The sequence below is a fragment of the Lysobacter sp. 2RAF19 genome, assembly GCF_052115395.1.
Classification (GTDB): domain Bacteria; phylum Pseudomonadota; class Gammaproteobacteria; order Xanthomonadales; family Xanthomonadaceae; genus Noviluteimonas.
The window spans coordinates 509402-623475 of sequence record NZ_JBFRGO010000002.1; the positions used below are offsets into that span (position 1 = coordinate 509402).

A 114074-nucleotide genomic window follows, 5' to 3' on the forward strand; every position below is an offset into this window, starting at 1 on the left:
TGCGCCGCGCACAGGAGCGGTTGGGACCGCAGGTGTTACGCGCGACGGTGCGCAATGAAATCCGCGGCGCGCCGCGCGGGTGGCGCGTGTTCGCGCCGCGCCAGGCCAGCCGCGAAGCCGCGCAGGCCCTCGCCGATCGCATGACGGCGGCGGGCCTGGACGATTTGCTCGTCATGCCGGCGGGCGTGGATCAGGACAGCGTCGCGCTCGGGCGTTTCGGCAGTGAAGACTCCGCGCGCCGCCGCCAGGCGCAGGTGCAGGCGAAGGGGTTCGCGGACGTGCAGGTCGAACCGATCGGCGACGTGCGCACGCAGGGCTGGATCGATGTCGCCGCACCGGCGGCCTTCGACGCAGCCCTCGCCGCGCGGGACATCGCCGCGCCGCGCACGCAACCGGCGGACTGCGCGTCGTTGCGCTGATGCGCCAATGGGGTAGGATGCCCGCGCTTTCGCCGGCATAGCTCAGTTGGTAGAGCAACCGCCTTGTAAGCGGTAGGTCGTCAGTTCGATTCTGACTGCCGGCACCACGCTCCGCGGCGTCCCGCGCCGCATGCGATACCATCCCGGCATGGCTCGCACCTATCCCCCCGTCAGTCTCCTGGGCGCGCCGACAGACGTCGGCGCCGGTCATCGTGGTGCGGGCCTCGGCCCCGAAGCACTGCGCATCGCGGGTTTGCCCGAGGCGCTCATCGCGCGCGGCATCGACCTGGTCGATCGCGGCAACCTCGATGGCCCGCGCAATCCGTGGCAACCGCCGAACGATGGCTACCGGCACCTGAAGGAAGTCGTCGACTGGAACCGCGTGGTCATGGAAGCGGTGGCCTCCGAACTCTCGGCCGGGCGCATGCCCATCCTGCTGGGCGGCGACCATTGCCTGGGCATCGGTTCGATCACCGCGGTGGCCAAGCATTGCCGGCGCACCGGGAAGAAACTGCGCGTGCTCTGGCTCGACGCGCACGCCGATTTCAACACGCACAACGTCACGCCGTCGGGCAACATCCACGGCATGCCGGTCGCGTGCCTGTGCGGCCTGGGCCCGCGCGAACTGACCAACATCGGCGGCAGCGCGCCCGCATTGCAGGCCGGCGAGATCCGCCAGATCGGCATCCGTTCCGTCGACGAAGGCGAGAAGCGGCTGGTCAAGGAACACGGGCTGGACGTGTACGACATGCGCTACATCGACGAAGTCGGCATGAAGCGCGCGATGGAAGCCGCGCTGGAAGGCGTCGACGCCGACACGCATGTGCACGTGAGCTTCGACGTCGACTTCCTCGACCCGAGCATCGCGCCCGGCGTGGGCACCACGGTGCCCGGCGGCCCGAACTATCGCGAAGCGCAACTGGTGATGGAGATGATCGCCGACACCGGGCGCATGGGTTCGCTGGACATCGTCGAACTCAACCCTTTGCTCGATGCGCGCAATGCAACCGCGCAGCTGGCCGTGGACCTGGTCGAGAGCCTGTTCGGCAAGTCGACATTGATGCGCGACTGACGACGCGTCGTTGACGCGGCCTGCACGCGACGAATCAATCCCTGAACGAACCGAGCAACGCTGTGTCGCATTCGACACCGCGTTCACGGCCGCTTGCGTGGAATGCCCTCGCGGACGGCGGAGTGTCGTCCCTTCCATCCCCAGGAGAGACATTCGATGAATCGTACGGCACTCAAGCGCTCCGTTTACCTGCTCATCCTCGCCATGTTCTCGATGAACATGCTCGCCGCCTGCAACACGATGGCTGGCGCCGGCAAGGACGTGCAGAAGGCGGGCGAAAAGGTGGAAGACAAGGCCGAGGACTGCAAGGACAGCCATTGCTGAGGCCCGACGAGGGAGGGAAGCGGCGTACAGGAGTGGCGCCGCGGTATGCATGGAAGCTATGAAAGGGACGGCCCGGTGGACCCCGGGCCGTCCCTTTTCCTTTGCGCCTCATCCACCGCCCGGCGGATCGGGAACGAAGCCGTTCGGGAACGCGCGCGGCGTGTCGCGCCAATACGGCGGACGGGGACGCGGATAAACGCCGATCGCGACCAGCGTGTTGTAGTCGTCGTAACGCAGTTCCGTCACCTGCGAAGGCGAACGCGTGGCGCGCACGAAGTCGGTGCGTTCGACCCGCGACCATTCGCGTGCGCCGTGCCCGGTGCCGAGGCGTTGCGGTTGTTCGCTGGCTTCGGCCGCGGCCTTCGCGCGCGATTGCGCAGGCGCCGCCGCATCGCGCGCCGCGCCGTTGGCCGATGACGGTGCGTCGTACTCCTCGTATCGCACGGGCCGCGCTTCCTGGAACACCGCGATGCCGACGACGCCGACGTTGCGCGGCCGTCCCGTGCGCGCGGCATAGGAATCGGGCAAATCGGTGAAGACGAATTGCGCGATGTCGTCCATCGACTTGCGCCATCCCGCGATTTCCGTGCTCTGCCACGGCTCGAGCACATAGCCGGCCTGCGAAGGCCGCGCGGTTTGACCGGTCACGGCATTGACGCCATCGACGGAAAGCACCACGAGCACGCGCTCGCCGCTGGTGTTGGTCAGGCGCACGCCATAGCGGTGGCCCGGCTTGCCGGCGACCCAGATGTCGCCGCGGAAGGGGGTTTCGGGCAGCCATTGCCCGGTGTCGCGGTCGACCAGGTCGATGTCGACCAGCGCAGCGTGGGCCTGCGGCGACGCGAGCAGGGTGGTGGCGAGCAAGGAGCCGAGTAAGAGCGTGGTGCGCAACATGGGGAACGCCTCGCGAGGGGATGGTGCGTTTCCTCCAACGCACCGCCGCGGCCGGCGGGGTTGAGGCGGCCGCCGGTTACACTGGGCGCCTGCTCGAATGCCTGCGAAAAGGAACACCGTTTTCATGGCCGCCCAGGCTCCCCGCACCCGCGTCCTCACCGGCATCACCACCTCGGGGACGCCGCACCTCGGCAACTACGTGGGCGCCATCCGCCCGGCCGTCGCCGCCAGCCTCGATCCGCAAACCGAGAGCTTCTACTTCCTCGCCGACTACCACGCGCTGATCAAGGTGCAGGAACCGGCGCGCGTGCAACGTTCGACGCTGGAGATCGCGGCGGCGTGGCTCGCCTGCGGCCTGGACCCGGCGAAGGTCTGGTTCTACCGGCAGAGCGACATTCCCGAGATCCCCGAACTGACCTGGCTGCTGACCTGCGTGGCGGGCAAGGGCCTGCTCAATCGCGCGCATGCCTACAAGGCCGCGGTGGACAAGAACCGCGTCGAACAAACCGACGACGATGCGGGCATCACCGCCGGCCTGTTCATGTATCCGGTGTTGATGGCCGCCGACATCCTGCTGTTCAACGCCGACAAGGTGCCGGTGGGCCGCGACCAGGTGCAGCACATCGAGATGGCGCGCGACTTCGGCCAGCGTTTCAACCATCTGTACGGTGAACCGGCGGGCAAACAGTTCTTCGCGTTGCCCGAAGCGGCGATCGAAGAACACGTCGCCACCTTGCCCGGCCTGGACGGCCGCAAGATGAGCAAGAGCTACGACAACACCATTCCCTTGTTCGCGCCGCGCGAGCAATTGAAGAAGCTGATCTTCGCCATCAAGACCGATTCGCGCGCGCCGGGCGAAGCCAAGGACACGCAGGATTCGGCCTTGTTCCAGCTGTACCAGGCCTTCGCGGCGCCCGAGGAAGTGATCGCGATGCGCAAGGCCTTCGCCGACGGCATCGCGTGGGGCGATGCGAAGCAGCAATTGTTCGAACGCATCGATCGCGACATCGCGCCGCTGCGGGAGAAGTACGAAGCGTTGATGGCCGAGCCTGCGAAGATCGAAGCGCTGCTGCGCGACGGTGCGAAGCGCTTGCGCGCACAGTACGCCACGCCCTTGATGCACGCCTTGCGCGAATCGGTGGGCCTGCGGGATCTGTCGACCCAGGCAAGCGCTGCGCAAACCAAGGAAGCCAAGCGCGCCGCGGCGACCTTCAAGCAATACCGCGAGGCCGACGGCAAGTTCTACTTCAAACTCGTCGATGGCGACCGCGTGCTGCTGCAAAGCGAAGGCTTCGACTCGGCGCGCGACGCCGGCCAACTCGTGGCCCGCGCCAAGCAGGACGCGGGGCGCACGCTCGATGCGCAAGCCGGTGTCGTCCGCTTCGGCGACGGCGTGCTCGGTCGCGTGCCGCCCGAGGGCAGCGTCGACGACCTGCGCGCCGCGCTCGCCCGCTTCGCCGAGGAGGCGTGATGAACGCCCTCGTCGAGGTCAATCTCGCCGCGCTCCTGTTCCTTCCCTGGTTCCTCATCCTCGCCGTGCTCTATTGGCTCTATCCGCGGCAGCCGCGTCCGTCCTGGCGCACGTGGTTCGACCTCGGGGCGTTGGCGGCCTCGGCCCTGCTGTTCGTCGCCAGCCTGCACTGGGCGCTGGAGTGGGCCGACCGGGGCTATGGGCGCATGTGGCAGCAGATCGTTGGGACGTCCGTCTCATATGGCGTGTTCCTCGCCGCCCTCGGGCTTGCGTTCTGGGTCCGGCGCCGCATGTTGCGGAAGCAGTAACGGTTTGATGGCGCCCGATCGGTAAAATCTGGCGCCTGTTCAGTTCCATCGTGTCGGCAGGGAAGCCGGTCTTCGAGAGCGTCCTGCGTCCCCCCCGCACGCCATGTCCGCCGTTCCCTCCTCCATCGTGTTCGACGTCCGCGAAGCGGAGCGCCAGGCGGCGCTCGACGCTTACGCGATCGTGGACACCGCACCGGAAAGCGCCTTCGACGACATCGTCCGGTTGGCGGCGACGTTGTGCGACATGCCGGCCGCGGCGATCGCGCTGATCGACAACGACCGCCTGTGGTTCAAGGCGCGCATCGGCATCGACCAACCGCAGCTGGAGCGCAAGCGTTCCCTGTGCGGCCACGCGATCGATGCGCCGTTCGAAACCCTCGTCGTGCAGGATCTGGAGCAGCATCCGGTCTACGCGCAGCGCCGCCGCTTGCTCGGCATGCGCCCGCGCTTCTATGCCGGCGTGCCGCTGCTCAGCCCCGATGGCCATGCGCTCGGCGTGCTCAGCGTGGCCGACGTCGTGCCGCGCATGTTGGGTCTGCCGCAACTGGAAGGCCTGCGCCTGCTCGCGCGGCAAACGCAACACTTGTTCGAGTTGCGCCGGCTCATGCTCGAGCAGGGCCATGCGCGCGCCGACTTGCAGCGCCGCCACGACGACCTGCAATACACCGCGCACCACGACCAGCTCACCGGCCTGTGGAACCGTGCGGGCCTGGAACGCCTGCGCGCGCGCAGCGACGTGCAGCGCGAACTCGCCGCGCAGCCCTACGTCATGCTCGTGCTGGACATCGACCACTTCAAGCGCATCAACGACAAGCACGGGCACCTGTTCGGCGATCGCGTGCTGTGCGCAGTGGCCGATGCGGTGTCGCGTTCGGTGCGCGCCAACGACATCGCCGCGCGCATCGGCGGCGAGGAATTCCTCGTCGTGTTGCCCGACACGCGCCTGGACGGCGGCGCGGAGATCGCAGAACGCATCCGCCGCGCGGTCGAGCACCTGGAATTGCCGGTGCCGGTCACCGTGTCGGTGGGGATCGCCGACGGGCCGTCTTCGCAGAATGGGCCCGAGGGCGTGTTCGAACGCGCGGACCAGGCCTTGTATCGGGCGAAGAAGGGCGGGCGGAATCGCGTGGTCGCGGACGATACGCCGCGTTAAAGCGCTAAATCACCACTCGTTCGGCGTTGCGCCCTTTTCGGGATGGCGCATCTTCACCACGCAGAAGCGTTGACCGGTCGGCGCTTCCATGACCCACCAGCGCTTGACCCATTCCACGCGCCTGGCGCCCAGCGCTTCCAGGCGCGCGACTTCCGCGTCCTGGTCGTCAGTTTCGATATCCAGGTGCACGCGCGAGGGATGCGCGACCTGCTGCACTTCGACCTGCAACGCGCCCGGCGTGTTGGCCAGGTTGGTGTACTCGGCACCTTCCTCGGTGTAGTGCTCGGCCTTCGGCAGGCCGAGCGCCTGGCTCCAGAAGTCCGCGGCGGCCGCGTGGTCGTCGGTGTTGCAGTCGATGATGAAACCTGCGAGCCGGCTGCGGTGCGCCATGGAAGTCTCCGTCAGTTGGCCTTGGCCAGATCGTCCAGCATCGCCTTGAGGAAGCGCGCCGCTTCACCGCCCGTGCAGGCACGGTGGTCGAAGGTCAGCGACAGCGGGATGACCTTGTGCGATTCGAAGCCGCCCATCACCGGCGTCATCTGGTGGCGGCCCTTGCCCGCGGCGATGATCGCCACGGTCGGCGGCACGATCACCGGTGTCGCGTAACGGCCGGCGAACATGCCGAAGTTCGACAGGGAGATCGTGTAGCCGGTGAGTTCGGTCATCGGGATCGTGCGGTCTTCGACCTGCGTGCGCAGGCGGTTGACCGCTTCGCGCACGCCGCGCGCATCGAGCATGTCGGCATTGCGCAGCGCAGGCACGAACAACCCGTCGTCGGTGTCCACCGCGATGCCGATGTCCACATGCGGATGCAGCGTGCGCGTGAGCGCCTCGCCGTCGAACCAGGCGTTGAGCGCCGGCACGGCCTTCGCGCCGGCGACGATGGCGCGCACGAGACGGCCGGTGATGTCGTTGCCCGGGGCCCACGCGTGGATGTCGGCGTCGTCGCTCAACGTCGTCGGCACGACCTTCGAATGCGCATCGGCCATCACGCGCGCCATGTTGCGGCGCACGCCCTTGAGTTGTTCCGGTTGGCCCGACGCCTGCACGCCCGGCGGCTGCGTGCGCATCGGCTTGCCGGCTTGCGACAAGGTCGAACGCTGCCCACTCCCCCCTGCGGGGGGAGTCGGCGCGCCAGCGCCGGAGGGGGAAACGCCGGGACCGCGCTGCACCGGAGCCGCCGCCCCCACTTTCGCCGACCCATCGGCCGCCGCATTCTTCACGTCCTGGTTGGTGACCACGCCATCGGGGCCGGTCGCACGCACGCGCGCGATGTCCACGCCCAGCTTGCGCGCAAGCGCGCGCACCGCCGGCAGGGCCTTGACGCCGCCGACCGCGACCGCGGCTTCGCTGCGCACCGCATCGGAGGACTGCATCGCGCCGACGACGGTGCCGCTGTCTTCGCGCTCGGCCTTCGGTGCGGGCTTGTCGGTTTCGGTGATCTCGCCGCCTTCGTCGGAGGCGACCACGTTCTCGGCGCTCAGGTGCGCGCCCGCACCCTTCGGCGGACCGTGGTGATGGCCCGTGTCCTGGCCTTCGGCGCGCTGCGGCATCGAGGGATCGACTTCGAACTCGGCGAGCAGCGTGCCGGTGACGATCACGTCGCCCGCGCCGCCGCCGACCTTCAGCACCTTGCCCGACACGGGCGAAGGCACGTCGACGACCGCCTTCGCGGTTTCCATCGACACCAGGTTGTCGTCGAGCTTGATCGTGTCGCCGACCTTGACGTACCACTCGACGACCGTCGCGTCGGGCAGGCCTTCGCCGAGGTCGGGGAGCAGGAATTGTTTCGTCGTCATGCGTCCAGTCCTTATGCGTGCGCGAGTGCGCGCTTTGCCGCGGCGACGATCTTGTCCACGCTCGGCAGGTACTTCATTTCCAGGCGGAACAACGGGATGTGCGTGTCGTAGCCGGTGACGCGCTCGACCGGCGCGACGAGGTCGAACATCGACTCCTCCGCAAGCCGCGCCGCGATCTCCGCACCGAAGCCCGCGGTCTTCGGCGCCTCGTGCACGATCACGCAGCGACCGGTCTTGCTCACCGATTCGGCGATGGTGGCGAAATCCAGCGGACGCAAGGTGGCCACGTCGATGACTTCGGCGCTGATGCCGTCCTTCGCCAGCGCTTCGGCGGCTTCCAGGCATTCCTTCACCTGCGCGCCCCAGGTCACGAGCGTGAGGTCGGTGCCGTCGCGCAGGACGTAGCACACGTCGAGCGGCAGGGCTTCGCCGTCGTCGGGCACCACTTCCTTGTACTGGCGATAGATGCGCTTGGGTTCCATGAAGATCACCGGATCCGGATCGCGGATCGCGGCGAGCAACAGGCCGTAGGCGCGCGCGGGCGAGGAGGGCAGCACGACGCGCAGGCCCGGCACGTTGGTGAAGATCGATTCGTTCGCCTCGGAGTGATGCTCCGGCGCGCGGATGCCACCGCCCCACGGCACGCGCAACACCATCGGGCACGTGAGCCGGCCGCGCGTGCGGTAACGGAAGCGCGCGGCGTGGCAGATGATGTGGTCGACCATCGGATACACGAAGCCGTCGAACTGCGCTTCGGCGACGGGCTTCATGCCTTGCGAGGCCAGGCCGACGGTGAGGCCGGCGATGGTGGTTTCGTCCAGCGGCGTGTCGAGCACGCGCTGCGAACCGAAGGTCGCCTGCAAACCTGCGGTGGCGCGGAACACGCCACCGTTGACGCCGACGTCTTCGCCGAGCACGACGACGGTCTCGTCGGCGCGCATTTCGTAGGCGAGGGCCTGCGTGATCGCTTCGATCAACGTAATCGCGGGAGCATCAGCCATGCGACTTGCCCTCCAGGGCGACGGCGGCCGCACGCTGCGCGAGCAGGTCGGGCGGTGGGTCAGCGTAGAGGAAATCGAACATCGCGGTCACCGGCTGCACCTTCAATTCCAGATACGCGTTGATCTCCACGTCGACGAGCTTGGCGCTCTCCTCGATCCACGCGGTTTCCTGCGCTTCGTTCCAGACGCCGGCGGCGGTGAGGTAGGTGCGCAGGCGCGGGATCGGATCGCGCGTCCACGCATCCTTGACCTCGGCCTCGTCGCGATAGCGGCGCGCATCGTCGGCGGTGGTGTGGTCGTGCAGGCGATAGGTCATGAACTCGATGACGCTGCCGCCTTCGCCGCTGTGCGCGCGCGCCACGGCGCGGCGCATGCCTTCGAGCACGGCGATCAGATCGTTGCCGTCCACCTGCAGGCAGTGCAGGCCACCGGCCAGGCCCTTCTGCGCGAGCGTCTGCGCACCGGTCTGCGAATTGCGGGGCACCGAGATCGCCCAGCCGTTGTTGATGATGCACTGGATGAAGGGCAGCTTGTACGCGCCGGCCGAGTTGATCGCCGCGTACGTGTCGGTCTTCGAACTGCCACCGTCGCCGCAACAGGTGACAGCCACGCGCTTCTCGCCGCGCAACTTGAAGGCGAGCGCGGCGCCGGCCGCGTGCAGGCATTGCGTGGCGATCGGCACGCACCACGGATAGTCGTGCTTGGGGCCGGAGAAATCGTTGCCGCGTTCGTCGCCGCCCCAGTACATCAGGACTTCGCGCGGTTTGACGCCGCGCATGAACTGCGCGCCGTACTCGCGGTAACTGGGCGCGAAGACGTCTTCGGGCGCCATCGACGCCCCGATGCCCACGTGCGTGGCTTCGTGGCCCAGGCAGCTGGCGTAGGTGCCCAGCTTGCCGGTGCGTTGCAGTGCGATGGCCTTCGCATCGAAGGTGCGCACGTACAACATCTGCTTGAACAGCGGCACCAGGGCCGATGCATCGCGGAAGGCCTGCGGCAGATCGGCGACGGCCTTGCCGTCGGGACCGAGGTACTGCAGGTATTCGATCTGGAACTGTGCGGCGAGGGTCATGCGGACTTGCGCTCGGGCGACAGGAACCCCGGATGATACCCTTCCCGCATGAGCATTGAAGACAACGCCGGGGCCCAAAACCAGCGCCCCCTCGAGGCCGGGATCCACACCGATCTCGAAGGCCGGATGACGTATGGGGGTTACCTGCAGCTCGGGCGCCTGCTCTCGGCGCAGCAACCGCTTTCCACGCCGCCGCACCACGACGAACTGCTCTTCATCGTCCAGCACCAGGTCTCGGAGCTGTGGATGAAGCTGCTCGTTCACGAGCTGTCGGCGGCCATCGCGCACCTGCGCGCCGACCGCCTGGAGCCGTGCCAGAAAATCTTCGCGCGCTGCAAACAGGTGCTGCGCCAGCTCACCGAGATGTGGTCGGTGCTCGAGACGCTCACGCCGTCGGAATACATGGAGTTCCGCGAGATCCTCGGGCCCTCCTCGGGCTTCCAGTCCTTGCAGTACCGCACGATCGAATTCCTGCTGGGCAACAAGAATGCGCAGATGCTGCGCGTGTTCGCCCACGACCCGGAAGGGCAGGCGCGCCTGAAGGACGCGCTCGAAGCGCCGAGCCTCTACGACGAGGCGCTGATGTACCTGGCGCGCCACGGCCATCGCGTGCCGGCGAAGTTCCTGGAGCGCGACTGGTCGGAGCCGCACGTGTTCTCGCCCGACCTGGTGCCGGTGTTCGAGGCGATCTACGAGGGCACCAACGCGCACTGGGAGGCGTACCACCTGTGCGAGGACCTGGTCGACCTGGAAACGCAGTTCCAGCTGTGGCGATTCCGCCACATGCGCACGGTGATGCGGATCATCGGGTTCAAGAAAGGCACCGGTGGCTCGAGTGGTGTCGGCTTCCTCAAGCAGGCGCTGGAGCTCACCTTCTTCCCGGAATTGTTCGAAGTCCGCACGGTGATCGGTCTGCCCGGCTACGGACAGCCCTCCGCCTGAATGCGGGTGGCGTCGTGATGCGCTGCAACATCACACATTTCAGGTTTGACGGGCTCCGCCGGAGCCGGTAAACCTCGACAGGATTGCCTGCCATCCCGGCAGGCGCACCCATCGAACCACCATCAGGGGCCACCGCATGAGTTCAGCGGCGACATCGGGCGCGAGCGCGCCCATTCCGGAATTCCGACAGGTCCTGGGGCATCCCAGGCCGTTGTGGATGTTGTTCATGACGGAGTTCTGGGAGCGCTTCGCGTTCTACGGCATCCGCTGGGCGCTGACGCTGTACATCGTGCAGGAGTTCTTCGCGGGCGCCGGCGAAGGCCAGGCACCGGCGAGCCGCATCTACGGCGCGTACCTCGCGCTCGTGTACGCCGCGGCGATCTTCGGCGGCTACATCGCCGACCGCGTCATCGGTTACCAACGTTCGATCCTGCTCGGCGCGGTGGTGATGTCCGCCGGCCTGTTCATGATCGCCTATCCGGACCAGACGGTCTTCAAGATCGGCCTGGCCACGGTCATCGCGGGCAACGGCCTGTTCAAGCCGAACATCTCGACCATGGTCGGCGCCTTGTATTCGCAGGCCGACCAGCGCCGCGATTCGGGTTTCACCCTGTTCTACATGGGCATCAACCTGGGTGCGATGGTTGCGCCGCTGCTCACCGGCTGGATGGCCGAGCACATGTTCGGCGGCACGCCGACCTTGCCGACCTACAAGATCGTCTTCATCGTCTCCGGCATCGGCATGCTGATCAGCCTGGTCTGGTTCTGGTTCGGCCGTCGCCAGCTCGGCAACATCGGTCGTCCCGCCGAAGGCTCGGGCGGCAAGCACAAGGTGCTGTACGTGCTGCTGTTCTGCCTGGCGTCGATCCCGGTGTACTACTTCCTGCTCGCCATCGATGCGGCGAAGCTGCAGGGCGTGCTGACGGTGCTGTTCCTGGGCCTGTGCGGCATGTTGCTCGTGGAAGGCATCCGCGACGGAAAGACCGCACGCGACCGCGCCATCGCGATGTTGATCATCTTCACCTTCAACATCCTGTTCTGGTGCTTCTTCGAACAGGCCGGCAGTTCGTTCAACTTCCTCGCCGAGAAAATCGTCAACCGCACCTTCGGCGGCTGGATCTTCCCGGTGGGCTGGTTCCAGTCGGTGAACTCGCTGGCGATCATCACGCTCGCGCCGGTCGTGGCATGGACGTGGATCAAGATGGGTCGCCACAACCCGTCCATCCCGCGCAAGTTCGGCATCGGCATCATCTTCAACGGCCTGGCGTTCCTGCTGTTGATGGCCGCGCTGTCGGGCATGGTCGACGCCGCCGGCAAGATCCCGTTCTGGACCTTGTTCATGGTCTACGTCATCCAGTCGGTGGGCGAGCTGTGCCTGTCGCCGATCGGTTTGTCGATGACCACCAAGCTCGCCCCGGTGCGCCTGGTCGGCTTCGGCATGGGTGGCTGGTTCCTCTCCACGGGCATCGGCAACAACCTGTCGGGCATCTTCGCCAGCCACGCGAGCGGCGAGACCGGCATGACGGTGGATTCGGCGTACGCCAGCTACACGCAGGGCTTCATCATCCTGATGGTGGGCGGCGTGTTGCTGTTCCTGGTCGCGCCGCTGATCCAGAAACTGATGCACGGCGTGAAGTAACCCACGCTCTTCGCGAAACGAAAACGGCGGCCTTCCGGCCGCCGTTTTTTTATGCGCGACGCTGCGGCTTCAGTGCTTGCCACCCAGGTCGGTCAACAACACGTGCCAGTAATCGAGCCCGTCGTAGAAGCCCTTCACCGGCACGCGCTCGTTCAGGCCATGCGCGAACCCGTCGCTGTCCTTCATGAACATCCCGCCGACGCCATAGGTCGGAATGCCCGCCGAGCGGAAATACATCCCGTCGGTCGCGCCCGAGGATTGGTTCGGCACCACCTCGATCCCCGGATATAGCGTGTGCACCGCGCGCGTCACCGCTGCCATCACGTCGGGCCGCAGCGGCGAGGCGTCGGTGGCGATCGGTGAACCGATCGTCGTCACTTCGACGTTCTTGCCCACCAGGCCCTGCAAGGTCTTGCGCACATCGTCCACCGCCGTGCCCGGGAAGATGCGGCAGTTGATGTTCGCCGTCGCCGATTGGGGCAAGGCGTTGCGACCGTGTCCGCCGCGCAGCATCGTCGCCACGCACGTGGTCTTGATCCGCCCGACGCTGCCGGGGTCGGCTTCCAGCGTCGCGATCGCCTTCGCATCGTGCTGGTCCTTCGCGAAGGCGGCCATCGCTGCGCCGATCGGTCCGGGCGCCACCTTGCCTTCGGCGCGCAACTCCGCGACCGTCGTGTCGTTCCACATCACCGGGAACGCGTAGGCCTGTACCTGTTTGAGCGCATCGGCCAGTTCATAGATCGCGTTGCTCGGCATGGGCTTGGAGCTGTGCCCGCCCGGGTTGTGTGTGGTGAGTTCGAAGTCGGCGTAGGTCTTCTCCGCCGTCTGCACGCTGAAGGAGCGCGCGGTGCCGTCTTCTTCGAGCGTGCCACCGCCGCCGTCGGCGTTGAGCGCGTACTCGGCGTCGATCAGCGCGCGATGCGTGGTCGTCAGATCGCGCGTGGTCGCCATCTCGGTTTCCTCGTCGCCGGTGAAGACGATGATGAGATCGCGGGTCGGCACGAAGCCTTCTTTCTTCAGGCGCAGGAAGGTCGCGGTCAGGGTCGCGATGCCATCCTTCACGTCGCTGGTCCCGCGGCCGAAGAAGTAGCCGTTCTCCTCGACCAGCTTGAAGGGATCGCGCGTCCAGTCCTTCGGATCGGCAGCCACGACGTCCATGTGCGCCATCAGCAGGATGGGCTTTCCGCCGGTGCCGTCGCCGCGGTAGCGCACTACCAGCGATGCCGTTTCGCCGACGGGGAGCAGGTGGATGTCGGCATCGGGAAATCCGCCGTCGCGGAACTGCTTGGCCAGCCACGCGCCCATCACGGGCACCTGGCCGTTGCCGGCGGCGGTGTTGTACGAAATCAGGGTCGAATAGATCTCCCGCGCGCGCGCCTGTTCGGGCGTGATGGCGGAAGCGGTGCAGGGCGCGGCGATCGCCAGGGCGAGCAGCGCGCTCAGCAAGGTGCGGGTCATCGGCAATCCTTTTTGCGAGGTGAAAAAAAACCGGTGGCGGCGCGGGCCGCCACCGGGTTGGGCGTGTGGCTCAGAACTCCTGCGAGAACCGGAAGCCGATGCTGCGCGGCACTCCGTGCACGGTGTAGGACTGGCCGCCGCACGTGTCGGTGGCGCATTGCGAGAAGCGGGTCTGCTCGGCGTGCTCGTCGAACGCGTTCTTCAGGAAGAAGTCGAGCGCCCAGTTGTTGCGCTTCACGCCGAAGGAGAAATCGACCTGCGTGTAGGCATCCAGTTCGCCGAACGCCGCGAGATCCTCGCGCGTCAACGCGGCCGCGCGACTTCCCACATGCACCAGCGAGCCCTGCACGTAGGACTCCATGCTGCCGATGTCGAAGGCGTACCGCCCCGTGGCGTTGGCCTTGAAGCGCGGCGTCACCGGCAGGCGCGTGCCGACCGGCGCCTGCGGGCCGTCGACCACTTCGTCGTCGCCCGGGTCGAGCGGATCGTTCGGATTCACGGTGCCGGCCGGGCAACTGGTGACCGGATTGCCGGCCAGGTCGTTGAAGCCGCAGTACTCCTTCGTCAATTCCGCGTTGTAGAACGCAACACCACCATTGACACGGAAGTTGTAGGTCGCCGCCCAACTCAGGTCCATTTCCAGGCCGCGCACGCGTGCGTTGCCCGCGTTGCGGATGACCGTGAGGCCCGACCCGCTCGGCGGCAGGAACGAGTATTGGATGTCGTCCCAGTTTTCCTGGAACAGCGCGCCGTTGAAGGCGAGGCGATTGTCCTGCCACATCGTCTTCCAACCCAATTCCCAGTTGGTCAGGTAATCGGGCAGGTAGGGGCCGACGGTGCCGTTGCGGTTCAGGCCGCCGGGGCGGAAACCTTCGGACCACGTGCCGTAGACCAGCTTGTTCTCGTCGATGTGGTAGGTCAGGTTGGCGCGATAGATCGTGTCGCTCTTCTTGACGGTGCTGTCGATGTTCACGCACGGCGCACCGTGGTAGGGCATCGGGTTGAAGCACAGCGCTTCGCCGTAGTGGCTGCTGTAGCCGTCGCTGTAGCCGAAGAAGCCGCGCAGGCTGTTGTCGTAGCGGAAGTAGCGCGCGCCGACGGTGGCCGTCCACTTCGGATTGAAGTCGTACGACATTTCGCCGAACGCGGCCTGGTCCTCGTCCCGGCGCCCCTGTTCGGTGAGCCAGATCGTGTCGGGCCAGCCCGTCACTTCCAGGTCGGTGGCCAGGTCGCCGACGACCTTGTATTGCTGCTGGATGTCGTGCGTCTGCTTCTGGAAGAACACGCCGGCGACGAAGCGGAAGGCCTCGTCGGACGGCGATGCGATGCGCAGTTCGTGGCTCTGCTTGGTGTACTTGTCGACGCCGATGATCACCTGCGCCGGATTGATGAGCGCGCCGCTATCGTCGTAGAAGTACGCGCCGGACCCATCGATGCTGTCGTACCAGAACGAGTAATCGCTGTAGTCGAACTCCGAGTCGATCTCGCGGCGCAGGTGCGAGTAGGCATAGGTGAGATCGAAGTTGCCGATCTTGCCTTCGACCGTCAGCGTCGCCGAGGTCCAGTCTTCCTGCGCGCTTTCCGGGTAGTACTTGTTGACGATGTAGTCGCCCAGATGGTCGTCGCCGGCGAAGTTGCCGTAGCTGTCGGTCTTCTGCGTCATCACCATCGGCGTGACCGACCAGTTCTCGTTGAAGTCGAACTTCAGCGCCGCGCGCGCGCCGCGGGTGAAGATGTCGTTGTAGTTGTCTTCGGCGACGGTGCCCACGTTGGTGATCGTGCCGTTGCCGCCCGAATCGGCGTCCCACGACGGGAAGGTGCGCGTGGCCGGCTTGTTGTCGACGTAGCCGGCGTCCTTCTTGTCCCAGGCCACGACGCGGACCGCGGCGTTCTTGCCCAGCGGCACGTTGACGAAGCCTTCGGCGACGAAACCGTTGTCGCCGCCGGTCAGCTGGTCCGCGCCGAACGCGTAGCCGGCGGAGAACGCTTCCTTGTCCGGCTTGCGCGTGATGATGCGCAGCGTGCCTGCCTGCGAACTGGCGCCGTACAGCGTGCCCTGCGGGCCGGCGAGCGCTTCGACGTGGTCGATGTCGTACAGGTGGATGTCGAGCACGCCGCCGATGGTCGTCGTGGGCTGTTCGTCGAAATACACGCCCACGCTGGGCTGCGGGCCGGAGTGGTTGCTGTTTTCGCCGCTGGCCACGCCGCGCATGTACGGCACCGAGCCGCCGCCTTCACCGGTATCGAAGGACAGCGCGGGCACGTAGGCCGCGTAGTCCTGGAAGTCCTTCAGGTCCAGCTCGTCGAGTTTCTCCTTGCCCAGCACCTGGATGCTGATCGGCACCTTCTGCACGTCCTCCGAGCGCTTCTGCGCGGTCACCGTGACGGTGTCGAGCACGGGCGTCTGCGTGGCGGCCTGCGCCGGCGGCGGTTGCGCCTCCTGCGCGAGGGCGGAGCCGAATGCGAGGTAGATGGCGGCGACCAAGGGCAAGCGCACGGGCTTGCGCGTCAATCGAGTGCGCGGCGATATCAGTCTTGAACGATGCATCCAGCTCCCCTCCCAAGTAGTGGAATCGATCGATTGCGACAGCGTTACGTCGGATAAGCCTCGAGCACGGGGCCCAATGCCGCCTTGAGCGGATCGAGCCAGGGTTCGTAATGGCGCCATTGGTCGACACCATCGGTGTAGATCGGCCGGCGCACCTGTTCGGAACTGGCGGTGCGCACCGGGCGATCGTTTTCGTAAAAGCGCAGGCAACCGGCCTCGAAGGGCAGGCCGAGGTAATCGAGCAGGCGGCGCACTTCCCCTTCGGTGTCGGCGACCATGCGTTCGTAGAACACGCGATGGATGCGGCCGGGCAGCACCGTATCGAAGTGCGCCATCAGGTCGACGTAATCGCGGTAATACCGGCCGATGTCGTCGAGCCCGTAGCTGAAGTTCTGCCCGCGCGCGTAGTGCTGCTTGAAGTTGGAGAAGCAGCACGCCAGCGGATGGCGGCGCGCGTCGATGATCTTCGCGTTGGGCAGGGCCAGGTGGATCAGGCCGATGTGCGCGAAGTTGTTCGGCATCTTGTCGATGAAGTGCGGCGCGCCGGACTTGCGGTGGATGCGCGTGCGTTCGAGGTAGTCCTGGCCCAGCTCGCGCAGGCGGGCCGGATCCAGCGCCGCCAGCGCCTCGTGGTACGGCTTGGATTGCGCGGCATCCACGCCACGGCGCAGCTCGCGCGTGATCGCGATGATCTCGGGCAACTCCATCGTCCCTTCGACGGCGGAGTGGCTGGAGAGGATCTGTTCGATCAGCGTGGAGCCCGCGCGCGGCATGCCGACGATGAAAATCGGGTCGTTCGCTTCGCTCCCGCTGCCTGCGCGCTCGTCGAAGAACGCGCGCGTGTACGTCCGCTTGATCAGGCGCGCGCGCGAGGTGTTGTCCGCGGGGCTGTAGTACGCCGTTTCGCGGCGGTGCCGGTTGCCGTTGGCGTAATGCGCAAAGGACTCGGCGTGCTCGCCCGCGTCTTCCAGCGCCTTGCCCAGCGCGAATTCGAGGTGGAAGCGGTGTTCGGCGGGAAGCGCGGTGTTTTCGAGCTGGCGGCGCATCGTCGCCAGGTCGTCCTGGCCGAAACGGAAGGTCTTGAGATTGGCCAGGCTCCACCACGCTTCGCCGAAGGAGGGGTCGAGCGCGATGCATCGCCGGTATGCGGCGATGGCCTCCTCCTGTCGCCCTTCGGTTTTCAGTGCGTGCCCGTAGCTCATCCAGATCTTCGTCTGCGCCGGATACTGGCGCAGCAGGCGCGCATAGATGTCCAGCGCGCGCGCGTATTCGCCGATGCGGCACAGCACCACCGCATGCAGGTTGCGATAGCCGGGGTTGTGCGGATCCACGCGCAGCAGGCGTTCGATCTGCACCAATGCGTCGGCCGGCTTGTTGCCGCGGTTCAATACCAGCGCGTAATGCAGGCGCGCGGCGTGGAAGCTCGGTGCCAGTTCGAGCGCGCGCGCGAGCAGATGTTCTGATTCTTCCAGCCGGCCCAGGCGCGCGGCGAGTTCGGCGAACATGCGGATCGCGGCGACGTCGGTCGGTGCGCGTTGCAGGTGCGCGCGCAACTGCGTCTCGGCGTCGGGGATGCGGTTTTGCGCGAGCGCGGCACCGGCGCGCAGGAGCACGGGGTCCTTGCTCGCGTGGCGCACGTGTTCGACGTAGGCCGCGTCCGCGCCCGCCAGGTCCCCCGCCGCGAACAGCCGATCGCCCAGCGCCAGCCAACCACTCGGGTCCTGGGCCACGGTGCGCCGCAGCGCGGCGATCGATGGAAGCGAAGCGGAGTGAACGCTCATGCGACGTGCTCCATGGCCAGGGCCACGCCCTGTCCGACGCCGACACACATTGCCACGAGGGCCCGCCCCCCGCGCATGTGCCGCAACTCCTGCATCGAGGTCAGGGCCAGGCGCGCGCCGCTGGCGCCGAGCGGATGGCCCAGCGCGATCGCGCCGCCGTTCGGATTCACGCGCGCCGCGTCGTCGGGCAGGCCCAGCGCACGCGTGCATGCGAGCACCTGCGCGGCGAAGGCCTCGTTGATTTCCACGACCTGGAAGTCGTCCAGTCCATGGCGAAGGCGTTGCAGCAGGCGCTGGATCGCGGGCACGGGGCCCAGGCCCATCGTGCGTGGCGGCACGCCGGCGGCGGACATCCCGAGGATGCGCGCGCGTGGGGTGAGCCCATGGCGCGCGACCGCGTTGTCCGAAGCGAGCAGCAACGCGCACGCGCCATCGTTGAGGCCGGAGGCATTGCCCGCCGTCACCGTGCCCTGCGCGCCGAGCAGCGGTGCGAGCGTGGCGAGTTTCTCGCGCGTGGTGTCGCTGCGCGGCTGTTCGTCGGCGACGCAGGTACCCACGGGCATCAATTCGTCGGCGAAGCGACCGGCCGTGATCGCCCGCGCGGCGCGCTGCTGCGAGCGCAACGCGAAGGCATCCTGGTCTTCGCGCGCGATGGCGTGTTCGCGCGCCAGGTGTTCGGCGGTCTGCGTCATCGAATCCACGCCGTGCGCCTGGCGCATCGCCGGATTCACGAAGCGCCAGCCGAGCGTGGTGTCTTCGAGCGTCTGCTCGCGCGAGAACGGCGCATCGGCTTTCGACAGTACGTAGGGCGCGCGCGACATGCCTTCGACGCCGCCGGCGAGCACGATGTCCGCCTCGCCCAGGGCGATCGCGCGCGCGGCCTGGCCCACGGCTTCCAGGCCGGAGGCGCAGAGTCGATTGACCGTCACGCCGGGCACCGACACGGGCAGGCCCGCGAGCAGGGCGGCCATGCGCGCGACATTGCGGTTGTCTTCGCCGGCCTGGTTCGCGCAACCGAGGATGACTTCGTCGATCGCGGCGGGGTCGAGTCGCGGATTGCGCGCGATCAATTCGCGCAAGGGCAGCGCCGCGAGGTCGTCGGTGCGCACCATCGACAAGCCGCCGCGATGCCGGCCGAAAGGCGTCCGCACGCCGTCGCAGAGCCAGACGGCGCGCGCGGCGTTCACGCAGCCACCGCCGGCAACCGATGCGATGGCGCGCACCCTTCGATCGCCGCCGCCGTGAGTTTCAGGTGCGGCAGGATCTCGCGCGTGGCTTCGCGTTCGACATCGGGGTGGTAGGGCATGCTGACATTGATCGCCGCCGCGACGCGGCCTTCGCCATTCCGCACCGGGACCGCGAGCGAACACAGGCCGAGTTCGAGTTCCTGTTCGACCCACGAATGCCCTTGCCGGCGCACGTCTTCGACGATGCGGCGCAGGCGGCGCAGGTCGGTCACGGTGTGCGCGGTGAGCTTGGCCGGCGTGCAATGCGCCAGCCAGGCGTCGAGCGCGGCGTCGTCCAGGCCCGACAGCAGCACGCGCCCCATCGATGCTGAGAACGCCGGCAGGCGTGCGCCGACGCCGAGCGTCACGCTCATGATCCGTCGGCCGGGCACGCGTGCGACGTAGACGATCGACTGCCCGTCCAGCACCGCCATCGAGCTGCTCTGGTTCACCGCGCGCGCGAGTTCTTCGAGCAGGGGCTGCGCCAGATCGGTGAGGTTGAGCGAGCCCAGGTAGCCGAAGCCCAGTTCGAGCACGCTCGGGCTGAGCACGTATTCGCGCCCGCTCAGGCGGACGTAGCCGAGGTGTTCGAGCGTCATGATCAGGCGCCGCGCGGCGGCGCGGGAGGTGCCGGCGCGGTGCGCGATCTCCGCCAGGCTCAGTCGCGTGTGCTCGGCGTCGAAGGCCCGCAACACCGCCAGTCCGCGCGCGAGCGACTGGACGTAGTCGCGACTGTCGTCGAACGCCGGTTGGCTGCGTGCTGACTTCGCCATGCTTGCCCGAACCCTCGATGAGGCGGATTGACGACGAGGGTAAGTGCTTCATAGAGTGGTGCGCAATACGCACAGAGCGTGCGCATAGCGCACAAATCCTGACATGCGAGGCTGTCGCGATGTCGATCGACGAACGCCATTCGGTCCTGCATAGCTGGTCGGTCCAGGCCGACTGGCGTGCGCCGACGGTCGTCGGTGGCGCGGGCGCGCGCCTGCACCTGGCCGATGGCCGCACGATCCTCGACATGAGCAGCCTGGCCGAGTGCAGCAACCTCGGGCACCAGCATCCGAAGTTGGTCGCCGCCATCCGTGAACAAGCCGACCGCCTGTGTTTCGTCAGCAATGCGTGGGGCGCGCAGCCGCGCGCGCGACTGGCGGAGATGTTGCTCGAACGTTCCGGCTTCGAAGGCGGGCGCGTGTTCTTCACCCTCGGTGGCGCCGACGCCAACGAAAACGCGGTGAAGATCGCGCGGCAGGCCGCGCGCAAGCCCCACGGCGCGGTGATCGCGCGCGATCGCTCGTATCACGGGGCAACGCATCTGGCGATGGCGCTGTCGGGCGACACGCGTACGCAGCAACAGGTCGATGCCGCGGCGCTGGGCGTCCAGCACGTGCCGCCGCCGTACGCGTATCGCTGTCCGTTCGGCAGCCGCGATCCGGATGAATGCGGGTTGCGCGCCGCCGATGCGGTTGCGCAGCGGATCGATGCAATGGGCGCCGACGCGGTCGCGGCCGTGCTCATGGAACCCAACGCCGGCACCAACGGCATCGTCGCGCCCGACACGTATTGGCCGGCATTGCGCCGCGCGACCGCGCAACGGGATGTGCTGTTGATCGCCGACGAAGTGATGAGCGCCTTCGGCCGCTGCGGCGAATGGTTCGCCTGGCAGCGCCACGGCGAAGCGGGACGCCCGGACCTGATGACGCTGGCCAAGGGGCTCACGGGCGCGGCCGTGCCACTGGGTGCGGTCGTCCTGTCGCGCGAGGTCGCCGCCCGCATCGAACACGAAATGCTCTACACGGGCCTGACGTATTGCGGGCACCCGCTTGCGTGCGCCACGGGCGTCGCCGCGCTCGAGGCCTACGCCGAAGAAGATCTGATCGAACGCTCGCGCACGCTCGGAGCCCGTCTCTTCGCGCAAGCCAAACGCCTGCAGCAACGCCATGACGTCATCGGCGACGTGCGCGGCGGGCATGGATTGTTCGTCGTGATCGAGCTCGTCGCCGACCGCCACACGCGCGAGCCGCTCGCGCCGTGGCCGCAAACCCCGCCCGCGCTGAAGGCGCTGGTCGATGCCGCGATGGCCGAAGGCGTGTCCTTCGCCACGCGCGGGAACCTGCTCCTGCTTGCGCCACCGCTGGTCATCGACGAAGAAGAACTCGCCGACGCCCTCGCGCTGCTGGAACGCCTGCTCGCCCACCATTTCGCATCGACCCCCGTCGAGGTATCCCGATGAGTTTTCGCCTGACCTACGCGACGATGTTCAACCCGCCGCCGGAAATGCACGTGCAGTTCGAGGCCGCGCTCGCGCGCCTGGAAGCGCGGTTCGGCGAGCGGCATCCGCTGTTCGTCGATGGCGCGGACCGGCAACCGGCGAAGTGGGCGGCGAAACACACGCCGATCGACACCAGCCTGGTCATCGGGGAATTCCCGCTCGCCGACGCAGGCGACGTCGATGCCGCGATGCGCGCCGCGCACGCCGCCTATCCCGCTTGGCGCGCCTTGCCCGTCGCCGCGCGCGCCGCGCTGCTGCGCAAGGCCGGCGACCTGATGCAGCAACGCGTGTACGACATCGCCGCGGCGTTGACGCTCGAAGTCGGCAAGAACCGCATGGAGGCGCTGGGCGAAGCGCAGGAGACTGTCGATTTCTTCCACCACTACGCGGACGACTTCGAGAAACACGCCGGCTTCGACAACCCGCTGCCCGACGACCCGATCGAAGGCATGGCCTCGCACAATCGCAGCGTGATGCGGCCTTATGGCCCGTGGGTGGTCATCGCACCGTTCAATTTTCCCTTCGCGCTCGCCGGCGGGCCGGTGGCCGCCGCGTTGGTGACGGGCAACACCGTCGTGTTCAAGTCGGCCACCGATACCCCGTGGTCGGGGCGCCTGCTCGCCGAAGTGCTGCGCGACGCCGGATTCCCCGCAGGCACGTTCAACTATCTGTCGGGCAGCGGTCGCGAAGCGGGCGAGGCACTCGCCAAGCATCCGCTGACCGCGGGCATCACCTTCACCGGTTCGGTGCCGGTCGGGCGCAATCTCATGCAACAGATGGCGGGCGGTGCCTATCCGCGGCCGTGCATCGCCGAGATGGGCGGCAAGAACCCGTGCATCGTGACCGCGAAGGCGGACCTGGATCGCGCCGCGGCGGGCATCGCACGCTCGGCGTTCGGCATGGGCGGGCAGAAGTGTTCCGCGCTGTCGCGCCTGTACGTGCACGAATCCGTCGCCGATGCGTTGATCGAAAAGCTCGTCGCGCAAATCGACGCCATCCGTATCGGTGATGCGCGCCAACGCGAACACTGGCTCGGCCCCGTCGTCAATGCGAGCGCCTACGCCAATTACGCGCGCTACGTGCTCGACCTCGAAGCCGGCGGCGCACGCCTGATTCGTGGCGGCAAGCAGATTCGCGAAAATGGTGGGTCGCGCGGCTATTACGTCGAACCGGTGCTCGCCGAAGCCGATCTCTCGCACCCGCTGTGGAAGCAGGAGATGTTCCTGCCCATCGTGATGCTGCATCGCTACACCGATCGCGAGGCCGCGATGCGTCTGGCCAACGACACCGACATGGGCCTCACCGCCGGCTTCTACGGCGGCCCCGATGAAGTGCCGTGGTTCCAGGACCACATCGAAGCGGGCGTCACCTACGCCAATCGACCGCAGGGGGCGACGACCGGCGCGTGGCCGGGCTACCAGCCTTTCGGCGGTTGGAAGGGATCGGGATCGACCGGCAAGGCGATCGCGTCCTTCTACTACCTGCAGCAATACCTGCGCGAGCAATCGCGCACGGTGGTGGAGTAAGCCACGCGTGCAGGCGTCCTCGCTCCACGATGCGATCGCCGCGCACGTCGCCGACGGCGCGAGCGTCGCGCTGGAAGGCTTCACGCACCTGATCCCGTTCGCCGCGGGCCACGAGTTGATTCGCCAGGGCAAGCGCGACCTGCACCTGATCCGCATGACGCCCGACCTGATCTACGACCAGCTGATCGGGATGGGCTGCGCGCGCAAGCTCACGTTTTCCTGGGGCGGCAATCCGGGCGTGGGTTCGCTGCATCGACTGCGCGATGCGGCCGAACACCAATGGCCGCGGCGGTTGGAACTCGACGAACACAGCCACGCCGGCATGGTCGCGGCGTTCTGCGCCGGCGCGGCGCGCCTGCCGTTCGGCGTGTTGCGCGGTTACCTCGACAACGACCTGGACAAGGTCAACCCGCGCGTGAAGCGCGTGGAATGCCCCTTCACCGGCGAACGCCTGGCCGCGGTGCCCGCGCTCAATCCCGACGTCACGATCCTGCACGCGCAACGCGCCGATCGCGCGGGGAATGTCGCGCTGCACGGCATCGTCGGCGCGGCGCGCGAAGCGGCGATGGCGGCGACGAAGCTGATCGTCACCGTGGAAGACATCGTCGACGCCTTGCCGCCTGCGATGAACGGCATCGTGCTGCCGCATTGGATCGTCACCGCCGTCGTGCATTGTCCCGGCGGCGCCTATCCGTCCTACGCGCAGGGCCACTATGCGCGCGACAACGCGTTCTACCAGCGCTGGGATGCGATCGCGCGCGAGCGCGAGGCGTTCGTGGCGTGGATGCAGTCGCACGTACTCGAATCCGCCGACCACGCGGCGTTCCTCGCGATGCTCGGCAGGCACGCCGCATGAGCGCGGCCACGCGCGATGAATGGATGACCGTCGCCGCCGCGCGCATGTTGCGCGATCGCTGCGTCTGCTTCGTCGGCATCGGCTTGCCCAGCGCGGCGTGCAACCTGGCGCGCCTCACGCACGCGCCCGACATCGTGTTGATCTACGAGTCCGGCACCATCGGCACCAAGCCCGACGTGCTTCCGCTGTCGATCGGCGATGGCGAACTGGCGGAAACCGCGGCCTTCGTCGTGCCGATGCCGGAGGTGTTCGCGTATTACCTGCAGGCCGGTCGCGTGGACGTCGGCTTCCTCGGCGCGGCGCAGATCGATCGCTTCGGCAACTTGAACAGCACGGTCATCGGCGATTACGAGGCGCCGTCCACGCGCCTGCCCGGCGCGGGCGGCGCGCCGGAGATCGCGGCGCACGTGCGCGAAACCTTCGTGATGTTGAAGGCGACGCCCCGCAGCTTCGTCGGGCAACTGGATTTCCGCACGACGGCCGGCTTCGGCAGGGGCCACGGCGAGCGCGCGCGCGGCACCGCGCAGGGGGGCGGAACCCGCGCGGTGATCACCGATTTCGGCATCCTCATGCCGCACCCGACCACCGACGAATTGCAATTGAGCGCGTTGTTCGAAGACGCAACCATCGAGGAAGCGCGCAAGGCGGTCGGCTGGCCGCTCAACGTGGCCGACAACATCGCGCAGGTGCCGCCGCCCACGCCGCTCGAACTCGACACCCTGCGCGCCTTGCATGCGCGCACCCGCGCAGCCCACGCGCGCCCCGTCGTGCTGCCTACCCCCTGACCGGATCGCCCATGTCCTCCGAACACATCCGCACCCCGCTTCCCGGCCCCAACGCGCAGGCGATGCTCGCGCGCGATGCCGAAGTCATTTCGCCTTCGTATCCGCGCGACTATCCCTTCGTGATGTCGCACGGCCGCGGCACGGAAGTGTGGGACGTCGACGACAACCGCTTCCTGGATTTCGCCGCCGGCATCGCGGTGTGCAGCACGGGCCATGCGCATCCGCAGGTCGTCGCGGCGGTGCAGGGCGCTGCCAGCAAGTTCCTGCATATCTCCAGCGACTACTGGCACGAGCAGATGACCGGACTCGGCGAACGCCTGGCGCGCATCGCGCCGATGGGCGAACCGGCGATGAGTTTCCTGTGCCAGTCCGGCACCGAAGCGGTGGAGGCGGCGATCAAGCTCGCGCGTTACGTGACGGGGCGCTCGCGCTTCATCGGTTTCCTCGGCGGTTTCCACGGGCGCACGATGGGCTCGCTGGCGTTCACCTCCAGCAAGTACACGCAGCAGAAGGGCTTCTTCGCCACGATGCCGGGCGTGGTGCACGTGCCGTATCCGAATGCGTATCGGCCGCTGTTCGCCGGCGACGACCAGGGTGTCGCGGCGCTCGATTACATCCGCATGTTGTTCGAACGCAGCGTGCCGCCGTCTGAAGTCGCGGCCATCCTCGTCGAACCGATCCAGGGCGAAGGCGGTTACATCGTCCCGCCCGACAGCTTCCTTGCAGGCCTGCGCGCGTTGTGCGACGAGCACGGCATCCTGTTGATCTTCGACGAAGTGCAGTCGGGCACCGGCCGCACGGGGCGCATGTTCGCGAGCCAGCATTGGGGCGTGGCGCCGGACATCATGACGCTCGCCAAAGGCCTCGGCTCGGGACTGCCGATCGGCGCGATGGTCGCGAAGAAACGCCTGATGTCGCAGTGGAAGCGCGGCGCGCACGGCAACACCTACGGCGGCAATCCGATCGCGTGCGCGGCGGCGAACGCCACCATCGACCTGGTCGAAGGCGGCATGGTCGGCAACGCGGCCACGGTGGGCGCGCACTTCATGGGCGCCTTGAACGAGCTGGCGCGCGACTATCCCTGCATCGGCCAGATCCGCGGCAAGGGCCTGATGATCGGCATGGAACTGATCGAGAACGATGCGGCACGCACGCCCGCACGCGCGCTGTGCGACGCGGTGGTGACGCGCGCCTTCCACAACGGATTGCTGCTGCTTTCGTGTGGCGCGAGTACGGTGCGCTTCATGCCGCCGCTCAACGTGACACGCGATGAAGTCGACGAGGCGATGGCGCTGCTGCGCACGAGCCTCGATCAAGCCCTGGCCGGGGCCTGAAGCCGATGCGCACCGGGGGGATGCGCAGTGCCGGCCTTGTCATGCTGCTCGCTTCGGCCGTCGCCGCGGCGAGCGGGCGCGAGCCGGTGCTCAGGCAGGTCGACCTGCCGCACAACTATTACTGGCGCGAGTTGTACATCCCGCAATTGACGACGGGGCCGTCGTCCGCGAGTTTCCTGCCCGACAGCGAAACGCTCGTGTACAGCATGGGCGGATCCTTGTGGCGGCAGCGCATCGGCGACGATGAGGCGACCGAACTCACGCATGCCAAGGGCGCCTACGACTACCAACCCGACGTCGCGCGCGATGGCCGCAGCGTGGTGTTCACGCGTTACGACGGGCGCGGGCTCGAACTGTGGCGACTCGACCTTGCGAGTGGGACGTCGCGGGCGCTGACACAAGGCGGCGCGGTGAATGTCGAACCGCGCCTGTCGCCAGACGGGCGCCGCATCGCCTGGGTGTCGACGCAAGGCACCGGCCACTTCAACCTCTTCATCGCCGACATCGACGCCGATGGCCTGCACGACGCGCACCCGCTGCTCGGCGAACGCCGCAGCACGCTCGATCGCTATTACTACTCGGCGTTCGACCATGCAATCAATCCGTCATGGTCGCCGGATGGTAAATCGCTGCTGTACGTGAGCAATCCTGAAATCGCGTGGGGCACGGGCGACCTGTCGATCGTGCCCGTCGATGCACCGGCAAAGCGCCGCAAGCTGTTGTCCGAGGAAACCAGCTGGAACGCGCGCCCCGAGTTCGCGCCCGACGGCAAGCGCATCCTGTACGCCAGTTACCACGGGCGGCAGACGCACCAGCTCTGGCTCACGACGTCGCAAGGCGCGGCGCCCTTGCCGCTGACCTTCGGCGACACCGAGCGCCGGAATGCGCGCTGGTCGCCCGACGGCAAGCGCATCGCTTACATCGGCAACGCGGGCACGGAGGGCAACACGCAACTGGTCGTGATGGAACCGCTGGGCGGCGCCAGCCGCGTGATCGAAGCAAAACGCTTGCGCACGCTCTCGCCGACCGCGCGGCTGACGCTCGACATTCGCGACGCCAGTGGCAAGCCTGTCCCCACGCGTGTCTCCGTGCAGGGCAGCGACGATCGCGCGCATGCGCCGCCCGCGGCCTGGATGCACGCCGACGATGGCTTCGACCGCGCGAAGGCCGGCACCGAAGCGCATTACTTCCATTGCGCCTCGCCGTGTTCGCTCGATGTGCCTGCAGGCGCGACGCAGGTCACCGTGCAGCATGGATTCGCCAATGCGTTGTGGCGCAAGTGCATCGATGTCGCCGCCGGCCGCGACAAAACCGTCGACGTCGCGCTGGCCGCCCAGCCGCTGCCGCCGGAATTCGGCGACTGGATCAGCGCGGACCTGCACGTCCACATGAACTACGGCGGCCATTACCGCAACACGCCGGAACACCTGGCGTGGCAGGCGCAGTCGGAGGACCTCGACCTGGTCGAGAACCTGATCGTCAACAAGGAAGAGCGCATTCCCGACATCGCCTGGTTCGGCAAGCCGGGGATCGACACGCGGCCGCGCATTTCGCACGCACAGGAATTCCACACCAGCTTCTGGGGTCATCTTGGCCTGCTCAACCTGCGCGACCACTACATCACGCCGGACTTCTCCGCCTATCGCCACACCGCGCTCGGCAGCCCGTGGCCGCACAACGGCGTCATCGCCGACCTCGCGCACGCGCAGCAGGGGCTGGTCGGCTACGTGCATCCTTTCGACACCACGCCCGATCCGGTCAACGACGCATCGCTCACCAACGCGCTTCCCGCCGACGTCGCGCACGGCAAGGTCGACTACATGGAAGTCGTCGGCTTCTCCGACCACAAGGCGACGGCCTCGGTCTGGTATCGGCTGTTGAATCTCGGCTACCGCATTCCCACCGGCGCGGGCTCGGACACGATGGCCAATTACGCCTCGCTGCGCGGGCCGGTCGGCATGAATCGCGTGTTCCTCGATACGCAGGGCCGCATCGACGACGACGCGGTGTTCGCCGCGCTGAAGGCGGGGCACGGGTTCGCAACCAACGGCCCACTGCTTGGCTTGCTCGTCGACGGCCACAAGCCCGGTGAAACGATCGCGTCGAAGCATCCGACCTATCGCGTCGCGTTGCGCTCGTTCGTGCCGGTCGATCACCTGGAGCTGGTCTCCAATGGCGAAGTGGTCAAACGCTTCGACCTCACCGGCGACCGCATGCACTTCGACGCCGAAGGTGCGCTCGATTTGCCGCACGGCGGCTGGTTGCTCCTGCGCGCCTGGAACGATGGCGCCGATCCGCTGCTGCTCGATCTCTACCCGTACGCGACCACCAACCCCGTGTGGCTCGAGGGCCTCGTGCCCGATGCGCACGCCGATGCCGCGTATTTCATCGCGTGGATCGATCGCATGCTCCATGCCGTCACCGCGCGCGACGACTTCAACGACGCGTCCGAAAAAGACGCGACACTCGTCTACCTGCGCGAAGCACAAGCTCTGATCCGCCAACGCGCGGGAGGCAAGTGATGCGTGCCCTTTGGTTGCTCGCCTTGCTCAGCGCGTCCGCGCAGGCGCAGGCGCCGTTCACGGCCGATGATCTGGCGAAGTTGGTCGATCTCACCGAGCCGGCGTTTTCGCCGGATGGCCGGACGATCGTCTACACCGCGACCGCCGCGAACCTCGCCGAGGACGTGAGTCAATCCGATCTGTGGCGCGTCGATTACGCCAGCGGCAAACGCACGCGCCTCACCGACACGCCGAAGAAAGACGAGTCGCGCCCGCAGTGGACGCCCGATGGCAAGTCGATCGTGTTCCTCTCCGACCGCGGCGACGAAGAGGCGAAGACGCAGGTCTGGTGGATGCCGGCCAAGGGGGGCGAAGCCAAACGCCTCACCAGATTCGGCGAAGACATCAGCGACTTCGTTCTCTCGCCCGACGGCAAGCGCATCGCCTTCATCGGCCGCGATCCCGAACGCCGCTTCGGCGCGAAGGCACCCAAGCAACCGCCGCCGATCGTCACCGAGCGTTATCAGTTGCGCGAGGATGGCGTCGGCTATCTCACCGCGCGGCGCGCACACCTCTACGTGCTCGACATCGCGACCGGCAAGACCGAGCTGCTCACCCCCGGCGCGCATGACGAACAACTGCCCGCGTGGTCGCCGGACGGGAAGTGGCTGGCCTATGTCACCAGGCGCGGCGTCGACCCGGATCGGCACCTGAACTACGACATCTGGCTTGTCGAACCGAAGGCCGGCGCAAAGGAACGACAGCTCACGACCTTCACCGGCTCCGACCTGGATCCGTATTGGGAAACGCGCCCGACCTGGAGCCCGGACAGCACGCGTATCGCCTACCTGCGCAGCGGCGAAGACAAGTGGATCTACTACACGCCGTGGCAGTTGGCGATCGTCGATGTCGCGTCGGGCTCCGAGTCGATCCCCGCACCGATCGATCGCTGCTTCACCAAGCCGCGCTGGTCGGCCGATGGAAAAAGCGTCTACGCACTCGTCGAACAGCCCCTCGTGACGCATCTGTCGCGCATCGACCTGGCCAGCGGCGCAGTCACGCCGCTGACGACCGGCCCGCGTTTCGATTACGACCTCGACGTCTCGCGCGACGGGCGCATCGTCGTCCTGGGCGGCGGCGACCTGCACCCCTACGACATCGCCGCGGTGGAACCGACGGGCCTGCGCACGCTCGCCGACCACAACAGCTTCCTCGAACAACGCCAGCTCGCACCGGTCGAGGAACTGCACTATCGCAACGACGGCGTGGAACTCGACGGACTGCTCGTCAAACCGATCGGTTACGTCGAAGGCCATCGTTACCCGACCATCGTGCGCCTGCACGGCGGCCCGGTGTATCAGTTCAGCCACGAATTCATGGCCGACTGGCAGGCCTACGCGGCGCGCGGCTTTGCGGTGGTCGCGCTGAATCCGCGCGGCGGCTCCGGCCGCGGCTTCGACTTCGCCAAGGCGATCTATGCCGATTGGGGCAATGTCGATGCGAGCGACGTGCTGGCGGGCGTCGACCATGTCGTCGCGATGGGCATCGCCGATCCGGAGCGCCTGGGCGTCGGTGGGTGGAGCTATGGCGCGATCCTCACCAACGCCGTCATCGCGCGCGACCAACGCTTCAAGGCCGCCATCAGCGGCGCCGGCGCCTCGAACATGTACGGCATGTTCGGGCACGACCAATACATCCGCGAATACACGCTGGAACTCGGCACGCCGTGGGACAACCGCGAGGTCTACGACCGCGCCAGCTTCCCCTTCCTGCACAGCGACCGGATCACGACGCCGACGCTCTTCCAGTGCGGCGAAGCCGACGCGAACGTGCCGTGCCTGGGCGCCGAGCAGATGTACCAGGCGCTGCGCTCGCGCGACGTGCCCACGCAGTTGGTGGTCTATCCGGGGCAAACCCATGGCCTCACTGTTCCCAGCTACCTCCGTGACCGCATGATGCGGAACCTGGGGTGGTACACACGGTTCTTGAAGGGAGGGGAGTGATGCGCTCGGGAGTCGTGTTGGCGCTGGCCTTGTCCGCGTCGCTGTCCGCGTTCGCCGCCGAACCACGCGCGCGTGCGCTGGGCGTGCCTTTCGAGGGCACGCCCGGCACGCTCGATGCGATCACCGACGTCGCGGGCGTCACCGTGGGACAGGTCACCCTGATCGACGATCTGCCCGACGGCCACAAGGTGCGCACCGGCGTCACGGCGATCCTGCCGCGCGGTCGCGCGACCTTCGATACCTGGGTCTTCGGCGGCTGGTTCGCGCTCAACGGCAACGGCGAGATGACCGGCACCACGTGGATCACCGAATCGGGCCAGCTCGAAGGGCCGGTGGTGCTGACCAACACGCACAGCGTCGGCGTCGTGCGCGATGCGGTGATCGCCGAGCGCGTGAACGCCGGCGGCGCCGATGCCAGCGGTTACTGGTGGTCGCTGCCGGTCGTCGCCGAAACCTGGGATGGCCACCTCAACGACATCAACGGATTCCACGTGAAGCCCGAGCACGTCGCGCAGGCCTTGCGCGATGCGAAGGGTGGCCCTGTCGCCGAAGGCAACGTCGGCGGCGGCACCGGCATGATCTGCCACGAATTCAAATGCGGCATCGGCACTGCGTCGCGCCGCGTCACCGAAGGGAAGGGCGCCTACACCGTCGGCGTGCTGGTGCAGGCGAATTACGGCGTGCGCGATCCCCTGCGCATCGCCGGCGTGCCCGTCGGCCAACACCTGCGCAACGATCGCGTCTATACGGATCCGGCGCTTGCGGTGGAAGGGCGCGCCGTGCCGGGTGGCGATACCGGTTCGATCATCGTCGTGATCGCCACCGACGCGCCCTTGCTGCCGCATCAACTCGACCGCATCGCCAAGCGCGCCAGCCTGGGGCTCGGGCGCATGGGCAGCTACGCGGGCAACGGCTCGGGCGACATCTTCGTCGCCTTCTCCACGGCCAATGCCGCAGCCGCCGCGGGCAAGGAAATGAACGACGCGCAGTTCATCGGCAACGACCATCTCGACGGCTTGTTCGAAGCCACCGTGCAGGCGACCGAAGAAGCGATCGTGAACGCGATGGTCGCCGCGCGCGACATGCGCGGCGAAGGGGGGCGGTACGCCAAGGCCATCGACCACGACGCCCTGGTGCGCTTGCTCAAGCAGTACAACCGTTACCACCCGGAATCCAAATGACCCCGAGCAAGCTGTCCGCCGCGCTGCTGCTGGCGCTCACCGCTGCGCCCGCATGCGCGCAAACCCTGGTCGTGCACGCCGGCCGCATGGTCGATGTCGATCGCGGTGAAGTACTCGCCGATCGCGCGATCACGATCGACAAGGGTCGCGTCGTGCGGGTCGAGCCCTGGAACGATTCACTCGCGAAGAACGCGAAGGTCGTCGACTGGACGCGCTACACCGTGCTGCCCGGGTTGATGGACATGCACACGCATCTGTCGGACGAGGCGCAGTCCGCCGACCCCGGCGCGCCGCTGAAGAGCAATCCCGCGCGCGATGCGTTCATCGGTGCGAAGAATGCGTGGGACACCGTGCGCGCGGGCTTCACCACCGTGCGCGACGTGGGCACCTATCGCGGCCTGTCCGACGTGCAGCTGCGCAACGCCATCAACGCAGGCCTCATTCCCGGGCCGCGCATGTATGTCGCCGGTGGCTACATCACCGTGACCGGCGGCGGTGGCGAGATCACCGGATTGCCGAAAGGCACCGTGGTGCCGCCTGAATTCCGCATCGGCGTGGCGGACAACGCACAGCAGGTGCGCCAGAAGGTGGACTTCCTGTTCGACCACGATGTCGACTTCATCAAGGTCATCGCCACCGGTGCGGTGCTCGCCGAAGGCACGGAGCCCGGCCATTCCGAGTACACCGAAGCAGAAATCCACGCCGCGGTGGAAGAAGCGCAGAAGCACCACAGCTTCGTCGCCGCGCACGCGCACGGCGCCGAAGGCATCAAGCGCGCGACGCGTGCGGGCGCACGTTCGATCGAGCACGGTTCGCTGATGAACGACGAAGCGATCGCGTTGATGAAGCAGCACGGCACCTGGCTGGTGGCCGACATCTACAACGGCGATTTCATCGACACCGTCGGCCGCGCGCAGGGCTGGTCGAAGGACACGCTGCGCAAGAACACCGAGACCACGCAGACGCAGCGCGACGGCTTCCGCAAGGCCGTGGCCGCGGGCGTCAACATCGCCTTCGGCACCGACAGCGGCGTCTACCCGCATGGCGACAACGCGCGCCAGTTCGCCTACATGGTCCGCTACGGCATGACGCCGATGCAGGCGATCCAGTCGGCGACCATCCAGTCCGCGCGCCTGCTCGGGCGCGAAGGGGAGCTGGGCTCGATCGCGCCGGGCAAGTTCGCCGACCTGGTCGCGGTGGAGGGCGACCCGATCGTCGACATCGACGTGCTCCGCCACGTACGCTCGGTGATCAAGAGTGGGGAACGGGTCTGCGACGGCCCCGATGAATGTGGTCCGCCGAACCCGGAGCATCGCAATGGCAAGTGATCGTGCGAGTGATAGCGGGGACGACGGCCAGCGCAAGCTCGGCTTCTGGATGTGCACCGCGCTGGTGGTGGGCAACACCATCGGCATCGGGATCTTCCTGTTGCCCGCCTCGCTGGCACCCTTCGGCTTCAACGCGACGATCGGCTGGCTGGTCACGGTCCTGGGCTGCGTGGCGCTGGCGAATGTCTTCGCGCGGCTTGCGCGCCTGATGCCCAACGCCGACGGGCCGTATGGCTTCATCCGCGCCACGCTCGGCGACATTCCCGCATTCATCGCGATGTGGTGCTACTGGGTGTCGCTGTGGATCACCAATGCGGCGATCGCCACGGGCGTGGTGGGGTATCTGGGCGCGGTGTTTCCGTCCGTGGCCACGATGCAGCCGGCGCTGGTCGCGCTCGCATTGTTGTGGACCTTCGTGATCATCAATCTGTTCGGCGTGCGCACCGGCGGCCGCGTGCAGGTGGTGACCACCGCGCTGAAACTGTTGCCGATGGTCGCCGTCGCACTGCTCGGCGGCTGGCTGCTGCTGACCGCGCCCGGCGCGTATACCGCCCACCCGCCGACGGCGCCCGTGGACCTGGGCCACGTGGTGACGGCCTCGACGATCGCGCTGTTCGCGATGCTCGGCATTGAATCGGCGACGGTGCCGGCCTCGCGCGTCAAGGATCCGGGCCGCACGATTCCGCGCGCGACCATCGCCGGCACGCTGCTGACGGCGGTGGTTTACCTGATCGTGTCGACCGTGCCGATGATGCTCATTCCGCAAGCGGAGCTCGCGACCGCCAACGCGCCCTTCGCGCTGGTGATGGACCGTTTCGCCGCGGCCGGCGTCGGTCGGTGGCTGGCGCTGTTCGTCGTGATCAGCGGCCTGGGCGCACTCAACGGGTGGACGCTGCTGGTCGGCGAACTCACGCGCGCGATGGCGCTTAATGGCGTGATGCCTGCGCCGCTGGCGCGCAACAATGCGCGCGGCGCGCCGGCGATCGCCTTGGTCGTGACCGGCTTGCTGGGCAGCGGCATGGTGCTGATGAGCTACAGCCGATCGCTGGTCGATGGTTTCACTTTCATCACCAACGTCGTGACCGCGGCCAACTTGCCGCTGTACCTGTGCGCGTCGCTGGCGCTGGCGGTGCTGTGGCGCCGCGGCGACCGCGCCGGGGTGCGCGGCATGCTGCCGGTCGCGGTGCTGGGGACGGCCTACGTGATCTTCGCCTTCGTCGGCCTGGGCCATGAGCCCTTCCAGCTGGGCCTGGTGCTGGCGGCGGCGGGCTTGCCGCTCTATGTCTTCATGCGCATTCGCCGCCCGGCGGCGGTGGCTTAACATCGGGCCATGACGCAACGATTCATCGCCGACAGCGAAGACAATCAGGCCCGCATGCAGCAGGCGGTGGCCGCGCAGGCGCGCGACCGCGACGCCGGGCTGATGCAGTACTTCTACCGCTCCGAGGTGGTGTACCAGCGCGAGCTCGACACCGTGTTCTTCAAAAGCTGGCTGTGGGCCGGCCATGTCAGCCAGATTCCGAATCCGGGCGACTTCTTCCTCTACGAGATCGGCGAGGAATCGGTGATCGTCGCGCGCGGCAACGACGGTGAAATCCGCGCGCTGGTCAATTCCTGCCGCCACCGTGGTTCGCGCGTGTGCGAACAACGGCAGGGCAATTGCCGCACCTTCGTCTGCCCCTACCACGGGTGGGTGTACGGCACCGACGGCGCCCTGCGCGGTGCGCGCCACATGGACGTGATGCCGGACTTCCGCAAGGAAGACCACGGCCTGAAGCAACTGCGCGTGGCCGAACGCTTCGGCCTGGTCTTCATCAATTTCGATCCCGACGCCTACGACTACAACGCCTGCCTGTCGCAACTCGACGCGCAGCTGGGACCGTACCGGCTGGACAAGGCGAAGATCGCGCATCGCGAGACCTATTCGGTCGATGCGAACTGGAAGATCGCGCTCGGCAATTACCTGGAGTGTTACCACTGCGAAACCGCGCACCGCGCGTATTCCAAGCTGCACACCTTCAAGGAGCGCGAGGAAGTGGTCGCGCCGATCAATCGCGCGATGTGGGAGCGCGCGGTGCGCGAAACCGGCGTGCCCGACATCGAGAAGGCCGTCTACCGCATGTTCCGCGAAGCGCCGGGCTTCGGCGCGTGCGTGTATACGAGCCGCTATGCGTTGTTCGACGGTTACCTGACCGGCAGCCGCGACGGCACGCCGGTCGCGCCGCTGATGGGCGAATTCAAGGGCTACGACGGCGGCGCGGGCGATTACCAGCTCGGCCCGCTCACCTACATGCTCAACTACCCCGACCACTGCATCCTGTTCCGCTACGTCCCCTTCGGGCGAAACAAGACGGACATGGAGATCGTGTGGTTCGTCGACGGCGACGCGGTCGAAGGCGTCGACTACGACAAGGCCGCCCTGATCTGGCTGTGGGATGTCACGACCATCGAAGACAAGCGCATCATGCAGTTGAACGCCGCGGGCGTGAACTCGCGCTTCTTCGAGCCCGGTCCGCAACATCCCGAGTTCGAGGACACGCCCAAGCGCTTCGTCGACTGGTACCTGCATGCGCTCGCCGGCGACTTCAGCGTGGTGCCCCCGACGGTGCGCGCACATCGCACCAGTTCCTGCGAAATGACCGAACACCCCTGATCTCCAGCGGATAACCCCTCCGATGTTCCAGCTCAAACACACGCCCTTCCACGCGCGTACGTCGAAGCTCAGCCTGCCGCAGAACTGGCGGCGCTGGGCCGGCCACATCGTGGTGGGTTCCTACGACCTGCACGTCGAGCGGGAGTACTGGGCGATCCGCGACGCGGTCGCGCTGATCGACGTCTCGCCGCTGATGAAGTACATGATCGAAGGCCCCGACGCCGCGCGCCTGCTCGACAAGCTCGTGCCCCGCGACATCGCGAAGATGGCGATCGGGCAGGTCGGCTACACCGGTTGGTGCGACGACGAAGGCAAGTTGCTCGACGACGGCACCATCTCGCGCCTGGGCGAAACCACCTTCCGCCTGACCTCCGCCGAGCCGTCGCTGCGCTGGCTGTCGATGAACGCCGTCGGCCTGGATGTCACGGTGACCGAAGTCACCGAGAAGATGGGCGCGCTCAGCCTGCAGGGCCCGAAGGCGCGCACCGTGCTCAACCTGGTGTGCAAAAAGTCGCTCGACAAGCTCAAGTACTTCCGGGTGATGGAGAACACGCTCGCCGGGAAGAAGGTGACGATCTCGCGCACCGGTTACACCGGCGACCTCGGTTACGAAATCTGGATGGACACCGCCGACGCGCTCGATGTGTGGGACGCATTGATGGAAGCGGGGCACAACTACGGCATCGTGCCGTGCGGCATCCTTGCGATGGACATGGCGCGCGTGGAGGCGGGCCTGTTCATGATCGATGTCGATTACACCGCGGCCAACCATGCGTGGATCGAAGGGCAGAAGTCTTCGCCGCTGGAAATGGGCCTGGATTGGGCGGTGCACCTGGACAAGCCCGGTTACTTCGTCGGCCGCCGCGCGCTGGAACGCGAGCAGCGCGAAGGCTCGGCGTGGAAGCTGATGGGCTTCGAAGTGGATTGGGCCGGCATGGAACCCTTGTTCGCCGCCGTCGGTTTGCCGCCGCAGATTCCCGCGATGGCGGTGCGCGGCAGCCTGCCGGTGAAGCAGGGTGGCGTGCAGGTGGGTTACGCATCGACCAGCACCTGGTCGCCCGTGTTGAAGAAATACATCGCGCTCGTCCACCTGCAACGCCCGCATTACACGCCCGGCACGCCGCTGACGATGGAAGTCACCGTCGAGCACAAGCGCCTGCAGGCACCGGGCAAGGTGGTGAAGCTGCCGTTCTACGAGCCGGAGTGGAAAAAGAAATGACGTCCAACCAGTACGACGCCATCGTCATCGGCGCCGGCCACAACGGCCTGATCGCGGCCGCGTACCTCGCGCGCGCGGGCAAGAAAGTCTGCGTGCTCGAACGACGCGAAGTGGTCGGCGGCGCGGCGGTCACCGCCGAACCCTTCCCCGGCTATCGCTTCAGCCAGTTCTCCTACGTCGTCAGCCTGCTGCGTCCGGAAATCATCCGCGACCTCGAGTTGCCGAAGCACGGCTTGAAGATCCTCCCGCTGCCGAGCACCGTGACGCCGATGGACAACGGCGATTACCTCGCCGCGTGGGACGACCACGACCTCACGCGCCAGGAGTTGTATCGCCACTCGCCGCGCGATGCCGAAGCCTCCGACGAATACGGCCGCGTGATGGCGCGCGCGGCGAAGGCGATCAAGCCGATCCTCGGCCTGGTGCCGCCGGATCCTTCTTCGCTCAGCCCGCGCGACATGCTTGGCCTGCTGAAGGTCGGCCAATACGCGAAGAGCCTGTCGGAGAAGGAGCTCTACCAGATCGCCAAGCTGCTCACGATGTCGGCGGCGGACCTGCTCAACGACTGGTTCGAGTTCGATCCGCTCAAGGGCACGAAGTCGGCGAGCGGCATCATCGGCACGTTCCTGGGCCCGCATTCGCCGGGCACTGCGTACGTGTTGCTGCACCACTACATGGGCGAAATCGACGGTGCGTTCCGCGCCTGGGGGTTCGCGAAGAACGGCAACGGCGGCGTGTCTGCCGCGATCGCCAGTTCGGCGCGTGCGCTGGGCGTGGAAGTGCGCACCAACGCCTCGGTGCAGCAGGTCATCGTGCAGGGCGGCCGCGCCGCGGGCGTCGCGCTGGCCAACGGCGACGAGCTGCGCGCGAAAGTCGTCATCTCCGCGGCCGATCCGAAGCGCAGCTTCCTCCAATTCGTCGAACGCAAGCACCTGCCCGGCGAGTTCGTGCAGCAGATCGAAAACTTCCGCGTGCGCGGGTCGTCGGGCAAGGTCAATATCGCCTTGAGCGAGTTGCCCGACTTCACGTGCTTGCCGGGCGAGGGCCCGCTGCATCGCGGCGCGATTTCGATCAGCCCGAGCATGGAATACATCGAGCGCGCCTACGACGAGGCGAAGTACGGGCAGTTCGCGAAGAACCCGTACATCGACATGATCATCCCGTCGATGATCGACCGCGACATGGCGCCGCCCGGACACCACGTGATGTCCTGCTTCGTCCAATACGCCCCCTACGACATCGAAGGCGGCTGGGACGATGCCAAGCGCGAGGCCTTCGGCGAAACGGTGATCTCCACGATCGAGCGTTACGCGCCGAACATCCGCCGCGCCATCGTCGGCAAGCAGGTCATCACGCCGAAGGACATCGAGATGATCGCCGGCATCACCGGCGGCAACATCTTCCACGGCGAACTGCTGCTGCATCAATTGTTCTTCCTGCGCCCGGCGCCGCAATGGGCCGATTTCCGCACGCCGCTGCCGGGGTATTACTTCGGCGCCTCGGGCGCGCATCCGGGCGGTGGCGTCATGGGCGCGGCCGGCAAGCTGGCCGCACAGGAAGTGCTGAAGGACTGGAAGTGATGACCACCGACAAGCAATACGACACGATCGTGATCGGTGCGGGCCACAACGGCCTGGTCGCCGCGAACTATCTGGCGAAGGCCGGCCGCAAGGTGCTGGTGCTGGAACGGCGCGACCGCGCGGGCGGCCAGCTCGCACCGGACGAACTGGGCGGCGTCGCCTTCGATCCGCTGCACGCCGGTGCGCAATTGCGGCCCGACATCGTGCGCGACCTCGACCTGGCGCGGCATGGCCTGAAGACCGGCATGGCGGTGCCCTACATCTCGGTCCTGCCCGACGGGCGTTTGCTGGTGTTGTCGACGACCGACCTGCCCGGCACCTGCGAATCGATCCGCCAGTTCTCCGAAAACGATGCGAACCGCTGGCCCGACTTCGTCGCCTTCATGGACCGCGCGGCGGCGTTCCTCGATGCGGCGTATCGCACGCCGATGCCGCGCCTGCCGCACGTCGGCCTGGCCGAAGGTTGGCCGCTGGCCAAGCTTGCGTGGACCCTGCGCCGGCTCGGCGGCAAGGACATGTTCCGCGTCATCCGCATGATGTCGATGTCGACGGTGGAATTCACCGAAGAGTGGTTCGAATCCGAACCGGTGCGCGCGGCGATCGCCGCGGTCGGCATCCATGGCTACACGCTGGGCTCGATGTCGGCGGGCACCGGTTACACGCTGATGCACAACTGGCTGCATCGCGGCGGCCTTGCGCATCGCCCGATCGCCGGTGGCAGTGCAAGCGTCACGCAAGCCCTCGTCACCGCATTGAAGGCGAACGGCGGTGCATTGCGCACGTCGGCGGGCGTCGAACGCATCCTCGTCGAAAAGATGCGCGCCACCGGCGTGCGGTTGAGCGATGGCGAAGAGATTCGCGCGACCACCGTGTTTTCCGCCGCAGATCCGAAGCACACCTTCCTGGGCCTGGTCGGCGCGCCGGAGTTACCGACCGAATTCGTGTGGCACGTGCAGTCGATCAAGATGCGCGGCTCGCTCGCCAAGGTCCACCTGCGCACCGACGGCAGCCACGGCATGCCCGCGGGCACGCTCGCGATCGCGCCGACATTGAAGGACCTCGAGCGCGCCTACGACGCCGCGAAATACGGCGAAATCGCGCAACGCCCCTACCTGGAAGCCACGACGGCGGGCGACATCGTCTCGATCCACGTCCAATCGGCGCCGTACAAGTTGCGCGGCACCGATTGGAACGCAGGGCGCGAGATGGTGGAGCGCATCGCGATCGACATGTTGGCCACGCACTTCCCTGCATTGAAGGCGTCGATCCGCGAGACGCGCACGATCGTCGCGCCCGACCTGGAGCGCGAGTGGGGCCTGACCGAAGGCGATCTCAGCCACGGGCAGCCGCTGCTGGACCAGATGTTCTTCATGCGCCCCTTGCCGGGTTGGTCGAACCACGCCACGCCGATCGACGCGCTCTACCTGTGCGGCAACGGCATGCACGGCGGTGCGGGGATCAGCGGTGCGCCGGGGCGCAATGCGGCGCAAATGGTCCTGAAGGCGAAGGCGTAGCTATTCCAGCATCGCCGGCAAGCCTTCGTTCGCGAGCTTGTCGAGGATGCGTTCGAGCTGCCGCCGTTCGTCCGCATCCAGGGTCGCGAGCAACTTGCGCTCGCGGCCCAAGGCGAGCGGCACGATCTCGTCGTAGATCTGGTAGCCCGCTTCGCTGAGCGTGAGGACCGAACGGCGGCGGTCGTCGCCGTGCATCTCGCGCGTGAGCAGGCCGCGTTCGAGCAGATGCGCGACCGCGCGGCTGACGGCGACCTTGTCCATCGCCGTGCGCTCGGCCACCGCGTTCGCGCTGAGCGCCGGGTAGCGCCCGAGGACCGCGATCACGCGCCACTCGGTGATGCCGAAGCCGAAGCGCGCCTGGTAAAGCCGCGCGATGGCCTGGCTGATGCGATTGGACAGCACGCTCATGCGATAGGGCAGGAAGCGATCCAGGTCCAGCTCGGCGTGGTCGTGGCCTTCGTGGCTCGGTGGGTCGGCTGCGTTCATCAACATGCCCCGGCGTATTGTTTCACCTGAAACTATGGGGTGTAGAATGCGCCTTTCCCCCTCGCGCGAAAAGAATGCCATGAACGCCCAGCCCAATCTCGGCATGCAGGTCACCACCTTCGAGAACCCGATGGGGATCGACGGCTTCGAATTCGTCGAGTTTGCCGCACCCGCCGGCCAGGGCGATCTGCTGCACGACTACTTCCGCCGCATGGGCTTCACCGCCGTGCTGCAGCACAAGACGCGCCCGATCACCGTGTATCGCCAGGGCGGCGTCAATTTCCTCGTGAACGAGGATCCGGATTCCTTCGCCGCCGACTTCGCGCAGGCGCACGGCCCGAGCGCATGCGGCTTCGCGATCCGCTTCCGCAAGCCGGCCGACGAAGTCTGCAAGACCGTGCTCGGCAACGGCGGCGAAGCGATCTCGCACAAGCCCGAGTCCAAGGCCGTGCACGCGCCGGTGGTGAAGGGCATCGGCGATTGCATGCTGTACCTGATCGACAAGTACGGCGAAAAGGGTTCGATCTATGAAGACTTCCTGCCGGTGCAGGGCGCCGACCAGAACCCGAAGGGCTTCGGCCTGACCTTCATCGACCACCTCACGCACAACCTGTACTTCGGGAACATGCAGCGCTGGTCGGATTACTACGAGCGCCTGTTCAACTTCCGCGAGATCCGCTACTTCGACATCAAGGGCGCCAAGACCGGCCTGGTGTCCAAGGCGATGACCGCGCCCGACGGCATCGTGCGCATCCCGCTCAACGAATCCAACGATCCGAAGTCGCAGATCAACGAATACCTCGACGCCTACAAGGGCGAGGGCATCCAGCACATCGCCTGCTTCACCGACAACATCTACGACACGGTCGAGGCCATGCGCGCGCAGGGCGTGCAATTCCTCGATACGCCGGACACCTACTTCGACGTGATCGACCAGCGCGTGCCCGACCACGGCGAAGACGTGCCGCGCCTGGCGCGCAACAAGATCCTGATCGACGCCGATCCGGAGACCAAGCAGCGCAAGCTGTTGCAGATCTTCACCCAGAACGCGATCGGCCCGATCTTCTTCGAGATCATCCAGCGCAAGGGCAACGAAGGCTTCGGCGAAGGCAACTTCCAGGCGTTGTTCGAGAGCATCGAACGCGACCAGATGCGCCGCGGCGTGCTCTGAACCATGGAATCGACCGGTTACCAGACAGGCTTCGCCAACGAGTTCGCCACCGAGGCCGTCGCCGGCGCGCTTCCGGTCGGGCGCAACTCGCCGCAGAAAGTCGCGCACGGTTTGTATGCCGAGCAGGTCAGCGGCACGGCGTTCACCGCGCCGCGTCGCGAGAACCGCCGCAGCTGGCTGTATCGCATTCGCCCGGCGGCGATGCACGGGGCGTTCGCGCGGTTCGCACAGCCGCGTTTCCACAATGATTTCGAAACCGGCCCGGTGTCGCCGGACCAGCTGCGCTGGAGCCCGATGCCGATGCCGACGGACGCCGTCGATTTCGTCGATGGCTTGTTCACGATGGCGGGCAACGGGTCTCCGGCGGCGCAACACGGCGTCGGGGTGCATCTGTACGCGGCCAATCGCGACATGGAAGGCCGCTACTTCTACGACGCCGACGGCGAGTTGTTGATCGTCCCGCAGCAAGGGCGTTTGCACATCGAAACCGAGCTCGGCGTGCTGGACGTCGAACCGCAGGAGATCGCCTTGATCCCGCGCGGCATCCGTTTCCGCGTCGCGCTGCCCGATGGACAAGCCCGCGGTTACGTGTGCGAAAACTTCGGCGCGCTCGTGCGCCTGCCCGACCTGGGTCCGATCGGCAGCAACGGCCTGGCGAATCCGCGCGATTTCCAGACGCCCAACGCCGCGTACGAAGAGCGCGAGGGCAAGTTCGAACTCATCGCGAAATTCCAGGGCCACCTCTGGCGCGCCGACATCGGCCATTCGCCGCTCGACGTCGTCGCGTGGCACGGCAACTACGCGCCTTGCAAATACGATCTGCGCCGTTTCAACACGATCGGTTCGATCAGCTTCGATCATCCCGATCCCTCGATCTTCACCGTGCTCACTTCGCCCAGCGATACGCCCGGCACCGCGAACCTGGACTTCGTGGTGTTTCCGCCGCGTTGGCTGGTCGCGCAGGACACGTTCCGGCCGCCGTGGTTCCATCGCAACATCGCCAGCGAATTCATGGGCCTGGTGACGGGCGTGTACGACGCGAAGGCCGAAGGTTTCGCACCGGGCGGCGCGTCGCTGCACAACAGCATGAGCGGGCACGGGCCGGATGCGGCCACGTTCGAGAAGGCATCCAACGCCGATCTGACCAAGCCCGATGTCATCAAGGACACGATGGCCTTCATGTTCGAAACGCGCGCGGTCATCCGCCCGACGCAACAGGCGATGGACGCCGCACATCGGCAGCGCGATTACCAGGAGTGCTGGGCCGGGCTGAAAAAGGGCTTCGTGGCGCCGCGTTGACATCGATCCGTTAGGCTTGCGCGCATTCGCCGACGTGGAGTCCGCCGCATGCGCGCACAGCCGATCATCGTTTGCCTGACCCTGGCGCTCGCGTGCGCCGCCTGCACGCAACACGACGCCGCGACCGGCACCGTCGCCGCACCCAACACCAGTGCGCCGCCGACGACCGCCGCGCCGCAGCCGGCGATCGCCACCACCGCGCCGCCGGCTGCGACCACCGCGACGATGCCCGCATCGCCGTCCACCGTCGCCGCACCCGGTGGCGTGATGCCCGCCGCGGGCGCGATCACCTTCGACGGTTTCGGTCCCGCGCACTGGGGCGCGAGCGAGGAGCAGGTGCGCCAGGCCTGGGGCAAGGACATGGACGCGGTCGCGAAGGAACACGACGGCTGCTATTACCTGTTCCCCGAACCGCACCGCGCCAACGGCTATCGCTTCGCCTTCATGATGGAAGCCGACAAGTTCGGCCGCATCGACGTGCGCACGCCGGATATCGCCGCGCCCGGAGGCGGCAAGGTCGGCATGGACAAGGCTGCGTTGAAGGCCCTGTATCCGGGGATGACGGAGATGCCGCACAAGTACGTCGAGGGCGGCGTGTACATGCGCGCGATGGACCCCAAGGGCGGCAAGAGTGCGCTCGTCTTCGAAGTGGATCCGTCCGGGAAAGCGACGGATTGGCGCATCGGTGTACCGCCGCAGGTCGACTACGTCGAGGGTTGCTCCTGACCGGCGCGCGCTCGCGCTAGACTCCCGGCGCCGACAACGCACGGGAGCGCGACGATGCTGGAGACCTGGGGCCTGTTCCTTCTGGGGCTGTTGTTCCTGATGCTCGGCGGCGATTCGGTGGTGAAGGGCGCCTCGGGCGTCGGTCGCCACTACGGGCTCTCGCCCTTCGTCACCGGCCTGCTCCTCGTCGCATTCGCGACCTCGATTCCCGAACTGGCGGTCAACGCGCGCGCAGCGTGGGTCGGCGCGCAATCGCTCGCGCTGGGCAATGCGGTCGGCAGCAACCTGGTGAACTTCGGCCTGACGCTCGGCGTGGCCGCGATCGCCGCGCCGCTGGTCGTGCGCTGGCGCGTGCTGTCGCCCTTGCTCATCTGCTTCATCGCACTGTCGCTCGCGCTGGTGGGCATGGGCCTGGACGGCATGCTTTCGCGCATCGACGGCATGCTGCTGTTGCTCGCGTTCGTGGCCATCGTCGCCTTCGCGGTCGCACGCTCGCGCCGCGAGTCCGATGAAGTGCACGCGGTCCTGGATGGCTTCACCGAAACGCGGGGCGGCCTTGCGCTCAATGGCGCGCGCCTCGCGATTTCCGCGGTCGTGTTGTTCTACGGGGCGAAATGGGTCGTGCAATCGGCGCCGACCGTCGGTGCGTCGATGGGCATGGCGCCGCTGCTGACCGGCCTGGTGCCGGTGGCCCTCGGCACCGCGCTGCCGGAAATCGCCGCGGCCGTCATCGCCGCGCGCCGCGGGCAGGGCGAACTCGTCGCCGGCCACGTGATCGGTTCCAGCCTGTGCAACCTCACGCTCGTGCTCGGCGGCATGGCGGCGTTCCGCGCGCTCGCGGTGCCGGCCTCGTTCGTGCGTTTCGAAGTGCCTGCCGCGATCGCCTTCGCCGTCGCGCTGTATCCGATGCTGCGCGGCGACCTGCGCATCAGCCGCGTCGAAGGCGGCATCCTGGTGGCGGCCTACCTGGCGTGGCTGGTGTTCGTGCTGGCGACGGGGACCCATTGATGCCGGGCCGCGCGCTGCGGGCCTTCGCCGAATTCTTCCGCCTGGAGGCGGCGGGCGGCATCGTCCTGATCATCGCCGCGGCGCTTGCGCTGGTGTGCGTGAATTCGCCGCTCGCCGAGCACTACCGCACCTTCATCGACCTGCCGGCGGCGGTGACCATCGGCCCGTTCGGCATCGACAAGCCGCTGCTGCTGTGGATCAACGACGGCCTGATGGCGGTGTTCTTCCTGCTCGTCGCGCTGGAGATCAAGCGCGAACTCGTCGGCGGGCAACTGCAGACGCGCGCGCAACGCATGCTGCCGATGGTGTGCGCGGTCGCCGGTGTCATCGTGCCGGCGCTGATCTTCACCGGCTTCAACCACGACAACAGCGCTGCGATGCGCGGCTGGGCGGTGCCCACCGCGACCGACATCGCCTTCGCGCTCGGCGTGCTCGCATTGCTGGGCTCGCGCGTGCCCATCGGCATGAAACTGTTGTTGTCGACGATCGCGGTCGTCGACGACCTGATCGCGATCGTGATCATCGCCGTGTTCTATTCGCACGGGATGAACCTCGCAGCGCTCGGCGGTGCCGCGGTGACGCTGGTGGCGATGTTCGCGATGAACCGCATGGGCGTGAAATCGCTCGTGCCGTATCTCGTCCTCGGCCTGCTGTTGTGGGTGTGCGTGCTGAAGTCGGGCGTGCACGCGACGCTCGCGGGCGTGGCGACCGGGTTGATGATCCCGCACGTCGACAAGCGCAACATGATCGACGACGAAGTCGAGCATTCGCCGCTGGAAACACTCGAACACGCGCTGCACCCGTGGGTCGCCTTCGCGATCCTGCCGATCTTCGCGTTCGCCAACGCGGGCCTGGAACTGCGCGACCTCAACATGTCGCAGGCGCTGGCCGCGTTGCCCTTCGGCGTGGCGCTGGGCCTGGTCGTCGGCAAGCCGATCGGCATCTGCGGCGCGGCGTGGGGCTTGCGCAAGCTTGGATGGGCGCGGTATCCCGAGGGCATGGATTCGCGCGCGATGCTCGGCCTGGGCCTGTTGTGCGGCATCGGCTTCACGATGAGCCTGTTCATCGGTTCGCTCGCGTACATCGATCCGATCCTGTACGAAGAGGCCGTGCTCGGCATCTTCGTCGCCTCCGTCGTTTCCGCACTGCTGGGCGTGGCGTGGCTGCGCGCGGTGTTGCCGGCGCGCTGAGATGCGCCATGCGCTGCTCTTCGGTGCGACGGGGCAGATCGGCTGGCCGCTCGCCGATCGCCTGCAGGACGCCGGCTGGCGCGTCACGGCGGTCTCGCGCCAGCCGCATCGCGATCATCCGGGATTGCACTGGATCGAAGGCACGCTGCCGCATCTCGCCGAGCCGATGCCCGACGATGTCGATGCGATCTTCAGCTGCGGGCCGCTGGATCTGTTCGCGCAGTGGTATGCGCAGGCGGACATCGATTGCCCGCGCGTGGTCGCGTTCGGCTCGACGAGCATCGACGTCAAGCGCGGCTCGTCCGACAAGCAGGAGCGCGACGTCGCGCAGCGCCTGCGCATCGCCGAGCAACAGGTATTCGACCGCGCCGCCGCATGCAACGCGCAGGCCACGCTGTTGCGCCCGACCCTGGTGTACGGCGCTGCGAGCGACCAGACGCTGACGCGCATCGCGCAACTCGCGCTGCGTTGGCATCGCTTCGTCCTGCCGCGCAATGCCAACGGTTTGCGCGAACCGGTGCACGTCCACGATCTCGCCGACGCGGCGCTCGCCGCGTGCGAAGCGCCCGCGACCCACGGCAAGGCCTATGCACTCCCCGGCGGCGAAAGCCTGTCGTATCGCGACATGGTGAAGCGCGTGCTCGCGGTGCTCGATCCGCCGCCGCCGCTCGTCGAAGTGCCTGGACCCCTGTTCGGCCTGGCCTTGCTGGGCGCGCGTGCATTGGGGAAAGTCGGCGGCTTCAACGCCGCGGCGGTGGCGCGCATGCGCACCGACCTGGTGTTCGATGTCGAACCGGCGCGCAGGGACTTCGGCTATGCGCCGCGCGCCTTCCGCCCGACGGCGCCGATGTTCATGCCGCGTTGAGTCCGCGCCCGCAGACTGCCTCCATGCGCACTCTCCTGCTCGCCGCTTGCCTGGTCGCCCTGACGCCTTCGATCGCGACCGCGACGCAACCGGTGTCTGCAGCCGCGCGCACGCCGGCCGCGGAAATCGATGCGCTGATCGATCGCGTCGCGCACGCCAAGGGTGTGATCTTCATTCGCAACGGAAGCGAGCACACCGCGGCCGAAGCCGCCGCGCACCTGCAGCGCAAGCGAGAGGCGGCGGGCAAACGCATCGCCACGCCCGAGCAGTTCATCGACGCGCTCGGCACGCGGTCGTCGATGACGGGCAAGCCGTATCGCGTGCGTCTGCCCGACGGCAAACAAATCGACAGCGCGGTCTGGCTCAAGGGCTTGCTGCGCGAGATCCGCGCGGGGCGTTGATCAGATCTCTTCGGCCGCGGGCACGGGCCGCGCTTTCTGCGTTGCACGCAGGGCGATGATCAACACGCCGCCGAGCACCATCGCGCCGCCGATCCACAGGCGCGGGCCGGGGCGGTCGCCCCAGAACACGATGCCCAACGCGATCGCACCCACCGGCGCGAGCAACAACCACGGCGTGACTTGCGCGACCGGATGGCGTTGCACGAGCACGTAGTACAAGCCGTGCCCGAGCATCGAGGCGAACAGCGCCGAATACGCCGCGCCACCCCAGCCGATCCACGTGGCTTCACGCAGCGCCTGCCAATTCCCCGGTTCGAATGCGACGCTCAGTGCCAGCAAGGGCAACACGCTGATGATCGCCGTCCAGCCTTGCTGGCTGATCATGTCGATGCCGCTCAGGCGCCGCATCAGCACCGTGCCGATCGCGAGGAACAAGGCCGACACCAACATCAGCACCAAGGACAACGGCGCATCGAGCACGATGGGGTCGAAGCCGAGCACCAGCACGCCCGAGAAACTGATCGCGATCGCCAGGCCCGTGCGCCAGCCGAAGTGTTCGCCCAACCACCACCATGCGAGCAGCGCGGCCATCGGCACGTAGCTCTGCATCGCGATCGCCGGCGAGGAGAGGTCGCCGGCCATGTGCAAGGCCCAGAAACTCAATCCGAAATGCAGCACGCCGTTGAACAGCGCGACCGCGATCAACCGCGGCCATTGCCCTTGCGGCGGGCGTTTGACGAACGCACCCAGCGCGATGGCGAGGATCGACAGGCGCACCGCGGTGAACAGGAAGGGCGGAATCTCGCGCAGCGCGAAGGCCGAGGTGAGGAAATTCCCCGCCCACACGATGCAGACGATGGCGACGAGCGCGAGATCGCGGCCGCGCAGGCCCGCGCCGCGCACAGCGGTGTTCACCACGCGATACCGAACTTGCGCAGCACCTTGGCCACGACCCAGGCCGGGCCGATCAGCAGGTAGGTGAGATCGGTGAGGAAGCTCGGCTTGCGGCCTTCGTGCTTGTGGCCGATGAACTGCGCGATCCACGCGATGACGAACACCAAAATCGCGGTCCACAGCAGCGTGCGCGTGCCGAACACTTCGACGATCCACCAGCACGATGCCGCCATCGCGACGAACACCGCGAGCATCGCGATGCCCAGCACGCGCGAATTGCGCAGGTAGAACGAGCCCGCCGCCACCATGCCCAGCGCGGCGAAGATGCCCGGCCGGAACCAGCCGCCCGGCGGCACCGGCACGCACCACAGCAGCGCGATCACGCTCCAGGTGATCGCCGGCACTGCGATGGTGTGGATGCGCACGTTCAGCGCATTGCGGTGGTCGCCCGAGTAGCTGGCGAACCAGCGGTCGATCGGGCGCGTGCCCGTCGTTGCGTCCTCATGCATGGCGGCCATCGTTGGTCCCCGGGTCAGTCGACGGAAATTCCCGCGAGGCGCTGCAGCGCTTCGGCGTACTTGGCGCGCGTGCGTTCGATGACATCGGCCGGCAAACGCGGGCCCGGCGCGACCTTGTTCCAGCCGACCTGTTCCAGGTAATCGCGCACGAACTGCTTGTCGTAGCTCGGCGGGCTGATGCCGACCTTGTATTCGTCGGCCGGCCAGTAGCGCGAGGAATCCGGCGTCAGCATCTCGTCCATGACGTAGAGGCGGCCGTCTTCGTCGGTGCCGAATTCGAACTTGGTGTCGGCCAGGATGATGCCGCGCTGCGCCGCGTGGTCGCGCGCGAAGGCGTACAGGCGCAGCGTCGCATCGCGCACCTGCTCGGCGAGGTCGGCGCCGACGATGCGCACCATCGTGTCGAAGTCGATGTTCTCGTCATGGTCCCCGACGGCGGCCTTGGTCGAGGGCGTGAAGATCGGCTGCGGAAGTTGTTCGGCCTGGCGCAGGCCGTCGGGCAATGCGATGCCGCTGACGCGACCGGTGCGCTGGTAATCCTTCCAGCCGCTGCCGATCAGGTAACCGCGTGCGATCGCTTCGACCGGCACCGGCTTGAGCTTCTTGGTCACCACGGCGCGCTTTTCGTAGCGCGATGCCTCCACGCCCGCGGGCAGCACGCTGGCCACGTCCACGCCGGTGAGGTGGTTGGGCATCAGGCCGCTGGTGCGATCGAACCAGAAGTTGCTGATCTGGCAGAGCATCTCGCCCTTGCCGGGGATCGGATCGGGGAGCACGACGTCGAAGGCCGAGAGGCGGTCGGTGGCGACGATCAGCAGCCGGTTGTCCGGCAGCTCGAACACATCGCGCACCTTGCCGCGATGGCGCAGGGGCAGGCCGGGCAGGTCGGCTTCGAGGAGGGAGGGACGGGTGTTGCCGGTTTCGGACGCTTGCATCGCCACTTGCACGTCTGGCAGGGCCGCGTAGTGTACGCCGGCCCCCCGCGCAGCGCCTGTAGACTGCGCCCATGACGCGCTGGTACGGAAAACTGCTGGGAGCCTTCGCCGGGGCGGCCCTCCTGCGCTCCAACCCCTTGCTGGGCCTGCTGATCGGCCTGCTGCTCGGCCATGCCCTGGACAAGGACTGGTTCTCCGGCAAGAAGGAGGACCCGTACGCGGCGCTGGGGCTCACCGAGGAGGCGAGCGACGGCGAAATCGACCTGGCCTACCGCCGCCTGATGTCCCAGTACCATCCCGACCGCGTGGCCGGCGCCGGCGACGATCTGCAACGGCAGGCCGAAAGCCGCTCGCGCGAGATCAACGCCGCCTACGACCGCATCAAGACCTTGCGCAAGAAGCGCTCCTGACCTTCCGGACCCCGAGCATGCAATCCACTGTCATCGCGCCTTCCATCCTCTCGGCCAATTTCGCCAGGCTCGGCGAGGAAGTCGACAACGTGCTGCGCGCCGGCGCCGACTGGGTCCACTTCGACGTGATGGACAACCACTACGTGCCGAACCTGACCATCGGCCCGCTGGTGTGCGAAGCGCTGCGCAAGCACGGCGTGACCGCGCCGATCGACGTGCACCTGATGGTCGAACCGGTGGACCGCATCATCCCGGACTTCGCCAAGGCCGGCGCCACGATGATCACTTTCCATCCCGAAGCCAGCCGCCACGTGCATCGCACGATCCAGTTGATCAAGTCGCTCGGTTGCCAGGCCGGCGTCGTGCTCAATCCGGCCACGCCGGTGGAAGTGCTCGATTACGTGCTCGAAGACCTGGACATGGTGCTGCTGATGTCGGTGAACCCCGGCTTCGGCGGACAGGGCTTCATTCCCTCGGCGCTGCAGAAGCTGCGCGCGGTGCGTCAACGCATCGATGCCACCGGCAAGGCGATTCGCCTGGAAATCGACGGCGGCGTGAAGCCGGAGAACATCGCGGAAATCGCGGCGGCCGGCGCCGATACCTTCGTCGCCGGCTCGGCCATCTTCGGCCAGGCCGACTACGCCGACGTGGTCAAGCGCATGAAGGATGCGGTGGCCGCGACGCGTCGCTGACAAAAAAGAAAGGCCGACACCTTTCGGTATCGGCCCTCGTGGAAGCAATCCCGCTTCCGTCCGTCGTCCCTGCGATGGCCTTCGATTTTCCGTGAGAAGCGTGACGCCCGCGTGACAATTTCGCCCGAACAATTCCAGCAACTCGCGCAGGAAGGCTACACGCGCATCCCGGTCGTGCGCGAAGTCCTGTCCGACCTCGACACGCCGTTGTCTGTCTATTTGAAGTTGGCGGACGGGCCGCATACCTATCTGTTCGAATCGGTCGAAGGCGGCGAACGCTTCGGGCGCTACTCGATCATCGGCCTGCCCGCGCGGCGCGTGTACGCCTTCGCCGGCAGCACCTTCTACGCCACCGAGCTCGGCGAGCTGGTCGACTATCGCGAGATCGACGATCCCTTCGCCGAAGTCGAGCGCCTGCGCGCGGAGCACCGCGTGCCCGAAATCCCGGGCTTGCCGGGCTTCACCGGTGGGTTGGTCGGCTGGTTCGGCTTCGAGTGCGTGCAGTACATCGAAAAGCGCCTGAAGACCGAGACCGAAAAGACCGACGAACTCGGCACGCCGGACATCCTGCTGATGCTCAGCGAGGAACTGGCGGTCTTCGACAACCTCAAGGGCCGGCTGTACCTGATCGTGCACGCCGATCCGGGCGAACCGCAGGCCTGGGCGAAGGCGAACCGCCGCCTTGATGCACTCACGCATCGCCTGCGCCACGCCGGTGCGAGTTATCCCGAGACGCTCGTGCCCGCTGCGCTGGACGAAAGCCACTTCGTCAGCGGCTTCACGCGCGAGGGCTTCATCGAGGCGGTGGAGAAGAGCAAGGAATTGATCCGCGCCGGCGAAATCTTCCAGGTCGTGCTGTCGCAGCGTCTGTCGGTGCCCTTCCAGGCGCGGCCGGTCGACGTGTATCGCGCGCTGCGTGCGCTCAATCCCTCGCCCTACATGTATTTCCTCGACGTGGGCGGCACGCAGGTCGTGGGCTCCTCGCCGGAAATCCTCGTGCGCCTGCAGGGCGGCGAAATCACCGTGCGCCCGATCGCCGGCACGCGCCCGCGCGGCCAGACGCCGGAAGAAGACCTCGCGCTGGAAGCCGAACTGCTGGCCGATCCGAAAGAGCGCGCCGAACACCTGATGCTCATCGACCTGGGCCGCAACGATGTCGGTCGCGTCGCCAAGCCCGGCACCGTCGAAGTCGGCGAGCAATTCGTGATCGAACGCTACAGCCACGTCATGCACATCGTCAGCGAAGTGACGGGCCAGTTGCAGGACGGTTTGACCTACGCCGACGTGCTGCGCGCGACTTTCCCCGCGGGCACCGTGAGCGGCGCGCCGAAGGTGCGTGCGCTGGAAGTGATCCGCGACCTCGAACCGATCCGTCGCAACGTTTACTCCGGCGCAGTGGGCTACATCGGCTGGCACGGCGATGCCGACACCGCGATCGCGATCCGCACCGCCGTCATCCAGGATGGCCGCCTGCACGTGCAGGCCGGCGCCGGCATCGTCCACGACTCCGATCCGCAGAAGGAGTGGGAGGAGACGATGAACAAGGGGCGCGCGCTGTTCCGCGCCGTGGCGCAGGCGGCGAAGGGGCTGTAGGCGTCGGCGGGCCGTCGCGCAGACGCTTCGCATTGCTCCGCCGCCGCGCGCGGCGGCACCGTGCGGCAACCCCCCGATGGAGTTGCCCCATGCGCATCGTCCTGCTTGCTTCGCTACTCCTGTCGTCCGCGGCGATGGCCACCACGCCCGTCGCGCCTGCACCATCCCCGATCCGCACGCCGATGCAGCTCGAAGCGCACCTGCACGCCGCCGGCTATCGCAACGTCTTCGACGTCGACCTCGACGACGGGCTGTGGGAAGCGAAGGTGCGCAAGTCGGGCGGATTCTGGCGCGAGGTCGCGGTCGATCCGCAGACCGGGCGCATCTACGACGGCGCCGGTGCGCGTTCGGTGGAGGCCTTGAACGCGGTGTCGCAGATCGTCGCCGACAAGGGCTACACGATGATGGAACTCGCCGAGCAGGACGGTGCCCTGTGGGAAGTCGATGCCATGGACGCGCAGGGCAAGTGCCTGTCGCTGCGCGTGGACGCGGCCTCCAAGTCGATCGTGCAGGCCCTGCCCGACGACTGCTGACCGCCCGGCCGGGGGATGCGCGTTCCTTGATGCATGCGCGCCTCCCCCATCGCGGTCCTGTCTCGCCTGTTGGCGTGCCTGGTGTTCGTGGCCGGGCTGGCGCACGCAACCCCCGCGACGACCGTCGCCACGCCCCCCAGCGTCCGCACCGCCGACGCCGATAGCGCCACCGCGCGCTTCTTCAACCGCGACATCGCGACCTTCCGTTCCCGCTTCCTCGGCAATACGCCGGAAATGCGCGCCCGCGCGGCGGAAGCGAACATCGAGCGCATCGTCGAACAACCCGGCGTGGCGCAGGCCACGTTCCAGAACGCACCGCAGGGCGTGATCATCCTGCTCGATGGCCAACTGGTCACCGTCGTGACGCCCGCCGATGTCGACCGGCTGCGCAACGAAACCCTCGACAAGACCCGCGCGGACATCCTCGCGCGCCTCACCGACAGCGTGAATGCCGCCGAGACCGCACGCGCACCGGGGCGCGTGGCGCGTGGCATCGGTTGGGTCGTCGTGGCGACGATCGTGCTGCTGGTGGTGCTGTGGCTCCTGCGCCTGTTGGCCACGCGCCTGCGCACGCGCGCCGATCGATGGACGACCGCGCGCCTGTCGCGCATTTCCAACGAGTCGGCGCGCCACATGGCCCTGGCGTTCATGGCCAGTGGTCGTGGGCTGGCGCGCGTTTTCGCGTGGATCGTGCTGCTCCTCGTGATCGAGGAATGGCTGCGGTTCTGCTTCTCGCACTTCGCCTGGACACAACCGTGGTCCGGCGCGATGACCGCATGGATGGCCGGGCGATTCTCGAAATGGGGCAACGCCATCCTCCATTCGGTGCCCGGCCTGGTCACCGCGGCGTTCATCCTGGTGGTCGCGCGCGTGTTCGTGCAGGCCATCCGGCTCGCCTTCGACGGCGTGGCGCACGGGCACTTCCGCCTGGTCGGCATCGATTCGCAACTGGCCGAGCCCACGCGCAAGCTCATCATCGTCATCGTGTGGTTGTTCGCCATCGCGATGGCCTATCCCTACCTGCCCGGCGCGGAGACCGACGCGTTCAAGGGCCTGAGCCTGTTCGTCGGCTTGATGGTCTCGCTCGGTGCATCGAGCATCGTGGGGCAGGCGGCCGGCGGGTTCACGCTGTTGTATTCGCGCACGATGAGCATCGGCGACGTGGTGCGCATCGGCGAGATCGAAGGCACGGTGCAGCAGATCGCGTTGTTCACCACGCGAATCCGCACGCCGCTGGGCGTGGAGGTCAGTTTCCCGAACAACGTGGTGATGGGCGGGAAGCTGGAAAATCTATCGCGCGCGCCGGACGGGCCCGGGTTGTGGCTGCAGGCGATCGCCGTCATCGGCTATGAAGTGCCGTGGCGGCAAGTGCATCGGCTCCTGATGCAGGCCGCGCACGCCACGCCGGGCGTCGTCGAGGAACCGCCCCCGATGGTGTTGCAGACGGCGCTTGGCGACTTCGGCATCGAGTACCGGCTGCGCGCGCGCATCGCCGACGTGCAGGCGCGATGGGTGACTCTCAGTGCCCTGCACGCGCAGATCCAGGATGCATTCAATGCCGCGGGCGTGCAGATCATGACCCCGCATTACGAAGGCGACCCGGAGTCGGCGAAGATCGTGCCCCGGGCGCATTGGGAAGGCACCGGCGAAGGTTAGTTGCCGGCGACCTTCACCTCCGGCACTGCGTTCCATTCGCTGTCCGGGTCGTATTGCGTCATCGCTTTGACGATGTCGTCGGTCTTTTCGCCCAGGTTGCGTTCGAACACCTGGCCGTCGTAACCGATCATGAAGGTCGTCACGCCCGTATCGCCGTACTTCGCGGGCCATGCGACCAATGCGAAGCCACGCACCATGTCGTTCCCGAGCATGAAGTCGTGCGCGCCGCCGGGCGCCGACGGGCCCTGCTTGGTCAGGATCCGGTAGTGGTAACCGAGGTAATCGCCCTTGGGCGTGTCGTCGCCGAACACCGGGCCGAGCGGACTGATCTCGCCGCTGTCGTCGGGCGCCCAATACAGCCCGTCGTGCAGGCCATCGGTGCTCACCAGCTTGGTCGCGTATTCGAGCGTGCCGTCGCCGTCGCGGTCTTCTTCGGCGTAATCCATCTGCGCATCGTGGTACGCGCGAACCGCCTGTTCGACGTCGAGTTCGTTGCGGCCGATGCGACGCGCGCGGATCTCGGGTTCGCCGGCGGCCAGGTCGAAGTGCCACCCGCCGTTTCCTTTCTTCAGCGGCACCGGCAGGACCCACCCATCGCTGCCCGCGACCAGGTCCTTGCCGCCGTCCTTGCGATCCTTGTAGGCGTGCGAGGCGCGGTACTTCTGCAGGAAGGCATCGACATCCTTGCGATCGATGCTGTCCTCCGGCACGTAGGTGCGCCAATCGCTGCCGAGCAGGGTGGCGAGTTTGGCCCCGTCGGCCTTGGTCGTGCCCAGCGCATCGACGAGTGCGTCGCCGGCCGCTTCGGGCGTGGGATAGGCTTGCTGCGCGAATGCCGGGACTGCGCACACCGCAAGCGCAATGCACAAGCTTGTCTTCCGGATCGTGTTCATCGACGACGCCCTCCGCCACCGCCGCCCCGCGAAGGACGGCTCATCGAACGCCCGGCGCCACCGCCGCCGCGCGACATGCTGCTGGAATGTCCACGGCTCGCGGCTTGTCGCGATGCACCCGAATTACTGGCGCCGGAGAACGCGTTGTTCCGCGAATTGCCGTAGTCGCCGCGCCCGCCGCTGCTGCGCGCAAGATCGCGCGAGCCGGCATTGGTCTGCCCGTTCTGGCGGTATTGCGACGCCGAGCCACCCGGCCCGCGATCCACGCGTCCTCCACCGGCCTGCGACGAACGCGGATCGCGCGAAGCGGTCTGCGCACGATCGCGTGCCTGTTGGTTGTTGCGCGCCGGCTCGAACCCCTGGCGCTCCATCTGCTGGCGCGCCTGGTCGCGCGACTGCGAGCGCGCGGCGTCTTCGCCGCGGAAGCGCTCGCGCGATTCCCCGCCGGCTTGGCGATTGCCGTATTTGTCGCGGCTGGCCTGGTCGCGATACGGCACGCCGTCGCGCCGCGATCCATCGTGTTGCCAGCGCTGCTCGCCGCGGTTGCCCATCTGGCGATCGCCGCGATCGATGTTGCGATTGAATTCGTTGTAGCGGTTGGAGTTGATGTTGACGTCGCCGCCGCCCCAGTTGCAGTCGCCCCAGAACCCGACGGTGATGCCGATGCCGATGCCCCACGCCACGCCGGCGGCGAGCGCCGCGCCCGGGTAGTAATAGGCCGACGGCGGATAGTAGTAGGGCGGATAACCGGGATAGCCCCACGTACCGTAAACCACGGTGGGGTTGTAGGCCGGCACGTAGACGGTTTCCGGACTCGTGGATTCGATGACGATCGTCTGCGTCCCGGAGCCGGGCACCTGCGTCGCATCGGTCGAGACCTTCTGGTATTCGTTCGACTTGAGGTTGCCCGCCGCCTGCGCCTTGTGCCGCAGCTCCTGCGCCATCGCCATCACGTCGTTGGGTTGCGCGAGGAAGGCATCGCCGAGCTTCTGCACCCACGCGATGTCCGAACCCATCATGCCCACCGCCTGCGGGAAGGCGACGAGCGATTGCACGCTCGCATCCCAGTCTTCCTTGGCGACCGCTTTCACCGCGGCATCGCCTTTGGTGTCGGGATGGTCCTTCACCCATTTCGCGGCGTCGGCGACGTCGCCGGGATACGTGGAAGCCATCAGCACCTGTGCGAGAAGCGAGTCGGGATACAGCGCGACCGGTGCGACCAGTTGCGCGATTTCCTCCTTCGAGAACACCGCGCTCTGTGTCGACGCGCCTTGCGTCGAGGCGCTCTGCGAGGACGACGATGCGCGCTCGGTCGGCACGCTCGACTGCGCCGCCGCGTCGAGCGTCACCGCCGCCGACAGCATGCAGGCCAATACCAGGAGTCTTCGTTGCAGTGCCATGGGGCTCTCCTCAGAGCGGCAAGTCGTAATAGACCATCACGCGCAGGTCCTTCAGGTCGGTGTCGCCCGGGTCGTCCTGCGCGACGTACGCGTAGCGCACGCGCACCATCAAGCCCTTGAGCGTTCCTTCCGGCGGCGACCACTGCACGTTGAAGTCGGTTTCGCCACGACCATAGGCGCTGGCCGCATCGGGGTCGGAGCCTGCGACATAGAGCGCGTACGCGCTGACGCCCGTCTCCTTCGGCCACGTGTACTGCGCGCGGATCAACCAGGCATCCTCGCCGGCGCGATTGAAATCCTCGACCTGCACGCTGGTGTAACCGGGATAGCCGCTCCACGGCGCGGTCATGTCGCGATCGCCGCTGGCCTTGGTGTAGGCGCCGGTCAGCAATGCGCCGCCCGCCGCGACCTCCGCCTTCAAACCGAATTGCTTGGCGTGGAAGTCGCTGCCGGTGAGGGCGTTGTCGCCGACGCTCTGCTGGTCGCTGTACTGGCCGGCGAAGCGCAACTTCGCATTCCCGCCGATCGGGATCGCGTACTTGGCCTCGGTGTAGAAGATGTTGATGACGTCGTTGCTGTAGTACTCCACGCCACCCACCGAGAGCTCGCCGCGCGTGTAGTTCAAACCGCCCGCGAACACGCCGCGCTTGACCGAAGCGCCCGCGTCGTCGGACATCGACACGAACTCGTCGGAATTGCGTTCCTTGATCTTGTCGAAGTAGCCCGCGCCCCAGCGCCATTGCCCGCGGCTGGACTTCGGATCGCCGTGCAGGCCCTGCACCACGCCCGCGAGGAACGTGTTGGGCGTCATGCGGCTGTCGTTCTTGTTGAGGTAGGGCGTGTCGAAGGTGCGCGCGCCGATGGTCATGCGCACGTCCTGGGTGAACAGGATCTCGGTATAGGCCTCGCCGAGGACCGCATAGCCTTCCTGGCCGGGCTTGAGCAACAAGGTGCCGTCCTTGTCGTCGGGCCCGTACAGTTTCCCGGAGCCATAGGCCGTCGCGCCGAAGGAGAAGCGATCGCGGAAGTAGCCGGTCTTGAATCCGGCCGAACCGCCGAGCGCCCACGCTTCGCTTTCGCTGTCGTCGTACTTTTCGCGATCCAGGTAGTACGTGCGCAGCTGCACGTTCCAGTCTGTATCCGCCCACGCCTTGCGGCGCGTTTCGCGCACCCACTCGTCGTAGGTCTGCACGCCGAAGGCCTTGTCCAGGTGCGTGGCGCTGTCTTCGTTGGAATCGCCCGCCTGGTCTTCTTCGGTCGGGGCCGTCGTCGTCTGCGCGACGACGGGCCCGGCGACGAGCAAGCCGAACAGGGCGAGCAGCGATGTCGGCGCCCGGCTCATTGCGAGAGCACCATCGCGAAGTAGCCGAACACGGTGTACAGGACGCCAGACACCGCATAGCCGACCGGGAAACCCACCCACGGAACGCTGCTGCCGATCTCCTTCGCCGCTTCGCGCGCGGGGCCGGAGTGCGAACGCGAACCGGCAACGCCGCCCATCAACACTGCTGGATTGATCTTGAAGAAGTGGAGCCCGATCGCCCAGGTGATGAAGGGCGGGATCGTGCTGGCGATGAAACCGGCGAGGAAGATCTTCACCGCGATGCCGCCGGTCAACTGCTCGAGCAGGGTGGCGCCCGCGTTGATGCCGACGATGGCGATGAAGGTCACCAGGCCGAGGTCTTCGAGGATGTTGCGCGCGGCGTTCGGCGTGCTGCCGAAGTAACGCAACCGCGACACGACCGACGAGACGAAGATGCCCGACAGCAGCAACCCGCCCGCGTTGCCCAGGCCCACCGAGAAATCGCCGACCGGCACGGTGATCTTGCCGATCAACAGACCGATGACCATGCCGGCGGACAAGGTGAGCAGGTCGGTCGACGTGCTCGGGCGCGCGATCTTGCCCATCAGCGCGCCGACCTTGTCGACCGCGCCCTTCAGGCCCGTCAGGTACAGCACGTCCAGGCGCTTGATCGTGGTGTCGGTGCCGAGCGGCAGCGGCTCGCCGCTGCGTTCGACGCGGCTGATGCCGACCTGGCCTGCGTACTCTTCCTGGGAGAAGGACTTGAGCGTGCGGCCGACGAGTTCCTTGTTGGTCACCAGCACTTCGGCCTGGTCGAGCGGGATGTTCAGCGCGCCCGAATCGGCGACTTCCGTGCCCAGCAATCCGAGGTTGGCGGTGAGGTCTTCCAGGCGCCCGCCCAGTGCGACGACATCGCCCTGCTTCAGCACGACGTCCGAAGCGGCACCCAGCGATGTCCCGTCGCGCACCACGTTCGCGATGCGATATTGCGGGTAGGTCTTGCGCAACTGTGCGATCGACTGCCCCGCCGTGGAGGCGTTCTCGAGGCGATAGGCGCGGATGCCACCGGCGCGATAACCGGTCAGGCCGACATCGTCGACGTTCTGCACACCGTGCGCCGTTTCGTATTCCTTCGCGGATTTGCGCGCATCGATGCCCCACCAGCGCGGCAGGTATTTGCACACCAGGATGATGCCGATCGTGCCCCAGATGTAGGTCACGCCGTAACCGAGCGCGATCATGCCCGAGACCTGTTCGGCGGTCGTGCCCGGAGGCAGTTTGTAGGCGCCCTGTTCGACGGCCATTTCCGCCGTGCCGATCGCGGCCGACATCGTCTGCGAACCGGCGAGCACGCCGCCCGCCGCGCCCGGCGGCAGCGCGAACCACTTCGCGCAGATGACGACGAGCGCCAGGCCCAGGCATGCGCAAATCACGGCGAGGATCGTGAAGGTGATGCCGTCCTTCTTCAGGCTGTTGAAGAAAGCCGGACCCACGCGCAGGCCCACGCCATACATGAACAGGTAATAGAAGAGGGACTTGGCGAAGTTGTCGAGCTGCAACTTCACGCCGTAGGTCGATGCCCACGTCGCGAGCGCGGCACCCACCACCACGGCCGCGGCGACCATGCCCAGCCCGTAGCCCTTCACCGAAAACTTGCCGACCCACACGGCCATTCCGACGGTGAAGAACAACAAGATGTACGGATTGTCAGCGAGGAACTGGAAGAAGCCTTGCATGGCCGTTCTCCTGGAACGCGATGGCTACATGGACGTCGCACGGCCCGACAGGACCGAGGGCTTGATCAACTTGATGCCGGCCGCCGCGTGGTAGCCGTGGATTTCCTTGACATCGAGCTTGCGCATGAAGGCGATCGTGTCGGCGGTGATCACCTGGCCCGGCACCATGATCGGGAAGCCCGGCGGATACGGGATCACGAAATTGGCCGAGACCATCTCCGGTCCTTCCTTCAGGCGCTTCTCGACGTCGTCGCTGTTGAGGCGCACGAACTCGCAGTTGCTTTCGTCGTAGGCCATGAAGAACGCCGGCCGCATGTGGCCTTCGTTGCTCGGCGCCTTCGGGTTCTCGCGGAAGCCGTCGTGGAAGCGGCTGAAGTTCGGCAGGTCGGGCACGTCGGTCATCAGCGACTTCACGCGTGCGTCGAAGATCTCTCGTCCCGCCTTGCCTTCCTGCGCAAGGCGCTTGTCGATTTCGCGCGCCATGTCGGCCAGCGCCTTGATCAGCAACGCCGCGTCCGAATGCGTATTGTTGATGTTGGTCTGCACCAGGATGGAGTTGCGCGACGTCTTGTTGATCTGGATGTCGAACTTCTCGGCGAGCAGGCCCTTGAACTGCGTCCCGTCGAAACCGGCCGAGCCGCAGATCAGCGTGATGCGCGTCGGGTCCAGTGCGAACTCGTCGTTCTGCCAGGCGTCCACCATGTCGGCCCACGAGCCGTTCGGCGGGCCGTAGTCGGTCAGGCCCGATTCGCGGAATTCGGCCGGAATCATGTCGGCCGGCGTGGCGACGTGGAAATACTTCGAGATCAGCGGATGGTCGTTGATGGTCTGGCGCAGGCGCAGCGCGAGCTCGGTCATGCGCATGGTGAGCGCGAAGCCTTCCAGCTCCATCTGGCGGCGCGCCAGGTCCAGCGACGCGATCAGCTGCAGGTTGGGCGAAGTGGAGGTGTGCGCGAAGAACGCTTCCTCGAAGGGGCCTTCCACTTGATGGAAGTCTTCGTCCCACACCAGCATCATCGAGCCCTGGCGGAAGGCCGACATCGACTTGTGCGTCGAGTTGGTCTGGTAGGCGCGGATGCGCACCTTGTCCGGATCGGGCAGCGCGTGCCCGTCGAGCCACGTGGCGTCGTTGGGCTCGGGATTCTTTTCCTTCCACTTCTTGTATTCGGCGCGGTAGGCATCGCTGCGATAGCGGCGCGTCAACGCCGCGGCCGCGCCCATTGCCGTGCGCTTGCGATGCAGCGGGCTGAAGCGCGCGAAACCGAACCAGGCTTCGTCCCACAGGAACACCAGGTCGGGCTTGATCGCCAGGCACTCTTCCATCACCCGGCGCGGGTTGTACATGTGCCCGTCGAAGGTGCAGTTGGTCAGGTCGATCACCTTGACGCGATCGAGCTTGCCTTCGGCCTTGCAGTCCAGCAACGCCTGCTTGATCGTGCGCAGCGGCACCGCGCCGTACATCGAATACTGCGTCAGCGGGAAGGCTTCGACGTAGTAGGGTTGCGCGCCGGTCAGCACGAAACCGTAGTGGTGCGACTTGTGGCAATTGCGGTCGACGATGACGATGTCGCCGGGTTTGCAGATCGCCTGCACGACGATCTTGTTGGAGGTCGAGGTGCCGTTGGTGCCGAGGTAGGCACGCTTGGCGCCGAACGCGCGCGCGGTGGCGTCCTGCATCTTCTTGATGTTGCCGGTCGGTTCCAGCAGCGAATCCAGGCCGCCCGTGGTCGCCGAGGATTCGGCGAAGAGGATGTTGGTGCCGTAGAACACGCCCATGTCGCGGATCCAGTTGGAGCCGAACACCGACTTGCCGCGCGCGATGGGCAGCGCGTGGAAGGTGCCGATCGGGCGCATCGCGTACTTCTTGAGGTTGTCGAAGTAGGGCGTCTCGTAACGATCCTTGATGCCGTCGAGGATCGCCAGGTGCAACTCCATCGGCTCTTCGATGCTGTGGAAGATGCGGCGGATGGGCGCGGCTTCGTCGCTGGCGGCGAGCAGTTCGGTGGCGCGGTCGGTGAGCAGGTACAGGTCGATTTCCGGCCGGAAATCGTTGATCGCCTGCGCAAGGCGCGTGGAGATGGCGCCGGGCGCGATGCTCGCCTTGTCGACCTCCATGTTGCGCGCCAGAAAGTCCTTCAGGTCCGGGATGTCGTGCTTGGAGGAGAACTGGAACCCGTCGATCAGCACGACGGCCTGGATGTTGGAATTCAACATCACCGCCAGCGCGCCGTCCTCGAAACTCCCCACGTGGAAGACCGCGTAATCGAAGGGATCTTCCGCACGCCGCATGCGGCGTGCTTCGTCCACCGAGCGCGACCATTGCGCCGGATCCGACGGCGTGACCACGAGCACTTCGAAATACGGCTTGCCCTGCGCGCCGGACTCCAGGTCCGGCGGCAGCGTATCGAGCAGGCGCTTGTCGGCCGATTCGCTGGTGTCCCACGCGTGTTCGTCGCGGCGATAGTCGCCCGAGCGCAGCGCGGAAGAGACCTTCTGCACCAGGCGCCCGAACGTGGAGGCGCCGCCGCCTTCCAGTTCGTCGCGCAGCGCGTCCATCAGGCGCGGACCGGGATACGCCCAGCAGTGTTCCAGGCGCGAGATCTGCGCCAGCGTCGTGCGGCATTTGCCGCGCATCTCTTCCGAGGCCTTGGCGTCGCCCCTCGCCTCCGACCACGCGCGGGCGTATGCGGACAATTGCCGCCATTGATCCTCGCGCGCGATGGCCGCGGCGAAGACGGTGTTGAGGGCGGCGGGATTGGCTTGGGCGTTGTCGTTCATGATGGCCTCGCGCGTGGGAGCGACGTCAGGGGTCGGAGCGCATCCAGCAACACCTTGTCGTCCACGGGTTTTGTGAGGAACGCGCGCGCCCCCTGGGCGAGGCTGCGCGTGCGGTTTGCGTCGGTGTCGTTGCCGGTCAGCACGACGACCGGGATCGACGAACGCCGATCGGCGAGTGCGTCCTGCACGTCGAACCCCGACATGCCCGGCAGGTGCAGGTCGAGGATGAGGCAGTCGATGCCTTCCAGATGCGCCATGAAATCCGATCCTGTGGCGAACAGGCGCACGTCGAATCCGGCGGCGCGCAGCAACCGTTGCAACGCGCGCCGGACCGGGGCCTCGTCGTCAAGCACTGCGACAGTTGGCGTGCGCCCGGTCATCGAAACCGGACGCTAAGCCCCCGTAGCTGGGCCTTCAATTGGCCGTTGGACCAACGATGCGCGCCGTGGCGCAGGGTTCGATCGACAAGCGCGCGGCGAGCCGCACCAGATCGGCGAGCCGGCGCACGCCCAGCTTCTGCATCACGTGCGCGCGATGCACCTTGACGGTTTTCTCCACCACGCCCAGGTCGGCCGCGATCTGCTTGTTGAGCTTGCCGGAGATCAGGTGCGGCAGCAGTTCGCGCTCGCGCGGGGTGAGGCTGTCCAGGCGAATCTGCAGGTCGCGATTCTCGACCTTGCGCTCGCGACGCCGCCGATCCTGGGCGATGCCGTCGCGCACGGCGGCCAGCAGGGTTTCCCCGTCGATGGGCTTGACGAGGAAGTCGACCGCGCCGGCTTTCATCGCGCGCACCGTCGTGGGCACGTCCGCGCAACCGGAGAGGAAAACGATGGGTACGTCCATGTTGCGATCGTGCAACGAGCGCTGCACGTCGAGCCCCGTGCGACCGGGCATCGCCAGGTCGAGCACGACGCAGCCGGGAACGTCGGCGTCGTAGCATTCGAGGAAGGCGTCGGACGAGGTGCTGGACTGCGTCTCGATGCCCGCACTGGCCAGCAGGCGCGCGACCGACTTCAGCACGCGCGGGTCGTTGTCGACCAGGTGCACCACGGGCGAGGCCGGGGACAGGGACATCACGGCGCGATGCCCGGCAATTCGAAGGCAACCAGCGCGCCGCTTTCGAGCGACTGCGCCCACACGCGCCCGCCGTGCGATTCGACGATCGTGCGGCAGATGGCCAGGCCCATGCCCATGCCTTCGGACTTGGTGGTTTCGAACGGGTCGAACATGGTTTGCGCGATGGCCGGTTCGATGCCGTGCCCGCGATCGACCACTTCCAGCTGGACATTCGCACCGACCTGCCGCGTCAGGATGCGCAACAGGCGCGGCGCGGGCACGTTCATCATCGCGTCGCAACCGTTCCGCACGAGGTTGAGGACGACCTGCTGCAACTGGATGCGGTCGCCTGCGACCACGGCCAGTTGACCGGACAGCTCCAGATGGACGTCGATGCCGCGTTGCACGAGATCGGCGCGCACCAGGTGCAAGGCGTCCAGGACCACGCCATTGAGCGACAGCGGGACGTGGTCGACGTGTTCCTTGCGCAGCCACTTGCGCAGGCGCTGGATGACTTCGCCGGCGTGGCGATCGTCGATGACGATGTCGTCGATGATGTCGCGGATTTCGGTGAGGTCCGGTGGATCGGCGCGCAGCAGGCGCTGCGCGGCCTGCGCGTTGCACAGGATCGCCGACAACGGCTGGTTGATTTCGTGGGCGAGCGCGCCGGTCAATTCGCCGAGCAGCGCCACGCGGGACAGATGCGCGAGTTCGTCGCGCAGCAGGGCGGTTTCGCGCTCCAGGCGGCGGCGCTGCGTGGCGTCGACCACACTCAACAGCAGCATCGCTTCGTCGCCGATCGACACGCCATGGCACTCGACGTCGACCGGGAGCTCCGACCCGTCGGCGCGCGTGGCGAACAATTCGCGCGCGCCGCCGTCGAAGGACGGCACCAGCGAGTCGGCGAACACATGCGGCATCGCATCGTGCGGATAACCGAACAGCGCTTCGGCCGCGGTGTTGGCGAGCAGAACCCGCCCCCCATCGCCGGCCAGCACCAGCGCGCCGGGGACCGCATTCATCAAGGCGTGCATTTCCGCGAGCGGCAGTCGATGTGGCCGCGTGTGCGGCGCGAGCAGTTCGCGCGCGGTCTCGCGGACGTGGTCGAAGAATGCGCTGCGGGGCCGTCCTTGCCCGAATGCCACGCCGCGGATGACGACGTGGTCCCGATTCTCGCCATCCTGTGCATGGCCCATCAGTTTCGGCCCGCACCTCGGGGGAAAGGTGCTTTATCACGCGTCCTGCAGTTACCCGAACGGGGGATATCCAGATCGGCGGCCAAATTCACTCGTTCGGGGTAGACCGGTTTGCACGAGAAGAATCCGCCGAGTTGCCCCAAGGGACAATATCCGCACGTCGGAGGGGTCCCTAGGATCGAACCGTTCGTCGGCCCATGCGGGTCGGCATTTCGGGAGGGGCCGTGTCCACCAGATTCCTGCGCGCCTGGTGCGTCGTGCTGGTCCTGTCCTGGGCCGCGCCTGCGCATGCCTCCCTGCTCGAAGGCGACGCGCTCGACACCATGGCCAACGTCATCGCGTGGATCGCGATCATCATCGTGCCGGTGGTGCTGATCGCCGCGTTCTGGTGGGTCCACATCATGCCGGAGAAGATCGCGGAGAAGCGCCACCATCCGCAGTTGCAGGCGATCAAGATCGTCTGCCTGCTTTCGCTGGTGTTCGGCGGGATGCTGTGGCCGATCGCGTGGGTGTGGGCGTATTCGAAACCCGTGCTCTACAAGCTGGCGTACGGGCGCGACAAGGAAGATCCGCACGGTCACGGCGGCGACGCTGTCTCCCTGCAACCGTCACCCGACGATGACTTCGAGGCCACGGAGCAGAAGGCCACCTGATGGAAATCATCCTTCTCCTGATCTACTCGAGCATCGTTTGGCTGATCTTCTTCAAGTTCAAGCTGCTGCCGTGGAATTTCATCAGCCAGATCATCGTGTTCACGCTGCCGATCTTCGGCATGGCTGCGCTGATCCTCTATCTCAACGTCGTGGCGCCTTCGACGTCCGACGTGCGCGTGCTCAACTACGTCGTGCAGGTCACGCCGCGCGTCACCGGACGCGTCATCGAAGTCCCGATCGAACCCAACCGCCCGATCAAGAAGGGCGCGGTGCTGTTCCGCATCGACCCGGAACCCTTCCAGCAGAAGTTGAGCGAACTGGAATCGAAGCTGCCGGAATTCGCCGCGAAACTGGATAGCGCCAACGCCTACCAGCGCGAACTGAACGAACAACTGCGCGCTGCGCGTTCGACCAGCGATGCCTTGTCGGCGAAGCTCGAACTCGCGCTGCGGCGCGAAGGCCAGACGCGCGATCTGTCGAAGACCGGCGCGGGCACGAAGTTCGACTACGAGCAGGCGCAGACCGACGTGCGCAGCATGCGCGCGGATTTGGCGCAAAGCGCCGCCACGGTTTCGCAAGTGCAACAGAAGCTGTCGGCGCGCACCGGGAAGGGAGAGTTGTCCGAAGTCGCGCAGGCACGTGCGGCGGTCGAGCAATTGAAGGCGCAGATCGCCTACGCGAAGTGGGAACTCTCGCAGACCGTGTTCTACGCACCCGCCGACGGCACGGTGGTGAACCTCCAGTTGCGGCCCGGCTCCTACGCCGCGCAGTTGCCGATGGTGCCGGTGATGTCCTTCGTCGAGAACGAGCAATGGATTCTCGCGATGTACGCGCAGAACGAGTTGCGCAACATCCGGCCTGGCGATGATGCGGAAATCGCGTTGCAGACGTATCCCAACCGCATCATCAAGGCGACGGTCGATTCGATCGTCTGGTCGTCGGGTACGGGGCAGTTGCCGTTGTCGGGCACCGTGCCGCAGACCGGCACGCAGCCCATTCCGCCCGGGCGGTTCGCGGTACGCCTCAAAGCCTCCGGGCGCGACACCAAGACCTTCCTGCCGATGGGCGCGCAAGGCAATGGTGCCATCTACACGCAGCACGGCCACCTGGTGCACATCATCCGCAAGGTGATCATGCGCGTGGGCACCAAGCTGGATGCGCTCGTGCTGAAGTTGCACTGAGGCCGGCATGGCGCGACGTCGCATCGCATTCGCATCCGGGCTCGCGGCCGTGCTGCTCGCCGGCTGCGCGACCTCGCCGGAGCCGACCGCCGACGAGGTGCAGTCGCAGTCGCTCGGGCACGTCCAGGTGCCGCAGGGCTGGCGCAGCCCCGCGAACGCGGCGCCGGTCGAAACCGGCTGGCTCGAGACCTTCGGCGACTCGCAACTCGACGCGCTGGTCGCCGAAGCGCTCGAGTACAACCCCGACCTGGAAATCGCCGCCGCGCGCGTCGAACAGGCCGAAGCGCAGGTCGATCTGGCCACCTCGCAACTCAAGCCCGCGATCGGCATCCTCGGTCGCGCCGGTTCCAAGCCGGTGTCCGACCTCATCGCGATGCTCAGCGGCGTGATGTTGCGCATGTCGTGGGAAATCGACCTGTGGGGTCGCCTGCGCTACGCACGCAACGCCGCGAGGGCGCAACGCGATGCGAGCAGCGCCGATTGGCGCTTCGCACGGCAATCGCTCGCCGCGTCCGTCGCGCGCGCCTGGTTCCTGTCGACCGAAACGGCGCAGCAGGCCAAGCTCGCCAATCGCATGGCCGACGATGCGCAGCGCTTGGTCGGCCTCGCCGATGATCGACAGCGCATCGGCGCGGGCAACGAAACCGATGTGGTGGCTGCGCGTGCGAGCGCGGCCAACTACCAGGACGCCGCGCGCCAGGTGGAACTCGCGCATCGCCAGGCCTTGCGCGCATTGGAAATCCTCGTCGGGCGTTATCCCGCGGCCGCCCTCCAGGCGCGCGAAGACCTCGTGCCCTTCCCCGGCCCGGTGCCGGCGGGCATGCCGGCCGATGCGCTGGATCGACGCCCCGATCTGCTGGCCGCGCAACGTCGCGTCGCCGCCGCCTTCGACCTGGTGGGCGAAGCGAAGGCCTCGTTCTGGCCGTCGATCACCTTGTCCGCCGGCTATGGACGCGTGTCGCGCAAGGCGATCGACTTCACGCAAAGCGAGAGCGGCAACACCGCCAGCATCAGCGGCACGGCCGTCGTGCCGCTGTATACCGGCGGCCAATTGACCGGCCAGGTCCGCCTGCGCACGGCCGAACAACGCGAAGCGGTCGCCAACTACGCACGCCTGTCGTTGCAGGCGCTGGATGAAGTCGAGAACGCACTGGATGCCGAAGCCACGCTCGCAACGCGAGAAGAATTGCTGCGCGCGTCGGCGGAAGACAGCCGCCGCGCGGCGGGCCTGACCGAAACCTCGTTTCGCATCGGCAAGTCCGACCTGCGCGACGTGATGGGCCGCATGTTGTCGGCCAACGCGTCGGAAGTGGCGCTCCTCGCCGTGCGGCGGGAACGCCTTGTCCGGCGCGTCGATCTCCATCTCGCATTGGGCGGCGATTTCATCGCCGGCCCACCCACCGCGGACGAGGCGCCCGGCAGCGGAGACGCGAGGTGAAATGGTTGCTGGTCTTCGCGCCGATCGCGCTCCTCCTGGAGCAGTTCGCGCCGGACCGCATCCTGCTGATCTTCGCCACCGCGGCGATTTCGATCGTGCCGCTGGCCGGCATCATGGCGCAGGCGACGAACGTGCTCGCCGAACGCGTCGGTCCGTCGATCGGCGGCCTGCTCAACGCCACCTTCGGCAACGCCGCCGAATTGATCATCTGCCTGGCCGCGTTGCGCGAAGGGCTGCACGCGATGGTCATGGCGTCGCTGGCCGGCGCGATCATCGGCAACATCCTGCTGGTGATGGGCATCGCGATGGTCGTCGGCGGACGACGTTGGGGCGAGCAGCGCTACGACGTGGCGCTGTCGCGTTCGCTGTCGGCGATGCTGACGCTCGCGGTCATCTCGATGATCATGCCGGCGGCGTATCGCGCGGTGGTGCCTTCCGAATCGGCGGCGATCGATTCGGTCAGCGTCTGGATCGCGGTCGTGCTGCTGGCGATCTACGCGTGCAGCGTGGTGCGCACCCTGCGTGCGCCGCGCGAAGCGAACGAAGGCCACGACGCGCACGGCGGCGGGCACGAGGCGCCCGGCTGGTCCCCCGGGCGCGCAGCCCTGGTGCTCGGCGCGGCGACCGTCGGCGTCGTGGTCATGAGCGAAATCCTGGTCGCGGTGATCGAGCCGGCGACCGAATCGCTCGGCCTGTCGCCCGCCTTCTCCGGTGTTTTCGTGCTCGCGGTACTCGGCGGCGCGGCCGAAGCGGTGAGCGCGATCATGGCCGCGCGCGCGAACCGCATGGACCTGGCGATGTCGATCGCGCAAGGCGCCAGCGTGCAGCTCGCGTTGTTGATCGCCCCCTTGCTCGTGTTGCTCAGCTACGTCATTGGCCCGGGCCCGATGCCGCTGGTGTTCTCGCCGGGGCTGGTGGTCAGCGTGTTGCTCGCGGTCATGATCAGCGGCCAGGTCTCGTCGGACGGGCGCACGGACTGGTTTCGCGGCGCGCAACTGTTGTCGGTGTACCTGATCCTCGCGGCGGTGTTCTTCTACGCGCCCGGCGCATCGGATTGAACGATGCCGCGCGAGTCCGCGAACCTCGTGCAATGGTGGGGACGCAACCGCCACGCGGTGCTGTTCATCCTGCTCATCGTCACCATCGCGATGGGGCCGTTGCTGTCGTTGACGGGTTCGGGCGGATGGATGCTCAACGCCTGCCTGGGCGTGACGCTCCTCGCCGCCGCACTGGCGCCGACGCGCGGGCGCGTGCGCCGACGCGGCCTCATCGTCCTGGCCATCGTTGCGATCGTGCTCGGCCTGGCGCCGATCCGCACCGGCCTGGGGCACACCGGCCCGATCACGCTGGCGTTGTGGGCGGGCATCGCGTTCTTCGCGGCCGCGCGATCCCTGCGCTATGCGATGTCCAGTCCGCGGGTCGACCGGCAGCATCTGTTGGCGGCCCTGAACACCTATCTGCTGGTGGGCGTGTTCTTCGGTGCGATCTGGGTCGCGCTGGAACAGGCCCAGCCCCACTCGCTGTTCCTCGGCGGCGCGCCGATGGCGGCGATGGGGCTGCCCGACGGCATCTACTTCAGCTTCGTCACGATGGCCACGCTGGGCTACGGCGACATCACGCCGGTGACACCCATCGCGCGGGGCCTGGCCGTGTTCGAGGCCATTTTCGGCCAGCTGTACCTCGCGATCATGGTCGCGCGGCTGGTCAGCTTGCGCATCGCAGTCGAATCCCGCGACGACCCCCCGTAAGTACCCACGCCGCCCTGTCCGGGTGAGGGCCGGGCGACCGTTGTGTCATGGAGGGGAAGGGCGTCGTCCACGCAACCGCAGTGTTCGAGGAGAGGTCATGAAGATCGCCACGATGTCCCTGTTGTCCCTCGCGTGTGTCGGGCTGCTTGCGCCATCGCAGGCGCGCGCGGTCGAACCGCTGGACACCTTCAGCTTCCGCATCGGCGGTTACATCACCTCCTGGGACACCAAGGTGCGCGCCGACGGCCAGACCCAGCGCGGCTCGCAGGTCGAGCTGGACCGCGACTTCGGCCTGGACGACAGCGCGACCATCGGCTACGTCGGCCTGACCTGGCGCCCATGGGAGAGCCACGAGTTCGGCCTGACCTACTACCAGGACGACGCCGATGCCACGCGCACCATCGCGCGCGACATCACCTTCCGCAACACGACCTACCAAGCCAACAGCACGGTGAGCGTGGACGTGGGCATCGACGCCTACGAGGGCTATTACGTCTGGTGGGCCGCGCAGAAGGAGAACTGGACGCTGGGCCCGCGCGTGGGCCTGGTCTGGTACCGGCTCGACATGGCGATGGCATTGCAGGTCGACGTCAACGGCAATGCCGTCGGCGGTGCGTTCCGCGAAGAGGCGCAAGCCGACCTGCCGTCGCTGACGCTCGGCGGCGCGTGGCGCTGGACGCCGGGCGGCCACAACGCGTGGCGCATCGGCGCGGATGTCGGCTACTTCAAGGCGAACATCAACGACGTCGACGGCGACGTGACCTTCGGTCGCATCGGTGTCGAGTGGTATCCATGGGAACGCTCGGGTTTCACGCTCGACTACTCGCTCAGCAAGATCAGCGTCGATGCGCGCAAGACCGACTTCATCGGCAACCTGGACTTCATCGATAGCGGCCTGAAGCTCGGGTACATCTATCGCTGGTGAGGTCGTGCCGGCCCTGGTCGGGATGATTTGATCCGGCGCATTTGATCCGGATCAAATCGGCACAGGGCCGAGTCCGCGAGACTGCTCGCATCCATAGCGGGGCGCCCATGAACAACGACATGCAACCCACCGCCCCCCGCGCGGGGCAGGCTCCGCCATCGGCGGCCCGCGTCGTCTACAACGACAAGGTGGTCCTGCAGTTTTCGCTCGCCACCATCCTCTGGGGCATCGTGGGCATGGCCGTCGGGCTGTTCATCGCCGCGCAGCTGTATTGGCCCACGCTCGGCGAAGGCATCCCGTGGCTGTCCTATGGGCGGCTGCGCCCGCTGCACACCAACGCGGTGATCTTCGCCTTCGGCGGCAGCGCGTTGATGGCCACGTCCCTGCACGTGGTGCAACGCACCTGCGGCGTGCGCGTGATCTCCGACAAGCTGGCGAGCTTCGTGTTCTGGGGCTGGCAGGCGGTCATCGTCTCGGCCGCGATCACCTTGCCGATGGGCATCACCCAGGGCAAGGAATACGCCGAACTGGAATGGCCCATCGACCTGCTCATCGCCGTGGTGTGGATCGCCTACGCCGTGTTGTTCTTCGGCACGATCACCAAGCGGCAGGGCCGCCACATCTACGTGGCGAACTGGTTCTATGGCAGCTTCATCATCGCCATCGCGCTGCTGCACATCGTCAACAACATCGCGTTGCCGGCGAGCCTGACCAAGTCCTACATCGTCTACACCGGCGCGGTCGATGCGATGGTGCAGTGGTGGTACGGGCACAACGCGGTCGGTTTCTTCCTGACCGCCGGCTTCCTGGGGATGATGTACTACTACGTGCCCAAGCAGGCCGGGCGCCCGGTGTATTCCTACCGGTTGTCGATCGTGCACTTCTGGGCGCTGATCGCCGTGTACATGTGGGCCGGCCCGCACCACCTGCAATACACCGCGCTGCCCGACTGGGCGCAGTCGCTGGGCATGGTGTTCTCGCTGATCCTGCTCGCGCCCTCCTGGGGCGGTGCACTCAACGGGATCCTGACCCTGTCGGGCGTCTGGTACAAACTGCGCACCGATCCGATCCTCAAGTTCCTCATCGTGGCGATCAGCTTCTACATGATCGCGACCTTCGAGGGGCCGATGATGTCGATCAAGACGGTGAACTCGCTCTCGCATTACACCGACTGGACCATCGGCCACGTGCACGCCGGTGCGCTGGGCTGGGTGGCGATGATTTCCGTCGGCTCGATCTACGCGATGCTGCCGCGCCTGCTCGGCGCGCAGCAGATGTATTCGACCAAATGGATCGACGTGCATTTCTGGCTGCATACGCTCGGCGTGGTGTTCTACATCGCCGCGATGTGGATCGCCGGCGTGATGCAGGGCCTGATGTGGCGCGCCACCAACCCCGACGGGACGCTGACCTACAGCTTCGTCGAAGCCCTCAACGCGACCTACCCGTATTACCTGGTGCGCTTCGCAGGCGGCGCGGTCGTGCTCGCCGGGATGTTGCTGATGGCGCTGAACACCTGGAAGACCTGGGCCTCCGCGAAATCGCCCGCGGCCGACGCCGCGCTTGCCGCCCCCGCATCGAGCTGAGCACGACATGGCAACGCAACCCACGCCGAACAACCCGCACGAGAAGATCGAGAAGAACATCGGCCTGATGGCGGTGCTGATCGCCGTGGCCGTGTCCTTCGGCGGCCTGGCCGAGATCGTGCCGCTGATGTACCAGGCCGACGCCATCAAGCCCTTGCCCGGCGTGGTTCCCTGGCCTGCGCTGCAACTGGCCGGGCGCGACGTCTACGTGCGCGAGGGTTGCTACAACTGCCATTCGCAGATGGTGCGCACCCTGCGCTTCGAAACCGAACGCTACGGCCACTATTCGCTCGCCGGCGAATCGGTCTACGACCATCCCTTCCAGTGGGGCAGCAAGCGCACGGGGCCGGACCTGGCGCGCGTGGGCGGTCGCTATTCCGACGATTGGCATCGCGTGCACCTGATCGATCCGCGCGCGGTGGTGCCCGAGTCGAACATGCCGTCGTTCCCGTGGCTGGAGAACGCGCCGATCGACGGCAAGGACATCGCCGCGCACATGCGCACGCTGAAGGCGATCGGCGATCCGTACACCGATGCGCAAATCGCGCGCGCGCCGAGCGATGTCGCCGGCAAGACGGAACTGGATGCCGTCGTCGCGTATCTGCAGGCGCTCGGCAAACACGCGCCGAGGGGGAACTGACATGGTCGCCGGCATCGTGACTGCGGTGTTGTTGGCGGTGTTCGTCGCCGGATGGGCGTGGGCGTGGAGCCCGCGCCGTCGCGAAGCCTTCGACCGTGCAGCGCGCGTTCCACTGCGCGAGGACGTCGACGACGAAGGACAGGAGGGCACGCCATGATGACCCCGAGTTGGTCCTGGTACGTCATCGCGATCGTCGTGCTCAACATCGTCGGCTGCGGCTGGCTGTTGTGGTGGACGGCCAAGCGCCGCCCGGGCGATCCGAAACCGGAAGACACCAGCCACTACTGGGACGACGGCGCGATCACCGAGTACAACAAGCCGCTGCCCAAGTGGTGGATCAACCTGTTCTGGATCACGATCGCCTTCAGCGTCGGCTATCTGTTGTGGTTCCCCGGGCTCGGTGCGAACGCCGGCCACGGCAACTGGACTTCGCAAAAGGAACTGGCGATCGACCAGGCGGCCGCCAACGCGCGCCTGGAAGAAACCTTCGCGCCGTATCGCGGCAAATCCATCGACGTGCTCGCCGCCGATCCCGCTGCGCGACGGCTCGGTCGTTCGATCTTCAGCAACACCTGCGCAACCTGCCACGGTTCTTCGGCGCAGGGCGCCGTCGGTTATCCGAATCTCACCGACAACATCTGGCATTGGGGCGGAACGCCCGATCGCATTCTGCAAACCGTGCTCGATGGCCGCGAAGGCGTGATGCCCGAATGGGGCAAGGTGCTCACCGGCCTGGGCGGTCCGCACGCGGTGAGCGACGTCGTCGCGTACGTGCGCGCGCTGCCCGATCCGGCCACGCGCATGCAGAACAACTACGGCGCCGCGCAGGGCAAGGCCTTGTTCGAATCGGTGTGCTCGGGCTGCCATGGCATGAATGGCAAGGGCAAGACCGACATCGGCGCGCCGGACCTGACGGACAACTACTGGTTGTACGGCGACGACAGCGCGACCCTGCAGGCGACGATCGCGAACGGCCGCCACGGCAGCATGCCGGCCCATCGTGCATTGCTCGGGGAAACGCGTGCCCGCCTCGTGGCCGCGTACGTGTGGTCGTTGTCGCATCCCGAACCGGCGGCGGCCGTGGGCGCGCAGCAATGAACATCGCGGTGGATCAATCGCCTCGCCCCCTCGCGCAACGCATCGGCGCGATCGCCTGGCCCAGCTTCTTCGCCGCCGGCATCGCGACGATGGTGTTCTTCGCGTTCGTCGATCCGATGGCCTTGCGCGACATCACCTTCCCCGGCGTCGCGGTCGGCCGCGAGCTGGGTTACACGATCGGCTTCTTCCTGTTCTGGGCAGCCACCGCTTCCTCGAGCCTGTTTACCTGGTGGTTGTTGCGGCCCGGTCGCCGATTCAACCGCCCGCTGCCGGGGCGCTGAGCCATGGCCAAGTCGATCGACGCGGCACTCGTCGACGAGGCGGGGACGTTCTACGTCAGCGAGCGCAAGGTGTATCCGCGCGAAGTCTCCGGGCGTTTCGCGCGCCTGCGCATCCTCGCGGTGCTGTGGTTGCTCGGCATGTTCTACGGCTTTCCGTGGCTGCGCTGGGGCGGGCGGCAAGCGGTGTTGTTCGATCTGCCGGCGCGCAAGTTCCATGTGTTCGGATTGACGTTCTGGCCGCAGGACTTCCTGTTCCTCGCGCTGTTGCTGATCGTCGCGGCCATCGGCCTGTTCTTCTTCACCGCCATCGCCGGGCGCCTGTGGTGCGGCTACGCGTGTCCGCAAACGGTGTGGACCGAAGCTTTCCTGTGGATCGAACAACGCTTCGAAGGCGATCGCGGCGCGCGCATGAAACTCGATGCCGCGCCGATGTCGGCCAACAAGCTGCTGCGCAAGGGCGGCAAGCACGCAGCGTGGATCCTCTTCGCGCTGTGGACGGGCTTCACCTTCGTCGGATTCTTCACGCCGATCCGCGTCCTCGCCGCCAACGCGGTGCCATTCGCGTGGGGCGGATGGGAAACCTTCTGGGTGTTGTTCTATGCGTTCGCGACCTGGGGCAACGCGGGCTTCCTGCGCGAGCAGGTGTGCAAGTACATGTGCCCGTACGCGCGCTTCCAGAGCGCGATGTTCGACCGCGACACGCTGCTGATCGCCTACGACCCGATGCGGGGCGAACCCCGCGGACCGCGCCGGCGCGGCCTGGCCAGCGTGCTCGAGCGCGCGCGCGGCCTGTTGCCGCTGGAGCGCGCCACCGATTACGTGCGCCGCGCCGCGTTGTTCCCCACCGCGGCGACCGCCAGCCTGCACGCGGCCGGCACCATCACCTTCGACGCCGGTCCGGTCGAGCCCTTGCCGAAATTCGAAGCTGTCGAACTGGGCGATTGCATCGACTGCACGATGTGCGTGCAGGTCTGCCCGACCGGCATCGACATCCGCAACGGCCTGCAATACGAATGCATCGCGTGCGGCGCCTGCGTGGATGCGTGCGACCAGGTCATGGACAAGATGGGCTATCCGCACGGCCTGATCCGTTACACCACGCAGCACGCGGTGGACGGCAAGCCCACGCGGCTGCTGCGCACGCGCGTGTTCGTGTACGGCGGGATCCTGGCGGCGGTGTGCATCGCCTTCGTCGCGGGCATCGCGATGCGCGCCCCGTTCACGGCCGAGGCCTTGCGCGACCGCAACGCGCTGTACCGCACGACGGCCGACGGCATCGAGAACAGCTACACGCTGAAGATCGCGAACAAGCGCGACCAGCCGCGGCGCTTCGCGATCACGCTCTCCTCGGCGACGCGCGGACTGGCCTTGCGGCGCCCGCCCACCCTCACCATTCCCGCCGGCGAAGTCGCGTCCGTGCCGGTCACCGTGTATGCGCCCGAGCCCGTGTCGGGGCGGCGCGACGTGCATTTCGAAGTGTCCGCACTCGATGGCGATCCACGTACCACACAGACAGTAGCCAGCACGTTTTTCGGACCGGTTTCGCGATGAGACGTCCTCCGCCTTCCGCGTGGCGCCAGCCGCTGGTGTGGTTGGTGTTCTCGCTGCCGGCGATGTCGGTGGTGGCCGGTTTCGCACTGCTGTGGTTCGCCGAAGGACCGATCGACGCGGTCGCCGATCCGGTCCGGAGCACCGCGCAGGTGCAGGACGCCGACCTCACGCCCGACATCGAAGCGCGCCGCATGGGACTGACGGCACGTATCCACCGCGTCGGCCTGGTGCTCGACGTCGTGCCAGCGGGCGCGGGATTCGATCGGCAGACACCGCTGGAACTGGTCCTGCGCCACCCGGTGCTCGCATCGCTGGACCGGCGCATCACGCTCGCGCCCTCGGTGTCGGGTTGGAGCGGCCGCATCGGCGGGTTCGACGACGCGCACGACTGGGTGCTGGAACTGGCGCCGCCGGATCGTCGCTGGCGGCTGCGCGGCCGATGGCAGGCGCATGCGGCGCAGGCGGAGGTCGGCCCGGCCCTGGCCCACGCGCAATGAACGCGGTCGTTGTCGACGCCCTTCCTGCAAGCCTCGACACTGCCTGCTTCCACTGCCGCGAGCCGCTCCCGGCGCACGCACCGCGCGTGTCGCTCGACGGCACCGAGCGCGGCTTCTGCTGCGAGGGATGCGCCGCCGCCGCGCAATGGATCCGCGATGCGCGACTGGGCGACTACTACCGCCTGCGCAGCGAAGCGGCCAAACGCGTCGATGCGAACGACGAGGACCTGGCCTGCTGGGATCGCGAAGACCTGCTGGCCGGACACGCGCGCGCCATCCCGGGCGGCCGCGAACTGGTGTTGCTCACCGATGGCATGCGCTGCGCCGCATGCGCGTGGTTGATCGATCGCGCGCTGCGTCGCGAAGTCGGCGTCCTGGATGTCTCCGCCAATGCGGTGACCGGCCGCATCCGCATCGCGTGGGATCCTGCGCGCACGGCCTTGTCGACGCCCTTGCGTCGATTGCAATCGCTCGGCTATCGCCCGAGCCTGGCGACCGGCATCGACCGCGAACGCGCGCGCGTGGCCGAACGCAATCGCGCATTGCTGCGCCTGGGCGTCGCGGGCCTGGGTGCGGTGCAGGCGATGATGTTCACCGAAGCCTTGTACCTGGATACGGCCGGCGCGATGTCGCATCCGATGCGCGACTTCCTGCGGTGGGTCGCCTTCCTGATCGCAACGCCGGTCGTGTTCTGGTCGGGCTGGACCTTCCTGGCCGGATGCGCGCGCGAATTGCGCGGCCGACGCCTCGGCGCCGACACGCTGGTCGCGACCTCCGTGTTGCTCGCCTATTTCGCGAGCCTGTACGCGACGCTCGTCGGCGGGCCGCATGTCTGGTACGACGCGGCGGTGATGTTCGTCTTCCTGCTGCTGTCCGCTCGCATGTTGGAACAACGGGCGCGTGCACTGGCGAGCGCGCGCGTGGATGCGCTGGCGCGCGCGCGTCCGGCCTTCGCGGTGCGCGAACGCGACGGCCGCCGCGAAACCATTCCACTCCAGGCGCTGCAGCCGGGCGACATCGCGTGTGTCGCCGCCGGTGCGGGCGTGCCCGCCGATGGCGTGTTGCTCGACGCGCAGGCCTGGTTCGAGGAGTCGCTGTTGACCGGTGAATCGACGCCGGTGCGCAAACGCGAAGGCGATCCGGTGTTCGCGGGCACCGCCTGTCGCGAAGTGCCGGCGCGCCTGCGCGTGGCATCGACCGGTACGGCGACGCGCCTGTCGCAACTGGCGGCGCTGGTCGAGCGGGCGCAGGCGCATCGCCCGGCGATCGCGCGCACCGCCGATCGCGTGGCGATGGCGTTCGTCGTGGTGCTGCTCGCGATCGCGGTGGTGGTGTATGTCGCCTGGCGTGCGTATGCACCGGATCGTGCGTTGGATGTCGTGCTCGCCTTGCTGGTGATCAGTTGTCCGTGCGCCTTGTCGCTGGCGATTCCCGCGGCGCTGGCCGCGTCCAACGGCGCACTCGCGCGCATGGGGGTGTTGCCCGTCGGCGCCGATGCGCTCGATCGCCTCGCCCGCGTCACCGACGTGGTCTTCGACAAGACCGGAACGCTCGGCGATGCGGTGCCCGCATTGGCGAAGGTGGACACGTTCGACGGGATTCCACGCGCGCAGGCGCTGCGCATCGCAGCCGCGCTCGAGCGCGACAGCCAACATCCGCTGGCGTCGACCTTCGCGCCATATCGCGATGCAGACAGCGTCGTCGAAGCCACGCGCAGTGTCCCGGGGCAGGGGGTGCAAGGCGATGTCGACGGCATCGCATGGCGCCTGGGTCACGCGCCCTTCGCGACCGGCGGCCCCGATGACGGCGCGCTGTGGCTCGGCGATGGCGCGCGTGCCGTCGCGCGCTTCGAGGTCGGCGAACAGCCACGCACCGATGCCGCGCAAACCCTCGATGCCCTGCGCGCGCAGGGTCTGATTGTCCATTTGTGCAGCGGCGACGGACACGCGGCCGTGGCGCGATTCGCGCAGGCGCTGCCCTTCGACGATGCCCGCGCGCGCCAATCGCCGGAAGACAAGCTTGCGTGCGTCCGTGCATTGCAGGCGCGGGGACGCAGCGTCGCGATGGTCGGCGACGGTTTGAACGACGCGCCCGTGCTCGCAGGCGCCGACGTGTCGATCGCAGTGGCCGATGGCGCGGCCCTCGCGCAACGCGCGGCGGATCTGGTCCTCGCCACGCCCGCGCTGCATCGCATTCCCGATGCGATCGCGCTCGCGCGCGACACGCGCCGCGTGATCCGGCAAAACCTCGCGTGGGCGATCGGCTGGAACCTGGTCGCCTTGCCCATCGCTGCGCTCGGCCTGGTCACGCCATGGATCGCGGCGCTCGGCATGGCCCTGTCCTCGCTCACCGTCACGCTCAATGCGTTGCGCCTGGCGCGCGAACGCAAGGCGGTGCGCGCATGAACATCCTCCTGCTGCTGGTCCCGCTTGCGTTGATGCTGTTGGTGGTGGCGATCCTCGCCTTCGCCTGGGCCGTGCGCGGCGGGCAGTTCGAAGATCTCGAAACGCCGGCGCTCTCGATCCTCGCCGACGATGACGACGCGCCGCCGCCACCGCAGGACCCACGCGATGACGCTTGACTGGCTCGTGCTGGGCGGCGCCTTGCTCACCGGCTTGCTGGGCGGTGCGCATTGCGCGGTGATGTGCGGTGGCATCGCCACGGGACTGTCGGTCGGGCAGCGCACCGGATGGTGGATCGCCGCGCAACCCAATCTCGGGCGCATCGCGGGCTACACGATCGCCGGTGCGTTGGCGGGCGGTATCGGCCAGGCGGTGCTCGGCGTCGCGCGCTTGCCGTGGTTGATCGTGGCTTCGCGCGCGGCCGTGGGCATCGTGCTGGTCCTCGCCGCGTTGCGCTTGCTCGATCGCACCGGACGCTTTGCGTTCCTCTCGGTTCCGGGTGCAAGTCTCTGGCAACACCTGCGTCCCTTGCAGCGTCGCCTGTTGCCCGCCGACACCGCGGGCAAGCGCATCGGCCTGGGCGTGCTCTGGGGCTGGATGCCGTGCGGACTGAGCACGCAGTTGCTCGTCGCGGCGTGGTTGCAGGCGAGCGCGTGGCATGGCGCATTGACGATGCTCGCCTTCGGCCTCGCGACCTTGCCCGTCATGTTGCCGCTCACCTGGGCGGGCGCGCGATTCGGCCAACGCCTGCAACGCGGCGGTTGGCGCGTCGCATCGGCGATGGTCGTGTTGTTCGCCGGCTTGGCGACGCTGGCCGGCCCGTGGTTGGTGCAGGTGCCTGCATTGCACGGGGCGCTCGAAGCGCTCGGGTGCCGCAGCCTGGCGTGATCAGCCCAGTGCGCGCGTGCGCGGCTGCGTGGATTCGGGATGGTGCGCGAGGCGGTCGAGTTCGGCGCGGTCGAGGATTTCCACGCGACGTCCGTCGACCGCGATGACGCCGTCTTCCTGCAATCGCGTGAAGCCGCGGCTGACGGTTTCCAGTGCGAGCCCGAGGAAACGCGCGATGTCCTCGCGGCTCATGGGCAAGCGGAATTGCGCGTCGGACTGGCCGATGTGGCGGAACCGTTCGGCCATGCCATGCAGGAACAACGCAATGCGTTCGGAGGCCTGCCGGCGCGAAAGCATGTCGAGATGATCCTGGTCGCGACCCACGCTGCGCCCGATCACGCGCAGCAGTTGGTGCTGCAACCCCGGCACCTGCGCGGCGACCTCGGACAGTTGGTCGAAGGGCACTTCGCACACGTTCGCGGTGGTCAGCGCGATCGCATCGCAGCGATGGACATCGGCCCCGAGTGCGTCCAGGCCGATCAACTCGCCGGGCAGATGGAAGCCGACCACGCGCTCCTCGCCCTCTTCGCTGATCGCCACGGTCTTGAAGGCTCCATCGCGCGCCACGTAGACCGCCGCGAGCGCATCGCCCATGCGGAACAGGGATTCCCCGCGCGCGATGGGCCGACGACGGCGCACGATCGAATCCAGTTGCCGCAGGCCGTCCATGCCGATGCCCGCGGGGAGGCACAACTGCTGCAGCGAGCAGTGCGCGCAACCCTTGCGGAGCGTCTGGAGGTCGAGGACGGGCGTGGTCACGGAGGCATTGTAGCGGCCCGGGGTCCCGGGCCGCCGGATCGGTGGAACGCGCGAGGTCTCAGTGCGCGCGCAGATCGTCGGCGAAGCCGTGGTTCACGTCGCGGTGGCCGGCCTCGTCCGCGCGGACCGCCAGCACGACATCGCGCAGGCGCGCATCGTCGGCCAGTTGCCAATAGTCGCGTGCGATCTTCGGCGCGGGTACGTTCTCGACGCGGCCGGCGTCGATCTCCTGCAGGTATTGGCTGTAACTGACGACCGCCTGTTCCTCGAAGTAGCCGACCAGGCGATGCGCGGTGCGCGCGGACACCAGGTACAGCAACAGGAAGAAGGTGAAGAACGCCGCCTGTGCCACGAGCACGAGCGCGCGTTCGATCCGGTTCGGGCGCGCGATCTCGATGAAGGTCATCAAGTGCATGCGCTCGTTCTCGGCTTCTTCCATCAGCGCGCGGATCCAGCCGTGGTCGTGCCGCATCCAGCGCAGGCAGCGCAGGTGGATCAGCGCGGCGCCGACCAGGCCCGGCACGGCGGCGACGGTTTCCAGCACGATCGCGCGATTGCCGTAGCGTTTGGCGAAGAAGGTGTCGGCGAGGAACCGCAGGCCGCGCGTGATGCCGTAGGCCACGCGGTCGGAGAGGTCGCGGACCGGGGCGTGGACGGTGGTGTCGATGAGGGCGGGGGTGGCGACGACCGGGGTGATGAGCGTGGCGTTCATGGAGGGCCTCCGTTTTCTCTTCTCGTATCCGATGGCGTGATGCTGCGCCGCGCCATCACAAACCTCCTTGACCAGGATCAAGCGCGCCGCGACCACCCTGAAGCGTTCACCCGCATGGATTGATCCGGATCAATGCACCCGCGCCGCCGGGACGCAAGGATGGCCACACACCCCGAGGAGGCCTGACCATGCAGTACCTCGTTGCCGCGACCGGCGGCGCCGCCAGCGTCGAATCGATCGCCGATCGCCTGATCCACCTGGACCCCGCCGCCCTGGTCGACATCGACCCGACCGGTCGCCTGCGGATCGCCACCGTGTTGCCCGATGCCGAAGTGCTGCTCGCACTCGGATTGGCGGGCCTGTTCGTCGCCGCCGGCGACCTGGAACGGCAGCCGTCGGAGTGTTGCGGCGGCTGCGGCGGCTGAGCGAAACACCATGGACACCAAGCTCGCCTTCGATTCCGACCTGCTGCGGCGCCACGACCGCCCGGGCCCGCGCTACACCTCGTATCCGACCGCGCCGCAGTTCCACGCGGGCTTCGGCGAACGCGAGTTGCGCGAAGCGGCTGCCTCGAGCAACGGTGATCCGATCCCGCGCCGCCTGTCCCTGTACGTGCACGTCCCCTTCTGCGAAAGCCCGTGCTTCTATTGCGGCTGCAATCGCGTGATCACGCGCGACAAGGCGCGCGGCGATGCGTACCTGGCGCGGTTGTTCCGCGAGATCGACCTGGCATCGCAACTGTTCGACCGCGACCGCGAAGTGATCCAGGTGCACTTCGGCGGCGGCACGCCGAATTTCCTCTCGCCGATGCAGTTGCGCGAAACGCTGGACACCATCGCGCGCCACTTCCGCATCGCCGACGCGCACGACCGCGACATCTCCATCGAGCTCGATCCGCGCCACGTCGACGCGAGCGATATCGCGGCGCTGGCGCAATGCGGTTTCAACCGCGCCAGCCTGGGCGTGCAGGATTTCGACCACGACGTGCAAGTGGCGGTGAACCGGGTGCAGAGCATCGCGCAGACGCGCGCAGTGGTGGATGCGTGCCGCGCGCATGGCTTCCGATCGGTCAACATCGATCTCATCTACGGCCTGCCGAAACAGACCGTGGCCGGATTCGACCGTACGCTCGACACGGTGGCGGAAATGCGTCCGGACCGCGTCGCCATCTACGGTTACGCGCACCTTCCGACGCTGTTCAAGGCGCAGCGGCGGATCCTCGCCGAGGACCTGCCCGACGCCGAGCGCCGCCTGGAAATCCTGCAACACGCGATCGCCCGCCTCACGCGCGAAGGCTACGTCTACATCGGCATGGACCACTTCGCGCTGCCCGACGACGACCTGGCCACGGCGCAGGCGCGCGGTGGGCTGCATCGCAATTTCATGGGTTACACCACGCACGCCGACAGCGACCTGATCGGCGTGGGCGTCAGCGCGATCAGCCACGTCGGCCCGAGCTTCAGCCAGAGCGCGCGCGACCTGCCGACCTGGGAGGCGATGATCGACAGCGGCCGCCTGCCCGTGTTCCGCGGCATGCGCCTGACCGAAGACGACCAGCTGCGCGCCGACCTCATCCAACGCTTGATGTGCCAGGGGGAGGTGCCCATCGACGCCCTCGAACGTCGCTACGACATCGTTTTTTCGACGTATTTCGCCGAGGCGCTCGCGCGGCTCGCGCCGCTGGTGGCCGACGGGCTGGTGCGGATCGAGCCGCTGCGCATCGCGGTCACCGCGCGGGGGCGCCTGCTCCTGCGCAACATCGCGATGTGTTTCGACCGCTACCTCGACGCGCCCGGCGAGGTGGTGGCGCCCCGGTTCTCGCGCGCGATCTGATCGCGTACTACCATCGCACGCGATGCGGCCGATCGCCTTCCCGCGCCAGGATGCCCGCACGCTGTCGGACGACGGCGATGCGCTGCATTTCTGCTCGACCTGCGCGTTTTCGCAGGCGTGCATGGACCAGGGCATGGACAAGGCCGCGCTGGCCGACCTGCACGTGCTGGTCGAACACATCGGTCCCTTCGCCGCGGGCGACCACATCTTCCGCGAAGGCGACCCCTTCGATGCGATCGCCGCGGTGCGCGCCGGGACCGTCAAGACCTACATCGTCGACCGCGAAGGGCACGAGCATGTGCTGGGGTTCCATCTGCCCGGCGAAATCATCGGGCTGGATGCGATCGACGTCGAACACTATCCCTGCAACGCCGTCGCGCTCGACACGGTGATGTTGTGCCGCTTCTCGTTCCCGAAGATGGCGGTGCTCGCTGCGCGCCTGCCCGGATTGCAACGACAGCTGTTCCGCCTGCTCAGCCGCGACATCGGCCGCGCCGCGTTGTTGGCCGGCGATTGGTCGGCCGACCAACGCATGGCCGCGTTCCTGGTGGGCATGTCGCGGCGCCTGTCCGCGCGCGGGTTTTCGCCCAACCGCTTCCAACTGACGATGCCGCGCACGGACATCGCCAACTACCTGCGCCTGGCGCCCGAAACGGTGAGCCGCGTGTTGCGTCGCTTCCAGCAGGAGCACCTGGTGCGCGTGGAAGGGCGGGGCCTGGAAATCACCGACACCCAGGCCCTGCACGCGCTGGCCGCGCCCGTGCTGCGCGATTGACCTGAATCAAGGCGTCGCGCGCGCTCCGCGCGCAGCATCCCTCCCGAAGACACAGGGAGGAGCGCATGAACACCACACGCAGGCTTTGGCTCGGGCTGGCGGCGTTGCTGATCGCATCGTTCGCCGTGCTGCTCTGGGCCGGGGGCGAAATCTTTCGCGCCGCGCCACCGATTCCGGAGCGCGTCGTCTCCGAAACGGGGCAGTTGGTCTACACGCGCGCCGACATCGAGCGCGGACGCCAGGTCTGGCAATCGATGGGCGGCATGCAACTGGGCTCGATCTGGGGGCACGGTGCGTACGTCGCACCCGACTGGAGCGCCGACTGGCTGCATCGCGAAGCGGTCGCGGTGCTGGATGCGTGGGCGCGGCAGGAAGGCAGCCCGTCGTACGCGGCCTTGTCGAACGAACGCCAGGGCGCACTACGCGCGCGACTGCAGGGCATGTTGCGCACCAACGGTTACGACGCACGGACCGGCACGATCGTGTTGCCGCGCGATCGCGTCGTGGCGCTATCGAATGTCGCCGCGCATTACGAAAGCCTGTTCGGTAACGACCCGGCGACGGCAAGCCTGCGCGAAGCCTATGCGATGAAGGAATCCACGGTGCCGGACGCGACGCACCGTCGCGCGCTCACCGCCTTCTTCTGGTGGACCGCCTGGGCCGCGGGCACGCAACGGCCCGACGCCGAGGTCACCTACACCAACAACTGGCCGAGCGAACCGCTGATCGGGAATACGCCGCCGCCCTCGCTGTGGGCATGGTCGGTGTTCAGTGTGTTGTTCCTGATCGCCGGCATCGGCCTGCTCGGATGGCACCACGCGCGGACGCATGCGCGCGGTGAAGCACCGCATGCACTTCCGGCCAGCGATCCGATGGCCACGCTGCGCATCACGCCTTCGATGCGCGCGACCGCAAAATACTTCTGGGTCGTGCTCGCCCTGTTCCTTGTCCAGATCGGGCTGGGCGCGATGACCGCGCATTACCAGGTCGAAGGGCAGCACGCCTACGGCCTGGACCTCTCCGCGATCCTGCCGTACGCGATCACGCGCACCTGGCACACGCAGCTGGCCGTGCTGTGGATCGCCGTCGCATGGCTCGGCACCGGCTTGTACATCGCACCGGCGATGTCGGGGCACGAACCGAAGTACCAACGCCTGGGCGTCAACGTGCTCTGGGGGTGTTTGCTGGTCATCGTGGTCGGTTCGTTCGCGGGCCAGTGGCTGGCGGTGATGCAGAAGCTCGGACTCGAGCACAACTTCTGGTGGGGACACCAGGGGTGGGAATACGCGGACATGGGGCGCTTCTGGCAATGGTTCCTCTTCGCCGGCCTGCTGATCTGGCTCACGCTGGTCGGCCGCGCGTTGTGGCCCGTGCTGCGCGGGCCCGCGACGGAGACCAAGGGCATCATCGCGCTGTTGTTCCTGTCCACGGTCTGCATCGGCTTGTTCTTCGGCGCGGCGCTGATGTGGGGCGAGCACACGCACCTGTCGGAAGTGGAGTATTGGCGCTGGTGGCTCGTGCACCTGTGGGTGGAAGGCTTCTTCGAAGTCTTCGCCACCGCCGTGATGGCACTGATCTTCACGCGACTGGGATTGGTGCAGGCGAAGACGGCGACGACCGCGGTGCTGTTCGCGACGATCGTGTTCATGGCCGGCGGCGTGCTCGGCACCTTGCACCACCTGTACTTCGTCGGCACGCCGACCGCGGTGGTGGCGCTGGGCGCGAGCTTCAGCGCGCTGGAAGTCGTGCCGCTGGCGTACATCGGCTTCGAGGCCTACCACACCTACAAACTCGGCCACGCCACGCCCTGGATGGCGCGCTATCGCTGGCCGATCCTGTTCTTCGTCGCGGTCTCGTTCTGGAACCTGGTGGGCGCCGGCCTGTTCGGCTTCCTCATCAACCCGCCGGTGTCGCTGTACTACATGCAGGGCCTGAACCTCACGCCGCTGCATGGCCACACGGCATTGTTCGGCGTCTACGGGATGCTGGGCATCGCGCTGCTGCTGTTCTGCATGCGCGGCCTGCGCGGCCTGCGCGGGCAGATGCACTGGGACGTGCGCCCGCTGAAGGTGGCGTTCTGGTGCTTCAACATCGGGCTGTCGATGATGGCGCTGTTCACCCTGTTGCCGCTGGGCATCATGCAGTTGCTGGCGACGCTCCAGCACGGCTACGCGTATGCGCGCTCGGCCGAATTCATGCAGCGGCCGATCGTCGACCTGCTGGTGTGGATGCGGGTCCCCGGCGACACGGTGTTCAGCGTCGGCGCGCTCGCCTTGTGCTGGTTCGTGTTCCGCCTGTGGGTGCTGCCGCGTCGCGAGACCACGGGCGTTGCGATCGCCGACACGGAGCGCTGAGATGCACCTGGTCAAGGCCCCGCATCGGCTGATGTTCTTCATCGGTGCGGGGAACGTGTTGCTGGCGATGGCGTGGTGGTCGGCGTGGTTGGTCTCGACGCGTTGGCCCGACGTACTGCATCTGGCACAACCCGCGCAGTACGCCGGATGGCTGCACGCGACCGTCATGCAGTACCAGGTGTTGGCGAGTTTCGTGTTCGGCTTCCTGCTCACCGTGTTTCCGCGATGGATGGGATTGCCGGAACTGCCGCGCGTGCGCTACGTGCCCGTCGGGATCGGCTTGTTCGGCGGGCAGATCGCGACCTTGCTCGGCGCGCTCGGTTGGGCGCCGGGTATCGCGGTGGGGACCGCGCTCACCCTCGCCGGCTGGAGTTGGGGCGTCGGTGTCCTCGCGTGGCTCGTGGTCAGCGAGCGCGGCACCACGTGGCATGCGCGCGCGTGCCTGTCGGCATTGATGCTCGGGTGCATCGGCGTGTACGGATGGGCGTGGTTCGTCGCCGGCGGATCGCCGTCGTGGGCCTTCGCCAGCATCAAGCTCGGTACGTTCGGCTTCCTGCTGCCCATGTACCTCACTGTCGCGCATCGCATGTTTCCGTTCTTCGCGTCCAACGTCGTGAAGGGCTATGTGCCATGGCGTCCGATGGGGTTGCTCGCGGCGACGCTTGCGTTATGCGTCGTGCACCTGGCGCTGGAATTGGTGCATGGGTATGCGTGGTTGTGGATCGCCGACGTGCCCTTGTTCGTCCTCGCCCTGGTGATGCTGGTGCGCTGGTGGCCGCGCGGCGCGAAGCCGGGCCTGCTCACGGTGCTGTTCGTCGGCCTGGCGTGGTTGCCGGTGACCTTCGCGCTGTATGTCGCGCAAAGCCTGGCCTACCTGGGCACCGGCAATTACCTGCTCGGTCGTGCGCCGGCGCATGCGTTGTTCGTCGGGTTCTTCGGCAGCGTGCTGGTGGCGATGGTCACGCGGGTCACGCAAGGGCATTCGGGTCGACCGTTGGTGATGCCGCCGGCCGCATGGTTCGCGTTCGTCGCGGTGCAGGGCGTTGCGCTGGTGCGCGTGGGTGCGGAACTGGCGGCCGATCCCCTTCGATGGCAGGCGATCGCCGCGATCGGTTGGCTGGTCGCGCTGTCGCCGTGGGTGGTGCGCCTGGGGCACATCCATCTCGCGCCGCGCATCGATGGGAAGCCCGGCTGATGCTCGCGTTCTACGCACAAATCAAGCTTTTCCACATCTTCGTCGCGCTGCTCAGCGGAAGCCTGTTCGCGTTGCGCGGCACCTTCGCGCTGGCCGGCGCACGTTGGCCGCACGCGGCACCGGTGCGCTGGACGAGTTACGCGATCGACACCGCGCTGCTCACCGCCGCGCTGATGTTGCTCACGATCCTGCCCGGCGCGGTCTTCGCCAACGGCTGGCTCGCCGTGAAGCTGGCCTTGCTCGTCGGTTACGTCGTGCTGGGCGTGCATGCGTTGCGGCGCGCGAAGACGCAGCGTGGGCGCGTGATCTCTTTCCTCGGTGCGCTCGTGTTGTTCGCGTGCATCTACGCGACGGCGCGTTCGCACGATCCTGCCGGGCTGCTGCGCTGGTGGCTGTCGTGATCGTCGCCGGGCGCCACTGGATCCGCGACGCAGTCGCACAATTGCGGCGTGAAGCGAACCGTTGCGCGGAGACGCAGTTGCTGCGGCTGGATCTGCCCGACTATCCGGGCATCCCGTTCTACTTCAAGGACGAGTCGGCGCATCCGACCGGCAGCCTCAAGCATCGCCTGGCGCGTTCGCTGTTCCTGTACGCGCTGTGCAACGGACGGCTGCGCGAAGGGCAGGGGGTGGTCGATGCATCTTCGGGCAGCACGGCGATCTCCGAGGCCTGGTTCGCGCGCATGCTCGGGCTGCCCTTCGTCGCGGTGATGCCCGCGCGCACCGCGCCGCGCAAGATCGCCGAGGTGCGTGCATTGGGCGGCACGTGCGACCTCGTCGACGATCCCGTGCAGGTGCACGCGCGCGCGGCGTGGCATGCGGACAACGGCGCGTGCCACCTCGACCAGTTCGGGCTTGCCGAGCGCGCGACCGACTGGCGCGGCAACAACAACATCGCGCAATCGCTGCTGGGCCAGATGGCATCGGAATCCGAACCGGAGCCGGCGTGGATCGTCTGCGGCGCGGGCACCGGCGGAACGTCGGCGACCATCGGCCGCTTTCTGCGCTACCAGGGACTGTCCACGCGACTGTGCGTCGCCGAACCGACGGGTGGCGCGTTCGCCGAAGGTTGGCGCACGCGCGATCCCGACGCGCGCGCCACGCAGTGCACGGTGATCGAAGGCATCGGGCGCCCGCGCGTGGAGCCGGGCTTCCTGTTCGATGTCGTGGAGGATGTCGTCGAAGTCGACGACGCCGATTCGATCGCCTGCGCGTGGTGGCTCCATGCGTGGCTCGGCCGACGGTTCGGAGGCTCATCGGGAACCAACCTGGCGGCGTGCCTGCGCATCGCCGACACGATGCGCGCCCGTGGCCAGCGCGGCAGCATCGTCACGCTGTTGTGCGATCGCGGCGAACGTTACGCGCAGACATTGTTCGATCCGGCGTGGCTGCACGCTCGCGGCCTCACGCGCGGCACGCGCGCACTGCCGGCGCTGCCTGGCTGAGCCGTTCGTCGGTGGCCGTCCACGGCCCCGGTCGGAGTTGATCTGGATCAGCAGCCGGCGCTTCGCCTGCCGCCATGCTGGCTGCAACGGGCATCCGCTCCGCTTCGGAGATACCTGCAATGACCTTCCGTCACTGGTTGATCGTCCTCGCCTGCGCTTGCGCGCTCGCGGGGTGCCGCGGCAACGAAACCGCGCCGGTCGCGAAAAGCGACGACACCGGCGGCTCGCTGAAAGGCGACCTGGGCCCGCCGCAGGGGCCGGACATCAAGGCGGTCGTGACCCAACCGCCGATGGTGCCGCCGCCCACCGGGCGCAAAGTGCCCGCGCGCGTGATCGTCGAACTGGAAGTCATCGAAAAACAGATGCCGATCTCCGAAGGCGTGACCTACACCTTCTGGACCTTCGGCGGCACCGTGCCGGGCAACTTCATCCGCGTGCGCCAGGGCGACACGGTGGTGTTCCACCTGCACAACCGCGCCGACAGCAAGATGCCGCACAACATCGACCTGCACGGCGTCACCGGTCCGGGCGGCGGCGCGGCCTCCAGCTTCACTGCGCCGGGCCATGTCTCGCGCTTCACCTTCAAGGCGCTCAATGCGGGCCTGTTCGTTTATCACTGCGCGACCGCGCCGGTCGGCATGCACGTGGCCAACGGCATGTACGGTTTGATCCTCGTCGAACCGCCGGAAGGTTTGCCGCCGGTGGATCGCGAGTACTACGTCATGCAGGGCGATTTCTACACCGCAGGGCGTTATCGCGAGAAAGGCCTGCAGGCCTTCGACATGCAGAAGGCCATCGACGAACACCCGACCTACGTGTTGTTCAACGGCATGGAAGGCGCGCTCACCGGCGACAAGGCGCTCAAGGCCAATACCGGCGAGACCGTGCGCTTGTTCGTGGGCAACGGGGGACCGAACCTGGTGTCGAGCTTCCACGTCATCGGCGAGATCTTCGACAAGGTGTGGTTCGAAGGCGGCACGCGCTTCCAGGAAAACGTGCAGACCACGCTGATTCCCTCGGGCGGCGCGGCGATCATGGATTTCCACGTCGAGGTGCCCGGCAGTTACATGCTGGTCGACCACTCGATCTTCCGCGCGTTCAACAAGGGCGCGATCGCGGTCCTCAAGGCCGAAGGCCCCGAACGCAAGGACATCTATTCGGGCAAGGAAGTCGACGCGGTGTACTTGGGCGACCGCGCGCAACCCAGCCTCGCGGCGGTGGACAAGGCGGCCGAAGCGGCGAGCGCCGGGGATCTGACCGTCGACGACCAGGTCAAGGCGGGCCAGGCCTTGTTCGCCGGCACGTGCTCCACGTGCCACCAGGGCGAAGGCCAGGGCCTGCCGGGTGTGTTCCCGCCCTTGGCGAAATCCGACTACATCGCCGCCGATCCCAAGCGCGTGCCGCAGATCATGCTGCACGGCCTGGTCGGCAAGGTCACGGTCAACGGGCGCGAATACGACTCCAACATGCCGCCGATGAGCCAGTTGAACGACGACGAAGTGGCGAACATCGCCACGTACGTGCTCAACAGTTGGGGCAATCCCGGCGGCCGCGTCACCAAGGAGGAAGCGGCGAAGATCCGCGCGACCCAGACCGCGAACGCTTCCGAAGGACATTGAGATGCGTGCTGTCGCCGCCGGCCTCGTGCTGTTGTGCGCCGTCCTCGCCGGCGGCGCGATGGCGGCCGCGGCGCCGACGCGCTACGCCGGATTGCCGGGCGGCAAGTTCAAGTCGGCGTTGCGCTACGACGACGCGAAGGGCAAGCCGGTGCGCATCGCGCCGTTCGCGCTGATGCGCACGCCGGTCACCAATGCGCAGTTCCTCGCATTCGTGCAGGCGCACCCGGAGTGGCGGCGCGACCGCGTCGCCGGCGTGTTCGCCGAGCAGCGCTACCTGATGCATTGGGCCGGGCCCACGCAGTTGGGTGCGCAAGCGCACGCCGACCAACCGGTCGTCTGGGTGAGTTGGTTCGCCGCCGATGCGTATTGCCAGTCGGTCGGCGCACGATTGCCGACGTGGAACGAATGGGAATACGCGGCCGCCGCCGACGAACGCCATCGCGATGCGCGCGCCGATCCCGCATGGCGCGAGCGCATCCTGGGCTGGTATTCGCGGCCGTCGGATACGGCGCTGCCACGCGCCGGGCTGCAAGCGCCCAATGCGTATGGCGTGCAGGACCTGCACGGCCTGGTGTGGGAATGGACCGAGGATTACGCCTCCCTGCTGGTGAGCGCGGACAATCGCAGCCAGGGCGATGCGGACAAGCAGAAATTCTGCGGTGCCGGCGCGCTGTCGACGGACGACCGCGACAACTATGCCGTGCTGATGCGCGTGGCGATGCTCTCCTCGCTCCAGGCGCGCGATGCCACGGCCAACCTCGGATTCCGATGCGCCAGGAGTGCGCCATGACGATGCTCCGCGCCACGATGATGGCCATCGCACTGTTGCTCGCCGCCTTGCCGTCGCAGGCGGCAAAGCCGGTCCCGCTGCCGCGCGATTCGGTGTACCAACTCACCCTGCCGCTCACCGATGCGCAGGGCCGCACGCAGGATTGGCGCCACCTGCAGGGCAAGCCGCGGCTGGTGGCGATGTTCTACACCTCGTGCCCCTACATGTGCCCGTTGATCGTGGAATCGGCCAAGGGCGTCGAGCGCGCGCTCCCCGCCGACAAGCGCGCCGCGATCGGCGTCGTGCTCATCAGCCTGGATCCGGTTCGTGATACGCCCGCCGCCCTGCGCGCGATGGCGAGCAAGCGAAACGTCGATGCGAACCGATGGACGCTGGCCGCGCCGGCGCCCGGCGACGTGCGCAACGTCGCGGGCGTGCTAGGCGTGCAATACCGCGCGCTGGCCGACGGCAATTTCAATCACACCAGCGCGCTGGTCCTGCTCGACGCACAGGGGCGCATCGTGGCGCGCACCGAACGCATGGGCGCATCGCCGGATCCGGAATTCCTCGCCGCGGTGAAGGCGCAGCTTTAGTTGCCCGCGCCGCTTTGTCCTTCGACCAAGGAGGCTGCACGATGTCCGTCACCAATCCGCAGACCGGCACCAACGTCCACGAAATCGCCGAGCGCATCTATCGCATCAGCACGCCGATCGACCTGCCGGACGGCACGGCGTTCTCGTTCAACCAATACCTGATCGATGACGAGGAGCCGCTGCTGTTCCATGCCGGCTTGCGGCAGTTGTTCCCGTTCGTGCTCGAAGGCGTGGAGAGCGTGATGCCGGTGACGCGGTTGCGGCACGTGGCCTTCTCGCACGTCGAAGCCGACGAATGCGGCGCGCTCAACGATTGGCTGGCCGTCGCGCCGCATGCGGCGCCGCTGTGCGGGACGATCGCGGCGATGGTGTCGATCAACGATCTCGCCGATCGCCCGCCACGCGCGCTCGCCGATGGCGAAGCGGTGTCGCTCGGCCAACACACCGTGCGCTGGATCGATGCCGCGCACCTGCCGCATGGATGGGAATGCGGCTTCATGATGGAAGAACGCACGCGCACCATGTTATCCGGCGATTTGTTCACGCAACCCGGGCGCGGGCTGCCTGCGCTCACCGACACCGACGTCCTCGGGCCCAGCGAAGCCTTCCGCAAGGCGATGGATTATTTCTCGCACAGCAAGAACGCGGGCGAATTGCTGGAGAAGCTCGCGCGCTTCGAGCCGACCACGCTCGCTTGCATGCACGGTAGTGCGTGGCGCGGAGATGGCGCATCATTGCTGCGGGCGCTCGCGGGCGAACTGGTGCGTTGAATCATGAGCAAGACCGTCCTTGTGACAGGGGCCAATCGCGGCATCGGCTTGTCGCTGGCTCAACAATTCGCGGCGCGCGGCGACCGTGTGATCGGCGTGTGCCGGAAGACAAGCGATGCGCTGCAGGCCACCGGCGCGCGCGTGGAAGCGGGCGTGGATGTCACCGACGAGGCGGCCGTCCAGGCGATGGCGCAGCGCCTGCGCGACGAACGCATCGATATCCTCGTCGCCAACGCCGGCATCCTTGAACGCGATTCGCTGGATCCGCTCGACATCGGGGCGATCCGGCGGCAGTTCGAAGTCAACACGCTCGGCCCGCTGATCGTCGTGCACGCCTTGCGCGACAACCTTGCCAGCGGTGCGAAGGTCGGATTGATGACCAGCCGCATGGGCTCGATGGAAGACAACACCTCGGGCGGGTATTACGGTTATCGCGCCTCCAAGGCGGCGCTGAACGCGATCGGCAAATCGCTGTCGCTGGACCTGGCCTCGCGCAAGATCTCGGTCGTGCTGCTGCATCCGGGCTATGTCGCCACCGACATGGTCGGCGGCAGTGGCGATGTCACGCCCGACGAGGCCGCCAAACAGTTGATCGCACGCATCGATGCGCTGACGCCCGAGCGTTCGGGGACGTTCCAGCACGCCAACGGGTCATCCCTTCCCTGGTGATCACTTCGCGCGGATCTTCGCCTTCGCCTTGACGCGTTCGTCGAGCACGGCGGTGACCAACGCACCGACGAACACGATCACCGCCGCGTAATAGATCCAGACCAGCGCGAGCACCAGCGTGCCCATCGAACCGTACGCGACGCCGGGCGACGCGGTCTGCAAATACCACGCGATCGCCGCTCGGCCCAGGACGAACAACAGCGCCGTGAGCGCGCCGCCCTGCAGGGCACGGCGCCATCCGACCTTGCGGTCGGGCAGGTACTGGTACATCAACGCGAAGCCGATCGCGTAGACCAGCCACGCGGCCATGCTCGCCAGCAGCGGCAGCATCCAGTCGAAACGCCCGAACACGACCTGCAGGATCGTAGTGATCGTCATCGACACGAGCAGCAGGAACCCGAGCCCGAACACGAGCCCCAGCGAGAACACGCGCTTGCGCAGCCACGCCTTCACGCCTTCCAGGTGCGCCGCTTCGGTGCGGAAGATGCGGTTGAGCGCGTCCTGCAATTGCGCGAACACAGCAGTGGCACCGACGAACAGCAGCGCCAGGCTCCACCAGCCCGCGATCGAGCCCGTGTCGGGCCGCGCCTTCGCGTTCGCGATGATCGTGCGCCCGACGCCTTCGGCCTCCGCGCCCGCGAGCAGCGCCACTTGCCCCATCACCGCGTCCTGCGCGCCGGGCAGCAGCGCACTGACCAGCCACACCAGCAACAGCATCAGCGGCGCCAGCGACAGCAAGGCGTAGAGCGCGAGCGCGGCCGATTGCGTCATCAGGTCGGCATCGACGAAGCGGCGGAACAACGCGCCGGCGAAACTGCCCTCCGCGCGCCGGACGAAGGCCGAGACGGTGGGTTTGCGTTTCGATCGGCCGCTCTGTTCTCGCGGCGCCGTGGATTGGGTGGGGTCGAGCTTCTTCGCGAGTTTGGCCATGGCCCCAGAAGGCCAGCCTGCGTGTGAAGACCGTGGCGATTCAACGCGGCTATCGCCTTCATTCGAACGTTCGATTATCCCGATGGCGAGCGCAGGACTAACGTCCTCGTGTTGACCCACCACCGGCCATGCCAAGGAGCTTGCCCATGAACGAGATGTCGAAGTGCCCCGTGATGGCCCATCGCAAGACGCGGAACAATTCGCACTGGTGGCCCGATCAGCTGAATCTGGATGTGTTGCACCAGCACGCGGGGCTGGGCGATCCGATGTTGGAGGACTTCAACTATCGCGCCGAGTTCAAGACGCTCGACCTGGATGCCGTCACCAAGGATCTCACCGACCTGATGACCGACTCGCAGGATTGGTGGCCCGCCGATTTCGGCCACTACGGCGGCTTCTTCATTCGCATGGCGTGGCATGCCGCAGGCACGTATCGCATCTTCGACGGGCGCGGTGGCGCGCGTTCGGGCGAACAACGCTTCGCGCCGCTCAACAGCTGGCCGGACAACGGCAACCTGGACAAGGCGCGTCGCCTGTTGTGGCCGATCAAGCAGAAGTACGGACGCAAGTTGTCGTGGGCCGACTTGATGATCCTGGCGGGCAACGTGGCGATCCAATCGATGGGTGGGCCGATCTTCGGTTTCGGTGGCGGCCGCGAGGATGTGTGGGAACCGCAGCCGATCGACTGGGGCCCCGAATCCACCTGGCTCGGCGACGAGCGTTACAGCGGCGAGCGCGAACTCGCCAATCCCTTCGGCGCCGTGCAGATGGGCCTGATCTACGTGAACCCGCAAGGGCCCAACGGCAATCCCGATCCGGTCGCGTCGGGCCGCGACATCCGCGAAACCTTCGCGCGCATGGCGATGAACGATTACGAGACCGTCGCGCTCGTCGCCGGAGGCCACACCTTCGGCAAGTGCCACGGCGCGGGCCCCGACCACCACGTCGGCACCGAACCGGAAGGCGCGAACATCGAAGAACTCGGCTTTGGATGGAAGAGCACCTACGAAAGCGGCATCGCCGAACACGCGATCACCAGCGGCCTGGAAGGCGCGTGGACCGCGACGCCGACCAAGTGGGACATGAGCTACTTCGAAACCCTGTTCGGCAACGAATGGGAATTGACGAAGAGCCCCGCCGGCGCGCACCAGTGGAAACCGAAGGGCGATGCGAGCCGCAACGTGCCCGATGCGCACATCAAGGGCAAGTTGAACCAGCCGATGATGACGACCGCGGATCTGGCGCTGCGCTTCGATCCGGTCTACGAAAAGATTTCGCGGCACTTCCTCGCCAATCCGGCGGAGTTCGCCGATGCCTTCGCGCGTGCGTGGTTCAAGCTCACGCATCGCGACATGGGCCCGAAGGTGCGTTACCTCGGCAAGCTGGTGCCGAAGGAAGACCTGATCTGGCAGGACCCGGTGCCGCCGGTCGATCATCCGCTGATCGGCGATGCCGATATCGCCGCGCTGAAGCAGCAGATCCTCGCCTCCGGTTTGTCGATTCCGCAATTGGTGAAAGCGGCGTGGGCCTCGGCGTCGACCTTCCGCGGCTCGGATCTGCGCGGCGGCGCGAACGGCGCGCGCGTGCGCCTGGAGCCGCAGAAGAATTTCGAGGCGAACGAACCGGCGGAACTCGAGAAAGTGTTGTCGCAACTCGAATCGATCCGCAGCGGTTTCGGCAAGAAGGTTTCGCTCGCCGACATGATCGTGCTCGGCGGCGCGGCGGCGGTGGAAGCGGCGGCGAAGAAGGCCGGCCACGACGTCACCGTGCCGTTCAAACCCGGACGCACCGATGCGACGCCCGAGCAAACCGATACCGATTCCTTCCTCGTGCTCGAACCGGCGCTCGATGGCTTCCGCAACTATGTGCGCGCAGGCGCGGAGAAGCTCGCCGCGGTTGCGCTGGTCGACCGCGCAAGCCTGCTCACGCTGACCGCGCCGGAAATGACGGCGCTCGTCGGCGGCATGCGCGCGCTGGGCGCGAACACCGGCAACACGCGGCACGGCGTGTTCACCGATCGCCCGGGCACGCTCACGACGGATTTCTTCCGCAACCTGCTCGACATGCGCACGGCGTGGAAGGCGTCGGAAAACGAACCCGGCGTGTTCGAAGGCCGCGACCGCAAGACCGACGCGGTGAAGTGGACGGCGACGATGGCCGACCTGATCTTCGGCTCCAACGCGCAACTGCGTGCGTTGGCGGAGGTGTATGCCGCCAGCGATGGCGAAAAGCATTTCGTCAGCGACTTCGTGAATGCCTGGACGAAAGTGATGGAACTCGACCGTTTCGACCTGCGTTACCGCGACGCCGCGTAATCGCCCTTCCCCCTCCCCTGCGAAGGCAGGGGAGGGCCGGGGAGGGGTTGCGCCGGTGCATACGCAACTTCCATACCCACACACTCCCTCACTTGCCCTACCTACCAACTGGTAGGCAAATAGGGCGCATGCCCGAAACACGCGCCCGATTGCTGGCCGAAGCGGAAATCCTCCTCCGCACGCGAGGCTACGCGGCTTTCAGTTACGCCGACCTCGCCGATCGCATCGCGATCCGCAAAGCCAGCATCCACCACCACTTCCCGACCAAGGAAGCGCTGCTGGCGGCGCTGGTCGACGAATACCTCGCGCGCTTCATCGCCACGCTCGCGACACTAGCCGCCACGCAAACCGACGTGCGCGAACGCCTGCGCGCCTATGCGCGCCTGTTCTTCGACGGCATCGAACAAGGTTTGCTGCCGCTGTGCGGTGCGTTGTCGGCCGAACGCAACGCGCTGCCCGATGGCATGCGCCCGGTGGTCGCGCGCTTCTTTCAATTGCACCTGGATTGGCTGGTCGAACAGATCGACGAGGGCATCGCAACGGGCGACATCGCGGCACAGGTCAATGCGAACGATGCCGCGCACCTGCTGCTCGGCGCACTCGAAGGCGGAAGCTTCGTCGCATGGGCGCTGGACGACCCGGCGACGATGCTGCGGGCCTTCGACGCGGCGATGCAGACCCTCGCACCACAACGCACGGCGCCGGCGACACGGCGCTCTTCCCCCAGGAGATCGTCATGAGCAACACGTATCGCGGCACCTGTTTCTGCGGCGCGGTCGAAGTCGAAACCACCGGCGCGCCCGTGGGCATGGGCTATTGCCACTGCAATTCCTGCCGCAGTTGGTCCGCCGCGCCGGTCAACGCCTTCACGCTGTGGCAGCCCGATGCGGTGCGCGTGACGAAGGGCCAGGAATTCCTCGGTCATTACAGCAAGACGCCCTTGAGCGATCGCCACTACTGCACGCAGTGCGGCGGGCACCTGTACAACGCGCATGCGCCGTTGAAACTGATCGATGTGTTCGCGGCGACCTTGCCCACGCTGAAGTTCGAACCGGGCGTGCACGTCAACTACGCCGAGACCGTCCTCCCGATGAAGGACGGCCTGCCGAAGTTGAAGGATTTCCCGAAGGAGCTCGGCGGAAGCGGGATCGCGATCGACGAGATCTAGCGCTGGCTCAGCGCCGTCATCGCGGGCGTGTCCACCGAGTGCACCGCATCTTCGATCACGTCCGCGACGTCGTAGGCACGCGACAGCATCGGCACGTGGCCCGACAGCAGCGACACGGTGTGCGCCTGGATCTTCGCGGCCATCGCGCGCTGCGCGTCGGGATCGAGCATGCGGTCGGTTTCGGCCACGATGTACCAGCTCGGCTTGGACGCCCATGCGGCCACGCCGACCTTTTCGTCGTAGTTGGCGGCGCGCACCGGCGCCTGCGTGGCGGCGATGCGCAGGCCGTCGCGCTGCGGCACGTCCTGCACGAAATCGGTGAGGATCGTCTGCGGCGCCAGCGTGAGGTAACCGTCGGCGCTGACGACGGGATGTTCGACGCCCGGCGCGGTCGGGAAGGCTTTGATGTCCTCGCGCGAGGACGCACCCGCCGACGGCGCGAACGCGGCGACATACACCAGCGCCTTCACCTTCGCGTTGGCGCCCGCCTCGGTAATGACGGTGCCGCCCCACGAATGGCCCACGAGCACGACCGGCCCGGTCTGGGCGTTGATCACGCGGCGGGCGACGTCGACGTCGTCCTCCAGCGAGGTCAGCGGATTCTCGACGGCGATCGCCTTGATGCCGCGCGACTGGAGCACACGGATGACCTTCTGCCACGACTCGGCGTCGACGAAGGCGCCGTGGACGAGAACGACCGTCGGCGCGTCGGCGGGCGGCGGCGGTGGCGCCTTGGTCTTGTGCCCGGCGAATGCGGAAGTGCTCGCGAGGAGCAAAGCGGCGGCGAGCAGGGAATGGATGAGCTTCACGGAACGGCCTGCGGGAATGACTGTGTCGTCATCGATATCGGGAGGCATGGCCCGTCCGGCAATCGACACGCGCGCAATTGAGCGTTCCGGATGAGCGCTCCGTAACGGAGATATGCTTTTGGTCCGCGCAGTGCTGCACAGGAGTTTGCCGATGAGCGAGTACCGCAAGACCGCCGAGGCGGTCGCCAAGCTGACGCCGCAGCAGTTCGCCGTCACCCAGGAAGGCGCCACCGAGCGCCCGGGCACCGGCGAATACCTGGACAACCACGCACCCGGCATCTACGTCGACATCGTGTCCGGCGAACCGTTGTTCGCCTCGTCGGCGAAGTACGAATCCGGTTGCGGCTGGCCCAGCTTCACCAAGCCGATCGCGCCGGCGAACATCCAGGAAGTCCGGGACGCCTCGTACGGCATGGTCCGCACCGAGGTGCGTTCGGCAAACGGCGACAGTCATCTCGGCCACGTGTTCGACGACGGCCCGCGCGACCAGGGCGGGCTGCGCTACTGCATCAATTCGGCCGCGCTGCGGTTCATTCCGCGCGAGGAGATGGAAGCGGCCGGTTACGGTGCGTGGCTCGACCAGGTCGAAGACCGGCCCTGACTTACGCCGCCTGCGCGAGGTCTTCGGCCATGGCGCGCCAACGCGGCAATTGGTCGAGATGGCCGACCTTGCGCAGGTACTCGGTATCCGGCGGCGTGCCGTTGACCAAGGCGGCTGCGACATGCACCGCACCGGCGACCCAGAAACCGCGGATGCGCGAAGGGTTGGTGTGGAACGCGACGGCTTCGACGATCGGCGCGGGCAAGCCCCACAGGCCGAGCAGGTAAGCGCCCGCGGCGTTGTGCGGAACCGACTGGCCGTTGGCGTCCAGGCGCGAGGCCGCCGGCAACAACAGGCCGACTTCGGCGAGCAGGCCCGCGGTGGCCGCCATTTCGGCGCTGGTCGCGTCGAGCATCTGGCCGGCCAGGCGCGAGATGCGCAGCGCGCGGTCGCGCACGCCCATCGCTTCGGCCGAGCTGGAGCCGACGAAGAACACTTCGCTCGCCAGCACCAGTTGGCGCAACACGTTCTGGCCCAGGCGCGTGACCGCCGTGCGCAGGTCGGTGATCTCGCGCCCGGTGGAAAAATAGGCCGAGTTGGTCATGCGCAAGACCTGCGCGGCGACGGCCGGATCCATGCCGATGGAATCGGCAATGCGCGCGGCGCTGACGTTCGGGTCGCGCAGCAGGCGCGTGAGCGCGAGGTATTGGTTGGGTGCGGCGGGGAGCGAACCGACGCGGCCGATCGCTTGCTTCAACGCAGGATCGGCGAGCAATGCCCGCAGTTCCATCGCGCTTTCCACCGCGTCGATCAGCGCCAGTCCATCCAGCGGTTCGGGCAGCACGCGGTGCGCCACTTCCAGCGCATGCAGCGGTTGCTGTTCGTCGCTCGAGTGCGTCAACAGGATGCGCATCGTTTCCGGATGCCGCGTGCGCAATTGCCCGAGCAGGCCGATGCCGCTGCAATCGCCGACTTCCTCGGCGCATGCGATCACGTCGGGCACCCGGTCGCCGGACAGGGCGGCGTCGGCGTTGCGTGCCCACTCCAGCGTCCAGTCCAGGCCGTTGTCGTCGAGTTCCCGCTTCACCTGCGCGATGTGCGCATCGTTGTCGCTCACGACCAGAATCAGCACTGCTCTCTCTCCGTCAATCGCGGTCTTCCCTGCGATAGCGGCCGGTCGGCAGCGGCGCTTGAGCGCCGTGTTCACGAAGTGGGACGTGGTTCGCGAATTCCATCGGCAACACCGCGTGCACGCGAGTCCCCTGGCCGGCGGCCGTCTGCATCAGGAGCATGCCGCCGACCTGGTGCGCGCGCTCGCGCATCGTGAGTTGTCCGAGCCCGGCGCCGTCGGCGGGGTCGAAGCCGCGCCCATCGTCCACGACGTCCAGCCGCAGCGCCTGGCCCTCGTCGACAGGCGCGAGCGACAGCGTCACGACGTTCGCCCCGGAGTGGCGGACGATGTTGGTCAGCGCTTCCTGCGCGATGCGGAAACATGCCAGCTCGACGTCGGGCGATGGCCGGCGCGGAAGCGGGGTCATCCTGACGACCAGCTGCGGCTTGCCCGAGCGGAACAGGGTCTCGGCCTGCCACCGCAATGCGGTCTCCAGGCCCAATGTGTCCAGTTGCGGCGGACGCAACAGGATCGAGAGATTGCGCAGCTTCGCGATGGTCTGGTCGGTGGTGGCGATGATGTCGGCGAGGATCTCCTCGCTGCGCGCCTTGCCCTGGCCGTCGGCGTCGTCTTCGCTGCGCAACGACATCGCGCCCAGCTTGATCGCGGTGATCGCTTGTCCGATGTCGTCGTGCAGTTCGCGCGAGAGCGTGCGCCGCTCGTCTTCCTGCACGTGCAGCAGGCGACGGGCCATGCGTTCGAGTTCCTCGCGCAGGTGGCTCTGTTCCTGCAGGCCGTGATTGACCTTCTCGTAAGCGTCGTGGCACCGGATGGAAAACTGGTTCATCGCTTCGGCCAGCGGCGCCAGTTCGCTCGGCAGCGCGACGAAGGATTCCGGGGAGGGCGCACGGTCCAGCGCGAAAGTCTGGATGTGGTCGAGCAGGTCGAACACGCTGCGGCGCATCCGCTGCATCTGCAGCCAGACCACCGCGAGCACGCCGCAGAGCACCAGGCCGAGCAGGCCGAACATCAGCAGGGCGCTGTGGCGCAGTTCGTCGGCGATCGCGCGCTCAGGCACGAGCACCACGAGCGACCAACCCGACCCCAGCGACGCTTTCATCGCGCAGGCGTCGCCGCCGTCGCGCAGGATCCCCTCGACGGTTTCCATCGCTCCGCGCACCGGCAGCGCGCGAATCCGGTTGCTCGCGGGCGTGCCACGCAGTGCGTCGCCCGAGCGCCATGCCAGCCCGGGCGTGGCGCGCACCACCGTGCCGGTGGCATCGAGCAGCAGCATTTCGAAGCCGCGCGTCTGCGCCGGATCGCGGAACAGCGGGAGGCTGTCGGCGCGGACCACGCCCGCCACCACGCCGGCGAAGCGCCCCTGCGCCTCCATCGGCGCGAGGAGCGTCACCAGTGAGGGCCCGTCCGGCGTGCGCCCGCGGTGCAATTCGGAGACGAAGGGGCGCCGCGTCATCCGCGCGCGGTCGATGTCGGTGCGCGAGACATCGCCGCTCGCGTCGGCATGCGCCGGCCACGTCGCCACCGGATTCGATCGCGCATCCACCGCAGCGAGCCGTTCGAAGGCAGGGTAAGCGCGATGCACGCGTTCGAAGTCGCGCGTCCACGCGGCACCGTCGTTCGGATCGGCGTCCTGTGCGCGCTGCTCGGCGAGCAATTGTAGCGCAGCGCGGTGCATCTGCAGGAACGTGTCGAGATCGCGCGCGGTCATGTCGGCGGCCACCGCCAACTGCGTTTCGAAATGCGCGCGCGCCGTATTGCGGCCCTGCCACAACAACAGCGCGGCGATCGCAAGGACCGGCAAGCCCACCGCCAACAGCAGCAGGCGGGCGAAATCGCGCATCAGCGTCCAGCCCGGCTTGGACGCGGGCAAGGTGTTCGCGGGCTGTGGGGAGGCTGCGGACATCCGCACACGCTACGCGCGCGTGCCCATTTGAACAACTCAGAACAACTCGACGCTTCCCGCATCCATCGACTGCTGCATCACCGGCTTGTGCGGCGGGCGTTCCCAGTCGCCGCGCATGTGCGCGATGCGCTGGCCGAGCTGGCCCAGCGCGGCGTGCAATTCGACGCCGGCCTGGCCGCCGCCGCGATGCAGGAGTTCCTGCAGTGCGGAGGCCTCGCGGTTGATCTCGCTCAGGCGGTCGAGGTGGACGTTCACGGCGGTCAGCGCCTGCGTGGCGATGTCTTCGAACTGGAGCGAACGCACCGCTTCGGCCACCGAGGTGTCGATCGAGCGGCTGCACTCGGCGATCTCGCGCATGCCGTTGCCCAGGCCGCGATTGATCTCGTCCACGCGCTCGAGCATCGAGGCCGCTTCGCCGCGCGCCACGCGGGAGCGATCCAGGTCGCGCGAGGCCATCTGGCTGACGGTGTCGCGGACGCGCGAAATCGAATCCTTGGAGCTGTGCGCGAGCTTGCGGATCTGTTCGTTGAAGGCGGTCGAACGCTCGGAGAGGTTGCGCACTTCGTCGGCCACCACCGCGAAACCGCGGCCGGCCTCGCCCGCGCGGGCCGCTTCGATCGCGGCGTTGAGCGCGAGCAGGTTGGTCTGGTCGGCGATGGACTTGACGTCTTCCAGCAGCGAGAAGATCCCGTCGAGATGATCGGCCATCGCGTCGATGTGCGTGACCGTGGTGCTGCTCTGGCCGCTCACCGCTTCCAGCGCCTCGACCAGTTGTTCCATCTGCTGGCTGGCGTGCACGGCGAAGCGATGCACGTCCGCGCCGCCGCTGTTGTCGCCGGCGCGGCGGTCGATGATGCGCGAGACCACTTCGTTCTGCTGGCGCGACTGGCGGTTGACCGCCTCGAAGCTGCCGCCGAGCTTGGCGACCGACTCGCGGATCAGTTCGCGTGCGCGTTCGATCTCGGTGCGCGAGCCCTGGACTTCGCCGTTGATGAAGGTGCGCAGCTCGCCCAGCAGGCGGTTCTGCTCACCGAGCGCGGCGCCGGACAGGGCGGGGCGCAACAGGGTCCAGGCGTGCACCAGCCACGCCAGGGACATGGCCACCAATGCGCCCCAGCGCACCGGCGCCGGCCAACCCATGACCTCGGCGCAGAACAGGGTGACGGTCAGCGCCAGGGGCGCCGCGATGCGGATCAATACGCGGGATTCCATCGTCGATCTCATGAAGGGTTGCAGGTTCAATTCCGATAACGGCCGGCGGCGCGCGTGCTTTAGGTGTTTTCGCCGATGGCGAGCAGGCGCTGCGCGACTTGCGACAGCGGCAGGACTTCGCTTGCCGCGTTCAGGTGCACGGCGGCGCCGGGCATGCCCCAGACCACGCTGGTCTCGCGATCCTGCGCGCAGGTGAAGGCGCCGGACTGGCGCATGCGCAGCAAGCCGCGCGCGCCGTCGTCGCCCATGCCGGTCAGCAGCGCGCCACGTGCGTTGGCACCGGCGTGCGCGGCGACCGATTCGAACAACACATCGACGCTGGGGCGGTGCCCGCGCACGGGTGCAGCCTCGTCCAGGCGCGCGCGCCAACGCGCACCGCTGCGCACCACGCGCAGATGGCGACCCCCCGGCGCGACATACGCGTGGCCCACCAACAAGGGCTGGTCGTGGGTCGCTTCGACCACCGTCATCCGACTGTGGCGATCCAGGCGCTCGGCGAACGGGCCGCTGAACGCTGCGGGGATGTGTTGCGCGATCACCGTGGCCGGCGCATCGGCGGGCATCTGCGCGAGCACTTCGCGGATGGCCTCGGTGCCGCCGGCCGACGCGCCGATCGCGAGCAGGCGATCGGTCGTCCGGTAACCCAGGGGGCCGTCGTGGACGGGCGCTCCGCCTTGTGCATCGAGCAGGCGCGTGACCCGCGCCTGCGCCGCCGCCTTCACCTTCGCGATGAGCACCGCGCTGAAATCGACCAGGCCGCGCGCCACGTCGAGCTGCGGCTTGGCGATGAAATCCACCGCGCCCAGGCCCAGCGCATCGAGCGTGACCTGCGCACCGGCAGCGGTGAGGGTGGACACCATCACCACCGGCATCGGGCGCAGGCGCATGAGATTGCGCAGGAACGTGAGCCCGTCCATGCGCGGCATCTCGACATCGAGCGTCAGTACGTCGGGCGAGAGTTGCTTGATCCGTTCGCGCGCGATGTAGGGATCGGCGGCGGTGCCCACGACTTCGATGCCGGGATCAGCCGCCAACACTTCGCTCATCACCTTGCGGATGAGCGCCGAGTCGTCGACCACCAGCACGCGGATCGGTTTGCCGGGCGTTGCCGCCATGTCAGAACAACTCCACGCTGCCGCTGGCCGGTGCGCGCGCCAGGCGGCCGTACAGGGCGCGCTCGACATCGACGACGTCCTCGCGCGTGGCCGGCAGGCGCTTGACCAGGGTCCGTCCGCTTTGCGGGAAGAACCCGACCTTGCGCGCATGGATGTCGCCGAGGTCCTGCGCACGCACCGGGATGTTTTCCGCGGACAGGTACTCGAGGACGAAGCGCGCGTTGCGCGTGCCGATCGGATCGGAATGGAACCCGCTGAGCACGTTGCCGCCGCCGAACACCTTCGCCTGCAGGCGATTGCGCCGCGCGCCGCGCTTGAGCAGATCGTTGATCAGCAACTCCATCGCGTGCGCGCCGTAACGCGCGCTGCCGTCGTTGTCGCCCCCGCCGGGCAACATGAAGTGGTTCATGCCGCCCACGCCGATCGCGGCGTCGAACAGGCACGCGGCCACGCATGAGCCGAGCAGCGTGACCAGCGCGACGGGCGCATCGGTGGCGCGGTATTCGGCGGGCAGCAGGCGGATCGCGTCGGTCTGCAGCGCGGTATCGAAATATGCGCCGGGCACGGGCGCCGGCGCGCGTGCTTCAGCCGGGCGCATGCGGGCGCGCATCCTTCATCACGCGCAGGCTGATGCGCGTCGGCGCGAGTCCGGTGGCGGCGCGCAGGTCAATCAGGAGGACTTCGTCGTCGCGCTGCCATTGCATCGCGGCCGCGCGCGGATTGTCGGCGCGTTCGCTGCGCAGCACGTAGCCCTCGCGTCGCAGCGCATCCAGGTAATACGTGCGCGCGCTTTCCAGCGCGCCTTCGTAGTAGTAGTGCCGGCCTTCGGTGTTTTCGACCATCAGGTGCGCCTGCTCCGGCACCGGCACCGACGCGGCCAATTGCGGCTCGTGCCGCCGGACCACCGCGACCGATACGCCGAAGCTGCCTTGCCCCTGTCCGGCCACCGCGCCGGTGGCGGCGAGGGTTGCGATCAACAACATCGTGGACGCACACGCGATACGGCGCGCGTCAGGCGCTGCAACGGATTTCATCGGCCGGCCCTCGGGTTCGTGGCCCGGTAGGTCGTGCGCCCGCAGGGCGTGACCAGGTCCAGGGCGTGCTGGAAGCTCTCGGAATGACCCGCGTACAACCGGCCTTCGGCCGCGAGCAGCGGCGCGAGGCGTTGCAGCACGCGGTACTGCGTCTGCTTGTCGAAATAGATCATCACGTTGCGGCAGAAGATCGCCGCGAACCCACCGCGCAATCCGTACTCGGCGGCGAGCAGGTTGAGCGGGCGGAATTCGACCAGTGCCTGCAATTCCGGACGCACGCGGCACAGGCCCGCGTTGGGCCCGCTGCCGCGCTGGAACCAGCGTTGCTTGCGCCGCGCGTCGATGCCTTCGATGCGCTCGAGCGGATACACGCCGCGCATCGCCGTCTCGAGTACGCCGGTGTCGATGTCGGTCGCCAGGATCCGCACCGGCGGCGTGGACGTGCCGAAGGCTTCGCACGCGGTGATCGCCAGCGAATACGGTTCCTCGCCGGTGGACGCGGCGCAGCACCAGATCGACAAGGGCGCATCGCGCCGGCCGCCGGCCGCGTGCGCGGCGCGCAACTGCTCGGCCAGCGCGGGGAAGTGGTAGTCCTCGCGGAAGAACGAGGTGAGGTTGGTGGTCAGCGCGTTGACGAAATCCTGCGCGTGCGCATCCGGATCGGCCTCCACCAGGTCGAGGTAGTCGCTGAAATGCGTAAGCGCATGCGCACGGACGCGTCGCACGAGTCGCCCGTACGCCATGTCGCGCTTGTGCGGTTGCAACTGGATGCCGGCGTAGGCGTGGATCATCCGGCAGACGCGGCGGAAATCGCGGTCGTCGAACGTGAGCGTGCGTTCGTCCGGGACACCGGCGCGCACGAGCGCTGCATCAGCCATCGATCGTCTCCCCGGGGGCCTGCGTCGCGAGCCAGCGATCGAACGCCGATGCGGGCAACGCACGCGCATACAGGAAGCCCTGCGCCTGGTCGCAACCCAATTCGTGCAGGTAGGCGGCTTGTGTCGCCGTTTCCACGCCCTTGGCGACGACGCCGAGTTCGAACTTGCGCGCCAGTTGCGCGATCGCCCGCACCATGGTGGCGTCGCCCTGGTCGTCGAGCACGGCGCGAACCAGCGCGTGATCGATCTTGATCCGGTCGATCGGCAAGCGGTGCAGTAACGCGAGCGAAGAAAGGCCCGTACCGAAGTCTTCCAGCGACACGCGCACGCCGCGTTCGCGCAATCGCGCGATCCTGCGTTCGGCGAGGCCGTCGTTGCGCAACGCGATGTAACCGGCCAGTTCCAGTTCCAGTTGCGCGGGCGCAAGACCGGTGCGCGAAAGCGTGCCTTCGACCTCGTCGAGCAGATGGCCGTCGTGGAATTGCGCGGGGAACAGGTTGATGCCCACGGTCATGCAGCGACCGTCGATGCACGGCCATGCGGCGGCATCGCGGCATGCGCGCTCGAGGATCCAGCGTCCGACCTTCGGTGCGAGCGCGTGGTGCGAGAGCGCATCGATGAAGGCACCCGGCGCGAGCAGGCCGCGTTCGGGATGGCGCCAGCGCAACAGCGCTTCGGCGCCGGTGGGCGTGCCGGTCGCAAGGTCCACCTGCGGCTGGTAGTGCAATTCGAACTCGCCGTCGCGGCATGCGCGTCGCAGGTCCAGGTCGAGCCTGCGCCGCTCGATGCCTTCGACGGTGGTGCGCGCGGGGTCGAAACCTGCATGCGCGGTCTCGGCGCGGACGAACATGCGCGCCGCCGTCCGCGCCAGGTGTTGCAGGATCTCCCGCTGTTCGGGCGTGAGCAGTGCGCGGGGTCGCCTGTCGGCCACGATCAACAGACCGCGCCGCGCGCCGCGCGCATCGATCAGCGCGATGCTGGAGACGAAACGCACGCCGTGCGTGCAGATCGCAGGATCGTCGCAGAAGCGCGGATCGACCGCGGCATCGTGCGAGACCAGCAGCGGCGCGGCGGAGGTCTTCATCGCCCTGCCGATCACCTGCGCGTGCTGCGGCGGCACGGTGCCGTAGCCGACCTGCGCGACCGGGCGGAAGCGTTCGGCTTCCGCCATCGCGACCAGGCCCAGCGGCGCATCGAGCACACGCAGTGCGAGGGCGAGCAGGTCGTCGAAGCCTTCGCCCTGCCGACCGGCGCGCGCGGGAGCGCTGGTCGGCGACCAGCTCTCCCTGTCGTCGGTGGCATGCGATGCGGCGAGATGCAAGGACACGACGCCTTAGAACTCCTGCCAGTGCGTGTCGCCACCGCCGGCGGCGGCGATCTGCGCCGGGCGCAGTGCGCGGGCCGGCTTGCCGTGCGGCGTGGCGGCCTGCTTGCGCGCGGCCGTCGGGATTTCACGCACGCTCGCCGCGGCCGGCGCGCGCGCCGGCTTCACCACCACGGCACCCTCGCCGAGGCGGAACACCGCGACGGTCTGCACCAATTGCTCGGACTGCTGCTCCATGCTGCGCGCGGCGGCGGAGGCTTCTTCGACGAGCGCCGCGTTCTGCTGCGTGCCCTCGTCCATCTGCGTGATCGCCTGGTTGATCTGATCGATGCCTGCCGACTGTTCCTGCGAGGCCGAGGAGATGTCGGCGATGATGTCGGTTACGCGCTTCACGCTCGTCACGATCTCGCCCATCGTGCGGCCAGCCTTGTCGACGAGCGCATTGCCCTGTTCGACCTTGTCGACCGAGTCGGTGATGAGCTGCTTGATTTCCTTCGCCGCACCGGCCGAACGCTGCGCGAGCGAGCGCACTTCGGCGGCGACGACCGCGAAGCCGCGGCCCTGTTCGCCGGCGCGCGCCGCTTCCACCGCGGCGTTGAGCGCCAGGATGTTGGTCTGGAACGCGATGCCGTCGATGACGCTGATGATGTCGGCGACCTTGCGCGAAGACTCGTGGATCGCGTTCATCGTCTCGACGACCTTGCCGACGACTTCGCCGCCCTGCGAGGCCACGTCGACCGCACCGATCGCCAGCTGGTTGGCCTGGCGCGCGTTGTCGGCGTTCTGGCGCACGGTGGAAGTGAGCTCTTCCATCGACGACGCGGTTTCTTCCAGCGATGCGGCCTGCTGTTCGGTGCGCTGCGACAGATCGTTGTTGCCCGAAGCGATCTCGCCGGCGGCCGTGCTGATCGCATCGCTGCCCATGCGGATCTGCCCGACCACCTGCGCCAGCTGGCGCACGGTGTCGTTGGCGCTGGCGGCGAGCTTGCCGAACTGGCCCGGCAGGCCGGCATCGGCTTCGCGCGTCAGATCGCCTTCGGCGACCGCGCCCAGCAGCGCGCCCACGTCGCCCAATCCGCGATCGGCGCTGGCCATCAGCGTGTTGAGGCCTTCGATCATTTCGCGATAGACGAACTCGAAGCGCTGCGCGTCGCCGCGATGGCTGAAGTCGCCTTCGACGGCGGCATCCACCAGCGTCTTCACTTCGTTGTTCACCGCCTGCATGCCCGCCTTCACGGCGTCCACGGCTTGCGTGATGCGCGCCTTCTGGCCCGGGTAACGCTCGATGTCGGTCGACAGGTCGCCGCGCGCGTACTGGCCGACGATGTCGATCACGCGCATCTTCACGTCGATGTGCGAGCCGACCAGCGTGTTGACCTCGTCGGCCATCGTGCCGAACGCGCCGGGGAAGGCGGCCGCGTCGAGGCGTGCGTCGATCTCGCCGCTCTGGTGCTGCGCGAACAACTGGCCCTGCGCATCGGCGAAACCGCGCAGTGTCTGGATCGCGCGATCCAGGCTGCGGGCGATCTCGCGCAGTTCGTCCTGCGTTTCCACCGCGATGTGCGCGGGGAATTCACCCCGGCCCAACTGCGCGGCCGACTGTTCGATCTGGACCAGCGCACGACGCGTGCCGCGGGTGAAGCCGGCGAACAGGTAGGCCGACAGCAGCAGCGCGATGCCCACCGCGCCGAGCGTGGACGCCGAGCGACGTTCCAGGCGGAGGATCTCGTCCCTGGCCGCGTTCTGCAGGCCGAAGTTGGCCGCGGCCATCGCGGCGGCGAAGGACAGGCGCGAGGCTTCCATGCGCGCGGCGAGCACCTTGACCGGCAGCACCGGCGTTTCGGCATCCAGCACGTGCTTCTGGATCAACGCGTTCTGTTTGGCCATGTCGTCCATCGCGCGACGCACCGGCTTGCCGATCGTCTCGTGGAGACCGGGCATCGTCTTTTCCGCGCGATCCAGGTCGGCATCGATGCGGTTGCCCAGGAATTGCTGCATTTCCTTCGACACGGCCAGGCCCGTGCGATCGTCGACCCAGATCGCGCCTTCGCCGAGCACGTGCACGCCGACCAGTGCCTGGCGCGCGACGGTTTCGCCGAGCTTGGGCACCGATTCGGCGGCGGCGCGTCCGCTGAGGAACACCGCCGGCGCATCGGCCTGCTCAAGGCCGGTTTCCCGGTAGACGCCGGCCATCAGGCCGCTGAGCGCATCGATCGCCGCCGAATGCATGGCGACCGATTCGGCCGCGTCCTTGTGTTCGCCGACGGCCTTGGCCCAGGCCGAGCGCGTCTGTTCGAGCGGTTCGTTCAACGCTGCGTCGGGCAAGCTCGCTTCCTGCCACTTGCCGATCGCCGCCAGTTCGGTCTCGACGGTGCGCGCCGATTCGGCGAGCGCTTCGCCCGACACGGTCGCATCCTTCGCATCGCGACGCGCCACGAGTTGTTCGTGTTGCTGCATGGCGAGCATCGCGCCGTGCAGGTGCATCAAGCCGTCGCTCGCCGACAGCTGCACCTTCGCCGCGGCGATCTCGGCGTTGCTGCGGACCACGACCATGCCGGCGAGCACCGCGCAGGTCAGCGAAAAGGTGGCGCCGATCAACAGGGCCTTCTGCCCGAAGCGCAGGCGCGCCATCAGCGCGATGGACGGCGCGAGCGCGCGATCCAGCAGGGAAGAGTTGGAACGAACGGACATGGTGGCAGCCTCGAGTGTGACAACGGGCCCCTGGCGGGCCGACACCCCGGCATCGGCGCAGCGCGCGAAATCTTTAGGGCGCCATCACGGGAACGCGCGGCTCAAGAAACGCGCGCGCCGGCCGATCACTAGGGCTCACTCCAACCAAAGAGCCGCTCTCATGCGCCATCTCTCCCTGATCGCCGCCACCGTCGCGACCCTCGCCTTCGCCGCGCCGGCCCATGCCGGACTCACCCCGACCAAGCGCGTCGAACCGCAGTACCCGCAGGCCGCCGCGCGCGCCAAGACGTCCGGTTTCGTGGAAGTCGAATTCACCGTCTCGCCCGACGGCTCGGTCGCAAGCGTCTCGGTGGTCAACGCCCAGCCGGCGCGCACCTTCGAAGCGGCGGCGGTCAAGGCCGTGAAGCAGTGGCAGTTCGCCCCGGGCGGCGACAGCCGCGGCAAGGTGCGCCTGGACTTCCAGCCCTGATCCACGCACACCGGGCCTGCAGCGCGTGTACCTGATCATCGGCGCCATCGTCGTCATCGCCAGCGTCATCGGCGGTTTCATGATGGTCGGCGGCCAGCTGCTGGCCCTGTGGCACCTCAACGAGATCATCGTGATCTGTGGCGCCGCGCTCGGCGCCTGGGTCATCGCCACGCCACCGAAGGTGATGAAACAGGCGCTGCGCGCAGTGCCCTCGATCGCGAAGGGGCCGCGCTATCGCCGCCCCGATTACGTCGACCTGTTGAAACTGATCTACGAGATGCTGGTGAAGATGCGGCGCGACGGCATGATGTCGATCGAAGCCCACATCGAGAACCCGAAGGACAGCGCGATCTTCCAGAAATACCCGAAGATCCTCGCCGATCCCCACATGCGCGATTTCATCACCGACTGCCTGCGGCTGATGGTCGGCGGCAACATGAATCCGCACGAGCTCGAATCGTTGCTCGAATACGAACTGGAAACGCACCACCACGAGGCACTCGAGCCCGCGCATTCGGTGCAGAAGATGGCCGATGCGTTGCCGGGCTTCGGCATCGTCGCCGCGGTGCTCGGCATCATCACGACGATGTCGATCGTCGGCAGCGCGGCGCCCGCGGAAATCGGCGAAAAAGTCGCCTCCGCGCTCGTCGGCACCTTCCTCGGCATCCTGGTGTCCTACGGCTTCGTCGGCCCGCTCGCGTCGGCGATGGAAAATCGCGCGAACGAAGACGGCAAGGCGCTGGAAGTGGTGAAGATGGCGCTGGTCGCCTCGCTGCGCGGCTACGCGCCCTCGGTCGCGATCGAATTCGCGCGCAAGCTGTTGTTCTCCGACGTGCGCCCGAGCTTCCAGGACCTCGAAGCCGACCTGAAGTCCGCGAAGGGCTGAGCACACACCCATGGCCACCGTGCCGCCGATCATCGTCGTCCGCAAACGCAAGGGCGGCCGCAAGGCCCATCACGGCGGCTCCTGGAAGGTGGCCTACGCCGACTTCGTCACCGCGATGATGGCCTTCTTCATGGTGATGTGGCTCGTGGCCACGATGCCGAAGGAACAACTCGGCGGCATCGCCGATTACTTCAAGAACCCCAGCGCGGTCGAAGGCAAGGCCGCGAGCATGGCGCCCGGCAGCAATGGCCCCGGCGGCGCGGGCGATGCGCCCATCAAGATGTTCGAGGCCAGGCGTCCGCAGATCGCGACGCAGCAAGCAAAGCTGGTGCAAGAGGCCAACGACGCGCGCGACAAGCGCCGCCTCGAGGCGCTCAAGCGCGAGCTGGAGGCAGCGATCGCGAAGAGCCAGGCGCTGGCGCCGTTCAAGGATCAGTTGCTGATCGACATCACGCCCGAAGGCCTTCGCATCCAGATCGTCGATGCGCAAAACCGGCCGATGTTCGACCTGGGCTCGCCGGAGCTGAAGGACTACACGAAGACGATCCTGTTCGAGCTGGCGACTTACCTGGACCACGTGGACAATCGCGTGGCGATCTCCGGCCATACCGACACCACGCCGTGGTCGGGCCAGAACGGCATGGGCAATTGGGAGTTGTCCGCGCAACGCGCCAATGCCGCGCGTCGTGCGCTGGTGGCGGGTGGGATGCACGAGGAGAAGGTCGCGCGCGTCATCGGTTTGGCTGCATCGGTTCCGTTCGACAAGAACGATCCGAATAATCCGATCAACCGCCGCATCAGTATCGTCGTGTTGAACCAGGGGGCTGAACGTGCGGCTGCGGCGATCGACCAGTCGGCCGGGCGCTCGCTTTAAGAGCGAGAGCGGGAAATCATTGGCGCGCCGCCCGAACGTCGAGGGTTCCAAATTTTTTGGGAAAAAAATTTGAAACCCTCAACGCTGGGGCATCACCATGCGGGTCGCTTCGATCAGGGGTTTCCGCCCGAGCGTGCATTGGGGGCTGCAAGGCAAGCCTTGCAGGAAGCTGATCGTTGTCGAAAGAGAACGTCGGCGACCAAGGATTTTGTTTTTTGGGTAATGATCGGGGCAGTGCGAAGCTTGCTTCGCACCGGCAAAACGAATGCCCGGGCGAAGTGCCAGAGCGAGAGTCAACGCACGAAAGGTGATGCCCCAGCGTTGTGAGTTTCAAATTTTTTTCCCAAAAAAATTTGGAACTCACGACGTTCGGGCGGCGCGAAAGCGGAGGGTGTAGCAGGCCCTCCCGAAAGCCTCAAAGAGCGAGCGTCACGCCGCCTCGGCAATCAACCCCATCTCCGCACTCGTCATCAACCGCTCGATGTCGAGCAAAATCAGCATCCGGTCGTCCAACGTCCCGATCCCCGTAACGAACTGCCGATCGATCCCCGCGCCGCCCAACTCCGGCACCGCCCGCAACTGATCCGGCGACATCCGCACCACGTCCGACACACGGTCCACCACGATCCCCACCACCCGCTCGGCGATGTTGAGCACGATCATCACCGTCTGCGCCGTGTACTGCGCATCGGGCAACCGGAACTTCACCCGCATGTCGACCACCGGCACGATCACCCCGCGCAGATTCACCACGCCTTTGATGTAATCGGGCGCGTCGGGCAACCGCGTGGCGGTGTCGCAACCGCGGATCTCCTGCACCTTCAGGATGTCGACACCGTATTCCTCACCACCGAGGGCGAAGGTCAGGAACTCCTCGGCGGGATTGGGTGCGGCGGAGGTGGTGGCTTGGACGTGGGACATGGCGTTACTCGTTCCGAATGGGTCGCGGCGTCACGCGGCCGCGGCAAGGCGCGCGGTCTGCGCGAGGGTGGCGGGATCGACGATCAGCGCGACGCGGCCGTCGCCGAGGATCGTGGCCCCGGCGATGCCCGCGACGCGGCGGTAATTGCTTTCGAGATTCTTGACGACCACTTGGTGCTGGCCGAGGAGATCGTCGACCTCCAGCGCCAGGCGCCGGCCATCGCTTTCGACGACGACGGCGATCGGGCACGCGCCCTCGCGCTCGCCATCGAGCGCAGGCAGGCCGTATTGCTGGGCGAGGTTGAGCAGCGGCAGGTAATCCTCGCGCACGCGCAGCACGCGCGTGTCGTTGGCGATGGTGCGCACGTCGCCGGGCGCGAGCTGCAGCGATTCGACCACGATGTTCAACGGCAGGATGAAGGCTTCGCCGCCGACCGCGACGGACATGCCGTCGACGATGGCGAGCGTGAGCGGCAGGCGGATCGAGACGGTGGTGCCGCGGCCGCGTTCGCTGCGGATTTCGACCTGGCCGCCGAGCGCGGTGATGTTCTTCTTGACCACGTCCATGCCGACGCCACGACCGGAGAGGTCGGTGAGTTGTTCGGCGGTGGAGAAGCCCGGTGCGAAGACCAGGTCCCACACTTCGGCGTCGGTCGGATTGTCCGACACGCGCAGGCCGCGTTCGGCGGCCTTGCGCAGGATGCGCTCGCGATCCAGGCCGCGGCCGTCGTCGCCGATCTCGATGACGATGCGGCCGCCCTGGTGCGCGGCGGTCAGGGTGATCGTGCCGGTTTCGTCCTTGCCTGCGGCACGGCGTTCGGCCGGCGATTCCAGGCCGTGGTCGATCGAATTGCGCACCAGGTGCACGAGCGGATCGACGATCTTCTCGATCACGCC

At 67.3% G+C, this 114074-nt stretch carries 106 protein-coding genes and 1 tRNA gene (2 of these 107 running past the window's edge); 70 read left to right on the top strand and 37 right to left on the bottom strand.

The window, feature by feature from the left end; all coding sequences use genetic code 11:
• The 4 genes from AB4059_RS09215 to AB4059_RS09230 form a co-directional block, all read left to right on the top strand.
• Positions 1-419: the 3' portion of an SPOR domain-containing protein gene (locus tag AB4059_RS09215; protein WP_498978615.1), read on the top strand. Its footprint begins 256 nt before the window's first position; 419 of the gene's 675 nt are visible here — the last part of the coding sequence; its start codon lies off the left edge, out of view; the stop codon is at positions 417-419.
• 31 nt (positions 420-450) lie between these two features.
• Positions 451-526, top strand: a tRNA-Thr gene (locus AB4059_RS09220).
• 41 nt (positions 527-567) lie between these two features.
• A complete protein-coding gene (rocF, locus tag AB4059_RS09225; RefSeq protein ID WP_498959849.1) occupies positions 568-1491 on the top strand; it encodes an arginase in 924 nt (307 codons plus the stop codon).
• A gap of 156 nt (positions 1492-1647) precedes the next feature.
• Positions 1648-1815 carry an entericidin A/B family lipoprotein gene (locus AB4059_RS09230; protein WP_498978616.1) on the top strand — a complete coding sequence of 56 codons (168 nt, stop codon included), beginning with the start codon at positions 1648-1650 and terminating at the stop codon, positions 1813-1815.
• 108 nt (positions 1816-1923) lie between these two features.
• On the opposite strand, the gene AB4059_RS09235 is transcribed toward AB4059_RS09230, so the two are convergent.
• A complete protein-coding gene (locus AB4059_RS09235) occupies positions 1924-2709 on the bottom strand; it encodes a hypothetical protein (RefSeq protein WP_498978617.1) in 786 nt (261 codons plus the stop codon).
• Positions 2710-2833: 124 nt separating this feature from the next.
• On the opposite strand from AB4059_RS09235, the gene AB4059_RS09240 reads away from it, so the two are divergent.
• The 3 genes from AB4059_RS09240 (at position 2834) to AB4059_RS09250 (ending at position 5641) form a co-directional block, all read left to right on the top strand.
• A complete protein-coding gene (locus AB4059_RS09240; protein ID WP_498978618.1) occupies positions 2834-4180 on the top strand; it encodes a tryptophan--tRNA ligase in 1347 nt (448 codons plus the stop codon).
• Positions 4180-4488, top strand: coding sequence for a hypothetical protein (locus AB4059_RS09245; protein WP_498978619.1), 309 nt, complete (start codon positions 4180-4182; stop codon positions 4486-4488). The genes AB4059_RS09240 and AB4059_RS09245 overlap by 1 nt, the downstream gene beginning before the upstream one ends.
• 103 nt (positions 4489-4591) lie before the next feature.
• A complete protein-coding gene (locus tag AB4059_RS09250) occupies positions 4592-5641 on the top strand; it encodes a GGDEF domain-containing protein (RefSeq protein WP_498978620.1) in 1050 nt (349 codons plus the stop codon).
• A 9-nt stretch (positions 5642-5650) separates the two neighbouring features.
• On the opposite strand, the gene AB4059_RS09255 is transcribed toward AB4059_RS09250, so the two are convergent.
• Genes AB4059_RS09255 through pdhA form a run of 4 tightly spaced genes read right to left on the bottom strand, consistent with a single transcriptional unit; the run spans position 5651 to position 9513 of the window.
• Positions 5651-6031: a VOC family protein gene (locus AB4059_RS09255; RefSeq protein WP_498978621.1), complete on the bottom strand. Its 381-nt coding sequence runs from the start codon at positions 6029-6031 to the stop codon at positions 5651-5653.
• 11 nt (positions 6032-6042) lie between these two features.
• Positions 6043-7440 (bottom strand): dihydrolipoamide acetyltransferase family protein, encoded by a 1398-nt coding sequence (locus tag AB4059_RS09260; protein ID WP_498978622.1) that lies wholly within the window; start codon positions 7438-7440, stop codon positions 6043-6045.
• Between the two features lie 11 nt (positions 7441-7451).
• Positions 7452-8441: an alpha-ketoacid dehydrogenase subunit beta gene (locus AB4059_RS09265; RefSeq protein ID WP_498978623.1), complete on the bottom strand. Its 990-nt coding sequence runs from the start codon at positions 8439-8441 to the stop codon at positions 7452-7454.
• The gene (gene pdhA, locus AB4059_RS09270; protein WP_498978624.1) at positions 8434-9513 is read right to left on the bottom strand and encodes a pyruvate dehydrogenase (acetyl-transferring) E1 component subunit alpha; all 1080 of its coding nucleotides are present in this window, start codon (positions 9511-9513) and stop codon (positions 8434-8436) included. The genes AB4059_RS09265 and pdhA overlap by 8 nt, the downstream gene beginning before the upstream one ends.
• A 48-nt stretch (positions 9514-9561) precedes the next feature.
• Between pdhA and AB4059_RS09275 the strand changes: the two genes are divergently transcribed.
• Complete coding sequence (locus AB4059_RS09275; protein WP_498978625.1) at positions 9562-10455, top strand: tryptophan 2,3-dioxygenase; 894 nt, start codon at positions 9562-9564, stop codon at positions 10453-10455.
• A gap of 136 nt (positions 10456-10591) precedes the next feature.
• Entirely contained in the window at positions 10592-12094 is a 1503-nt protein-coding gene (locus AB4059_RS09280) for a peptide MFS transporter (RefSeq protein ID WP_498978626.1), read from the top strand.
• Between the two features lie 69 nt (positions 12095-12163).
• Here AB4059_RS09280 and AB4059_RS09285 read toward each other — a convergent pair whose 3' ends face one another.
• The 5 genes from AB4059_RS09285 to AB4059_RS09305 form a co-directional block, all read right to left on the bottom strand.
• A complete protein-coding gene (locus AB4059_RS09285; RefSeq protein ID WP_498978627.1) occupies positions 12164-13552 on the bottom strand; it encodes a M20/M25/M40 family metallo-hydrolase in 1389 nt (462 codons plus the stop codon).
• Positions 13553-13622: 70 nt separating this feature from the next.
• A complete protein-coding gene (locus AB4059_RS09290; protein WP_498978628.1) occupies positions 13623-16049 on the bottom strand; it encodes a TonB-dependent receptor in 2427 nt (808 codons plus the stop codon).
• Between the two features lie 95 nt (positions 16050-16144).
• A complete protein-coding gene (locus AB4059_RS09295) occupies positions 16145-17881 on the bottom strand; it encodes a tetratricopeptide repeat-containing sulfotransferase family protein (RefSeq protein WP_498978629.1) in 1737 nt (578 codons plus the stop codon).
• Entirely contained in the window at positions 17878-19068 is a 1191-nt protein-coding gene (gene pcaF / locus AB4059_RS09300) for a 3-oxoadipyl-CoA thiolase (RefSeq protein WP_498978630.1), read from the bottom strand. The genes AB4059_RS09295 and pcaF overlap by 4 nt, the downstream gene beginning before the upstream one ends.
• Positions 19065-19880 carry an IclR family transcriptional regulator domain-containing protein gene (locus tag AB4059_RS09305; RefSeq protein WP_498978631.1) on the bottom strand — a complete coding sequence of 272 codons (816 nt, stop codon included), beginning with the start codon at positions 19878-19880 and terminating at the stop codon, positions 19065-19067. Before AB4059_RS09305 ends, pcaF begins: the two co-directional genes overlap by 4 nt.
• Before the next feature lie 119 nt (positions 19881-19999).
• Between AB4059_RS09305 and AB4059_RS09310 the strand changes: the two genes are divergently transcribed.
• The 14 genes from AB4059_RS09310 to AB4059_RS09375 are packed head-to-tail and all read left to right on the top strand — an operon-like array spanning position 20000 to position 39856.
• Positions 20000-21337 (top strand): aminotransferase family protein, encoded by a 1338-nt coding sequence (locus AB4059_RS09310; protein ID WP_498978632.1) that lies wholly within the window; start codon positions 20000-20002, stop codon positions 21335-21337.
• The gene (locus tag AB4059_RS09315) at positions 21334-22902 is read left to right on the top strand and encodes an aldehyde dehydrogenase family protein (RefSeq protein WP_498978633.1); all 1569 of its coding nucleotides are present in this window, start codon (positions 21334-21336) and stop codon (positions 22900-22902) included. The genes AB4059_RS09310 and AB4059_RS09315 overlap by 4 nt, the downstream gene beginning before the upstream one ends.
• A 7-nt stretch (positions 22903-22909) precedes the next feature.
• The gene (locus AB4059_RS09320; RefSeq protein WP_498978634.1) at positions 22910-23758 is read left to right on the top strand and encodes a CoA transferase subunit A; all 849 of its coding nucleotides are present in this window, start codon (positions 22910-22912) and stop codon (positions 23756-23758) included.
• Positions 23755-24543, top strand: coding sequence for a CoA-transferase subunit beta (locus AB4059_RS09325; protein WP_498978635.1), 789 nt, complete (start codon positions 23755-23757; stop codon positions 24541-24543). Before AB4059_RS09320 ends, AB4059_RS09325 begins: the two co-directional genes overlap by 4 nt.
• A gap of 11 nt (positions 24544-24554) precedes the next feature.
• Entirely contained in the window at positions 24555-25877 is a 1323-nt protein-coding gene (locus tag AB4059_RS09330; RefSeq protein ID WP_498978636.1) for an acetyl ornithine aminotransferase family protein, read from the top strand.
• A 41-nt stretch (positions 25878-25918) separates the two neighbouring features.
• The gene (locus AB4059_RS09335; RefSeq protein WP_498978637.1) at positions 25919-28399 is read left to right on the top strand and encodes a CehA/McbA family metallohydrolase; all 2481 of its coding nucleotides are present in this window, start codon (positions 25919-25921) and stop codon (positions 28397-28399) included.
• Positions 28399-30381 carry an alpha/beta hydrolase family protein gene (locus AB4059_RS09340; RefSeq protein WP_498978638.1) on the top strand — a complete coding sequence of 661 codons (1983 nt, stop codon included), beginning with the start codon at positions 28399-28401 and terminating at the stop codon, positions 30379-30381. The genes AB4059_RS09335 and AB4059_RS09340 overlap by 1 nt, the downstream gene beginning before the upstream one ends.
• The gene (locus AB4059_RS09345; protein WP_498978639.1) at positions 30381-31562 is read left to right on the top strand and encodes a DmpA family aminopeptidase; all 1182 of its coding nucleotides are present in this window, start codon (positions 30381-30383) and stop codon (positions 31560-31562) included. The genes AB4059_RS09340 and AB4059_RS09345 overlap by 1 nt, the downstream gene beginning before the upstream one ends.
• Complete coding sequence (locus AB4059_RS09350) at positions 31559-32890, top strand: Xaa-Pro dipeptidase (RefSeq protein ID WP_498978640.1); 1332 nt, start codon at positions 31559-31561, stop codon at positions 32888-32890. Before AB4059_RS09345 ends, AB4059_RS09350 begins: the two co-directional genes overlap by 4 nt.
• Positions 32880-34211 (top strand): amino acid permease, encoded by a 1332-nt coding sequence (locus AB4059_RS09355; RefSeq protein ID WP_498978641.1) that lies wholly within the window; start codon positions 32880-32882, stop codon positions 34209-34211. Before AB4059_RS09350 ends, AB4059_RS09355 begins: the two co-directional genes overlap by 11 nt.
• Positions 34212-34220: 9 nt before the next feature.
• Positions 34221-35543: an aromatic ring-hydroxylating oxygenase subunit alpha gene (locus AB4059_RS09360; RefSeq protein WP_498978642.1), complete on the top strand. Its 1323-nt coding sequence runs from the start codon at positions 34221-34223 to the stop codon at positions 35541-35543.
• A gap of 22 nt (positions 35544-35565) precedes the next feature.
• Positions 35566-36762, top strand: a complete 1197-nt coding sequence (locus AB4059_RS09365; protein WP_498978643.1) for an aminomethyl transferase family protein — start codon at positions 35566-35568, stop codon at positions 36760-36762.
• Positions 36759-38342 (top strand): phytoene desaturase family protein, encoded by a 1584-nt coding sequence (locus tag AB4059_RS09370; RefSeq protein ID WP_498978644.1) that lies wholly within the window; start codon positions 36759-36761, stop codon positions 38340-38342. The genes AB4059_RS09365 and AB4059_RS09370 overlap by 4 nt, the downstream gene beginning before the upstream one ends.
• The gene (locus AB4059_RS09375) at positions 38342-39856 is read left to right on the top strand and encodes a phytoene desaturase family protein (RefSeq protein ID WP_498978645.1); all 1515 of its coding nucleotides are present in this window, start codon (positions 38342-38344) and stop codon (positions 39854-39856) included. The genes AB4059_RS09370 and AB4059_RS09375 overlap by 1 nt, the downstream gene beginning before the upstream one ends.
• Here AB4059_RS09375 and AB4059_RS09380 read toward each other — a convergent pair whose 3' ends face one another.
• On the bottom strand, positions 39857-40342 hold the full coding sequence (locus AB4059_RS09380; protein ID WP_498978646.1) for a MarR family winged helix-turn-helix transcriptional regulator: 486 nt from the start codon (positions 40340-40342) through the stop codon (positions 39857-39859).
• Between the two features lie 103 nt (positions 40343-40445).
• Between AB4059_RS09380 and hppD the strand changes: the two genes are divergently transcribed.
• The 7 genes from hppD to AB4059_RS09415 are packed head-to-tail and all read left to right on the top strand — an operon-like array spanning position 40446 to position 47002.
• Complete coding sequence (hppD, locus tag AB4059_RS09385; RefSeq protein WP_498979050.1) at positions 40446-41513, top strand: 4-hydroxyphenylpyruvate dioxygenase; 1068 nt, start codon at positions 40446-40448, stop codon at positions 41511-41513.
• A 3-nt stretch (positions 41514-41516) separates the two neighbouring features.
• A complete protein-coding gene (gene hmgA, locus AB4059_RS09390; RefSeq protein ID WP_498978647.1) occupies positions 41517-42812 on the top strand; it encodes a homogentisate 1,2-dioxygenase in 1296 nt (431 codons plus the stop codon).
• Positions 42813-42860: 48 nt separating this feature from the next.
• Entirely contained in the window at positions 42861-43538 is a 678-nt protein-coding gene (locus AB4059_RS09395) for a hypothetical protein (protein WP_498978648.1), read from the top strand.
• A gap of 54 nt (positions 43539-43592) precedes the next feature.
• On the top strand, positions 43593-44546 hold the full coding sequence (locus tag AB4059_RS09400; RefSeq protein ID WP_498978649.1) for a sodium:calcium antiporter: 954 nt from the start codon (positions 43593-43595) through the stop codon (positions 44544-44546).
• Positions 44546-45736 carry a Na+/H+ antiporter NhaA gene (nhaA, locus tag AB4059_RS09405; RefSeq protein ID WP_498978650.1) on the top strand — a complete coding sequence of 397 codons (1191 nt, stop codon included), beginning with the start codon at positions 44546-44548 and terminating at the stop codon, positions 45734-45736. The genes AB4059_RS09400 and nhaA overlap by 1 nt, the downstream gene beginning before the upstream one ends.
• Before the next feature lies 1 nt (position 45737).
• The gene (locus tag AB4059_RS09410) at positions 45738-46601 is read left to right on the top strand and encodes an NAD-dependent epimerase/dehydratase family protein (RefSeq protein ID WP_498978651.1); all 864 of its coding nucleotides are present in this window, start codon (positions 45738-45740) and stop codon (positions 46599-46601) included.
• 23 nt (positions 46602-46624) lie between these two features.
• Complete coding sequence (locus tag AB4059_RS09415) at positions 46625-47002, top strand: DUF5329 family protein (RefSeq protein WP_498978652.1); 378 nt, start codon at positions 46625-46627, stop codon at positions 47000-47002.
• Here AB4059_RS09415 and AB4059_RS09420 read toward each other — a convergent pair whose 3' ends face one another.
• The 3 genes from AB4059_RS09420 to AB4059_RS09430 are packed head-to-tail and all read right to left on the bottom strand — an operon-like array spanning position 47003 to position 49349.
• Positions 47003-47917, bottom strand: a complete 915-nt coding sequence (locus tag AB4059_RS09420) for a DMT family transporter (RefSeq protein WP_498978653.1) — start codon at positions 47915-47917, stop codon at positions 47003-47005. It abuts the gene before it with no gap.
• Positions 47914-48405, bottom strand: coding sequence for an Mpo1 family 2-hydroxy fatty acid dioxygenase (locus AB4059_RS09425; protein ID WP_498978654.1), 492 nt, complete (start codon positions 48403-48405; stop codon positions 47914-47916). The genes AB4059_RS09420 and AB4059_RS09425 overlap by 4 nt, the downstream gene beginning before the upstream one ends.
• A gap of 23 nt (positions 48406-48428) precedes the next feature.
• Positions 48429-49349 carry a phosphoribosylaminoimidazolesuccinocarboxamide synthase gene (locus AB4059_RS09430; protein ID WP_498978655.1) on the bottom strand — a complete coding sequence of 307 codons (921 nt, stop codon included), beginning with the start codon at positions 49347-49349 and terminating at the stop codon, positions 48429-48431.
• A 71-nt stretch (positions 49350-49420) separates the two neighbouring features.
• Here AB4059_RS09430 and AB4059_RS09435 point away from each other — a divergent pair, with 71 nt between their 5' ends.
• The 5 genes from AB4059_RS09435 (at position 49421) to AB4059_RS09455 (ending at position 54233) form a co-directional block, all read left to right on the top strand.
• On the top strand, positions 49421-49759 hold the full coding sequence (locus tag AB4059_RS09435; protein ID WP_498978656.1) for a J domain-containing protein: 339 nt from the start codon (positions 49421-49423) through the stop codon (positions 49757-49759).
• A 17-nt stretch (positions 49760-49776) separates the two neighbouring features.
• Positions 49777-50451, top strand: coding sequence for a ribulose-phosphate 3-epimerase (gene rpe, locus AB4059_RS09440; protein ID WP_498978657.1), 675 nt, complete (start codon positions 49777-49779; stop codon positions 50449-50451).
• A 117-nt stretch (positions 50452-50568) separates the two neighbouring features.
• Positions 50569-52044, top strand: a complete 1476-nt coding sequence (gene trpE, locus AB4059_RS09445) for an anthranilate synthase component I (protein ID WP_498979051.1) — start codon at positions 50569-50571, stop codon at positions 52042-52044.
• An 89-nt stretch (positions 52045-52133) separates the two neighbouring features.
• A complete protein-coding gene (locus tag AB4059_RS09450; protein WP_498978658.1) occupies positions 52134-52577 on the top strand; it encodes a PepSY domain-containing protein in 444 nt (147 codons plus the stop codon).
• A gap of 33 nt (positions 52578-52610) precedes the next feature.
• The gene (locus AB4059_RS09455) at positions 52611-54233 is read left to right on the top strand and encodes a mechanosensitive ion channel family protein (protein WP_498978659.1); all 1623 of its coding nucleotides are present in this window, start codon (positions 52611-52613) and stop codon (positions 54231-54233) included.
• Here AB4059_RS09455 and AB4059_RS09460 read toward each other — a convergent pair.
• From AB4059_RS09460 to AB4059_RS09495, 8 genes are all read right to left on the bottom strand, one after another.
• Positions 54230-55126: a DUF2950 domain-containing protein gene (locus tag AB4059_RS09460; RefSeq protein WP_498978660.1), complete on the bottom strand. Its 897-nt coding sequence runs from the start codon at positions 55124-55126 to the stop codon at positions 54230-54232. The genes AB4059_RS09455 and AB4059_RS09460 overlap by 4 nt on opposite strands.
• The gene (locus tag AB4059_RS09465; protein WP_498978661.1) at positions 55123-56526 is read right to left on the bottom strand and encodes a DUF3300 domain-containing protein; all 1404 of its coding nucleotides are present in this window, start codon (positions 56524-56526) and stop codon (positions 55123-55125) included. Before AB4059_RS09465 ends, AB4059_RS09460 begins: the two co-directional genes overlap by 4 nt.
• A gap of 10 nt (positions 56527-56536) precedes the next feature.
• The gene (locus AB4059_RS09470; protein WP_498978662.1) at positions 56537-57868 is read right to left on the bottom strand and encodes an OprD family outer membrane porin; all 1332 of its coding nucleotides are present in this window, start codon (positions 57866-57868) and stop codon (positions 56537-56539) included.
• Positions 57865-59565 carry an aspartate:alanine exchanger family transporter gene (locus AB4059_RS09475; RefSeq protein WP_498978663.1) on the bottom strand — a complete coding sequence of 567 codons (1701 nt, stop codon included), beginning with the start codon at positions 59563-59565 and terminating at the stop codon, positions 57865-57867. Before AB4059_RS09475 ends, AB4059_RS09470 begins: the two co-directional genes overlap by 4 nt.
• A gap of 24 nt (positions 59566-59589) precedes the next feature.
• On the bottom strand, positions 59590-62343 hold the full coding sequence (locus AB4059_RS09480; RefSeq protein WP_498978664.1) for an Orn/Lys/Arg family decarboxylase: 2754 nt from the start codon (positions 62341-62343) through the stop codon (positions 59590-59592).
• Complete coding sequence (locus AB4059_RS09485) at positions 62340-62696, bottom strand: response regulator transcription factor (protein ID WP_498978665.1); 357 nt, start codon at positions 62694-62696, stop codon at positions 62340-62342. The genes AB4059_RS09480 and AB4059_RS09485 overlap by 4 nt, the downstream gene beginning before the upstream one ends.
• A 61-nt stretch (positions 62697-62757) precedes the next feature.
• Positions 62758-63417, bottom strand: coding sequence for a response regulator transcription factor (locus tag AB4059_RS09490; RefSeq protein WP_498978666.1), 660 nt, complete (start codon positions 63415-63417; stop codon positions 62758-62760).
• Positions 63417-64595, bottom strand: a complete 1179-nt coding sequence (locus tag AB4059_RS09495) for a PAS domain-containing sensor histidine kinase (protein ID WP_498978667.1) — start codon at positions 64593-64595, stop codon at positions 63417-63419. Before AB4059_RS09495 ends, AB4059_RS09490 begins: the two co-directional genes overlap by 1 nt.
• A gap of 224 nt (positions 64596-64819) precedes the next feature.
• Here AB4059_RS09495 and AB4059_RS09500 point away from each other — a divergent pair, with 224 nt between their 5' ends.
• The 16 genes from AB4059_RS09500 to AB4059_RS09575 all read left to right on the top strand — a co-directional run bounded on the left by AB4059_RS09500 (position 64820) and on the right by AB4059_RS09575 (position 79483).
• A complete protein-coding gene (locus AB4059_RS09500; RefSeq protein WP_498978668.1) occupies positions 64820-65248 on the top strand; it encodes a DUF3302 domain-containing protein in 429 nt (142 codons plus the stop codon).
• Positions 65248-66429: an HlyD family secretion protein gene (locus AB4059_RS09505; protein ID WP_498978669.1), complete on the top strand. Its 1182-nt coding sequence runs from the start codon at positions 65248-65250 to the stop codon at positions 66427-66429. Before AB4059_RS09500 ends, AB4059_RS09505 begins: the two co-directional genes overlap by 1 nt.
• A gap of 7 nt (positions 66430-66436) precedes the next feature.
• Entirely contained in the window at positions 66437-67867 is a 1431-nt protein-coding gene (locus AB4059_RS09510) for an efflux transporter outer membrane subunit (RefSeq protein ID WP_498978670.1), read from the top strand.
• The gene (cax, locus tag AB4059_RS09515; RefSeq protein ID WP_498978671.1) at positions 67864-68925 is read left to right on the top strand and encodes a calcium/proton exchanger; all 1062 of its coding nucleotides are present in this window, start codon (positions 67864-67866) and stop codon (positions 68923-68925) included. The genes AB4059_RS09510 and cax overlap by 4 nt, the downstream gene beginning before the upstream one ends.
• A gap of 3 nt (positions 68926-68928) precedes the next feature.
• Positions 68929-69615, top strand: coding sequence for a potassium channel family protein (locus AB4059_RS09520; protein ID WP_498978672.1), 687 nt, complete (start codon positions 68929-68931; stop codon positions 69613-69615).
• Positions 69616-69712: 97 nt separating this feature from the next.
• Positions 69713-70540: a hypothetical protein gene (locus AB4059_RS09525; RefSeq protein ID WP_498978673.1), complete on the top strand. Its 828-nt coding sequence runs from the start codon at positions 69713-69715 to the stop codon at positions 70538-70540.
• A 119-nt stretch (positions 70541-70659) separates the two neighbouring features.
• Complete coding sequence (gene ccoN / locus AB4059_RS09530; protein WP_498979052.1) at positions 70660-72126, top strand: cytochrome-c oxidase, cbb3-type subunit I; 1467 nt, start codon at positions 70660-70662, stop codon at positions 72124-72126.
• A 7-nt stretch (positions 72127-72133) separates the two neighbouring features.
• Positions 72134-72766 carry a cytochrome-c oxidase, cbb3-type subunit II gene (ccoO, locus tag AB4059_RS09535; RefSeq protein WP_498978674.1) on the top strand — a complete coding sequence of 211 codons (633 nt, stop codon included), beginning with the start codon at positions 72134-72136 and terminating at the stop codon, positions 72764-72766.
• 1 nt (position 72767) lies between these two features.
• A complete protein-coding gene (locus tag AB4059_RS09540) occupies positions 72768-72923 on the top strand; it encodes a cbb3-type cytochrome oxidase subunit 3 (RefSeq protein WP_498978675.1) in 156 nt (51 codons plus the stop codon).
• Positions 72920-73864 carry a cytochrome-c oxidase, cbb3-type subunit III gene (gene ccoP, locus AB4059_RS09545; RefSeq protein ID WP_498978676.1) on the top strand — a complete coding sequence of 315 codons (945 nt, stop codon included), beginning with the start codon at positions 72920-72922 and terminating at the stop codon, positions 73862-73864. Before AB4059_RS09540 ends, ccoP begins: the two co-directional genes overlap by 4 nt.
• Entirely contained in the window at positions 73861-74145 is a 285-nt protein-coding gene (locus tag AB4059_RS09550; protein ID WP_498978677.1) for a hypothetical protein, read from the top strand. The genes ccoP and AB4059_RS09550 overlap by 4 nt, the downstream gene beginning before the upstream one ends.
• A 3-nt stretch (positions 74146-74148) precedes the next feature.
• On the top strand, positions 74149-75696 hold the full coding sequence (locus AB4059_RS09555; RefSeq protein ID WP_498978678.1) for a 4Fe-4S dicluster domain-containing protein: 1548 nt from the start codon (positions 74149-74151) through the stop codon (positions 75694-75696).
• On the top strand, positions 75693-76193 hold the full coding sequence (locus tag AB4059_RS09560) for a FixH family protein (RefSeq protein ID WP_498978679.1): 501 nt from the start codon (positions 75693-75695) through the stop codon (positions 76191-76193). The genes AB4059_RS09555 and AB4059_RS09560 overlap by 4 nt, the downstream gene beginning before the upstream one ends.
• Positions 76190-78598 (top strand): heavy metal translocating P-type ATPase, encoded by a 2409-nt coding sequence (locus AB4059_RS09565; protein WP_498978680.1) that lies wholly within the window; start codon positions 76190-76192, stop codon positions 78596-78598. The genes AB4059_RS09560 and AB4059_RS09565 overlap by 4 nt, the downstream gene beginning before the upstream one ends.
• Positions 78595-78774 carry a cbb3-type cytochrome oxidase assembly protein CcoS gene (ccoS, locus tag AB4059_RS09570; protein ID WP_498978681.1) on the top strand — a complete coding sequence of 60 codons (180 nt, stop codon included), beginning with the start codon at positions 78595-78597 and terminating at the stop codon, positions 78772-78774. Before AB4059_RS09565 ends, ccoS begins: the two co-directional genes overlap by 4 nt.
• Positions 78764-79483 carry a sulfite exporter TauE/SafE family protein gene (locus AB4059_RS09575; RefSeq protein ID WP_498978682.1) on the top strand — a complete coding sequence of 240 codons (720 nt, stop codon included), beginning with the start codon at positions 78764-78766 and terminating at the stop codon, positions 79481-79483. The genes ccoS and AB4059_RS09575 overlap by 11 nt, the downstream gene beginning before the upstream one ends.
• Here the strand turns inward: AB4059_RS09575 and fnr are convergent, their stop codons facing one another.
• Both fnr and AB4059_RS09585 read right to left on the bottom strand, forming a co-directional pair.
• On the bottom strand, positions 79484-80242 hold the full coding sequence (gene fnr, locus AB4059_RS09580; protein WP_498978683.1) for a fumarate/nitrate reduction transcriptional regulator Fnr: 759 nt from the start codon (positions 80240-80242) through the stop codon (positions 79484-79486). It abuts the gene before it with no gap.
• Between the two features lie 58 nt (positions 80243-80300).
• On the bottom strand, positions 80301-80954 hold the full coding sequence (locus AB4059_RS09585) for an alternative oxidase (RefSeq protein WP_498978684.1): 654 nt from the start codon (positions 80952-80954) through the stop codon (positions 80301-80303).
• 188 nt (positions 80955-81142) lie between these two features.
• On the opposite strand from AB4059_RS09585, the gene AB4059_RS09590 reads away from it, so the two are divergent.
• From AB4059_RS09590 to AB4059_RS09645, 12 genes are all read left to right on the top strand, one after another.
• Positions 81143-81379 carry a hypothetical protein gene (locus AB4059_RS09590; protein WP_498978685.1) on the top strand — a complete coding sequence of 79 codons (237 nt, stop codon included), beginning with the start codon at positions 81143-81145 and terminating at the stop codon, positions 81377-81379.
• A 10-nt stretch (positions 81380-81389) separates the two neighbouring features.
• Positions 81390-82787 carry an oxygen-independent coproporphyrinogen III oxidase gene (gene hemN / locus AB4059_RS09595; protein ID WP_498978686.1) on the top strand — a complete coding sequence of 466 codons (1398 nt, stop codon included), beginning with the start codon at positions 81390-81392 and terminating at the stop codon, positions 82785-82787.
• 22 nt (positions 82788-82809) lie between these two features.
• A complete protein-coding gene (locus AB4059_RS09600) occupies positions 82810-83562 on the top strand; it encodes a helix-turn-helix domain-containing protein (protein ID WP_498978687.1) in 753 nt (250 codons plus the stop codon).
• Positions 83563-83627: 65 nt separating this feature from the next.
• Entirely contained in the window at positions 83628-85916 is a 2289-nt protein-coding gene (locus tag AB4059_RS09605; protein WP_498978688.1) for a nitric-oxide reductase large subunit, read from the top strand.
• A 1-nt stretch (position 85917) separates the two neighbouring features.
• On the top strand, positions 85918-87111 hold the full coding sequence (locus AB4059_RS09610; RefSeq protein WP_498978689.1) for an NnrS family protein: 1194 nt from the start codon (positions 85918-85920) through the stop codon (positions 87109-87111).
• Positions 87111-87512: a SirB2 family protein gene (locus AB4059_RS09615; RefSeq protein ID WP_498978690.1), complete on the top strand. Its 402-nt coding sequence runs from the start codon at positions 87111-87113 to the stop codon at positions 87510-87512. Before AB4059_RS09610 ends, AB4059_RS09615 begins: the two co-directional genes overlap by 1 nt.
• Positions 87500-88555 (top strand): PLP-dependent cysteine synthase family protein, encoded by a 1056-nt coding sequence (locus tag AB4059_RS09620; RefSeq protein ID WP_498978691.1) that lies wholly within the window; start codon positions 87500-87502, stop codon positions 88553-88555. Before AB4059_RS09615 ends, AB4059_RS09620 begins: the two co-directional genes overlap by 13 nt.
• A gap of 119 nt (positions 88556-88674) precedes the next feature.
• Entirely contained in the window at positions 88675-90174 is a 1500-nt protein-coding gene (gene nirK, locus AB4059_RS09625; protein ID WP_498978692.1) for a copper-containing nitrite reductase, read from the top strand.
• A 1-nt stretch (position 90175) separates the two neighbouring features.
• The gene (locus AB4059_RS09630; protein ID WP_498978693.1) at positions 90176-90964 is read left to right on the top strand and encodes a formylglycine-generating enzyme family protein; all 789 of its coding nucleotides are present in this window, start codon (positions 90176-90178) and stop codon (positions 90962-90964) included.
• Positions 90961-91536, top strand: a complete 576-nt coding sequence (locus AB4059_RS09635; protein ID WP_498978694.1) for an SCO family protein — start codon at positions 90961-90963, stop codon at positions 91534-91536. Before AB4059_RS09630 ends, AB4059_RS09635 begins: the two co-directional genes overlap by 4 nt.
• A 41-nt stretch (positions 91537-91577) precedes the next feature.
• A complete protein-coding gene (locus tag AB4059_RS09640) occupies positions 91578-92306 on the top strand; it encodes an oxygen-binding di-iron domain-containing protein (RefSeq protein WP_498978695.1) in 729 nt (242 codons plus the stop codon).
• Between the two features lie 3 nt (positions 92307-92309).
• The gene (locus AB4059_RS09645) at positions 92310-92975 is read left to right on the top strand and encodes an SDR family oxidoreductase (RefSeq protein ID WP_498978696.1); all 666 of its coding nucleotides are present in this window, start codon (positions 92310-92312) and stop codon (positions 92973-92975) included.
• On the opposite strand, the gene AB4059_RS09650 is transcribed toward AB4059_RS09645, so the two are convergent.
• Positions 92976-93905 carry a YihY/virulence factor BrkB family protein gene (locus AB4059_RS09650; protein ID WP_498978697.1) on the bottom strand — a complete coding sequence of 310 codons (930 nt, stop codon included), beginning with the start codon at positions 93903-93905 and terminating at the stop codon, positions 92976-92978. It abuts the gene before it with no gap.
• 146 nt (positions 93906-94051) lie between these two features.
• Here AB4059_RS09650 and katG point away from each other — a divergent pair, with 146 nt between their 5' ends.
• The 3 genes from katG (at position 94052) to AB4059_RS09665 (ending at position 97388) form a co-directional block, all read left to right on the top strand.
• Positions 94052-96220: a catalase/peroxidase HPI gene (katG, locus tag AB4059_RS09655; RefSeq protein ID WP_498978698.1), complete on the top strand. Its 2169-nt coding sequence runs from the start codon at positions 94052-94054 to the stop codon at positions 96218-96220.
• 128 nt (positions 96221-96348) lie between these two features.
• Complete coding sequence (locus AB4059_RS09660) at positions 96349-96960, top strand: TetR/AcrR family transcriptional regulator (RefSeq protein ID WP_498978699.1); 612 nt, start codon at positions 96349-96351, stop codon at positions 96958-96960.
• Positions 96957-97388 carry a GFA family protein gene (locus AB4059_RS09665; RefSeq protein WP_498978700.1) on the top strand — a complete coding sequence of 144 codons (432 nt, stop codon included), beginning with the start codon at positions 96957-96959 and terminating at the stop codon, positions 97386-97388. The genes AB4059_RS09660 and AB4059_RS09665 overlap by 4 nt, the downstream gene beginning before the upstream one ends.
• Here AB4059_RS09665 and AB4059_RS09670 read toward each other — a convergent pair.
• Positions 97385-98197 carry an alpha/beta fold hydrolase gene (locus AB4059_RS09670; protein WP_498978701.1) on the bottom strand — a complete coding sequence of 271 codons (813 nt, stop codon included), beginning with the start codon at positions 98195-98197 and terminating at the stop codon, positions 97385-97387. The two genes, AB4059_RS09665 and AB4059_RS09670, sit on opposite strands and share 4 nt — an antisense overlap.
• Positions 98198-98348: 151 nt before the next feature.
• Here AB4059_RS09670 and msrB point away from each other — a divergent pair, with 151 nt between their 5' ends.
• Positions 98349-98798, top strand: a complete 450-nt coding sequence (gene msrB, locus AB4059_RS09675; protein WP_498978702.1) for a peptide-methionine (R)-S-oxide reductase MsrB — start codon at positions 98349-98351, stop codon at positions 98796-98798.
• A gap of 1 nt (position 98799) precedes the next feature.
• On the opposite strand, the gene AB4059_RS09680 is transcribed toward msrB, so the two are convergent.
• Genes AB4059_RS09680 through AB4059_RS09720 form a run of 9 tightly spaced genes read right to left on the bottom strand, consistent with a single transcriptional unit; the run spans position 98800 to position 110027 of the window.
• A complete protein-coding gene (locus AB4059_RS09680; RefSeq protein WP_498978703.1) occupies positions 98800-99870 on the bottom strand; it encodes an HDOD domain-containing protein in 1071 nt (356 codons plus the stop codon).
• Between the two features lie 13 nt (positions 99871-99883).
• A complete protein-coding gene (locus tag AB4059_RS09685) occupies positions 99884-101773 on the bottom strand; it encodes a sensor histidine kinase (RefSeq protein ID WP_498978704.1) in 1890 nt (629 codons plus the stop codon).
• A 36-nt stretch (positions 101774-101809) separates the two neighbouring features.
• Entirely contained in the window at positions 101810-102985 is a 1176-nt protein-coding gene (locus AB4059_RS09690; RefSeq protein WP_498978705.1) for a methyl-accepting chemotaxis protein, read from the bottom strand.
• Positions 102986-103044: 59 nt separating this feature from the next.
• Positions 103045-104100 (bottom strand): protein-glutamate methylesterase/protein-glutamine glutaminase, encoded by a 1056-nt coding sequence (locus AB4059_RS09695; RefSeq protein WP_498978706.1) that lies wholly within the window; start codon positions 104098-104100, stop codon positions 103045-103047.
• A 1-nt stretch (position 104101) separates the two neighbouring features.
• A complete protein-coding gene (gene cheD, locus AB4059_RS09700) occupies positions 104102-104698 on the bottom strand; it encodes a chemoreceptor glutamine deamidase CheD (RefSeq protein WP_498978707.1) in 597 nt (198 codons plus the stop codon).
• Entirely contained in the window at positions 104685-105134 is a 450-nt protein-coding gene (locus AB4059_RS09705; protein ID WP_498978708.1) for a hypothetical protein, read from the bottom strand. The genes cheD and AB4059_RS09705 overlap by 14 nt, the downstream gene beginning before the upstream one ends.
• On the bottom strand, positions 105131-106012 hold the full coding sequence (locus AB4059_RS09710) for a CheR family methyltransferase (RefSeq protein ID WP_498978709.1): 882 nt from the start codon (positions 106010-106012) through the stop codon (positions 105131-105133). The genes AB4059_RS09705 and AB4059_RS09710 overlap by 4 nt, the downstream gene beginning before the upstream one ends.
• Positions 106005-107339, bottom strand: a complete 1335-nt coding sequence (locus tag AB4059_RS09715) for a sensor domain-containing phosphodiesterase (protein ID WP_498978710.1) — start codon at positions 107337-107339, stop codon at positions 106005-106007. The genes AB4059_RS09710 and AB4059_RS09715 overlap by 8 nt, the downstream gene beginning before the upstream one ends.
• Positions 107340-107345: 6 nt before the next feature.
• Positions 107346-110027: a methyl-accepting chemotaxis protein gene (locus AB4059_RS09720; RefSeq protein WP_498978711.1), complete on the bottom strand. Its 2682-nt coding sequence runs from the start codon at positions 110025-110027 to the stop codon at positions 107346-107348.
• A 160-nt stretch (positions 110028-110187) separates the two neighbouring features.
• Between AB4059_RS09720 and AB4059_RS09725 the strand changes: the two genes are divergently transcribed.
• Genes AB4059_RS09725 through motB form a run of 3 tightly spaced genes read left to right on the top strand, consistent with a single transcriptional unit; the run spans position 110188 to position 112256 of the window.
• Positions 110188-110496 (top strand): energy transducer TonB, encoded by a 309-nt coding sequence (locus AB4059_RS09725; protein ID WP_498960038.1) that lies wholly within the window; start codon positions 110188-110190, stop codon positions 110494-110496.
• A 25-nt stretch (positions 110497-110521) separates the two neighbouring features.
• Positions 110522-111382 carry a flagellar motor stator protein MotA gene (gene motA / locus AB4059_RS09730; RefSeq protein WP_498978712.1) on the top strand — a complete coding sequence of 287 codons (861 nt, stop codon included), beginning with the start codon at positions 110522-110524 and terminating at the stop codon, positions 111380-111382.
• 10 nt (positions 111383-111392) lie between these two features.
• Complete coding sequence (gene motB, locus AB4059_RS09735) at positions 111393-112256, top strand: flagellar motor protein MotB (RefSeq protein ID WP_498978713.1); 864 nt, start codon at positions 111393-111395, stop codon at positions 112254-112256.
• Between the two features lie 429 nt (positions 112257-112685).
• Here motB and AB4059_RS09740 read toward each other — a convergent pair whose 3' ends face one another.
• On the bottom strand, positions 112686-113177 hold the full coding sequence (locus tag AB4059_RS09740; protein WP_498978714.1) for a chemotaxis protein CheW: 492 nt from the start codon (positions 113175-113177) through the stop codon (positions 112686-112688).
• Positions 113178-113207: 30 nt separating this feature from the next.
• On the bottom strand, positions 113208-114074 hold the end of the coding sequence (locus AB4059_RS09745) for a chemotaxis protein CheW (RefSeq protein ID WP_498978715.1). 1110 nt of this gene lie beyond the right edge of the window; only the last 867 of its 1977 coding nucleotides appear in the window; its start codon lies off the right edge, out of view; its stop codon occupies positions 113208-113210.

Excerpts from the sequence above, each read along its gene's own strand:
- AB4059_RS09380 (WP_498978646.1), bottom strand. The coding sequence starts at position 40,342 with ATGAACGCAGCCGACCCACCGAGCCACGAAGGCCACGACCACGCCGAG.
- AB4059_RS09365 (WP_498978643.1), top strand. The coding sequence starts at position 35,566 with ATGTTCCAGCTCAAACACACGCCCTTCCACGCGCGTACGTCGAAGCTC.
- AB4059_RS09560 (WP_498978679.1), top strand. The coding sequence starts at position 75,693 with ATGAGACGTCCTCCGCCTTCCGCGTGGCGCCAGCCGCTGGTGTGGTTG.
- ccoO (WP_498978674.1), top strand. The coding sequence starts at position 72,134 with ATGGCAACGCAACCCACGCCGAACAACCCGCACGAGAAGATCGAGAAG.
- hemN (WP_498978686.1), top strand. The coding sequence starts at position 81,390 with ATGGACACCAAGCTCGCCTTCGATTCCGACCTGCTGCGGCGCCACGAC.
- AB4059_RS09645 (WP_498978696.1), top strand. The coding sequence starts at position 92,310 with ATGAGCAAGACCGTCCTTGTGACAGGGGCCAATCGCGGCATCGGCTTG.
- AB4059_RS09295 (WP_498978629.1), bottom strand. The coding sequence starts at position 17,881 with ATGAGCGTTCACTCCGCTTCGCTTCCATCGATCGCCGCGCTGCGGCGC.
- AB4059_RS09505 (WP_498978669.1), top strand. The coding sequence starts at position 65,248 with ATGGAAATCATCCTTCTCCTGATCTACTCGAGCATCGTTTGGCTGATC.
- ccoP (WP_498978676.1), top strand. The coding sequence starts at position 72,920 with ATGATGACCCCGAGTTGGTCCTGGTACGTCATCGCGATCGTCGTGCTC.
- AB4059_RS09255 (WP_498978621.1), bottom strand. The coding sequence starts at position 6,031 with ATGGCGCACCGCAGCCGGCTCGCAGGTTTCATCATCGACTGCAACACC.
- rpe (WP_498978657.1), top strand. The coding sequence starts at position 49,777 with ATGCAATCCACTGTCATCGCGCCTTCCATCCTCTCGGCCAATTTCGCC.
- AB4059_RS09520 (WP_498978672.1), top strand. The coding sequence starts at position 68,929 with ATGCCGCGCGAGTCCGCGAACCTCGTGCAATGGTGGGGACGCAACCGC.
- AB4059_RS09665 (WP_498978700.1), top strand. The coding sequence starts at position 96,957 with ATGAGCAACACGTATCGCGGCACCTGTTTCTGCGGCGCGGTCGAAGTC.
- AB4059_RS09740 (WP_498978714.1), bottom strand. The coding sequence starts at position 113,177 with ATGTCCCACGTCCAAGCCACCACCTCCGCCGCACCCAATCCCGCCGAG.
- AB4059_RS09510 (WP_498978670.1), top strand. The coding sequence starts at position 66,437 with ATGGCGCGACGTCGCATCGCATTCGCATCCGGGCTCGCGGCCGTGCTG.
- AB4059_RS09490 (WP_498978666.1), bottom strand. The coding sequence starts at position 63,417 with ATGTCCCTGTCCCCGGCCTCGCCCGTGGTGCACCTGGTCGACAACGAC.
- AB4059_RS09705 (WP_498978708.1), bottom strand. The coding sequence starts at position 105,134 with ATGAAATCCGTTGCAGCGCCTGACGCGCGCCGTATCGCGTGTGCGTCC.
- AB4059_RS09555 (WP_498978678.1), top strand. The coding sequence starts at position 74,149 with ATGGCCAAGTCGATCGACGCGGCACTCGTCGACGAGGCGGGGACGTTC.
- katG (WP_498978698.1), top strand. The coding sequence starts at position 94,052 with ATGAACGAGATGTCGAAGTGCCCCGTGATGGCCCATCGCAAGACGCGG.
- hmgA (WP_498978647.1), top strand. The coding sequence starts at position 41,517 with ATGGAATCGACCGGTTACCAGACAGGCTTCGCCAACGAGTTCGCCACC.
- AB4059_RS09235 (WP_498978617.1), bottom strand. The coding sequence starts at position 2,709 with ATGTTGCGCACCACGCTCTTACTCGGCTCCTTGCTCGCCACCACCCTG.
- AB4059_RS09465 (WP_498978661.1), bottom strand. The coding sequence starts at position 56,526 with ATGGCACTGCAACGAAGACTCCTGGTATTGGCCTGCATGCTGTCGGCG.
- AB4059_RS09245 (WP_498978619.1), top strand. The coding sequence starts at position 4,180 with ATGAACGCCCTCGTCGAGGTCAATCTCGCCGCGCTCCTGTTCCTTCCC.
- AB4059_RS09610 (WP_498978689.1), top strand. The coding sequence starts at position 85,918 with ATGCACCTGGTCAAGGCCCCGCATCGGCTGATGTTCTTCATCGGTGCG.
- AB4059_RS09230 (WP_498978616.1), top strand. The coding sequence starts at position 1,648 with ATGAATCGTACGGCACTCAAGCGCTCCGTTTACCTGCTCATCCTCGCC.
- AB4059_RS09410 (WP_498978651.1), top strand. The coding sequence starts at position 45,738 with ATGCGCCATGCGCTGCTCTTCGGTGCGACGGGGCAGATCGGCTGGCCG.
- AB4059_RS09650 (WP_498978697.1), bottom strand. The coding sequence starts at position 93,905 with ATGGCCAAACTCGCGAAGAAGCTCGACCCCACCCAATCCACGGCGCCG.
- AB4059_RS09325 (WP_498978635.1), top strand. The coding sequence starts at position 23,755 with ATGAGCGCGGCCACGCGCGATGAATGGATGACCGTCGCCGCCGCGCGC.
- AB4059_RS09605 (WP_498978688.1), top strand. The coding sequence starts at position 83,628 with ATGAACACCACACGCAGGCTTTGGCTCGGGCTGGCGGCGTTGCTGATC.
- AB4059_RS09710 (WP_498978709.1), bottom strand. The coding sequence starts at position 106,012 with ATGGCTGATGCAGCGCTCGTGCGCGCCGGTGTCCCGGACGAACGCACG.
- AB4059_RS09540 (WP_498978675.1), top strand. The coding sequence starts at position 72,768 with ATGGTCGCCGGCATCGTGACTGCGGTGTTGTTGGCGGTGTTCGTCGCC.
- AB4059_RS09240 (WP_498978618.1), top strand. The coding sequence starts at position 2,834 with ATGGCCGCCCAGGCTCCCCGCACCCGCGTCCTCACCGGCATCACCACC.
- AB4059_RS09615 (WP_498978690.1), top strand. The coding sequence starts at position 87,111 with ATGCTCGCGTTCTACGCACAAATCAAGCTTTTCCACATCTTCGTCGCG.
- cheD (WP_498978707.1), bottom strand. The coding sequence starts at position 104,698 with ATGCGCCCGGCTGAAGCACGCGCGCCGGCGCCCGTGCCCGGCGCATAT.
- AB4059_RS09265 (WP_498978623.1), bottom strand. The coding sequence starts at position 8,441 with ATGGCTGATGCTCCCGCGATTACGTTGATCGAAGCGATCACGCAGGCC.
- AB4059_RS09370 (WP_498978644.1), top strand. The coding sequence starts at position 36,759 with ATGACGTCCAACCAGTACGACGCCATCGTCATCGGCGCCGGCCACAAC.
- nirK (WP_498978692.1), top strand. The coding sequence starts at position 88,675 with ATGACCTTCCGTCACTGGTTGATCGTCCTCGCCTGCGCTTGCGCGCTC.
- AB4059_RS09475 (WP_498978663.1), bottom strand. The coding sequence starts at position 59,565 with ATGCAAGGCTTCTTCCAGTTCCTCGCTGACAATCCGTACATCTTGTTG.
- AB4059_RS09640 (WP_498978695.1), top strand. The coding sequence starts at position 91,578 with ATGTCCGTCACCAATCCGCAGACCGGCACCAACGTCCACGAAATCGCC.
- msrB (WP_498978702.1), top strand. The coding sequence starts at position 98,349 with ATGAGCGAGTACCGCAAGACCGCCGAGGCGGTCGCCAAGCTGACGCCG.
- AB4059_RS09345 (WP_498978639.1), top strand. The coding sequence starts at position 30,381 with ATGCGCTCGGGAGTCGTGTTGGCGCTGGCCTTGTCCGCGTCGCTGTCC.
- AB4059_RS09690 (WP_498978705.1), bottom strand. The coding sequence starts at position 102,985 with ATGGAATCCCGCGTATTGATCCGCATCGCGGCGCCCCTGGCGCTGACC.
- pdhA (WP_498978624.1), bottom strand. The coding sequence starts at position 9,513 with ATGACCCTCGCCGCACAGTTCCAGATCGAATACCTGCAGTACCTCGGT.
- rocF (WP_498959849.1), top strand. The coding sequence starts at position 568 with ATGGCTCGCACCTATCCCCCCGTCAGTCTCCTGGGCGCGCCGACAGAC.
- AB4059_RS09725 (WP_498960038.1), top strand. The coding sequence starts at position 110,188 with ATGCGCCATCTCTCCCTGATCGCCGCCACCGTCGCGACCCTCGCCTTC.
- motB (WP_498978713.1), top strand. The coding sequence starts at position 111,393 with ATGGCCACCGTGCCGCCGATCATCGTCGTCCGCAAACGCAAGGGCGGC.
- AB4059_RS09415 (WP_498978652.1), top strand. The coding sequence starts at position 46,625 with ATGCGCACTCTCCTGCTCGCCGCTTGCCTGGTCGCCCTGACGCCTTCG.
- AB4059_RS09480 (WP_498978664.1), bottom strand. The coding sequence starts at position 62,343 with ATGAACGACAACGCCCAAGCCAATCCCGCCGCCCTCAACACCGTCTTC.
- AB4059_RS09350 (WP_498978640.1), top strand. The coding sequence starts at position 31,559 with ATGACCCCGAGCAAGCTGTCCGCCGCGCTGCTGCTGGCGCTCACCGCT.
- AB4059_RS09550 (WP_498978677.1), top strand. The coding sequence starts at position 73,861 with ATGAACATCGCGGTGGATCAATCGCCTCGCCCCCTCGCGCAACGCATC.
- AB4059_RS09585 (WP_498978684.1), bottom strand. The coding sequence starts at position 80,954 with ATGAACGCCACGCTCATCACCCCGGTCGTCGCCACCCCCGCCCTCATC.
- AB4059_RS09685 (WP_498978704.1), bottom strand. The coding sequence starts at position 101,773 with ATGTCCGCAGCCTCCCCACAGCCCGCGAACACCTTGCCCGCGTCCAAG.
- AB4059_RS09450 (WP_498978658.1), top strand. The coding sequence starts at position 52,134 with ATGCGCATCGTCCTGCTTGCTTCGCTACTCCTGTCGTCCGCGGCGATG.
- AB4059_RS09695 (WP_498978706.1), bottom strand. The coding sequence starts at position 104,100 with ATGGCGGCAACGCCCGGCAAACCGATCCGCGTGCTGGTGGTCGACGAC.
- AB4059_RS09280 (WP_498978626.1), top strand. The coding sequence starts at position 10,592 with ATGAGTTCAGCGGCGACATCGGGCGCGAGCGCGCCCATTCCGGAATTC.
- AB4059_RS09565 (WP_498978680.1), top strand. The coding sequence starts at position 76,190 with ATGAACGCGGTCGTTGTCGACGCCCTTCCTGCAAGCCTCGACACTGCC.
- AB4059_RS09260 (WP_498978622.1), bottom strand. The coding sequence starts at position 7,440 with ATGACGACGAAACAATTCCTGCTCCCCGACCTCGGCGAAGGCCTGCCC.
- AB4059_RS09340 (WP_498978638.1), top strand. The coding sequence starts at position 28,399 with ATGCGTGCCCTTTGGTTGCTCGCCTTGCTCAGCGCGTCCGCGCAGGCG.
- AB4059_RS09720 (WP_498978711.1), bottom strand. The coding sequence starts at position 110,027 with ATGTCCGTTCGTTCCAACTCTTCCCTGCTGGATCGCGCGCTCGCGCCG.
- AB4059_RS09495 (WP_498978667.1), bottom strand. The coding sequence starts at position 64,595 with ATGGGCCATGCACAGGATGGCGAGAATCGGGACCACGTCGTCATCCGC.
- AB4059_RS09455 (WP_498978659.1), top strand. The coding sequence starts at position 52,611 with ATGCGCGCCTCCCCCATCGCGGTCCTGTCTCGCCTGTTGGCGTGCCTG.
- AB4059_RS09430 (WP_498978655.1), bottom strand. The coding sequence starts at position 49,349 with ATGCAAGCGTCCGAAACCGGCAACACCCGTCCCTCCCTCCTCGAAGCC.
- AB4059_RS09435 (WP_498978656.1), top strand. The coding sequence starts at position 49,421 with ATGACGCGCTGGTACGGAAAACTGCTGGGAGCCTTCGCCGGGGCGGCC.
- AB4059_RS09330 (WP_498978636.1), top strand. The coding sequence starts at position 24,555 with ATGTCCTCCGAACACATCCGCACCCCGCTTCCCGGCCCCAACGCGCAG.
- AB4059_RS09315 (WP_498978633.1), top strand. The coding sequence starts at position 21,334 with ATGAGTTTTCGCCTGACCTACGCGACGATGTTCAACCCGCCGCCGGAA.
- AB4059_RS09250 (WP_498978620.1), top strand. The coding sequence starts at position 4,592 with ATGTCCGCCGTTCCCTCCTCCATCGTGTTCGACGTCCGCGAAGCGGAG.
- AB4059_RS09460 (WP_498978660.1), bottom strand. The coding sequence starts at position 55,126 with ATGAACACGATCCGGAAGACAAGCTTGTGCATTGCGCTTGCGGTGTGC.
- AB4059_RS09275 (WP_498978625.1), top strand. The coding sequence starts at position 9,562 with ATGAGCATTGAAGACAACGCCGGGGCCCAAAACCAGCGCCCCCTCGAG.
- AB4059_RS09355 (WP_498978641.1), top strand. The coding sequence starts at position 32,880 with ATGGCAAGTGATCGTGCGAGTGATAGCGGGGACGACGGCCAGCGCAAG.
- AB4059_RS09600 (WP_498978687.1), top strand. The coding sequence starts at position 82,810 with ATGCGGCCGATCGCCTTCCCGCGCCAGGATGCCCGCACGCTGTCGGAC.
- AB4059_RS09630 (WP_498978693.1), top strand. The coding sequence starts at position 90,176 with ATGCGTGCTGTCGCCGCCGGCCTCGTGCTGTTGTGCGCCGTCCTCGCC.
- AB4059_RS09575 (WP_498978682.1), top strand. The coding sequence starts at position 78,764 with ATGACGCTTGACTGGCTCGTGCTGGGCGGCGCCTTGCTCACCGGCTTG.
- AB4059_RS09285 (WP_498978627.1), bottom strand. The coding sequence starts at position 13,552 with ATGACCCGCACCTTGCTGAGCGCGCTGCTCGCCCTGGCGATCGCCGCG.
- AB4059_RS09660 (WP_498978699.1), top strand. The coding sequence starts at position 96,349 with ATGCCCGAAACACGCGCCCGATTGCTGGCCGAAGCGGAAATCCTCCTC.
- AB4059_RS09375 (WP_498978645.1), top strand. The coding sequence starts at position 38,342 with ATGACCACCGACAAGCAATACGACACGATCGTGATCGGTGCGGGCCAC.
- AB4059_RS09335 (WP_498978637.1), top strand. The coding sequence starts at position 25,919 with ATGCTGCTCGCTTCGGCCGTCGCCGCGGCGAGCGGGCGCGAGCCGGTG.
- AB4059_RS09635 (WP_498978694.1), top strand. The coding sequence starts at position 90,961 with ATGACGATGCTCCGCGCCACGATGATGGCCATCGCACTGTTGCTCGCC.
- hppD (WP_498979050.1), top strand. The coding sequence starts at position 40,446 with ATGCAGGTCACCACCTTCGAGAACCCGATGGGGATCGACGGCTTCGAA.
- ccoN (WP_498979052.1), top strand. The coding sequence starts at position 70,660 with ATGCAACCCACCGCCCCCCGCGCGGGGCAGGCTCCGCCATCGGCGGCC.
- AB4059_RS09525 (WP_498978673.1), top strand. The coding sequence starts at position 69,713 with ATGAAGATCGCCACGATGTCCCTGTTGTCCCTCGCGTGTGTCGGGCTG.
- AB4059_RS09425 (WP_498978654.1), bottom strand. The coding sequence starts at position 48,405 with ATGCATGAGGACGCAACGACGGGCACGCGCCCGATCGACCGCTGGTTC.
- nhaA (WP_498978650.1), top strand. The coding sequence starts at position 44,546 with ATGCCGGGCCGCGCGCTGCGGGCCTTCGCCGAATTCTTCCGCCTGGAG.
- AB4059_RS09590 (WP_498978685.1), top strand. The coding sequence starts at position 81,143 with ATGCAGTACCTCGTTGCCGCGACCGGCGGCGCCGCCAGCGTCGAATCG.
- AB4059_RS09395 (WP_498978648.1), top strand. The coding sequence starts at position 42,861 with ATGCGCGCACAGCCGATCATCGTTTGCCTGACCCTGGCGCTCGCGTGC.
- ccoS (WP_498978681.1), top strand. The coding sequence starts at position 78,595 with ATGAACATCCTCCTGCTGCTGGTCCCGCTTGCGTTGATGCTGTTGGTG.
- AB4059_RS09310 (WP_498978632.1), top strand. The coding sequence starts at position 20,000 with ATGTCGATCGACGAACGCCATTCGGTCCTGCATAGCTGGTCGGTCCAG.
- AB4059_RS09470 (WP_498978662.1), bottom strand. The coding sequence starts at position 57,868 with ATGAGCCGGGCGCCGACATCGCTGCTCGCCCTGTTCGGCTTGCTCGTC.
- AB4059_RS09305 (WP_498978631.1), bottom strand. The coding sequence starts at position 19,880 with ATGGCGAAGTCAGCACGCAGCCAACCGGCGTTCGACGACAGTCGCGAC.
- AB4059_RS09400 (WP_498978649.1), top strand. The coding sequence starts at position 43,593 with ATGCTGGAGACCTGGGGCCTGTTCCTTCTGGGGCTGTTGTTCCTGATG.
- AB4059_RS09360 (WP_498978642.1), top strand. The coding sequence starts at position 34,221 with ATGACGCAACGATTCATCGCCGACAGCGAAGACAATCAGGCCCGCATG.